Below are 96,700 nucleotides of genomic sequence, written 5' to 3' on the forward strand. Positions count from 1 at the left end.
CAAGGTTTCGGCATCGATCGCGCCGACCACGCCGACATAGAGATTGTCCTTGGCGAAGACCTTGGAGCGGAAGCTCTTCAGATCGTCGGCCGAGACGGCGGCCAGGCTTTCCTGCGTGCCCTCGACCGGGCGCGCGTAGGGATGATTCGGGAAGACGGTGCGGCGGAAGGCGCGCGAGGCGAGCGTGCCGGGGTCCTGCTCGTTGGCGCGGATATTGGCGGCGATCTGGCCGCGAATGCGCGCCACCGGCTCTTCGTCGAAGCGCGGCTCGTTGAGCGAAAGCTTCAGAAGACGGAAGGCCTCGTCCTCGTTTTCCACGATGGTACGGAAATTGCCGGAGAAATTGTCCATGCCCGCGTCATAGGAGAGCGCGACGCCGAGCTCGTCCAGCTTGGCCTGGAAATCCTGGCTCTTGATGTCGCCCGCACCCTCGTCGAGCAGGCCGGACAGGAGATTGGCGGTGCCCTCCTTGCCGGCCGGGTCCTGCGTCGAGCCTGCGCCCTTGAAGGCGAAACGCATGGCGATCAGCGGGTTGGTGTAATCCTCGACCAGAAGAGCGTGAATGCCGCCGGGGCTCGTCACTTCCTTGATGTCCACCGCCTCGGCGACGGAAGCGAGCGACAGGACAGTGAGGGCCGTGAAGCCGAGAAGCGAGGCGGCGCGGCGCAGGGGCGCGGTGAAAGCGTTCATGAGCGTGTTCCCTTGGCCAGGATCAGGAGCGGGTGTCGCCGGAAACCGGCGCGCCGGCGGTCGGGTCCACCGCGCCGGCGGCGGCGGGCGAGCCATCCGGGGCCTTGGCCTCGGCGCTGGACTCGACGGAGGCCGGCAGAAGCGTGCCGACGACGGAGCGCTTCTTCTGAAGATAGGCGCGCGCGGCCGCGTTCACCTGATCCACCGTGACGGCCTCGATGCGATCCGGCCAGCTTTCGATCTCGGCGATCGTCTGCCCCGTCGAGAGCGCCGCGCCGTAGCGCCGCGCCATGGAGGCCTGATTGTCGCGCTGATAGATCAGCGCCTTGCGCACGCGGTTCTTGGCCGCTTCCAGCTCGGCCGGCGTAACGCCCTCGCGCACCACCTTTGCGACCTCGGCATCGACGGCCTTCTCGACCTGCTCCAGCGTCGCCTCGCCGCGCGGGGTGCCGTAGGTCATGAACTGGCCGTCATCCAGCGCCGTGCCCTGGTAATAAGCCCCGGTGCCGGCCGCGATGCCCTGGTCCACGACCAGCGCGCGATAGAGCCGGCTTGTCGCGCCGCCGCCCAGAATATCGGCCAGCAAATCCAGCGATTCCGCCTCGCCCGGCTTGGCCGTATTCTCGGATGGCACGAGATAGGTCGTCTGCACGCTCGGCTGCGTCACGCGCGGGTCGGAGAGGGTCACGGTGCGCTCGGCCCGCGGCTCGGGCTCCTGCGGGCGGTGGCGCTCGCCGGGCTCGGCGCGGCGCTTCACCTTGCCGAAGGTCTCCTCCGCCATGGCGCGGACCTGATCCAGCGTCACGTCGCCGGCCACCAGAAGCGTCGCGTTATTGGGCGTATAATATTTGTTGTAGAAGGCGATCGCGTCGTCGCGCGAGAGCTTCTCCATCTCGTGACGCCAGCCGATCACCGGAATGCCATAGTGCGAATTCTGGAACAGGGCGGCGTCCACGGCTTCCGACAATTGCGCGCCGGGGTCGTTGTCGATGCGCATCCGGCGCTCTTCGAGAATGACGTCGCGCTCGGGCAGAACCACCTCATCGGTCAGCACCAGATTTTCCATCCGGTCCGCCTCGAAGCCCATCATCTCCTTCAGCTGCTCGACCGGCACCTGCTGGTAGTAGGCGGTGTAGTCGTAGGAGGTGAAGGCGTTTTCCTCGCCGCCGATGGCCGACACGGCGTTGGAGAACTCCCCTTCCTTATGCGTCTTCGTGCCCTTGAACATCAGATGTTCGAGGAAATGCGCGATGCCGCTGACGCCCGGCGTCTCGTCGGCCGAGCCGACCTTGTACCAGACCATCTGCGTGGCAATGGGCGCGCGGTGGTCGGGCAGGACGACGACCTGCAAGCCGTTCTCCAGCGTGAAGCTCTCGATCTTCGGCCGCTTGGCCTCCGCTTCGGCGGCCGCCTGGCTCTTGGCGGGCTGGGGGGCTTGGGCGAAAGCGGGCGAGAGCATGGTGCCGGCCATGGCGATGGCCAGACAGCCTGCGCTGAGGCGGCGAAGAGGAAACGTCATGTGGGAGAGGGTCCTCGCGTTCGGAACTTCGTCGGGGCTTGGGGCCGATATGCCGTCTGGGAAGAGAAGGCACCAATTACGTTTTTGTAAGGGCTGAAGACGAAAGGCGTTTTGGCCCCGCCGCGCGGGAGACGGCTCCGGCGCGCCGGACGGGGCCGGACAGGTCCGCCGTCAGACGCTGATCGGCTTGAGAAAACGCAGGCGCGTTTCGCCCATGGCGCGCTCGTCCAGAAGCTCGAGCCCGGCCACGGCCTCGAAGGGTGCGTTCAGCGCTTCTTCCAGAACGATCAGGCTGTCGGCCTTGAGCCAGCCGCCCGCGAGCGCCCCGGCGAGCGCCGCTTCGCCCAGCCGCTTGCCATAGGGCGGGTCGAGCAGCACGAGGTCGAAGGGCTCGATCGTGCCGGCATCACCCAGCTTGGTCGCGTCGCGGCGCAGGATCTTGGTGCAACCGCCGAGCCCGAAGGCCTCGATATTGGTGCGCAGCAACCCGCGCCCCTCGGCGCTTTCCTCCACGAACGTGCCGAAGCGGCATCCGCGCGACATCGCCTCCAACCCGAGCGCGCCCGTGCCGGCGAAAAGGTCGAGCACCCGGCCGCCGTCGAAACGGAAGCGCTGCCCGTGCTGGAGAATATCGAACAGAGCGCCGCGATGGCGCTCCGAGGTCGGGCGAATGCCTTCGCCCTTGGGCGTGGCCAGCGGACGCCCCTTCAGGGCGCCCGCCACGATCCGCATGGCCATGGAGCGTTACGATCGGTCGCCGCGCGGCGGGCGCGAGCCGCCAGGGCGTGGGCCACGGGGGCGATCGCCGCCGCCGGGACGATCGCCACGCGGGCGGTCACCCGTACGAGGGCGGTCGCCCGTGCGCGGACGGTCCCCGGCATTGGGTCGGTCGCCGCTGCGAGGACGATCACCTGTGCGGGGCCGATCACCGGACTCGGTGCGCGGGCGGAAGGAGCGCGGCTTGCTGTCGCGCTCCAACTGGCGCTCCTCGCGCTCGCGCTTCTTCTTCTCGCCCATGGCGCGGGCACCGGGCGCCATCCAGACATTGGACGAGCGCTTGGTCGGCGCCGCGCTCGGCCGGCGGGCCGGACGCTCGCCGGCATCCGCGCCCTCTTCGGCGCGCGGGCGGAAGGGCCGGCGCTCGCCGCCCTGCCCGCCATCCTCACGCTTGGAGCGGAACGGACGCGCCCCGCGCTCGCCATCTCCATCGCGGCCCGTGCGGGGGCCGCGCGGGGCCTTGGTATCCATGCGCGACAGCGCATCCTCGCGCTTGGCCGCACCGAACTTCTTGCGGTTGGGCGTCGTGTCGGAGGCTGAGATCCACTCGCTGCCGGAACGCTTGGAGTCGCTGCTCGAACGGTTCGGGCGATCCTCGCTCTCGGTCGAGGCGGGCGACGAGCGACGCTCGGCCACGACAGGCTTGTTGGAGAAGGGATTGACGATGGGCGCGTCGAAATCGGCGCCCGATTCCTCGATCAAGGTCGGCCCGAGCTGCTCGCGCAGGGTCCGCCCATTAACCTCCAGCACGGCGCCCTCGGCGAGTTCGCCGAGCTGGAACGGTCCGAAGGACAGGCGGATCAGGCGATTCACCTCCAGCCCGAGATGGCCCAGAACGCGCTTCACTTCGCGGTTCTTGCCCTCGCGCAGGCCGAGCGTCAGCCAGACATTGGAGCCCTGTGTGCGGTCGAGCGTCGCCTCGATCGCGCCGTAGAACACGCCATCCACCGCCACGCCGTTGCGCAGATCGTCGAGTCGCGCCTGATCGATCTCGCCATGGGCGCGCACGCGGTAGCGCCGCATCCAGCCGGTCGCCGGCAGTTCGAGCGTGCGCGCGAGGCCGCCATCATTGGTCAGGAGCAGAAGCCCTTCCGTGTTGATGTCGAGGCGGCCGATGGTCAGAACGCGCGGCATGTCCGCCGGAAGGCGGTCGAACACGGTCGGCCGGCCTTCGGGATCGCGATTGGTGGTGACGAGCCCGGCGGGCTTGTGGAACAGCCAGAGGCGGGTGCGCTCGATGGCCGGCAGCGGGCGACCGTCGATCTCGATCTGGTCGCTCATGCGCACGTCGATCGCGGGCGAATCCAGGCGCTTGCCGTTCAGCGTCACGCGGCCATCGGCGATCATGCCTTCCGCGTCACGACGCGAGGCGATGCCTGCGCGGGCCAGACGCTTGGCGATGCGCATCGTGTCGTCGCCGCCCGTGCCGACCTCGCGGCTGGCGGAACGCTGCGGGCGGTCGCCCTGCGCCGAACGCGGCTCGAAGCGGCGCGGACGATCTCCGCCCTCCAGATCGCGCGGCTTGCGGTCGCCGGTCGCGCCATGCGACAGGCGGCCATAGGAGCGCGGCTTTTCGACCTTGCCGTCTGCCCCGGTGCGCGCGCCGCCATGACTGTACATGCCGCGCGAACGCGGAACGAAGGGCTTGTCACCACCCTCACCCTGCCCGCCTTCGGACGAGCGACGCGCGGAAGGCTTGCCCTCGCCGCGCGGTCGGAAGGAGCGCGTCTCGCCCTCGCCCCGATCGGACCGGCCCCGGAAGGGCTTGTCGCCACGCGGAGCGCCACGCTCGCCGCCGCCTTCGCGGGAGCGGAACGGACGGCCTTCGCCCTCATTGCGCGGACGCTCGGAGCGACCCTCGCCCTCGGTGCGCGCCCGGAAGGGCCGGTCGCCGCGCGGTGCGCCGCTGCGCTCAGCCCCGCCTTCGCCGCGCGGACGGAACGAGCGTCCCTCGCCGCTGCCGCTGCGCTCGGAGCGCCCACGGAACGGCTTGTCGCCAGACGCCGCCGAGCGGGCGCCGGCGCCCTCGCCGCGGGGCCGGAAGGGCTTGTCGCCGCGCGCGCCGGAGCGCTCACCCTGGCCCTCAGCCTTCGCGCGGGCCGGGCGTCCTTCGCCCTCGCTGCGCGCGCGCGCCGGCTTGTCGCCGCGCGCGGGCCGGCCTTCGCCGGATGCGCCACGGCTGCGGCCGGAGCCGCCCGTGCCGCGTCCGCCGCGCCCAACTCCACCCTTGCCTTTGCCGCCCGAAGGGCCGTCCGTCTCGTCGCTCATCTTTTCGCTATGCCTTGTTTCGCGCGACGCATATCAAAAACCCGTCGTTGAAACGAGGGAAACCGCGTGTCCCGCATGAGTTCCATGGATGAAGCGCTGATCGAGGCCCGTCTGGCCGCTGGCCGGGACGAGACGCCGGTCGGCGCCGTGATCGTGTTCGAGGATCGAATCATCGCCCGCGCGGGAAACGAAACCCGCGCCCTGCACGACCCGACGGCGCATGCGGAAGTCCTGGCGATCCGCCGCGCCTGCGCGGCCGTGGGCGAGGAACGCCTGCCCGGATTCGATCTGTATGTCACGTTGGAGCCCTGTGCGATGTGCGCGGCGGCGATTTCCTTCGCGCGCATCCGGCGGCTCTATTTCGGGGCGTCGGACCCCAAAGGCGGCGCTGTGGAAAACGGACCGCGCTTCTATGCGCAACCCACCTGCCATCATGCGCCGGAGGTGTATTCGGGAATCGGCGAACAGGCGTCCGCCGAACTCCTTCGCGATTTCTTCCGCGCCAAACGGGGGTGACACCCCAGCGCTCGGCGCGGCAGAGGCGGATCAGAACGGCCAGAGGCTGCCGAGCTTGCTGGCGACGCTGGTGGTGCCCTTGGCGCGGCGCTCCTTCACCTCCTCGTCCTCGCCGGGGTCGCCCACGGGGGCGGTGGCGGCGGGCTGGCGATAGGTCAGTGGCGGCTCGGAGAGATACTTGCGCTGGTCGGGGCTGCCCTGCTGGCCCACCGTGCGCGCGGCCGAGGCCTGCGTGCGCTGGCCCGCCATGGTGCGCGGGTCGATCCAGCTATTGTCGTCGTCCTGCTGGCGGCGGAAGGAGGCGGCGGGCGTTTCGACGTCCATGCCATCCTTCTTCGAGGTCATGAAGCCGACCGGAAGAACGCCGTCCGGATTGGGGGCGGCGGCGTGAAGCCGGCCACGGCGCATCTCGGGCGATTCGGGCAGATTCGGATCGACCACCGCATCGCGCGGCGGCGGCAGGGCACCGATGCTCTTGGGCTTCACCAGTTCGGCGCGCGGCGAATAATCGACGCGCGGCTTGTTGGAGCCGCCCAGAGACACGGCATTGTCGATGTCGTTGAACAGCTGCTGCCCCTGGCTGACGCCGGTGCCGTAGGTCGGCCCCATGCAGCCCGAAAGGGCCGTGGTGCAGCCGATCAGCGCGAGAACCCGCAGGCGGGTCGTTGCAGACGTCATGCTGGATTCTTCCCCTCACGCTCGAAGCCGCCCGCGCTCGACAAGCGGCTTCGAAGCCTTATTTCGCGCGATCCCACGACATTCCGGCGATTTTGAGAAGCGGCTTTAGCTCAAAGCCGCTTCGCCGTCCACAAAGCTTAAATTCTCGTGAACAGACTTTGGATCAGGCCGCTGCGCGTGCCACGCCCAGTTCGCGCAGCGCTTCGGCGTCGCGCGGCGTCACATCGGGATAGTCCGCATCCGTGCCGACGAGCGGCGAGATCTTCCAGGACCGCTGACACTTTCGCCCTTCGGCCTTGGACGGCACGACCGCAATTCCCGCCGTGTCGGCGAGACGGAACGCGCCGTCCGGCGCGGCGTCGGCTGAGACGGTCAGATCGCTGGTGATGCAGATTTCGGCAAAGTCCACCGAAGCCAGAAGCTGGCGCAAGGCCTCGTCCTCGACATGGACGATGGGCGCCGCCTCCAGCGAGGAGCCGATGCGCTTGGCACGGCGCTCCTCTTCCAGCGCGCCGGTGACGACGCGCCGCGCACGGCGGATCTTCGCCCAGCGTTCGGCCAGCGCCGCATCGCGCCATTGCGCGTCGCAGGGGCGGAACTGCTCCAGATGCACCGAGCGCGTGTCCGTGTGGCGCGACAGCCAGGCTTCCTCCATGGTGAAGGGCAGAAGCGGCGCGAGCCACGTCACCAAGCGATCAAACAGGATGCGCACGACCTGCAGCGCCGCCTTGCGACGAACCGAGGACGGCGCGTCGCAATAGAGCGCGTCCTTGCGGATGTCGAAATAGAAGGCCGAGAGTTCCACGACCATGAAGTCGAGCAGCGTGCGGGTGATGCGCTTGAAGTCGAAAGCGTCATAGGCCTTCAACACCACCTCTTCGATCTCGGAGAGGCGGTGCAGCATCAGCCGCTCCAGCTCGGGCATCTCACGCAGCGCGACGTCCGTGCCGTCGTCATGAGCCAGCGTGCCGAGCATCCAGCGGATCGTGTTGCGCAGCTTGCGATAGCTGTCGATATTGGTCTGGAGGATCGTCTTGCCGAGGCGCAGATCCTCCGAATAATCCGACGAGACCACCCAGAGGCGCAGGATGTCGGCGCCCGACTGCTGGATCACCTCCTGCGGCGTCACGACGTTGCCGAGCGACTTCGACATCTTGCGGCCTTCCTCGTCCATGACGAAGCCGTGCGTCAGCACCGCATCGTAGGGCGCGCGGCCGCGCGTGCCGCAGGCTTCCAGAAGCGAGGAATGGAACCAGCCGCGATGCTGGTCGGAGCCTTCGAGATAGAGGTCGGCCGGCCATTTCAGGTCGGGGCGCTTCTCCAGACAGAACGCGTGCGTGCTGCCCGAATCGAACCAGACGTCCAAGATGTCGCGCACCATGGACCATTTCTGGCCGTCATGCGCGTTGCCAAGGAAGCGCTCCTTAGCACCGGCGGCAAACCAGGCGTCCGCGCCTTCGACCGCGAAGGCCTCCAGAATGCGCGCGTTGACCGCCTCGTCCTTGAGCACGTCACCGTTCTCGTCCACGAAGACGCAGATCGGCACGCCCCAGGCGCGCTGGCGCGACAGAACCCAATCGGGCCGATCCGCGATCATGGCATGAAGGCGGTTCTGGCCGACGGCCGGCACGAAGCGCGTTTCGGAGATGGCCTTCAGGGCGCGCTCGCGCAGCGTGTCCTGCCCTGACGCGGGCCTGTCCGAACCATAACCGTTCAGCGGCTGGTCCATATGGATGAACCATTGCGGCGTGTTGCGGAAGATGACCGGCTTCTTGGAGCGCCAGGAATGCGGATAGGAATGCTTCAAGCGCCCGCGCGCCAGGAGATGGCCCACCGCCACCAGCGCATCCATCACGCGCTTGTTGGCGTCGCCCTTCTTGCCCTTGTCGTCGATGACGCGCGCCGCGCCACCGTCGGCGTCCGGCCCGAAGCCCGGCGCGTCCTTGGTGTAGAAGCCCTCGTCGTCCACGGGGAACGGGATCGTGGGATCGATGTCGCGCGCTTCGAGGTCGCGGCGCGAGGCAATCCAGACGTCGAAATCCTCGCGACCATGGCTCGGCGCGGTGTGGACGAAGCCCGTGCCCGCATCGTCGGTCACATGATCGCCCGACAGGAGTGGAACGGCGAACTCGTAACCGCCGGCCAGGCCTTTCAGCGGATGGTCGCACAGGAGCCCGGCGAGATCGGCGGGTGAGACATCGCGCAGCTTGCGGAAGCCGCCCTCCGGCACGCGCGCCTTGGCGAAAGCGTCGGCGGCCAGCGCATCGGCCAGAACCAGCCGCTCGCCATGGCGCGCCCAACGCGGGTTCTCGGCGTCGTCCGGCGCCGTCACCTCGTAGAGGCCGTAGGCGACGCGATCCGAATAGGCGACGGCGCGGTTGCCGGGGATGGTCCAGGGCGTGGTCGTCCAGATGACGATCCGCGCGCCGTCCAGCGGCCCGACATCGGGTGCGCCGGCCTTGGGGAAGCTCGACAAGGCGCCGCCGAAGGCCGCAGCATAGCCGGTCGCGGCCGGGCGCACGGGGAACTTCACCCAGATCGTGTCGGACTCGTGGTCGTGATACTCGACCTCGGCTTCGGCGAGCGCGGTCTTCTCGACCACCGACCACATGATCGGCTTGGAGCCGCGATAAAGCTGGCCCGACATGGCGAATTTCAGAAGCTCGCCGGCGATCACCGACTCGGCCTCGAAGTTCATCGTCAGATAGGGGTTCTTGAAATCGCCCTCGACGCCCAGGCGACGGAACTCGCCCGACTGCACGCCGACCCAATGTTCGGCATAGGCGCGGCACTCGCGGCGGAAGGCGAGCATGGCGGTGGAGTCGAGAAGGTCGGGCTTCGGCTTGCCCTTGGCGCGGTAGTTCTCTTCCTCGATCTTCCACTCGATCGGCAGGCCGTGGCAGTCCCAGCCCGGCACATAGTTCGAGTCATAGCCGCGCATCTGGAAGGAGCGGGTGATCGCGTCCTTCAGCACCTTGTTCAGCGCGTGGCCGATATGGAGATGGCCGTTGGCATAGGGCGGGCCGTCATGCAGCACGTATTTCGGCCGGCCGGCGGATTCGCGGCGCAGCGTGCCGTAGAGGTCCATCTCCTCCCAGCGCTGGAGCCATTGCGGCTCGGCCTGCGGCAGGCCGGCGCGCATCGGGAACTCGGTCTCGGGGAGATAGAGCGTCTTGGAATAGTCTTGGGCTTCGGTCATCGGTCCGGTTTCGAACGGGCCTGCATCGGGCGGGAGACACCCGGAAAGGCGTGTTGCAACGGAAAAAGGGGGAGGATTCGGCCCTGCTCGGCGGGCCGTTCAGGCGCATCCCGGCCTCCGCGCTCGCGTCGTGTCAGCGAGCGGCGCAAGCCGGGCGTCTAATTCGCGCACCGATACGGTTTCGCGCGCCAGGAAAAGCGGTCGAGGTTCCCATGCGCCCTCTCTATCAACCGCGCCCGTCGGAATAAAGCCCGTTCAAAAGGCGATCGCGCCATCCAGCGCCGAAAGCGGACGCGCGCCGGAGAGAAGCGCCCTCGCCTCCTCGGCGTCGCGATCCATGCGCTTCACCAGCGCCTCGACGCTGTCGAACTTCTCCTCGCCTCGGATGAAGCCGAACAGCGAGACGCTGGCCGCCTCGCCGTAAAGATCGCCCGAGAAGTCGAAGAGATAGGTTTCGAACAGGGCCGCGCCATTGTCGAAGGTCGGGCGGCGGCCGAAGCTCGCCACGCCGTCATGCAGCGAGCCGTCGGCACGGCGCAGGCGCACCGCATAGATGCCATGGGCCAGCACGCAGTCCTCGCCCAGCACCATATTGGCCGTGGGATAGCCGAGCGTGCGCCCGAGTTTCGCGCCGTGGCCGATCACGCCCTCGAAGGTCCAGCGATAGCCGAGCAGGCCGGCTGCGGCCGCGACATCGCCGTTCATCAGGTCTTCGCGAATGCGCGAGGAGGAGACAACCAGCGCGCCCTCGTCGGCGAACGCCTCCACCGCCGTGACCGCAAAGCCCATCCGCGCGCCGGCCTCGCGCAGAAAAGGCAGATCGCCATGGCGGCGCGCGCCGAAGCGAAAGTCGAAGCCGGCCACGACATGCGCCGCGCCGAGATCGCGGTGCAGCGTTTCTTCCACGAAAGTCTCGGCCGGGTGCGAGGCGTATTCGAGGTCGAAAGGCTGTTCCACAACGGCCTCGACGCCGAGCGCGGAGAGAAGCCGCGCCTTCATCGGCGCGGGCGTCAGCCGGGCAACGGGAGCCTGCGGGCGGAAGACGGTGCGCGGATGGGGTTCGAAGGTCAGGCAGATCAGCGGCCGCCCTTCGGCCTCGGCGATCGCGCGCGCGGTCTCGATCACGGCCTGATGGCCGCGATGCACCCCGTCGAAATTGCCGATGGCCACGACGCCGCCGCGCAAATGCGCGGGAAGCGCTGCGGCCGAGCCGATGCGCAGAATGGGCTTGGGTGCCGCTTCCATGGTCAGCGCAGGAACGGCTGGACGAAACGAGCCGCGAGGCCACGCCCGTCCAGCGCCTCAGCCAGACGCGCCGGATCGCCGTTTGCGTCCGCCAGTTCGTCGCGATGGATGCCGTCGGAGATGAAGAGACAGTCGGCGCCGAACGTATTGGCGCCCTTCACGTCGGTGAACATGCCGTCGCCGACGCACAAGATCGGCACGCCGGCCTTCGGCAGGAGGGAACTCGCCACATCATAGATCGGCGGATGCGGCTTGCCGGCCAGATGCACGACCTGCCCCCGCTCGGCATAGGCGCGCGCGACCGCCCCCGCGCAGTAGATCAGCCGCTCGCCGCGATGCACCACGATGTCGGGATTGGCGCAGATCATCGGCAGGTTGCGCGCCGCCATCCGGTCGAGAAGAGCGACATAATCGTCCGGCGTCTCGCGTTCGTCGTCGAAGAGGCCGGTCGCCACCACGAGATCGGCCTCTTCGGGGACCAGGAGTTCGAGACCGAGGCCCTCGAACAGATCTTCGTTGCGCTCCGTGCCGATATGAAAGACACGTCGCGAGCCGGCCGAGATCAGCGCGCGTGTGGCGTCGCCCGAGGTGACGATCGCGTCATAGCTGTCGCGCGATACGCCGAGCGCATCGAGCTGCTCGCGAACGCCCTCGGCCGGGCGCGGCGAATTGGTGAGCAGAACCACATGAGCCCCGGCCCGGCGTGCCTCGGCCAGCGCGGCGACGGCCGGCGGGTTGCGCGCCTCGCCATCGTGCACGACACCCCAGACGTCACAGAAGATGGCGCCGTAAGCGCCCGCGATGTCGGCCAGACGATCGATCGCTTGCAATGCCTGAACCATCTCGTCTTTCCACTTCGCACTTTTATGGTCTGGCGATACTGGAGGGCGGCGGGACGGGTCAAGGCGGCACCGAGCCTCAGCGCGCGATGCGCAGGTTGGTGAGCGAGGCCATGATGTCGCTGAAGGCGTTTTCCAGATCCTTGGCATTGGCGGCGCTGTAGAAATACTTCGCCTTGTCCCTGTAGGGCAGCTCGGTTTTTCGGAGGTCGCCGATCTTGTAGGAGGCGCAGCCTTTCAGGAGGCCGTTGACCATAGTCTGGTACTGGGCCGGAATGTCGAAGGCGATCGTGTAGATCAGCACGCCGTCCCGCGTGACGGGCCCTTTCTCGTCGTTGAGCTGCGTGCCCGAGCCATCCTTAAGCTTGATCCGGCCATCGTTCTTGGAATTTTCGCAAATGGCAGCGAGCCTTCCGTTCAACGCGGCGGTGTAATTGCTGTCGGTGTTGGCCGTGGATACACCGCTCTTGTAATCGAAGAGGCGCGCCACGCTCTGGCCGGGCTCGTTATAGTCCGGACCCGCATAGCCATAGGCGCCGAAGGTAGAAACCGCGTCGCTGTAAGAATTGTAGTAGGTGTTCTGACCATCCGTCATGACGATCATCGCCTTGATGTTATTTTCATCGCCGGCGGCTCGACCCTCGGAAAAAGGTTCGTTTTTGGACAAGACCTTCCATCCCCATTCGACCCCTTGCGGCACATTGGTCGCCCCCGTCGCCACGAGTTTATCGACCGCCGCGAGCGCTTGGGACTTGCTGTTCGTCAAAGGCGTCAGCTTGGCCGAGTCGCACATGAAGCTCGGCGTGTTGCGAAAGTTATTCGCCACCGGACCATCCTGGCGAACGTTGGAGAAGTATTTATCGACATTCATCAGGCGCTGCCTGTAATTGCCTTTCGAACTGTCCACGAGATAACTGTTTGTCCAGGAACCATACAAATAATTATCCGGCTCGTCGGGCGCGAGGTAAGGGACAAACAAGGTCGCAGGCTCCAGTTCGGAGGGCGAGGCGTCCGTCAGTGCATATTTGGCCGCCCGCGACTCCACACATCCTCGATAAGCCCAGTTGGAATTCTTCGCCCCAAGCGAAGCGTAAATGAGTTGCCGGGTTAGATAGGTCGTCGGATTCAGAAGCGATGTCGAAGTGGAGTATCCGTTGACCTTGACGGCGAGCGGCTGATCAAGGCCTGTCGCGCCGTGATACGTTCTCCAGTCGAGATTTTCGTTGTGGAGCGGTGACAGTCCCTTGGGGTCCATCCACCAGTCGTTCAGGTGCTCCGGCCCAACATTCACCCCACCCGAAAAGGGCACGATGCCGACGCGCACCGGGTCCTGGGGCCCAGCGGACGAACCCGATCCGAAAAGGGTGTCAATCGCCTTCGCGGCCTGGGTTTTGAGGGTGGAGATCTTGGCGGGGCCGCCCTTGGCCGGACTGTCGTTCATGGAGCCCGACGTATCGAGCACGAAGGCAACTTCCACCGTGGTGGAGCCGACCGCGACGACGCTCTGCGTCCTCGCGCAATCCTTTCCTTTCAATCCCGTGAACGAGATATTCAGCGCCGGGAGAAAGAAGGGATCGTAGGTGGAGCAGACGGAAATCTTCAGTTCGCGTGTTCCCTCCGGCGTCCAGTCCGTCCCCTCATAGGTCAGGGTCCCGGTCGTCTGCGCGACACCGGCCATGTTCGCGGCGAACACGTTTTCGGCCAGCGTCTGAAGCCGGCCCGAGTCCTGGTCCACGCTGAACTGTTTGGCCGCGGCGAGCGCGGCTGCGTCGGTGGCGGACTGAACGGCCGTTCGGCCGCTGTAGAAGAGGCTGATGTCGGCCGCCGCCGCGATCCCCATCAGGATCGGAAAGAGAAGAACCGCCGCCATGATGGTGAAGTTGCCGCCCCGGTCCCGCAGCAGGGCGCGTCGGAACGGCCGATCAGCCGGCGGCGGGGTCTGTGTTTCGAACATCTCAGAACGCACTCCGGTCGCAGCGCTTCAAACCCCGGGTGGCACCCGAACAGGCGATTCGCTAAGCCATCATGCATAGTTAAGGACGGAATCTTTCCAATCCTTCCGTATCGGGTCATCATTTTTGCCGGTCAGACTGGTGCGGCGTTAACCTTAACGCCATCTGCGATACTCGCCACCTTGCGGCGCGACGACGAATCTTGACAGGGAGGGATGCCCTCCCCTATCTAGGCCGCGTTAGCACTCCACTTTAGTGAGTGCCAGAATCCTCGGATCGATCGCTTCGCTGGTCGGTCCCCCCATAGCCAAGAAGGTTCGACTGAGATGGCCAACGTGAATTTCCGCCCCCTGCACGATCGTGTCGTGGTGCGGCGCGTCGAGTCCGAGAGCAAGACGGCTGGCGGCATCATCATCCCGGACACCGCGAAGGAAAAGCCGCAGGAAGGCGAGATCGTCGCCGTCGGCGCGGGCGCTCGCGACGAGACCGGCAAGGTCAACCCGCTCGAAGTCAAGGCCGGCGACCGCATCCTGTTCGGCAAGTGGTCTGGCACCGAGATCAAGCTCGGCGGCGAAGACCTGCTCATCATGAAGGAATCCGACATCCTCGGGATCGTCGGCTGACCCATCGTCCGGACTGATCGTTCGGTCCGTTTCCTTCCCTTTCCATTCGACACGGCGCGGACCGGTCCCCGGCGCGCCCAGGAGACGAAAACATGGCTGCCAAGGACGTAAAATTCGGTCGTGACGCCCGCGAGCGCATGCTGCGCGGCGTCGACATTCTTGCCGACGCGGTGAAGGTCACGCTCGGCCCCAAGGGCCGCAACGTCGTGATCGACAAGTCGTTCGGCGCGCCTCGCATCACCAAGGACGGCGTGTCCGTCGCCAAGGAGATCGAGCTCGAGGACAAGTTCGAGAACATGGGCGCCCAGATGGTGCGCGAAGTGGCCTCGAAGACCAACGACAAGGCCGGTGACGGCACCACCACCGCGACGGTTCTGGCCCAGGCCATCGTCCGCGAGGGCGCCAAGGCGGTTGCCGCCGGCATGAACCCGATGGACGTCAAGCGCGGCATCGACGCAGCGGTCGCCAAGGTCGTCGAGACGCTCGTCTCCTCGGCTCGCAAGATCGAGACCTCCGACGAGGTCGCTCAGGTCGGCACCATCTCCGCCAATGGCGAGAAGGAAATCGGCCAGATGATCGCGTCCGCGATGCAGAAGGTCGGCAACGAGGGTGTCATCACCGTCGAGGAAGCCAAGACCGCCGAGACCGAGCTCGAAGTCGTCGAAGGCATGCAGTTCGACCGTGGCTACCTCTCGCCCTACTTCGTGACCAACGCCGAGAAGATGGTCGCCGAGCTCGAGGACGCGTACATCCTCCTGCACGAGAAGAAGCTCTCCAACCTCCAGGCGATGCTGCCGGTTCTCGAAGCCGTCGTGCAGTCGGGCCGTCCTCTCGTCATCATCGCCGAGGACGTGGAAGGCGAGGCTCTGGCCACGCTCGTCGTCAACAAGCTGCGTGGCGGCCTGAAGATCGCGGCCGTCAAGGCTCCCGGCTTCGGCGATCGCCGCAAGGCCATGCTCGAGGACATCGCGATCCTCACGGGCGGTCAGGTCATCTCCGAAGACCTCGGCATCAAGCTCGAGAGCGTCACGCTCGACATGCTCGGCCGCGCCAAGAAGGTCTCCATCACCAAGGAGAACACCACGATCGTCGACGGCAACGGTGAAGCCGACGGCATCAAGGCGCGCGTCGCCCAGATCAAGCAGCAGATCGAAGAGACCTCTTCGGACTACGACCGCGAGAAGCTCCAGGAGCGTCTGGCCAAGCTCGCCGGCGGCGTCGCGGTGATCCGCGTCGGCGGCTCGACGGAAGTCGAAGTCAAGGAAAAGAAGGACCGCGTTGACGACGCGCTCAACGCGACCCGCGCGGCCGTGGAAGAAGGCATCGTCCCCGGCGGCGGCGTGGCTCTGCTGCGCGCGTCCAACGCGGTCGACCTGAAGGGCGAGAACGCCGATCAGGACGCCGGCATCGCGATCGTCCGCAAGGCGCTCCAGGCTCCGATCCGTCAGATCGTCCAGAACGCCGGTGGCGAAGGCTCGATCGTGGTCGGCAAGATCCTCGACAACGGCTCGCTGACCTTCGGCTACAACGCCCAGACGGGCGAGTATGGCGACATGATCCAGGCCGGTATCGTCGATCCGGTGAAGGTCGTTCGCTCGGCTCTGCAGGACGCGGCTTCGGTCGCCGGCCTCCTCGTCACCACCGAAGCCATGATCTCCGAAGCTCCGAAGAAGGACTCCGGTGCTCCTTCCATGCCGGGCGGCGGCATGGGCGGCATGGGCGGCATGGACTTCTAAGCCCAACAGGGCGAAGAAGGCCATCAAGCCGCCCATCCTCAAGGGTGCTGAAACCGGGCAAGCCCGGTTTCAGGTGGCGGCATGGACTTCTAAGCCCAACAGGGCAAGGAAGGCCATCAAGCCGCACATCCTCAATGGTGCTGAAACCGGGCAAGTCCGGTTTCAGGTGGCGGCATGGACTTCCAAGCCCGACAGGGCAAGGAAGGCCGATAGGCTTAGTCATAAGGGGGCTCGCGCAAGCGGGCCCCTTTTTTTCGTGCCTGCCGTTCGGATCGATGCCCTCTGTTCAAGCCGCCCTTCGGAAGAGTTGACCCTTCGCGCGCTGGCGCATCGCGGCGATTTCGCGTCTATGACAGGGCCGAAACGGGGCGCTCGCCCCCCCCCCCTGTCTGGACGGTGCATGAGCGAATTCTTCATCTTCTTCTTCGTCGGTGCCTTGGCGCAACTGGTGGATGGCGCGCTGGGCATGGCCTATGGCGTCATTTCTTCGACCGTCCTCATGAGCTTCGGCGTGCCGCCTTCGGTCGCCTCGGCCTCGGTCCACACGGCGGAGCTTTTCACCACGGCCGCTTCGGGCACGGCCCATATCGTCAACCGCAATATCGACTGGAAGCTGTTCTGGCGGCTCGTGCCCTTCGGCGTGATCGGCGCGGTGCTCGGCACCTATGTGCTGACCTCGATCGATGGCGGCACGATCCGTCCCTTCGTCGCGGCCTATCTTGCCGCGATCGGCATCATGCTGACGCTGCGCTCCTTTCGCACGATCCCGCGAGCCCAGACGCCCATGGCGCTCGTGCCGCCGCTGGGCGCGGCCGGCGGCTTTTTGGATTCAATCGGCGGCGGCGGCTGGGGGCCGGTCGTGACCTCGGGCCTGCTTGGGGCCGGCGGCCAGCCACGCTACGTCATCGGCACGGTGAACGCCGCCGAATTCCTTGTCACGCTCTCGGTTTCGCTGGCGTTCCTTCTGGCGCTCGTCACCGGACATTGGGAGGAAGCGGGCGATCTGACCGACCACGCCCTCTCGGTGCTGGGCCTGATCGCGGGGGGCATTCTGGCCGCACCCTTGGCGGGCTACGCCGTGAAACGCATTCCCGAACGCTGGCTCCTGCGTATCGTGGGCCTGCTGATCTGCGCACTCGCGCTCCAGCAGATCGTCGCGATCCTGTCGAAAATGTAATCTTGAGCCGGGAACGGATCGCTGCGCTCTGCTGTTCTCCTTTTCGAAAATCGGACACGGCGTCCGATACACCTTGAGGAGACAGGTTATGGTCGACAAGAACGAGATCTCGGGCGGCGCCAAGGAACTCGGTGGCAAGGTCAAGGAAGGCCTCGGCAAGCTGGTCGGCAACGATCGCCTGCAGGCCGAAGGCCTCGCCGATCAGGCCGAAGGCAAGACCGAGAAGAACTACGGCAAGGTCAAGGACGCCGCGAAAGACACGCTGGGCTCCAAGCACTAAGTTTCGGGTTCAATCGTTTGAGTTGGGAGCCAGCCGAAAGGCTGGCTCTTTTCGTTGGGCCAAAGGGTTTCTCCCCTCCTCTTGTCGTGATAACCGCGCGGAGGCGCCGCTCCCACACGCGGGACGACGGGCGCCTTGTCGCGAGGGGAAGACCGATGACCAGCACCAGACGCGAAACGGATTCGATCGGCGCGATCGACGTCGCGAGCGACCGCTACTGGGGCGCGCAGACCGAGCGCTCCCTCAACAATTTCCGCATCGGCACCGACAAGCAGCCGATCGCCGTGATCCACGCCCTCGCCACGGTCAAGAAGGCCGCCGCGCGCGTCAACCGCGCCATGGGCAAGCTGGACGGCAAGCTGGCCGAGACGATCGAAGCGGCCGCCGATGAGGTCATCTCCGGCAAGCTCGACGATCATTTCCCGCTCGTGGTCTATCAGACCGGCTCGGGCACGCAGACCAACATGAACGTCAACGAGGTGATCTCGAACCGGGGCATCGAGATGCTCGGCGGCGAGCAGGGCTCCAAGAAGCCGATCCACCCGAACGACCACGTCAATATGGGCCAGTCCTCGAACGACGTGTTCCCGACGGCCATTCACGTGGCCGTTGCCATCGAGGCGACGAAGCGCATCCTGCCGGCGATCGACGCGCTCCATGCCTCGCTCGACAAGAAGGCGAACGAGTTCGATCACATCATCAAGATCGGCCGCACGCACACGCAGGATGCCACCCCGATTACGCTCGGCCAGGAATTTTCGGGCTATGCCGCCGCGCTGAAGCTGGGCAAGCGCCGCATCGAACAGGCGATCGAAGACGTCTATGCCCTCGCGCAGGGCGGCACGGCTGTTGGTACCGGGCTGAACGCCCCGGTCGGCTTCGACGTGAAGATCGCCGCCGAGATCGCCAAGCTCACCGGCCTGCCGTTCCGCACGGCCGAGAACAAGTTCGAGGCGCTCGCCTCGCACGGTGCGCTGGCCTTCTTCCACGGCTCGCTCAACGCGCTCGCGACCGATCTCTTCAAGATCGCCAACGACATCCGCTTCCTCGGCTCCGGCCCGCGTTCGGGCCTCGGCGAGCTGTCGCTGCCCGAGAACGAGCCGGGCTCCTCGATCATGCCGGGCAAGGTCAACCCGACCCAGTGTGAAGCGCTGACCATGGTCGCCGCCGAGGTCTTCGGCCACGAGACGACCGTGACGGTCGCGGCTTCCCAAGGCCATTTCGAGTTGAACGTCTTCAAGCCCGTGATCGCCAATGCCGTGATCTCCTCAATCCGGCTTCTCGCCGACGGTATGGATTCGTTCCGCGAACATTGCGTCGATGGCATCAAGGCCAACGAGGACCGCATCAAGGATCTGATGCAGCAGTCGCTCATGCTGGTGACGGCGCTCGCCCCCACCATCGGCTACGACAATGCCGCGACCATCGCCAAGACCGCCCACAAGAAGGGCACGACGCTGCGCGAGGAAGCCCTCGCCTCCGGCCTCGTCTCGGGCGAAGACTATGACCGGATCGTCGATCCAGCGGCGATGACCCGTCCGGGCTGATCGCCCTTTCCAGAAGATTGGTCTGATGAGACGCCCCAATCGCGCGATTGGGGCGTTTTTCGTTGACGATCAGTCGCGTTCCGCCGGGCTATCTTGGCCATGAGCCATGGTTCACATTCAACTTCATCAAAACGGCCATTACGGAGCCACGCACTATGAACCCCGCAGTTGTTCTCGCCGGACGTGTTCTTCTATCGCTTCTCTTCATCTATGCAGGCTTCGGGAAGCTCAGCAATGCAGCGGGCACCGCAGGTTACTTCGCCAGCGTTGGCGTTCCTGGCGGCATAGCAGCGGCATATCTCATAGGCGCTCTCGAGTTTTTTGGCGGTCTCGCCATTCTTCTCGGCTTTCAGACGCTCATCGTCGCTTACGTGTTGGCCGTCTTCACGCTAGGCACGATTTACTTTGGCCATTACGGCGATATGCAGGCTTCGTTGAAAAACCTCACGATCGTCGGAGGTTTCTTGATCCTGGGAACGGCTGGCGCCGGCGCTTACTCGGTGGACGCGCGCTCGCGCCGCGCCTGAGACAAAGCCCCTATGGCATTCGCGGCGGCCGCCTTCGGGCGGCCGCTTGGCGTTTCAGCCTTGGAAACGCCTGACAAGCTCGGCCAACGCCGCTTCGTCCAAAGCCTCGCGCGGCTTGGTCGCCAGCGCCAAGCAGGCCTCCGAGCGAAGGATCGTGCCGTCTTTGAGAACGCGCAGGTGATTGGCCGTCAGCGTCGAGCCCGTGGAGGTGATGTCCACGATGATATCGGCCGAGCCCGCCGCCGGCGCGCCTTCCGTCGCGCCCAAGCTTTCCACGATGCGATAGCTCTGGATACCGTGGCTCTTGGTGAAGAAGCCCTGCGTCAGGCGCCAATATTTCGTCGCGATGCGCAGGCGGCGGCCATGGGCGGCGCGGTAGCCGGCCGCGACATCGCCGAGGTCTTCCATCGTTTCCACATCGAGCCAACTGTCGGGCACGGCCACCACGACATCGGCATGGCCGAAGCCGAGGCGGGAGACGATGCGGCCGCGCTCGTCGAAATCGGGCATGGTCTCGCGAAGCAAGTCCTCGCCCGTCACGCCCAGATCGATCGCCCCATCGCGCAGCTCGCGCGCGATCTCGGAGGCCGATAGGAGGAGGACGTCAAGCCCCTCCATGCCCTCCGTGCGGGTGCGATAGGAGCGCGCGTCGTCGCTCGGGTGAACCGTGATACCGGCCGAGGCCAGCGAGGCCACGCATTGCTCCTTGAGCCGGCCCTTGGACGGGATGGCGAGCGTCAGCGTCATGGCCGCGCCTCCTTCTGCGCCTTGGGCAGGCGGTCGAGATACAGAGCGAAGCCGACGGCCGGAATGGGATCGCGCGCGCCGAGATAGGACACGAGCCGGTCATAGCGGCCGCCGCCCGCCAGGGGCTCGCCCAAACCCGGCGCACCGATCTCGAAGACGAAGCCCGTATAATAGTCGAGCGTGCGCCCGAAGGCGGCGCGATAGCGCAAGGTGGAAAGATCGACGCCGGCCGCGGCCAGCGCCTCGGCCCGCGCGTCGAAGAAGGCGAGCGCGCCCGTGAGGTCGAGCCCGTGCTCATCCGCCAGCGCCCGCAGGCGCTCGGAGGCCTCTGACACCGCGCAGTCCAGCGACAGGAAAGCGCGCAGGCGCTCCAGCGCCGCGCCGCGCAGGCGCGTGTCGGACAGGCGCACCTTCTCCGCCAGCCGCGCCGCGATCTCGGCCGGGGATCGGCTGCGATTGGGGGGCAGGCCCGCGTCGTCCATGCGCGCCTGCACCAAGGCTTCCAGCTCGGCAAGCCGGTCTTCCCGGGCGAGGGCCAAGGCATCGGGCGCGATATTCTCGACCTCGCCCGAGCGGTCGGAGGCCAGCGTTTCGAGCGCCCGCGCCAAGAGATCGTTCTGGCCGAAGGTGCGGATCAGGCGCCGCTGCCAGCCGGCCGGAAGGTCCAGAGCCTTCAACACGGCCTCGAACAGGCCCTGATCGCCAATGGTGATCGACAGGCGCTCGGCCTCGGCCAGGCCGCAGGCGGCGAGCGCCGTCAGCGCTTCGGCCAGCGTCGCCGCGTCGGCGCGGGCACGGTCGGTGTCGCCGAGATTCTCGATGCCGGCTTGGCGGAACTCAGCCGCCTCGCCCCGCCGCTGGCGGAAGACGAGCCCGTTATAGGCGTAGCGGCGCGGAAGGGCCTCGTCGCCCTCGATATGGGCGAGGCAAACGGGAATGGTGAAATCAGGGCGCAGGCACAGCGTTTCGCCGCCCTCGCCCCGCGTCAGGAAGATGCGCCGGCGCAGGTCCTCGCCGGCCGTGTCCAGATAGGGCTCGGCGCGCTGGAGAAGCGGCGTCGAAACCAGCGAGGCGCCGACCGAGGCGAAGAAACGCGCCAGCGCGCCGTCGAAGGGCGTGCCGGTTTCGGCCGCCGGAAAGAGCCGGCTCATCGGCTCGCCCTCACGAGCGCCCGGCGTGGCGGTCGAGGATGCGGCGCACGGCCTGCACGAGATCGGCCTCGTCCACGAGTTCCTGCCCCGCGCGCGCCTCGCGCCATTCGGCATTGTCCTCGATCCCGGCGGCGAGGCGCTTGCCTTCCACGAGATCCTTCACCTGCACCTTGCCGGACGCCTTCTCGTCTCCGCCCTGGATAACGACGACGGGCGCGCCGCGCCGGTCGGCATATTGCAGCTGCTTGCCGAACTGCTTCGGATTGCCTTGAAACACCTCGACCGGCACCAGCGGCCGGCCTTCGCCGTTCAGCTCACGGCGGAGCAGCGTCGCCATGCGCTGGTAATCGGCCATCCGGTCGCGGTCCATCACGGTGACGACCACGGGGCCTGGCAGGGTTTCGTTGCCGAGGCGGCCGAGATTCTTCAGCGCGGTCTGGAGCCGCGAGACGCCGATGGAAAAGCCGGTGGCGGGAACCGGCGTCGACATGAAGCGCGAAACGAGCCCGTCATAGCGCCCGCCGCCGCCGACCGAGCCGAACTGCACCTTCTGGCCCTTCTCGTTCACGACATCGAACAGAAGCTCGGCCTCGAAGACGGGGCCGGTGTAATATTCGAGGCCGCGCACGACGGAGGGGTCGATCAGCACCCGCTCGTCGCCATAGCCGGCCGCGACCGCGAAGGCGCGGATCTGGTCGAGTTCGCCCAGGCCCTCGTCCACCACGGGATGCCCGCCGAAGGCCGCGCGCACAGCCTCAAGACGCGCCTCGCCCGAAGCGTCCGTCAGTTCGAAAATGCGCAGGACGCGGGTGATCGCCTCGTCCGGCAATTCGGCGCCCTTGGTGAAGTCGCCCTTGCCGCCGCCCTCGTCCAAGCGGCCGGGGCCGAGCAGCAGGCGCACGCCCGGCGCGCCGAACTTGTCGAACTTGTCGAGCGCGCGCAGCACGGTGAGCCGGCGCGGGGCGTCCCCTTCCAGCCCGATCGCGTCGAGAATGCCGTCCAGAACCTTGCGGTTGTTGACCCGGATCACATACTGGCCGCGCTCGATGCCGAGCGCCTCCATCGTGTCGGCCATCATCATCGCCATCTCGGCATCGGCCGAGACGTTCGGCGCGCCGACGATATCGGCGTCGAACTGCATGAACTGGCGGAAGCGGCCGGGGCCGGGCTTCTCGTTGCGGAAGACGTAGCCCGCCCGGTAGGAGCGATAGGGCTTGGGCAGCTCCTCGAAATTCTCCGCGACATGGCGGGCGAGCGGCGCGGTCAGGTCGTAGCGCAAGCTCAGCCATTCCTCGTCGTCGTCCTGCAACGAGAAGACGCCTTCGTTGGGCCGGTCCGAGTCCGGCAGGAACTTGCCGAGCGCGTCCGTATATTCGAAGAACGGCGTTTCCACGGGCTCGAATCCATAGGTCTCGTAGACGCGGCGGATGATGCCGAGCATCCGCTCCTGCGCCAGGAGATCGGCGGACGTGCGATCCACGAAGCCGCGCGGCTGGCGGGCCTTCACGCGGGAGGGCTTCTTGGGGGCCATGGGACTGCCTGCGAATAAGGACGAAACGAGTTAGCTCGCGTCCTAGCCCATGGAACGCGGGAGCGGCAAGGCTGACGCCATTTTCAGCGCGGCCGGACGAAGTTTTGCCGCGCCGCCTCGCAGTCTCCCCGAATGCAGCAGCCCTCCATATGGTCGTTCACGAAGCCCATGGACTGCATGAAGGCATAGGCCGTGGTCGGGCCGACGAAGCTGAACCCTTCCGCCCGCAGCGCCTTGGACAGGCGCTGGGAAGCCGGCGTCTGCGGGTTGGCCCGCGCCCATTCGAGGGTCATGCGTTCGGGCCGCTCGCTCGCCGGCGGTTCGAAGCGCCAGAGGAAGGCGGCGAGGCTTGCGCCCGTCTTCTCGCGCAGCGCCAGGGCGCGGCGGGCATTGTTGATCGTGGAGACGATCTTGCCGCGATGGCGGATGACGCCGGGATCGGTCACGATGGATTCGATGTCAGCCTCGTCGAAGGCGGCCACGCGCTCGATCTCGAACCCATCGAAACGCTCGCGGAAATGCGCGCGCTTGCGTAGGATGGTGATCCAGGACAGGCCCGACTGAAAACCTTCGAGGCAGAGCTTTTCGAAGAGCCTTGTATCGTCGGCGCTCGGCCGGCCCCATTCCTCGTCGTGATAGCGCACATAATCCTCGCCCGCGCCGGCCCAGGTGCAGCGCGGCTCACCATCGGCACCCAGAAGAAGGCCGGGCGCGAGGGGCGATTCGGGTGCGGAGTCGGTGCGTTCGCTCATGGGCTGAACTTGCATCCCCGCAGAGAGCCGAGCAAGCGAGCTATTCCCCGTGATCACCGCAAGGCGACTTGCCTTGGCCCGCGCAGCGCCGCACAAACAGGGGCCTCCCGTCCGCTCCTCCCGAGTCCGCCGCCATGCCTGCCCCGCGTCCCCTCTCCCACCTTGCGTCCGGCCATCGACGGCTGCTGGCGCTCGCACTTCTCCTTTTGGCCTTCGCCGCCCCGGCGCTGGCGCAGGCCCTGCCCGCTGATGCCAAGATGATCGAAGGTTTCGACGCGGTGGTCTTCAGCGCCGAGATCACCGGGGCATTCAGCGATTCGAGCTATCTCAAGAAATTTCCCGGCCCCGTCCGCGTGCGTGTCGAAAACGACTCCGAGATCGACCGCGAGCAGGCCGTGGCGAGCTTCGTGCGGGAGATCAATCGGCAGGTGGATGGGCTCGACATCACGATGGCCAAGCGGGGTGAGGCGGCGAATTTCGTGGTGCATGTGGTGGATCGCGACGATTACCAGCGCGTCGGGCGGGAGGTCTATCACCGCCCTTTCGGCACCACGCCGGGTAATTGCATCGCGCGCGCCAGCTATGGGCGCTCCGGCATCACGCGGGCGGACGCGATCATCGTGTCGGACGAGGGCGACCTTCTGTTTCGCCGCTGCCTGATCGAGGAGGTGCTGCAAGGGCTCGGCCCGCTCAACGACAATTCCGACGCGCCGCAAAGCGTCTTCAACGACACGTCGAAGCTGACCCGATTCACGCCCTATGACCGAGTTCTCATGAACATGCTGTATGACGAGCGCCTGACGCCCGGCATGAGCCGAGGCGACGCCGCGCCCCTTCTGCCGACCATTCTGAAAGAGGTTAAGCGGCGTCTGCGCCTGTGAAGGGTCGTTAGCACCCTCTTCACCATGATCGCACCCGAGCGGGGGGAACAGATGACCAAACGTCATCGATTCACCAATCGCTCAAATTTACGGCGGCATCCTCGCGCCAAGCGGCTCGTTCCCGAGCCTTTCGCGACCCCCGAGGTGTCCGCTGATGTTCGCTCGCCCTCTTCTGGCGTTTTCCCTTATCGTCACGACTCTGACCGCCGTGCAGGCGCAGGAGCGCCGCCCCTTGAGCCTCGACAGGCGCGAGGCCGCAGAGCGCGTGCTCCAGCTTTCGCCGGGCAGCGGCGTCGTGCCGGGCTATCAGGCGCAGACTTTGACGCAAGCCTATCCGGCCGGCACGGTGATCTTCCGCGGCAACATCCCCGTGGGCGTCATCAGGCGCGATGGTGGGCCGGTGGAGCCGCTCGGCTCCTACCAGTCGGCCGACCCTGTGGTTCTGGGCGCATCCCCGCCGCCGGTCGCGCGCCGCCATGTGGAGCGCCGTCGCGAGCGCCAGCCGCTCTTTGCCAGCGCGAGCGCCCCTGCCCGCCATATGGCCCCCGAGCCTGCGACCCGACGCTTGGGCCAGCGCAACACCGCCCCGCGCGCGCTCGCGCCCGCCTTTCTGCCGCAGGAGGTCGCCTATTCCGGTTATGCGCCGGGCACAGTGGTGATCGATACGAATGCGCGCTTTCTTTACCTCGTGGAAGCCAATGGACGCGCCACGCGCTATGGCGTGGGCGTCGGCAAGCCGGGCTTCGAATGGGCCGGTACGCACCGCGTCAGCCGCAAGGCGGAATGGCCGGATTGGACCCCGCCCTCCGAGATGGTCGCGCGCGAGCGCGCCAAGGGGCGCATCCTGCCGGCGCGCATGGAAGGCGGCATCGAGAACCCGCTCGGCGCCCGCGCGCTTTATCTCGGCTCCTCGCTCTACCGCATCCACGGCACCAACCAGCCTTGGACCATCGGTCAGGCGGTTTCCTCCGGCTGCATTCGGATGCGCAATGAGGATGTCGTCGATCTCTATGACCGCGTGCCGGTCGGTGCGCGCGTGATTGTGCTCTAACGGCAACAGGTCAGGACAATCGCGCGCGAGGGCGGTTTCCTCACCTGCCCGCGCCCCATCTTCCCTGACACGATAAGGCCGGCGAAGAGTCTCGCGACCGGATTGTTTTAATTCAAGTTTTCGCCCGTTTCGAAGGATTGTTCGATGCGTATCATCTCGTCCAAAACGGCCATGCTCGCGGGGCTCGCCAGCCTCGTCCTGATGGGAAGCGCCAGCGCCGAAACGCGCTATTTCGACCACAGCACCCAGCAATGGGTTGTGCGCGGCGGCGGCGCGAATGCCACCGTTCCGAGCGCCGGCGCCACACTTGGCCGTGCCCCGGTGCGCGTGGCGCGCCAGCCGCAGGCCATGCGCCCGGTCGATCCGCGCTTCAAGCGCCAGACCGTGCGCATCTCCACCCAGGAGAAGCCCGGCACGATCATCATCGATACGGACCGCAAGTTCCTGTATTTCGTCGAGCCGGGCGGCATGGCGACGCGCTATGGCGTGGGCGTCGGCAAGGAAGGCTTCGCCTGGGGCGGCACGATGAAGATCGGCCGCAAGGCCGAATGGCCGGGCTGGACCCCGCCGGCCACGATGGTCGCCCGTGAGCGCGCCAAGGGCCATATCCTGCCCGCCTATATGGCCGGCGGCCCGGACAATCCGCTTGGCGCGCGCGCCATGTATCTCTATCGCGGCGGCGGCGATTCCATGTTCCGCATCCATGGCACCAACCAGCCCTGGACGATCGGCCTCAACATGTCGTCGGGCTGCATCCGCATGATGAACGAGGACGTGACCCATCTCTACTCGCGCGCCGATCGCGGCACGAAGGTCATCGTGCTCGGCCCCGGCCAGTCCGGCAGCGGCGTCTATGCGGAAGCCGGCACGGTTCGCCAGCCCGGCCGCGGTCTACTGGCGTCCGTCTTCGGCGGCTGACACGGTCTGAGAAGTTCTCTCGAAAAGGCCCGCTCATTGGCGGGCCTTTTTTGTTGCGCTTGGCGTCTCTGCCTATTCGGCTGCAACCTTGCGTTCGACCCGGCGGAAGTCGCGACCGGCGAGCTTCTCCGGCTTTTCGCCGCCGAAGGCCCAGTCGAGCAGTTCGATCGTGTGCAGGATCGGAATGCCCGTGGCCGATCCGATCTGCGTCATGCAGCCGATATTGCCGGTGGCGATCAGATCGGGCTTCACGCGCTCGATATTGGCGACCTTGCGGTCGCGCAGCTTGGCCGAAATCTCGGGCTGAAGGATGTTGTAGGTGCCCGCCGAACCGCAGCACAAATGGCCCTCCGGCACGTCCCGCACGGTAAAGCCGGCCTGGGCGAGGAGCACTTTGGGCGCCTGGGTGATCTTCTGCCCGTGCTGCATGGAGCAGGCGGAATGATAGGCGACAATGGCCTCGACCGGGTTTGCCGGCAGCGGCAGGTCGAGGCTGGACAGGAATTCCGTGACGTCCTTGGCGAGCGCCGAAACGCGCGCGGCCTTCTCGGCATAGGCGGGGTCGAGGCGCAGCATATGGCCGTAATCCTTGATCACCGTGCCGCAGCCCGACGCGGTGATGACGATGGCGTCGAGCTCCAAGCGCTCGGCTTCCCCCGCCCAGACATCGACATTACGCCGGGCAAAATCCAGAGCCTCTTCCTCGCGGCCCATATGGTGGGTCAGCGCACCGCAGCATCCCTCCCCCTTCGGCAGGACGATCTCGACGCCAAGCCGGTTGAGAAGCCGCACGGTCGCCTCGTTGATGCCGGGGTCGAGCACGGATTGGGCGCAGCCGCGCAGCAAGGCGACGCGCTTTTGCACCGCGCCGGCGGGCGCGCGCAGGCCCGGCCGGTCATTGGCGGACGCCGCAGGCACATGGGCCGGCGCGAGCTTCAGCATGGCACCCAGCGGCTTCAGAGGCTTGACGCCCGCGAGCGCGTCCGCGAAGGGCCGCGCCAGGCGCGCGAGTTTCAAGCTCCAGCGGAAGCGCTCGGGATAGGGCAGGACGCGGGCGAGCACCTCGCGGATCATGCGGTCGGCGAAGGGCCGCTTGTAGGTGCGCTCGATATGGGCGCGCGCATGGTCCACGAGATGCATGTAGTTCACGCCCGAGGGGCAGGTCGTCATGCAGGACAGGCAGGACAGGCAGCGGTCGATATGCGTGACCGTCTTCTCGTCGGCCGGGCGGCCGTTTTCCAGCATCTCCTTGACGAGGTAGATGCGCCCGCGCGGACTGTCGAGCTCGTTGCCGAGCGTCACATAGGTCGGGCAGGTCGCCGTGCAGAAGCCGCAATGGACGCATTTGCGGATGATCGAGGCGCTTTCGGCCGTATCCGGGTTTTGAAGCGCCGTCGGGGTGAATGCGGTTTGCATCGGGTCAAGTCATCCGGCCGGGATTGAGGATGCCGGCGGGATCGAACTGATCCTTGAGGCGGCGGGACAGGGCGGCGAGCGGGGCCGGCTGCGGCTGGAAGACGGGAAGGCTCAGCCGCTCGGCCTCGGGCGCGCGCACCAGCGTCGCATGGCCGCCGCCATGGCGCGCAAGCAGCCCGCGCACGAGATCGGCCTCGCTGCGTCCACCATCCATGCGCAGCCAGACGAGGCCGCCCTGCCAATCGTAGAAGGCGTCGGCCGCCGCCTGCATCCGCAGCGCCATGACGAAATCATGCCCCTGCATCGGCGGCAGAGACACGCGCCAGACCGGGCTTTCGGTGCCGTCGGCAAAGGGTGCGACGTCCCGGATATCGCGCCAGAAGCGCTCCGACGCCTCGCCCTCCAGCCGCTCCAGCGGGCCGACGCGAGAGAGTCCCGCACCCAAATGCTCGGCCCGGGCTGCGACAGAGGGGCCGAACCCGTCGAGCCGAATGGCGGTCGCGGCCTCCCGGCCCAGCTCGCCACCGAGCACGCGCGCGGCGACGCCATAGGGCAGATGCGACGCGCCCGAAGCCTCGACCGAGGAGCCGAGCGCAGCGCTCATGGCCTGCGCCGCCTCCCCGTCCGACAGGCCGCGCAGCAGCAGCGTGGTCTCGGCCGGGGGGCGTGGCATGGTCTTGAAGATGACATCGGCCATCACCGCGAGCGTGCCGTAGGAACCGGCCATGCCCTTGGACAGGTCATAGCCCGTGACGTTCTTCACCACGCGCCCGCCGGAGCGGAAGATTTCGCCCCGGCCTGACACGGCGGTGACGCCCAGAATATGATCGCGCGCCGCGCCCTGCTTCAGCCGGCGCGGGCCTGACAGGTTGCAGGCGAGCACGCCGCCGATCGTCCCTTCGCCGGCCGGGCGGCCGTGCAAGGGGCCGTAATCCATCGGCTCGAAATCGAAGCGCTGGCCGCGCTCGGAGAGCAGCGCTTCGATCTCGGCGATCGGGGTGCCGGCCCTGGCGGAGATGACGAGTTCTTCCGGCTCGTAGAAATTGACGCCGGAGAGGCCGGCGAGAGACAGCGTGTGCGCAGCCTGGACCGGGCGGCCGAGCCCCGTCTTGGAACCACGGCCCTCGACGGCGAGCGGCTCCTTGCGAGCCAGCGCCTCGGCCACGACACCGCGCAGCGCCTCGACGCTTTCGGGACGGAACGGGTCCGGCACAGCCGGCGCGTTCGGGGAAAGGGACATGAACTCTCAGAACCTCGGCAGGTCGGGGAACGGCAGCTTGCCGGCATGGACATGAAGCCGGCCGAGTTCGGCGCAGCGATGCAGCACAGGAAAGACCTTGCCGGGATTGAGCAGATGGCGATCGTCGAAGGCGCATTTGACGCGGATCTGATGCTTCAGATCGTCTTCGGCGAACATTTCGGTCATGAGATCGCGCTTCTCAATGCCGACGCCGTGCTCGCCCGTCAGCACGCCGCCGACCTCGACGCAGAGGCGCAGGATGTCGGCGCCGAAATCCTCGGCCCGCTGAAGCTCGTCGTCCTTCGACGCATCGTAGAGAATGAGCGGATGGAGATTGCCGTCTCCGGCATGAAAGACATTGGCCACCCCCAGCCCGTATTTCTCCGAAAGAGCCTTCATGCCGGCGAGCACGCGGGGCAACTCCTTGCGCGGGATGGTGCCGTCCATGCAGAGATAATCGGGCGAGATGCGCCCGACCGCGGGAAAGGCCGCCTTGCGCCCCGCCCAGAAGCGCATCCGCTCCTCGGCCGATTGCGAGACGCGCGCGGTGGTCGCGCCGTTCTTGGTGGCGATGCCCTCGACTTCCGAGAGGAGATGATCGACCTCCGCTTTCACGCCGTCGAGTTCCACGATCAAAAGCGCTTCGACATCGAGCGGATAGCCCGCATGGACGAAGGCCTCCGCCGCGTGGATCGCCGGTCGATCCATCATCTCCATGCCGCCGGGAATGATGCCCTGCGCGATGATCTCGGCCACGCAGGCCCCCGCCTGTTCCGAGGTCGGGAAGCCGATCAACACGGCGCGCGCGGTTTCGGGGGCCTGGAGAATGCGCACGGTGACTTCGGTCACGACGCCGAGCAACCCTTCCGAGCCGGTCATCAGGCCCAAGAGATCGTAGCCCTCCGCATCCAGATGCTTGCCGCCTAGGCGGATCACGTCGCCTTCCATGGTGACGAACTCGACGCCCAGCACGTTGTTGGCGGTCAGCCCGTATTTGAGGCAATGCACGCCGCCGGAATTTTCGGCCACATTGCCACCGATGGAACAGGCGATCTGCGAGGACGGATCGGGCGCATAGTAGAAGCCGGCATGTTCCACGGCCTTGGTGATGCCGAGATTGGTGACACCCGGCTGCACCACGGCGCAGCGATTATCGAAATCGACATCCAGAATGCGATTGAAGCGCGACAGAACCAGAAGCACGCCATCTTCAAGCGGCAGCGAGCCGCCCGACAGCGACGTGCCGGAGCCGCGTGGCACGACGGGAATGCGATTGGCGTGGCAATAGCGCAGGATCGCGGCGACCTGCGGCACCGTCTCGGGCAGCACGACGGCGAGCGGCAATTGCCGATAGGCGGTCAGCGCGTCGGTTTCGAACACGCGCATTTCCACGCTCGCATCCACCACGCCTTCACCCGGCACGATGGCGCGCAGCGCCGACACGATCTCGGCCCGCCGGCCCAGAATCTCCGGGCTGGGTTTGGGCATGGCGATCGTCATGGTTTCCTCCCGTCCTCCACGACATGAAGTCTGCCGACACGGGCGCGGACAGGCCGGCCGGCGGATTTGGAACGATGCTAAGGAAGCCCCGCTCCAAAGTCCATTGCCGGGCGGAAACCGGGAACGACCCGTCCGGCCCGCCCGTTGATCTCAGGACAATGGAGACATTCGATGAGCCAGACGGACGAACGCCACAAGCCGACCGCCCCGGAAGAGACGCCCCGCGCCGTCGAGCCCGAGGGCGTGACGCCGGGCGGGCAGGAACGCCCGATGACCGAGGAAGAGGAACTGGACGAGGCTCTGGACGAGACCTTCCCCGCGTCCGACCCGATCTCTCCCAGCCGCATCGACGGCCCCAAGATCGACCCCGGCAAACATCTCTGACACGATGTCACAGGTAGAACGGGCGGCTTTCGGGCCGCCCGTTTTGCGTCGGGCTGTCAGTTCTGGACCGCCTGAACCGAGCCGCCATCGACCCGCAGATTCGCGCCGTTGATGAAAGACGCCCGCTCGGACACGAGAAGCGCGACGGCCGCCGCCACCTCGTCCACCCGCCCCCGGCGCTTCTGCACGATGCCCGGACGCTCCTCCTCCAGAAAGGACTGGATCGCCTCGTCTTTCGACGTGCCGCGCTCCTCGGCGCGTTTTTCCATCATCTCGTCCGTCATCGCCGTCTCGATAAAGGCGGGGGCGACCGTGTTGACGAGAATGCCGTCAGCGGCCAGCCTGTAGGACAGGCCCTTGGCAAAGGCCGCGACGCCGGCCTTCGCGACATTGTAGGTCGCCTCTTCCCAATAGGGCTGGACGGCGTTTTCCGACGTGATGCAGACGAAGCGGCCCCAGCGGCCCTTCTTCATTTCCGGGATCGCGGCCCGCGCGACGCGCACCGCCGACATGAAATCGGTCTGCCAGGCCTCTTCGTAATCGGCGTCGGACAGTTCCAGCGGATCGCCCTTGGCGCCCGTGATGCCAGCGGTGTGAACGGCGATGTCCAGCTTGCCGAACCGCCTGATGGCCTCGGCCACGATGGCATCGGCGTCGGCTTGCTTTGTCAGATCGGCTTGAACGAGAATCGTGTCCTGCGGCAACTCGCCCCGGCGCGCATTCGCCTCGTCCAGCTTCTTGTCCGCCAGAACGAGCTTTACGCCCTCCTCGGCCAGGAGTTTGGCGACGGCAAAGCCCATGCCGCCATCCGCGCCGGTGATGAGCGCGACGCGCCCCTTGATAATCAGGTCCATGTCGCAGGAAACTCCCAGAAAAAGCGCCGGCCCTTGGATCCTGTGACCGGACCAAGGGGACGGCTGGAAAGACCGGCCATGTTCGCTAAAACGCGAGGGACAGGCCGGCATCATGTCGGCGACAACGAATGCTCCGCAGGTTGGTTTCGCCCTGCTCGGAGCCAGCGGCCGCGAGGACCGATGCCTGATTACGATTTTTCCGGTCAGCGCCTCTTTCTGGACCATGACCTCTCGCCCGGCCTCAGCGTGGAAGCGACGCCCGAACAGGTCAATTATCTCCTGAATGTTCTGCGTTTGGAGGACGGCGCGTCGATCCTCGCGTTCAACGGGCGGGACGGCGAATGGCGCGCCAGCCTGAAGCGCGAAAGCAAGAAGCGCCTGTTTCTCGTGCCGGAGGAAAATCTGCGCGACCAGACGCCGCGCCCCGATCTCACCTGGCTCTTCGCGCCACTCAAAAGCGCCCGGCTCGACTACATGATCCAGAAAGCGGTGGAGATGGGCGCGGGGCTGATCCAGCCCGTCATGACGCAGCATTGCCAGGCCCCGCGCTTCAACCGCCAGCGCGCAGAAGCCAATGCCGTGGAGGCGGCCGAGCAATGCGGCGTTCTCTCCGTGCCCGAATGCCGCGACATCCAGAAGCTCGACAAGGTTCTGGCCGAATGGGACGAGGCACGCACGCTGCTCTTCTGCGACGAGCGGGCGGGCGCGGAGAGCCCGGTGGAGGGGCTCTTGCCCCTCGCCGGCCGGCCGCTCGCCCTCCTCATCGGCCCCGAGGGCGGCTTCTCGCGAGAGGAGCGCGAGACGCTGCTCGCCCTCCCCTTCGTCAAGCCGATTTCGCTGGGGCCGCGCATCCTGCGCGCCGACACGGCCGCCGTCGCGGCGCTGGCCGTGGTGCAGGCCGTGGCGGGAGACTGGCGCAGCCCCGCGTCTTCATGACCCTTCCGGCGTCCGCAGCGTTCACCGTCTGGCTCTTGCGCCTTGCCGGGAAAGCGGACAGACACGCAGATGTTGCGCCGGCTTCCGCGCCGGCTCCCTAGAATCGACTTCGTCCCGGAGCTTCTCATGGCGCGCGACACGACCGATCTCACCCCCATCCGCTCGCTGGACGAGCTGGTGGACCATATCCGCGCAGGCGAGAAGCCGGTTTCGGCCTTCCGCCTCGGCACGGAGCACGAGAAATTCGGCTTTCGTTTGGCCGATCTCTCGCCCGTGCCCTACGAGGGCGAGGACGGCATCCGCCGCATTCTGGACGAGTTGCAGGCGCGCACAGGCTGGGAGGCGATCGTCGATGACGGGCGCATCATCGGGCTCGCCGGCGGCAGCGGCGAAGGCGCGATCTCGCTGGAGCCCGGCGGGCAGTTCGAACTGTCGGGCGCGCCGCTGGAAACGCTGCACGAGACGCTGGCGGAGACCGAAGCTCATCTCGACCACGTGAAGGAGATCGCCGGGCCGCTTGGCATCGGCTTCCTCGGCATCGGCGCCAGCCCTCTCTGGACGCTGGCCGAGACGCCCGTCATGCCGAAGTCGCGCTACAACATCATGAAGCGCTACATGCCGAAGGTCGGTACGCGCGGCCTCGACATGATGTTCCGCACCTCCACCATCCAGGTCAATCTCGACTTCTCCGACGAGCGGGACATGGCGCGCAAGATGCGTGTCGGCCTCAAGCTCCAGCCGCTCGCCTCTGCTCTCTTCGCCAATTCCCCCTTCACCGAGGGCAAACCGAACGGGTTTCTGTCCTGGCGCTCGGGCGTCTGGCTGGATGTCGACAACCAGCGCTCCGGCCTCCTGCCCTTCGCCTTCGAAGGCGGCTTCGGCTACCGCGACTATGTGGAATGGGCCCTCGACGTACCAATGTATTTCGTGATGCGCGAAGGGCGCTATCACGACGTGACCGACATCACCTTCCGCCAGATGCTGGACGGCGCGCTGAAGGGCCGCGTGCCCGACCCCGAGCCCAATATGGGCGACTGGGCCAACCATCTCTCCACCGTCTTCCCCGACGTGCGCCTCAAGCGCTTTCTCGAAATGCGCGGGGCCGATGGCGGTCCGCTGGAGGATATCGTCGCCCTCCCCGCCTTCTGGTGCGGCCTTCTCTACGACGATCAGGCGCTGGACGAGGCCGAGGCGCTGACCGCCGACTGGAGCTTCGAAGAGGTCGATCGGCTGCGCTCGGCCGTGCCGCGTCTCGGCCTCCATGCGCCCTTCCGCGAGGAGACCATGCTCTCCATCGCGCGCCGCGTGGTGCCGATCGCCGAGGCGGGGCTGGAGCGACGCGCCCGGCTCGATTCGGCCGGTCGCAGCGAGGCGATGTATCTCGCTCCCTTGCGCGCGCGAATCGACAGCGGGCGCACGGCGGCCGACGATTTGCTGGCGCGCTTCGAAGGCGAATGGGGCGGGCGTTTCGAGGCGCTGTTCGCTCACCTCACCTATTGAGCCGGGATCGAAGCTGACGCGCCTGCGGATGACGGCACGCCCGTGAAGCCTTTGCCTTGGCAGAGCCGGCTCGCTGGCCCATGCTGGGCCGATCCGAGAGACCGGCCGGTACGCGCGAAGGAACAATGCGATGACGGACTTCTTCGACTGGCTGAAAGCGGCGGGCGCGGGTGAAGCGGCCGACACGCTGGCCGCCCGGTTTCGTCTGAGCCACGAGGAAATGCGCGCCACGACCGACGCGCTGGTGCCGGCCTATATCCTGGGAATGCAGCGGGCGATGATCGACCCCAAGAGCTGGTCCGATCTGGCCGAGCGCTTCGGCGCCATGGGCGGACTCGGCCCCGGCGGCTTCCTGTCCGGCCCGGCCGGCGAGATGGTGACGAAGACGCTGTTCGGCCCCGATCTGATGAGCGCCGTGGCGCGGCAGGCCTCGCTTCTGACGGGCCAGGCGCCCGACATGCTTCAGCAGCTCATGCCCCAGTTCGGCGCGCTGGTCTTCAACGCGGCGCTCCAGACCATGGCGGCCGGGGCCGGCAACTGGACCAAGAACTTCCCGAGCGACACGGCCGGCCAGACCCTCGCGGAAGCGATGCGCCGCTCGGCCAATGCGGTGGAGGCCTTCCACCGTCCCTCGGCTCCCGCTCCCATGCCCGGCTCCCCGGCCGCCATGACGGCGCTGTTTTCCGACGCATGGCGCACGGCCTTCCCATGGGTGATGCCGGCCGCCAGCGCGCCGACGCAGCCGAGCCCCGCCGTCCCGGCCTCTTTCCCAGTCGATCCATTCGGCATGATGGCGGCGATGACGCGGGCCTTCACGCCGCAGAGCGCGCCGCCGCAACCCGCCCCGATTCCTGATTCGCAGGCTTCGCGCCGCGATCCCGTGCTCGACATGATCACGAATGCGCAATCGGTGCAGGCCGACTATTTCAGCGCCATGGCCAGACTTTTCGATCAAAAACCCCGCTCGCAGGGCTGATCGGGGCGAAGGCGAAGAGCACAAGCGCAGGTTTTCCAGGGCCGGCGGGCAAAAGTTTCGCCCCGGTCCCTTGGATCGGAACACGGCTGCCCCCTATAATCCGGCATCTTCAATGGGGGGCGCTTGGCCCCCACGGACACCGGATGCTGATCGTCAACCTTCTGATCGTCGTTTTCCTGATCTTTTTGAACGGGTTCTTTGCAATGTCGGAATTGGCCGTTGTGTCGGCCCGCCGAATCCGGCTCCAGCAAATGGCGCAGAATGGCAGCAAAGGGGCGGCCGCCGCTCTCAAGCTGGTGGACGATCCCACCGGCTTCCTGTCCACCGTTCAGGTCGGCATTACTCTTGTCGGCATTTTCGCGGGCGCGTTCGGCGCCTCGGCCTTTTCCGAGCCCGTGGCCGAAATCCTGCGCCCGCTGCCACTGATCGCCAACCACGCCGATACGATCGCCTTCGCGCTTGTGGTCGTGCTCATCACCTATTTCTCGCTGATTCTGGGCGAGCTGGTTCCCAAGCGATTCGCGCTCGCCCATTCCGAATCGATCGCCGCCTTCGTCGCCCCGTCCATGCGCCTGATCGCCATGATCGGCGCGCCGGTGGTCTGGTTCCTGCGCTTCTCGACCGAGACCGTCAGCAAGCTGGTGGGCGCGCGCGCCGCCAGCGAGAACTCGGTGACGGAAGAAGAAGTGAAGGCGATGATCGCCGAAGGCACCGAGTCGGGCGTCTTCGAGGAAAAAGAACGCGAGATGCTGGAAGGCGTCCTGCGGATCGCCGACCGGAACGTGCGCTCCATCATGGTGCCCCGCCCGGATGTGGCCTGGATTTCGCTGGCCGACGACCCGAACGCCATTCTGGACGAGATTCATTCGAGCGGCCACTCGCGCTTTCCCGTCGCCAAGGAAGACGTGGACGATCTCGTCGGCGTCGTTCAGGCCAAGGATCTCTTGGAGCAATATCGTCGCACCGGCACGATCGATGTGAAGGCGGTCGTGCGCGAGCCGCTCTATGTCAACGAGACCATGCCGGTTCTGAAGCTGCTCGACCGCTTCCGCTCCGTGAACATTCACATGGCCATCGTGATCGACGAATACGGCTCCTTCGAAGGCGTGGTGACGCCGACCGACATTCTCGCCTCGATTTCCGGCTCACTGCCGGAAGGGGCTGAGGAGGATTATTCCGTCGTTCAGCGCGAGGACGGCTCCTACCTCATCGACGCCGGAATGCCGATCGACGATGTGGAGCGGCGTCTGGGCTCGGGCAGCCTGCCCAAGGAGCGCGACTACGAGACGCTGGCCGGCTTCATCCTCGACCAGTTCGGCCATATCCCGGAGGTCGGCGAGTTCATTCAGTATGGTTCATGGCGCTTCGAGGTCGTGGATCTCGACGGGCGACGGGTCGACAAGATTCTCGCCACGCAGCTCGGTGAGTTGGAGCCCGCGCGCGAAGAGGCTTGATCGCCTCGTCGTCCGAATTCAGATACAAAAAGACCCGCCGCGAGAGGCTCGCGGCGGGTCTTTTGCATTCAAGCGGACGATGGCGCGGGATCAGAGCGAGCGGCGGCGCTCGCTGGCCCGCACGGCCAGCCGGTAGGTCGGGTCTTCGCGCCAGTCGGCATGAAGCGCCTCGTGAACGTCATCGCGTTTCAGGCCGATATCGTTCAGGAGGTAATCCGGCAGTTCCGACATTCGATAGGCTGCCCGGCGATTGCGCATGGTGCGGACGATCGCTCGAAGCGCCACGAAGCCGATGCGGATCGACTGGGCGAGGGTTTCCACGGAGGGAGCGGGTGTCTTCGATGCGAGCGTCATGGCCGTTTCTCCTTTCGAAAGCCAATCCTGGCGCGGCAGGCAAAGCGCCATCCTTCGCGCAGGACGGTCTGTCCGCGCGTTGAAAGGCAGCATGTCCCGGCTGGGCCGGTTCACACTCTCCGCTGTGTCGAGGGCTCAAGCCACCCGGTTTCGCGGTCTCGTCTCTGGCTGTCGAGAATGGAGATAGTCCGGCTTGACGGATCAGACCAACGAATGTTTCTTATGCCCAGCATCACCGATCATTATGGGTGGCGACCATGGCGACTCCCCTCGATCTCGACCAGCTTCGCACCTTCGCCGCGATCGTGGACACGGGCAGTTTCACCCGCGCGGCGGAGGAAGTGTTCAAGACGCAGTCCGCCGTTTCCATGCAGGTGCGCCGCCTGGAAGAGCGGCTGGGAACCGAGCTGTTCGAGCGCTCGGGCCGCGCCGTGAAGCTGACGGAAGCGGGCGGGCGGCTCCTGACCTATGCCCGCCGAATGCTGACGCTCAGCCAGGAAACGCTCGCCGCCTTCGACGAGCAGACGATCGAGGGCCATGTGCGCATCGGCCTGCCCGATGATTACGCGGAGCGTTTCCTGCCCGAGATCATGGCGCGATTCGTGCGCTCCAATCCGCGCGTCGAATTGCAGATCGCCTGTGAGACCACCTCCAGCCTGATCGAACATGTGGACAAGGGCCATCTCGACGTGGCGCTCGTGTGCCCCTCCAAGACCCACGCCTGGTCGGAGATCGTGCGCACCGAGCCGCTGCATTTCGTGACCTCGGCCGCGCATAACATTCACGAGGAGCCGATCCTGCCGCTCGCCATCGGGCGTGCCGACTGCAACTGGCGCCAGCAAGGCATCGACGCGCTGAACCGGATCGGGCGAACGCATCGCATCCTTTTCACCTCCTGGTCGGCGCAGATCGTCACCTCGGCCGTCTTGGCGGGTCTGGCCGTCAGCGTCTTGCCCGAATGCGCGCTGCGGCCGGGAATGCGCGTTTTGAACGAGACGGACGGTTTTCCCCGCCTGCCCGACGCGCAGATCGCCGTCATGCGCGGGCGCAACACGGATTCGCCCGTCATCTCCGCCCTGGTCGATCATATCCGAGAGAGCCTGCACAATTTGACGCCCGCCCTGCCGCCGCAGTCGCAAAGCCGCCTGCCCGAAACGCGCATGATCCGCACGCAGCGGCTGCGCCCGAGCGTCGGCGTGGCCGGCTGGTAAAGGCATGAGCGATCTGATGGAGCAGGCTACTGCCAGCAATGTCGCGGAATATTCGGTGTCGGAACTCTCCGGCGCGCTCAAGCGCACGGTGGAAGATGCGTTCGGCCATGTGCGCGTGCGCGGCGAGATCTCGGGCTATCGCGGGCCGCACTCCTCGGGCCACGCCTATTTCGCGCTGAAGGACGACAAGGCGCGGCTGGAGGCCGTGGTCTGGCGCGGCAGCTTCGGCAAGCTCGCCTTCAAGCCGGAAGAGGGGCTGGAGGTCATCGCGACCGGCAAGCTCACGACCTTTCCCGGCTCCTCCAAATATCAGATCGTCATCGAGGCGATGGAGCCGGCGGGCGCGGGCGCGCTCATGGCGCTTCTCAACGAACGGCGTCTGAAGCTCGAAGCCGAAGGGCTCTTCGCCGCCGAGCGCAAGCGTCCCCTGCCCTTCCTGCCCCGCGTAATCGGCGTCGTCACCTCGCCGACCGGCGCGGTGATCCGCGATATTCGGCACCGCATCGCCGACCGCTTTCCGCTGCATGTCCTGGTCTGGCCGGTGCGCGTGCAGGGAGAGACCTGCGGCTCGGAGGTCTCGGCCGCGATCGAGGGCTTCAACGCCATTCCGCCCGGCGGCAAGATTCCCCGCCCCGACGTGATCATCGTGGCGCGCGGCGGCGGCAGTCTCGAAGACCTCTGGGGCTTCAACGACGAGGCCGTGGTGCGCGCGGCGGCGGCCTCCGACATTCCGCTGATCTCGGCGGTCGGGCACGAAACCGACTGGACCCTGATCGACCACGCCGCCGACCGGCGCGCGCCGACGCCCACGGGCGCGGCCGAAATGGCCGTCCCCGTGCGGGCCGATCTCGTCGCCATGCTGGCCGCCATCGAGGCGCGCAGCGGCGCGGCGATCTCGCGCACGCTTCAGGCGGAGCGGCGGGCGGTCGCGAACTTGGCCCGCGCACTCCCTTCCGCCGACGCGCTGCTCGCCCTGCCCCGCCGACGGCTGGACGAGGCGGACGCGGCGCTGGAGCGCAACCAGCGGCTTCTGATCGGCGAACGGCGGCGGCGGCTTTCGGAGTCCGGCCTTCTCCTGTCCCCGGCACGGCTGGAATCCTCGATCCGCGACAAGCGGGCCGATCTGCGGCATCTCGATTCCATCCTGATCCACCGGCTGGACTCGGCGCTGCGCGAGCTTCGCCACGATCTCGATCGGCTCGGCTCGTCCTTGCGCCCCCATATCGTGACGCAGCGCAGCGGCGAAGCGCGCCATCGGCTGGCCACCGCGTCGGACCGGATGGACCGGGCTTTCTCGGCCGTGCAGGAGCGCCGCCGCGCCTCGCTGGCAGGGGCATGGCGCGTCGCCTCCAGCCTCGACCCGCGGCAGGTGTTGGAGCGGGGCTACGCCATTATTCGCGGCGAGAACGACGTGCCGATCACGCGCGCGGAAGACCTCGTGCCGGGCTCGAGCTTCGAGATCGAATTCGCGCGCGGTCACCGCCGCGCCGCCATCGCGGCAGCGCCGGACGCCGACGCCGTGCCGACCGCCAAGCCGGCCAAGGGCGCAAAACGCGCCAAGCGCGAGCAGATGGACGTGGTGCAGGGCGATTTGTTCTGACGCGGCGCTTCCATCTCAGATCGAAGTGAGATGGCCGTGATGGAGGTGCAGCACCCGGTCCATCGCGCCATCGGGCAGGTTGGCATGGGTGGCGAGGATCACGCTGCGGCCCTCCGTCGCCTCAGCCAGGTCCAGGAGAAACGCCTGTTCGGTTTCGGGGTCGAGCCCGCTGGTCGGCTCGTCCAGAAGCAGGATCGGCGCGGGCGAGAGCAGCGCGCGGGCGAGAACCAGCCGGCGCGCCTGCCCCGCTGAAAGCGTGCGCCCGCCCTCGCCAAGCGGCGTCTCCAGCTCTTGCGGCAAGGTGGCGACGAAGCTGCGGAGCCGCGCGCGGCGCAGCGCGTCCCAGAGTTCATCGTCTGTCGCATCGCTGCGGCCGATCCTCAGATTCTCCGCGATCGTGCCCAGAAAGACCGGCGCGTCCTGTTCGAGCAGCGTCAGACGCTGGCGCAGGGTTTCGAAGGGTATGTGGACCATATCCTGCCCGGCGATCTCCACGCGTCCCCGGTCGGGACGCAGCAGCCCCATGGCGAGCGCCAGAAGCGTGGACTTGCCGCAGCCGCTGGGGCCAGTGAGCGCGATCCGCTCGCCCGCTTTCAACGCCAGACTGGCGCCATCCAGAATGGGCCGCGCGCCGCGCGGTGCGAAAAACACGCCTTGCAGGCTCAAAGTCGCGCCAGCCGGAAGCGTGGCAGGCCGGGCCGGCGTGGCCAGCGTCTGCGGCAAATGCGCGAGCGCATCCAGCCGCTCGGCCGCCGCGCGGGACGCGCCCAGCCGTGCGACGCTGCGCACCGTGCCGGCCACCGCCTCGAAACTGCCGAGAACGGCCAGCATCAGGGCGACCAGAACAGGTCCGCCGATCTGCCCGCCCCGCAGCGCGGCGAGGCCCGGCATGAGCACGCCGATCAGCGCCGCGCCGGACAGGAGATGGATCGCACCCGCCGCCAATGCGCTCTGCGCGGCGAGCCAACGGCGCGAGGCGGACAGGTGCCGCGCGCCGCTTTCCAGGCGCTGGCGAGCCTCCCCGACGGCCCCGAAGAGGCGAAGGTCCGCCTGACCGTCGATCGCGTCGATCACGGTGCCGCGCAACGAAGCCAGCGCCTCGATTCCTTGCGCGCCCGGTTCCCGAGAGGCACGGGCCAGAGCCAGGGGCACGGCAATGGTGGCGAGACCGAAGGCCAGGGCATAGGCCAGCGCCGCACTTGGCAAGAGAAACACCAGCGCCAAGGCGAGCGCGCCGCCCGCGAGGAGCCCCGTCACCATGGGGCCGATCGCCAAGAGGAAGATCACATCCAGCGCTTCCACATCGGCGGTGAGACGCTGCACGAGATCGCCCCGCGTCAACTCCTTCCTCAGCGCGCCGAAGCGCGGAATGGCAGCGCGAAACGTCTCGGCGCGGATATGGCTGAGCGTGCGCAGGGTCGCATCATGGCCGACGAGCTTTTCGCCATAGCGCGACAGGATGCGCACGAGCGACAGGCCGCGCACCGCAGAGGACGGGCCGAAGAGGTTGAAGCTCACGGCGGCCGTTGCGAGGAAGGCGCTGGTGAGGAACCAGCCCGAGAGCGCCAGAAGCGCCGCGCCGGAGAGAAGCGTCAGAAGCGAGAGCGCGAGCGTCAGGGCAAAGCGGCCCTTGCTCTGCGCGAAGACGGGGGCGAAGCGGCGAAGCGCGCTCATGCGGCATTCTCCCGGCTGGCGAGGATGGGGCGGGGCCGGCCCGATAGCGGGATCAGCCGGCGGTTCTCGATACGCAGCACGAGGTCCATGCGCTGGGCGACTTCAAGCGAATGGGTGGCAATGACGAGCGTGCGCCCGCTCTCGCCGGCAAAGCGCAGGATGTCGTCCAGCACCTCGCACTCGGTCTGGCGATCCAGATGCGCCGTCGGCTCGTCCAGAAGCAGGATCGAGGGCTGGCGCAGATAAAGGCGGGCCAGCGCCACGCGGTGCCGCTCGCCGCCCGACAGACCGAAGCCGCCTTCGCCGATGCGCGTTTCCAGTCCGTCGGGCAAATCCAAGGCGAAATCGAGAACGCGGGCGCGCTCGGCCGCTTCGATCAGTGTCGCGTCGCCTGCCAGCGGATCGGCAAGGCGGATATTCTGTGCGATCGTGCCGGCGAAGAGATGCGGGCGCTGTGGCAGCAGGGCGACGGCCTGGCGCAGGGCCGGCTCGGTGATCTCATCCAGCGGCCGGCCGGCCAGCCGGATCGTGCCTTGCGCCGCGCGAAGGCCCGCCAGGGCTTCCAGAAGCGTGGACTTGCCCGAGCCGCTTGCCCCCAGAATGGCGACATGGCTGCCGGCCGACAGCAGAAGATCGGCCGCGTCCAGAACGGGCCGCGCCCCATCGGGCGTGCGCAGCGTCAGCGCGCAGACCTCGACGCCGGCAGGCTCGCTTAAAGGTGTGGCGAGGTCCGGCTCCTGCGCCGGCTTGGGAGAAACGAGAGCCGGCAGCGTGCCGAACTGCGCGGCGATCTCACCGACCGCCGCCTTGGCGCTGGCCCGGTCGTGATAATGGGCGGCGAGCTGGCGCAGCGGCGCGTAGATTTCGGGCGCCATGAGCAGGCAGAAGAGGCCGGCTTCCAGCGTCAGCGGCGCGGAGCCGAGCGTCACGAAACCCAGAAACGACAGGCCGACATAGAGCGCCACGCCGGCGATGCCGAGCGCGGCGAAGAATTCGAGAACCGCCGACGACAAAAAGGCGATGCGCAGGACTTTCAGGGTGCGCAGCCGCCATTCCTCGCCGGCCCGCGCCATGGCCTCTTCCGCCCCCTCGGCCTGACCGAACAGGACGAGGGTCGAGAGGCCGCGCAGCCGATCCCCGAAGAAGCCTGACAGGCGCGACAGGGCGGAGGCCTGCGCCTCGCCGGCCGCCTCCGCACCCCAGCCGACCAGCGCCATGAAAAGCGGGATCAGCGGCGCGGTGACGAGAAGAAGAAGGCCGACGACCCAATCCACGGGCAAGACCCAAGCGGCAAAGGCGACCGGCAGGATTGTCGCGGCTACCATGGCCGGGAGGAAGCGCGCGAAGAACCCGTCCAGCGCCTCCACCTGTTCGAGAAGCGCCGAGGCCAGCGCGCCCGAGGCGTGACCTGCGCCCCAATCCGGCCGGCGCGCCATCCAATCATCGAACAGGGCGAGACGCAGGCGCGCCTTGATACGCTCGGCCCCGGCCGATCCCGCGCGCTCCATGCCATAGGCAAGCCCCGCCCGCGCCAGAAACAAGCCGGCCAGCGCCAGCGCGCCCTTCGTCTCCGCTTCAAGTGCAAGCGTGCCGGACGCGGCTTCACCCAGGAGATGGGCCAGAACCCAAGCCTGAGCGACGACGAGCACGCCCGAGACAAGCGGCAGCGCGACGGCGAGCGCCAGCGGCCAACCGCCAATGGTGCGAAGGCCTCCCAGCCAACGCCGCTCGCCATCGCGCCCGCGCCCCCCGCCCACCCGATCCGCGCCCATCGCCCTGTCCTCTCGCCTGTTCGTGGAAAGGACTAGGCGACGCGCGGCGCGGCGGCATTGATTCAAATCAAGGCGCGCCCGGCGCGGCGGGTCTAGGCCTCATTGCGAACCGGACGGTTCCGGCATCTCTCAAAGGCGGGCAGACCCATGATCGACATGACGGTCGTCGACCTGTCGCGACTCCAGTTCGCGGCGACGGCGATGTACCATTTCCTTTTCGTACCCCTGACGCTGGGCCTGTCGGTTCTGATGGCCGTCATGGAGAGCGTCTATGTGATGACCGGCCGCGAGGTCTGGCGGCGCATGACGCTGTTCTGGGGCACGCTGTTCGGCATCAACTTCGCCATGGGCGTCGCCACCGGCATCGTCATGGAATTCCAGTTCGGCATGAACTGGAGTTATTACAGCCATTATGTCGGCGACGTGTTCGGCGCGCCGCTGGCGATCGAGGGCCTCATGGCCTTCTTTCTGGAAGCGACCTTCATCGGCCTCTTCTTCTTCGGCTGGGACCGGTTGAGCCGCGTCGGGCATCTCGCGGTGACATGGCTCACGGCGCTCGGGGCCAATTTCTCCGCGCTCTGGATTCTGATCGCCAATGGCTGGATGCAGAACCCGGTCGGCTCGACCTTCAATCCCGAAACCATGCGCATGGAGATCACGGACTTCATGGCCGTGGTGTTCAACCCGGTGGCGCAGGCAAAGTTCGTCCACACGGTCTCGGCCGGCTATGTCACGGGCGCGATGTTCGCGATCAGCATCAGCGCGTGGTTTCTTCTGCGCGGCCGTCATGTCGACCTCGCCAAGCGCTCGATCGCGGTGGCGGCGAGCTTCGGCCTCGCCTCCGCCCTGTCGGTCGTCGTGCTGGGCGACGAGAGCGGCTACACCGCGACCGAGCATCAGAAGATGAAGCTCGCGGCCATGGAGGCCATGTGGCATACCGAGCCCGCGCCGGCCGGTTTCAACCTCTTCGCCATTCCGGGCGACAAGGAAAATTCCTTCGAGGTGCAGGTGCCCTATGCGCTCGGCCTCATCGCCACGCGCTCCATCTCGGGCGAAATTCCCGGCATTCTCGAGCTCGTGCAGACGGCCGGCCAGCGCATCCGCAACGGCCAGATCGCCTATGCGGCGATGGAAGCCGTGCGCGCCGACCCGTCCGACGCTAAGGCGCGCGAGACCTTCGCCGCCACATGGAAGGATCTCGGCTACGCGCTGCTTCTCAAGCGCTACCGCGAGGATGTGGTGAACGCGACGCCTGAAGAGATCACGCAGGCCGCCTTCGACACGGTGCCGGGCGTGGCCCCGCTCTTCTGGAGCTTCCGCCTCATGGTGGTGATCGGCTTCTATCTGATCGCCTTCTTCGCCACCGCCTTCTGGCGCGCCTCGAAGCACCGGATCGGCACCAATCGCGCCCTTCTCTGGATCGCGCTTCTCTCCCTGCCGACGCCCTGGATCGCCATCGAGGCGGGCTGGTTCATCGCCGAATATGGCCGCCAGCCTTGGGTGGTGGAAGGCGTGCTGCCGACCTTTTACGCGGCCTCCGGCCTGACGCTGACGGACCTCTCCATCAGCCTCGCCTTCTTCCTGACGCTCTACACCACGCTCGCCATCGTCATGGTCTTCCTCATGCTGAAGACGATCAAGGCCGGCCCGAAGGCGGCAGCCGACTGGATCGACGACGCGGGCGGCTCGCGCTTCGTGCCCAAGGGCGCCGCCGCATCCCCCGACCATCGCTGAAAGCTGAACCCATGACCCAACTTCCCCTCGACTACGAAACGCTCCGGCTGGTCTGGTGGGCGCTCCTCGGCACGCTTCTCATCGGCTTTGCGATCATGGACGGCGTCGATCTCGGCGTCGGCGCGCTCCTGCCCTTCGTCGCCCGATCTGACGAGGAGCGGCGCATTCTCATCAACCTCATCGGCCCGACCTGGGAAGGCAATCAGGTCTGGCTGATCCTGGGCGGCGGCGCGATCTTCGCCGCCTGGCCGGCGCTCTATGCGGCGAGCTTCTCCGGCTTCTACCTCGCGATGATCGTGATCCTGCTGGCGCTGATCCTGCGGCCCGTCGGCTTCAAGTTCCGGGGCAAGGTCAAGGACCCGCGCTGGCGCGAGACCTGGGACTGGGCGCTGTTCGTCGGCGGCTTCGTGCCGGCGCTGATCATGGGGGTGGCCGTGGGCAATGTCGTGCTCGGCGTGCCCTTCGGCCTCGATGCGACGCTGCGCCCGCACTATGCCGGCAATGTCTTCGGCTTGCTTCGCCCCTTCGCGCTTCTCTGTGGCCTCGTGTCGGTGTCCATGGTGATCACGCTCGGCGCGAGCGTCATCGCCACGCGCTGCCCCGGCGCGGTGGCGGACCGGGCGCGGTCCTATGGCCGCATGGCGGCCATCGCCTCGCTTGCGCTCTTCGCGCTTGGTGGGCTCTGGGTCGCCTTCGGGCTCGATGGCTATGTCGTCACCAGCCGGCAGATCGGCGCGGCGGCGTCCAACCCGCTGGCCAAGAGCGTGGTGCGCAAAACGGGCGCCTGGATCGGCAATTACTCCAGCCACCCCTGGATGCTGATCGCCCCGGCGCTTGGCTTCCTCGGTTCGGCGCTGGCTTTGCTGGCGCTCGGGAAGCGCGGCGGCGTGGCGGCGATTCTGGCGTCGGCGGCGGCCGTGTTCGGCATCGTCTCCACCGCCGGGCTCTCGCTCTTCCCGTTCCTCCTGCCCTCCAATCTCGACCCGAACGTCAGCCTGACCGTGTGGGACGCCTCGTCCAGCCATCTGACGCTCTTCGTCATGCTGATCGCGACGCTCATCTTCCTGCCGATCGTCCTGGCCTACACGACCTGGGTCTATCGCGTCATGCGCGGGCCGGTGACGGCCACGTCCATCGGCCGCAACCCCAACGCCTACTGAGGAGCCGACGCCATGTGGTATTTTTCCTGGGTTCTGGGCCTCGGCCTCGCCTGCGCCTTCGCCATTCTCAACGCCATGTGGTTCGAGATGAAGGAGGATCGCCGGTTGTCGGCTCTCGCGATCGAGCCCGAAGGGCGGCCCGGAACGGCTCTGGATGGGGCCTGACATGAGCGACGATTTCACCGAACAGCTCGCGAGCCTCACCGTGCCACGCTACACCTCCTATCCCACGGCGGCGGACTTCTCGTCCGCCATCGGCCCGGCGGAAACGGCCGCCTGGCTCGCTGCGAGCGATGCGGGCCAGCCCGTCTCGATCTATCTCCACGTGCCCTATTGCCGGGAGATCTGCCATTATTGCGGCTGCCACGCCAAGGCGGCGCTGCGGGACGATGTCGTCGCAGCCTACCGCTTGGGCCTGGAAGCGGAGATCGCGCTCACCGCCCGCCATCTTCCCGCCCGACTTCGCATCGCGCGCATCGCTTGGGGCGGCGGCACGCCCTCGATCCTCGGCATTGCCGGCGTGGCCTCGGTCCTGCGCGTGCTGGAGCGCCATTTCGATTTCGAAACCGGGTTCGAACATGCGATGGAACTCGACCCGCGCCGCGTGGATCAGGCGCTGGTGGACGGGCTGGCCGTGCTGGGCGTCAACCGTGCGAGCCTCGGCGTGCAGGATCTCGACCCCGAGGTTCAACAGGCGATCGGCCGCGTGCAGCCGGCCGAGACCGTGCGCGCGGCAGTCGCCATGCTGCGCCGTGCCGGCATCGCGAAGTTGAACTTCGACCTCGTCTATGGCCTGCCGCGACAGAGCGTGGACAGCCTGAAGCGCACGTGCCGGGAGGTCATCCTGCTCGGCCCCGATCGCGTCGCCTGCTATGGCTACGCCCATCTGCCCGCGCGCCGCGCCAACCAGCGACTGATCGACGCCGCGCTTCTGCCGGGCGCGCCGGAGCGGGTGCGCCAGCAGGAGGCGGTGGCGGCGAGCTTCCTCGCCCATGGCTACCAGAGCATCGGCATCGATCATTTCGCCCTGTTCTGCGATCCGCTGGCGGCGGCGGCCCGCGCCCATCGCCTCTACCGCAACTTCCAGGGCTATACGGACGATGCGCAAGAGGTGCTGATCGGCTTCGGCGCGTCCTCCATTTCGCGTCTGGCCGGGGGCTTCGCGCAGAACGAAAGCGGCATCGAAGCCTATAAGGCGAGGGTCCTGGCGGGAGAACTGCCGACCCGACGCGGCCATGCCTTCGAGGGGGACGACCGCGAGCGCGCCCGTATCATCGAGCGCCTCATGTGCGACTTCCGCGTCGATCTCGGCCGGCGCGCGCGGCACTATGCCGACGAGTTGGCGCTCCTGCGCCCGCTCGCTCTGCAGGGGCTCGTGGACATGCGCCATGACGTCATCGCCCTCACCGAAAAGGGGCGACCCTTCGTGCGGCTGGTCTCGGCCGTGTTCGACCGGTTTCGCAGCGAAGGCGAGCGAAGCTTCAGCAGCGCGGTTTGAACGGGAGGGGAAAACGAAACGCCGTTCCGGTAGAAGGGAGCGATCTGTCCCCACCCGGAGCTTCCCATGTCGGAACCGCATCGCATCGGCACCATCGGCCTGTCCGCCCGCATCAAGGAGGACGGCGCAGAACTGACCTCGCTTCGTGACCGCGAAGGCCGGGAATTTCTCTGGCAGGCCGGCCCGGAATGGCCGCGCCATGCGCCGGTTCTCTTTCCCATCGTCGGCCGCCTGCCGGGCGACCGGCTGATCGTCGATGGCCAGTCCTACTCGCTGACGCAGCATGGTTTTGCACGCGACAGCCGGTTCGAATGGCTGGAAAAGGGCGAGACGCGTGCGCGCCTCGTGCTTCGCGACAGCGAAGAGAGCCGCGCGCGCTTCCCTTTCGCCTTCGAGCTGGAACTCGCCTACGAGGTGAGCGGTGACACGCTGACCGTCACCACCACCGTGCGCAATCCCGGCACGGTGTCCCTGCCCTATGCCGTCGGCGCGCATCCCGCCTTTCGCTGGCCGCTGGCGGAGGGCGTGGCGAAGGAGGCTCACGGACTTCGCTTCGAAGGCGCGGCACCTTTGCGCGCCAGCGCGCTGGAGGGCGGCTTCCTGAAGGGCGAGCGGTCGGTTCCGGTGGTGGGCGAGATGCTCGAACTCTCCCCCGAACTGTTCGCAGGGGATGCGCTGGTCTTCGGCGGCATTGGCGAGGGCGCGGTGCGTTTCGAGGCGCCGGGTGCCGAAGCCCCCTCTCTTCGCGTTTCCTGGCAGGGCTTCCGCGATCTCGGCGTCTGGTCGAAGCCGCAGGGCGCGCCTTTCCTGTGCATCGAGCCCTGGGCCGGCACCACGCCGCCGCTGGGCTGGGATGGCGAGTTCGCGGACAAGCCGGGCAACGAGCATCTGAGCCCCGGCGAAGCGCGCTCCTATGTCTGGACAGTTTCCGTCGCCGGCTAAAGACGGGGATAACCACAATGAGAGGAAGCCCCGCGCCGAAGGCGACGCGGGGTGGTTTCGAACCGGGCATTAAGTCCGTGCGTGGCTTCTCCTTCGCGGTGCAACAAACGAGACCGAATCTGATGTTCCGTCGCGCGCGCGTAAGTTTGAAAACCAAGATCATCGGCGGGATCGGCGCCGGCCTCCTTCTGGCGCTACTGCCGGTGGCCGGGCTCCTGGCCTATGAGACCCAGACACAGTCGGACGAGACGGCCGAGCGGCTGATGACCAGCGAGGCGGGACGCGCGGCCAAGATCGTCGAAAGCGGAATCGCCGGGCTCGACACGGCGGCGCGCCTCACCGCCGGCGGCATCGGCGAGCGCCATGCCCGGCTGGACATCACGCGCAAGGATGTCATCGAAGCGCTGCGCCTGAGCTTCGAGCCCAACCCTCTCGCCTATGGCGCCTGGTTTCTGGAAGCGCCCAAGGCATTCGACGGCGAGCAGGACCGGATGAAGAGCAATATGGCGCAGGGGGCCAACAAGAACGGCATCTTCGCCCCGTGGTGGCATCGCGGCGCTACGCCAATGCCGACATTCCAGATCTTCGATGAAGATTATCAGGCACCCTGGTGGACGCTCGCAGCCGATAGCGGCACATCCGGTGTGACACCGGCCTATATCGAAACTGACACCGGCAACAAGAACCTGCTTGCCAGTGTCGTACACCCCGTCTTCTCGGCCGGCCAGTTCATCGGCGTCGTGGGGCTCGATATCCAGATCAGTCAGATCAACGACTTCCTGAAAGATATCAAGCCGTTCGGAACCGGCAACGTGAAGCTGCTGGGCGCCGATGGGACCTGGCTGTCGCATCCCGACCCCGCCCGACTGACGACGCCCTATCGCAACACGCTGGGCCGCACCGAACTCGACGCCGCGATAGCGGACAAGAAGCCGCACAGCGTCGCGGGCATCACCGACCTCGACGGCCACATCGTTCGCCGTATCTTCTACCCCTTCGAGCTTCCGGGTCTGCACACGACCTGGATCGCGGTGGTGGATGTGCCCGAAGCCACGATTGCTGGCCCCATGCGAGAGCAGTTGACGCTTCTGGCCATCGGCTTTTCCGCCATCTTCGTCGTGATCCTTCTGGCGGTGGCGCTGGTCAGTCATTTTACCATCGTGCGCCCGATGCAGCGCGCCGTGGATCTGGCGCGCCGTATCGGCTCGGGCGACCTGACGCAGCGTATCGAAGTGAAGGGCCGTGACGAATTGGCCGACCTCCAGCGCGCGATGAGCGACATGACGGTCAAGCTCTCCGAAATCGTCTCGGGCGTGCGTGCCTCCTCCTCGCTGGTTGCGGCCGGCTCCGCCCGCTCCGCGTCCACCGCCGAGAAGCTGTCGTCCGGCTCGACCGAGCAGGCCGCCGCCTCCGAGCAGGCCTCGGCCGCAATCGAAGAGATGACCGCCAACATCCGTCAGAATGCCGACAACGCTTCGACCACCGAGAAGATCGCAGCGCAGGCGGCGACCCATGCTGGCACGACGGGCGAAGCGGTGACGCAGTCCACCAAGGCCATGCGCGAGATCGCCGAGAAGATCGCGGTGGTGCAGGAGATCGCGCGTCAGACGGACCTCCTCGCGCTGAACGCCGCCATCGAAGCCGCCCGCGCCGGGCAGCATGGCAAGGGCTTTGCGGTCGTCGCCTCGGAAGTGCGCAAGCTCGCCGAGCGCAGTCAGGCGGCGGCGACTGAGATCGGCGAACTTTCCTCGCGCACACTGATCGTCGCCGAGGATGCCGGCTCGCGTCTGGAAAAGCTGGTGCCCGATATCCGCAAGACGGCGGAACTGGTCTCGGAGATTTCGGCGGCCTGCCGCGAGCAGTCGGTTGGGGTGGAACAGATCAATCACGCGATTCAGCAGTTGGATCAGGTCACACAGGCCAATGCGGGCGCGGCCAACGAGATGACCGCGACCGCCGAGCAGCTGGCGTCCGAAGCAGGCCGCCTCGAAGAGCGCGCGGGCTACTTCCGCATGACGGATGCCGAGCGCGACGCGCTGATCCAGGCCGAAGCGCTGGAGATCGAAGCGACCAATCGCGAGACCGAAGCGCGCAAGACCGCCCGCAAGCCGGCGGCCCCGGTCACGACGGTGACCAAGGCGACGGCTGCGCCTGCCGCATCGGCCTCCGCCGCCGCGCCCAAGCCCGCGCGCCACGCCAAGGCACCGGTGAAACTGGCGTCCGTGGACGATGATCTGTTCGAAAGCGGCCCGGCCTCCAATCCCGTCCACTCGCTTCAAGCCCAAGCGGCGGGCTTTGTGGCCGAACGGCCGGCGAGCAGCGGCGGCTTCTCGCTGGATCTCGACGGCGGCGGATTCGAGCGCATGAGCCGATAAGGCTTTGCGCAGCCCCTATGACCAAGGAAAGGCCCATGTCTCCGCATGGGCCTTTTTTCTTTTGCCGGAATCGCGCAAAGGCCAAAGTGACGATTGGGAAGGCCAGCGTCCTTCCCATGCCACAGTGCTGTGGTCCACGCCGGCCCATGACACGGTATGACGAGAACGGGGGCAAAGGTCGAAGAGTGCTGATGACAGGGTTTGTGCGCCGATTCCTTTTGATCCTGGCCATGGCCTGCTTCGCCGCCGGCGCGGCGCAGGCGCAGGACCCGCCCAGCGCCAATACCACGAGCGCGCAGATCATCGCCGATCTCGACACCAAGGGCGCGGACTACGAGGCCGCCAAGGCGAGCGTCGCCCAGACCCTGCCGAGCGAGGATCGCGCGGCGCTGCGCGAGCGCGTTCTGGCGATCCAGGGCTCCGCCGAACAGGCCGTCACGGCGCTGACGCCCATGCTGGACGCCATGGACAAGCGCATCGCCGATCTCGGCGAGGCCAGTGAAACGGAAGCGCCCGACATCAAGGCCCAGCGCGAGGCGCTGAAAAAGGAGCGCACCGATCTCGACTCCGCGATCAAGCGCGCCCGGCTTCTCGCCACCAATGCCCGCGACTCGGTCGAAACGATCAACCGGATGCTCGCCGAGGAGTTCAACCGCTCGACCTTCGAGCGCGTGTCCTCGCCGCTCACCGGCCGGTTCTGGAACTCGATCGCGCTCTCCATGCGCTTCGACATCCTGCGCGCCACGTCCTTCGGGCGGGACACGCTGGAAGGCGTCACCGGGGGCTTCAGCGGATCGGGGGCGCTTGTCTTCGCGGCCAGCCTCGGCGTCAGCCTCATCCTCCTATATCCCGTGCGGCGGCGGCTGCGTGCGGTCGGTCGGCGCTTCGCCATCGCCCAGGCACCGGGCACGCGGGCGCGGCGCTCAGGGCTGGCGCTCTGGTTCATTCTCGTCGGCACACTGACGGCGAGCCTCAGCTTTCTCCTGTTCGGGCAGGGCCTGCGCTGGGCGGGCGTTCTCACCGAAGAAGCCGATGCGCTCCTGACCTCCTTCATCGGCGCGGCCTCTTTCGGGGCGTTCATCGTGTCGCTCGGCGGTGGGCTGCTTCTGGTGGACCAGCCCTCCTGGCGCCTCCTGCCGCTCACCAACGACGCGGCGGCCCGGCTGCGGCCTTACCCGTCGCTCGCCGCGATCCTGGTGACGATCGGCATCACAGTGGTCGCCTTCAACCGCATCGTCGGCGCGAGCCCCTCCTCCACCGTCGCGGCCAATCTCGCCATCGCGGTCGCCTATATGATCCTGATCGGCTCGGTTCTCCTGACGCTGCGCCGGCTGCGGCGCGCGCAGGTAGAGAACACGACGCCGACGGCGCTGCGCAGCGTCGTGACGCTGACGACGCTCGTCTGCTGGCTGGCGCTGATCGTCAGCGTGCTCGCCGCGCTTCAGGGCTATGTGAACCTGTCGCTCTTCATCGGGCGGCAGACGGTCTGGATCACCGTCGTCTGCGCCTCGGCCTATTTGCTTCTGGTCGTGGTGGACGATCTCTGCACCACGATCTTCTCGCCCGAAGCCTGGACCGGGCGCGCCGCCTACGAGGCGCTGGGTCTCAAGCCCTCCACGGTCGGGCAGCTCGGCGTGGCGCTGTCGGCGCTCCTGCGCATCGGCGTGGTGCTGCTGGCGCTCGCCATGATCTTCGCGCCCTTCGGGCCGGGCACGGATGCGATCTTCAGCCAGCTCGGCGACCCCCTGATGATCACGGTCGGCGGCTTCACGCTGGAGCCAGGCGCGGTCCTGCGGGCGCTGATCGCGCTGGCGCTCGGCATCGCGGCCATGCGCCTCGTCCGGCGCTGGCTGAACGAGACCTATCTGCCGACGACGGAGCTGGATGCCGGCGCGCGCAACTCCGTCTCGATGATCGTCTCCTATGCCGGCATCATCCTAGCCGGCTTCTGGGGCCTGACCTCGCTCGGCATCGGGCTGGAGCGCATCGCGCTGGTCGTCAGCGCGCTGTCGGTCGGCATCGGCTTCGGCCTTCAGGCCATCACGCAGAACTTCGTCTCGGGCCTGATCCTTCTGGCCGAGCGGCCGGTGAAGCTCGGAGACAGCGTGCGCATCGGCACCGACGAAGGCGATGTACGGCGCATCAGCGTGCGCTCCACCGAAATCCAGCTGCCCGACCGCTCGACGCTGATCGTGCCGAACTCCGAGTTCATCACCAAGCCGATCCGCAACATGACGCTGGCGGACCCGGTCGGGCGTGTTCAGATCGCCTTCTCGGTGCATCCGTCCGCCGATCCGCTGGCGATCCGCAAGGCGGTCATGGAGATTTTCGACGAGCACCCGGCCGTTCTGGAAGATCCCAAGCCGAACGTCTTCATCGACTCGATTGCGGACGGCAAGGTGAACTTCAACTGCTTCGCCTTCGTCGCCTCGCCGCGCCAAGCCTATTCGACGCGCAGCGCCATCCTGTTCAGCGTGTTGGAGCGGTTCCAGGCGGACGACGTGAAGCTCGCGCCGACCGTCACTTGATCCCCTTAGGCCGCCGGCGCGGGCGCGCGGGCGGCTTTCAGGTCGAAACGCACGAGAATGTCGCGGCCGAGCCATTGCGCGGCCGGATCGTTCTTGGCGCCGAGATCGAAGGCGAGGCGATTGATCGTGGCGGAGCCGACGACATGGGCCGTGCCGTCCGCGCCGGGCTCGAAGGTGAAGGGCACGGAGATGGGCGCGCTCTTGCCCTTGATCGTCACGGTGCCCTCGGCGACATAGCCGGTCTCCGTCTTCACGAAACGGGTGAGCGCGACCGTGACATTCGGATGCGCCGTCACGTCCAGGCCATCCGGCCCTGGCGCACTGGAGCGCACGAACGGATCGCCAACCGTGATCGAGGCCGCGTCGATATCGATCCGGGCCGAGGCCTGATCGAGATGGGCCGGGTCGAACGCGATGTCGGTGTTCCAGCTCCCGATCGTGCCAGTCATCGGTTTGCCGGAGAAGGTCGCCTCGTAGGTGAAGCTGGAGGCGGCTTTATCGATTGCCCAGCCACCAGCCGCGGCAGGGGCCGGGGCATTCGCCGAGGCAACGGCCTGGACAGAAGGTGCCGCTCCGTCGCTCTGGCCCACAGCCAAGCCACCGCCCAGAAACAGAGCGGCCAGACCCGCGGCCAGCGGAATGGCCAGAAGCGCGGTGGACTGGCGCGGCAGATGGCCGATCGGAAGAATGCGCGACAGCGAGGGCTGGCGGTCGAGAACCGAGTGTTTCAGCGCGCCCGCAACATGCAGACCAAGAAGCGCCAGCGTGGAATAGGCGAGCCAAGTGTGGAGCGTCGCGGCCAAAGCCTCGCCCCCCTCCCCGCGCCAGCCGGCCGGGAGCGGCAGGTTCGGCCAGGGCAGGTGCTCGGAAAGAAACAGAAGCGTCGGGATCGCGGTCGGCGAGGCCGAGACGACGAGCCAGCCCGACAGCGGCACGAGCAGCATCACCACATAAAGAAGACCGTGAACCAGATGGGCCGCGCCCGCCTCGAGAGCGCCCATCGGCGCATGGGCCGGCGGCGGATTGAGCAGGCGCCAGGCGGTGCGCGCTAGCGTCAGCGTCAGCACCATGAGGCCGACCGTCTTGTGCCACTGGAAGAAGGCGAAGCGGCTGCCATCGGGTAGAACGTTCAGCCGCATCATGACGAAGCCGCCGGCGAGCTGGAAAAGAATGGCGAGCGCGATCGCCCAATGGAGGAGCATGGCGCCGGCATTGTAGCCCTTCACGCCGTCCGATCCGGTCCGCATGGTGTCAGCCTGTTTTCGTGTCGGGAGAGAAAGAAGGCCCGGCGGGGAGCGCCGGGCCTCGATGGATCGTCTCGAAATGGGGAGAGCCGATTACGACTGCGGAACGAACTCGGTCTCGATCGTGAGCTTCACGTCGTCGCTGACCGGGCCGACCAGCGCGTTGATGCCGAAGTCGGAGCGCTTGATCATGCCGGTGGCCGAGAAGCCGACGACGGGCTTCTGCGACATCGGGTGCGGGTTCAAGGCGGCGTTCAGCTTGACGTCGAGCGTCACCGGCTTGGTGACGCCGTGCAGGGTCAGATCGCCCATGACCTTGCCCGTGTCCTTGCCCGTGGTCTCGATCTTGGTGGAGACGAACTTGATCGTGTCGAACTTCGCGGCGTCCAGGAACATCTCACCGGCGATCTCGGCGTTGAAGTCCTTGTCCTTGGCCGGATAGTTCGTGTCCACCGACTTCGGATTGATCGTCGCGGTGAGCTTGGACTTGTCCGGGTTGGCCGAGTCGAGGGTCAGCGTCGCGTTGATGTCGCTGAAGCGGCCGATATAGTTCGACGTGCCGAAATGGCTGACCGTCCAGAGAACGTTGGTGTGCGTGCGGTCGGCGACATAGGTGCCGGCCGGCACGTCGATCGTCTGCGCGGAGGCCGCGCCCAGACCCACGAGAAGCGCGCCAACGGTGAGGACGGATTTCAGAAGCGACATCGGGTTTTCCTTAGGTTCCGGGATCGGAAGTGGGGCGAACCTACGGATGGTTTCGCAACTGCGAAATCCCCGCCAGCGTGACACACTGTCTACGCCGGGCGACGCAATGGGTGAGACTTCTGCCCAAAAACTGTCACGAAGAATGGCGGGGTCGCGCCGTCGGGAGACGGCGGACCATCCACCTCGCAGCGAGACCGGGCGGATGTCTTACGCCCGGCCATCCTGAAGAATCGTCGTTTGATGGCAGGGGCTTAGACGGTCGCCTCCAGCCGCCTCCGATTCTCACGCCACCAGATATAGACACCGCTCGCGACCAGAAGCGCGGTGCCGGCCACCATGGCGGGGCGTAGCGGATCGCCGAACAGCGCGACACTCAGAAGCCCGGCTGTGAGCACCTGCGAATAAAGGAAAGGTGATAGGAGCGAGGCCGGCGCGTGAGCAAAGGCGCGCACCAGCGTGAAATGGCCGAGCGTGCCGAAGACGCCAATGGCGGCGAGAAGCAGGCCGGTCGTGGCGTCGGGCGTCTGCCAGTTGGGCACGACGGCGAAGGAGAGAATCACCGCGCCCGAGATCGTGGTGTTGAACTGCGTCGCCGCCGCATCCTCGCGCCCTGCCAGATGGCGCGTCAGGAGCAGAAACAGCGCGTTGGACACGGAGGCCAGCAGCGCCAGTCCGAGCGCGGGCTCGAACCGCCCGAAGCCTGGGCCGAGGATCAGGAGCATTCCGCCAAAGCCGACAAGCACCGCGAAGATGCGATGCGGGCCAATCCGCTCGCGCAGGAATAGAACGGATAGAAGCGTGACCATGATGGGCGAGAAGAAGAGCATGGCCGTCGCGTCCGCCAGCGGCACCCGCTTGAAGGCCTCGTACATGAGAAAGGTCGTGGCGAGCAGGCAGAGCCCGCGCAGGATCTGAAGCGCGGGATGGCGCGTGCGTAGAAAGCCCGTCCCGGTGCGCCACGAGAGATAGGCGCCGACCAGCACGGTCTGCACGAAATAGCGAAACCAGATGACCTGGATCACCGGCAGGATCAGCGTCAGGCTTTTGCCGATCGCATCCATACATGCCAGAAGGCCGCCGGCCAGCAGGGTGAGAAGAATGCCGACCAGCAGCGAATTGTCTTTGCGCACAGCGAATGTCCGATTCCCACCAGCCGGTTAAGGCCGGTTTCCGGTTCCCGCGAGGGGTTTCGCGGGAGCGATGTTTCGAAAAAGGCGAAGGGCTGGGCGGCCTCAATCCGCGACATAGGCGAGCGCGGGCGGGCGGGCGTTGCGGCGGTGAGTGGCCAAGCGCTCGCAGCCTTTTTCGCGCGAGGCGGCCAGATGCTCCGCCAGCGCCTCGGCGGCCGCCGGCCCGTCGCCAGCCGCCAGCGCGCCGAGGATCGCGGCATGTTCGCCCAGAAACGGATCGGTCGTGCCCGGCCCGCAGAGAAACTGCTGGAGATGCTTGCCGCAGACGAAGGAGGCGCGCGCGCGCCCGAGCGCTTCCACGAACTCGCCATTGGGGCAGAAGCGCAGGAGCGTGACGTGCAGGTCTTCCTCCAGCATGTCCAACTCGCGCTTGAGCAGACGCGGAAACCGGCGCTCGGCCGCCCTCAAGCGCGCCTGCGCCTGTTGAAGCACGGGGTCGGGCAGGCGCTCCGCCGCCAGACGCAGCGCGGCGGGCTCCAGGAGAAGGCGCAGGTCGTAGAGATCGGCCAGGCGGCGCTCGTCCAGCGGGACCGTCCACCAATGCGCGTCGCGCTTTTCGGTGAGACCCGCCGCCTTGGCGCGCAGAAGCAACTCGCGCGCCGACAGGCGGCCAATGGAGAAGGCACGCGCCAGCGCCAGCTCGCTCACGCGGAAACGCCCGAACATGGCGCGCTCCAGAAGCTCGCGCTCCATCTGATAGTAGAGATCGTCGCTCGGCCGGCCGGGCGTTTCGGCGCTGCGGTCGGCACCGACTTGAGCGCGAGAGAGATCGAGCCGCAGCGGCTCGCCCGCTTGGCCGGCGAGAACGCCCCGCCCGTCGAAGCGACGCACAAGCCCTTGCTGCTCCAACTCGCTCAAGGCTTGGCGAACGGGCTGGCGGCTGGAGCCGAACAACGCGGCCAGCGGCCCTTCGAGCAGCACGGCCCCTTCCGGCAGCGCGCCGCTCGCCAGACTGTCGCTCAGCGCCTCGACGATGCGTCGATAGGCGGGCCGGCGCGCGGCGGCCTCGGCCCCGCCTGTGTCTCCGGCCTCGCCCCTCATCTCCGGCTCGCTCAGGTGATCGCGCCGATCTGCCAGGGCACGAATTCGTTGTCGCCGTAGTCGTAGATTTCACTGAGCGTCTGCTTGCCCGAGGCGACGTCGAGGATGAAGTCGAACATGCGCTGGCCGGATTCCTCGATCGTCTCCTCGCCGGTGACGATGCCGCCGCAATTGATGTCCATGTCCTCCTTCATCCGGTCGAACATCTCGGTGTTCGTCGCGACCTTGATGGTCGGCACCGGCTTCCAGCCCGACACGGAGCCGCGCCCGGTGGTGAAGACCAGCATGTTGCAGCCGCCCGCGATCTGGCCGGTCACCGCGACGGGGTCGTATCCCGGCGTGTCCATGAAGACGAAGCCCGGCTTGTCGATCGTCTCGGCATATTCGTAGACCGCTTCGAGCGGCATGGTGCCGCCCTTGGCGACCGCGCCCAGCGACTTTTCGAGGATCGTGGTGAGGCCACCGGCCTTGTTGCCGTGCGAAGGGTTGTTGTTCAGCTCCGCCCCGTGGCGCGCCGTGTAGCCGCGCCACCATTCGATGCGCGCCATCAGCTTTTCGGCCACCGCCGGCGTCACCGCGCGGCGGGTGAGAAGGTGCTCCGCGCCGTAGATTTCAGGCGTTTCGGCAAGGCACGTCGTTCCGCCATGGCGCACCAGAAGGTCCGAGGCGTAGCCGAGTGCCGGGTTGGCCGAGATGCCGCTATAGCCGTCCGACCCGCCGCATTCGAGCGCGAGCTTGAGGCCCGACAGAGGCTGCTCGGTGCGCTCGGCCGCGTTCACGGTCGGCAGCATCTCGCGGATGATGGAGGCCGCTTCCTCCACCGTGCGCCTGGTACCGCCCAGCTCCTGAATGGTCATGGTGCGCAGGAGCGGGCCTTCGGTGAGGCCGTATTTGTCGGTGATGAGCGAGATCTGGTTGGTCTCGCAGCCGAGCCCGATCATCAGGATCGCGCCGAAATTGGGGTGTCGCGCATAGCCCGAGAGCGTGCGCGTCAGAACCTCGTAGCCCTCGGTCTTGACCGAAACGGCACAGCCCTGGCCATGCGTCAGCGCGACCACGCCGTCCACATTGGGGAAATCGTTCAGCCCGCCCTTGTTGTTGAAGTGATCGGCAATGGCGCGCGACACGGTGGCCGAGCAGTTCACCGAGGAGACGATGCCGATATAATTGCGCGTTCCGACCTGCCCGTCCGCGCGCGCATAGCCCATGAACGTGCGGCGCTCGGCCTCGGGAAGAAGCGGCGTCGCCCGCGCGTCGGAGGCGAAGTGATGGTCGGCGTGCGATTCCTGCATGGCGAGATTGTGCAGGTGGACATGCTCGCCGGGCGCGATCGGGCGCGAGGCGGTGCCGATCACCTGCCCGTATTTCAGGACGGGCTGCCCTTCCGCGATGGCTCGCAGCGCCACCTTGTGGCCGCTCGCGATGTCGACGGCCGCGCGCAGACCGCCCGGCAGCGGATCGCCGGCCCTCACCGGCCGCCGCGCCACGGCGACATTGTCCTCGCCGTTCAGGACGATGATGGGAGAAACCTCTGAGACGACGGACATGCACCCTCCCGGGAACGCAAAAGGGCCGCGCCAGAGGCAGCGGCCCTTTTCGAAGAAAATGACTTTTGCTGACAAAAGTCATTCCACTTTGCCGTCGCGCCGTCAAGCGGCGCGAGGCATCAAGCGGCGCGAAGCGCTAGTAGGTCGGACGCCCGCCAGCGATCACGCCCTTGCGCAGGAGGAAGCAGCCGTAGAAGCGCGGGTCGGCAACCTTCACCACCGCGAAGCTCTTCTTGGCCGCCTCGTAGAAGGCGTAGCGCTCGATCGCGACGATCGGCACGCTCTCGCCGGCCGCCTCGATCTCGGCGCGCACGGCCGCGCGCGGCTCGGGAACCTCGTCCGGCTTGCCGACCACTTCCATGCAGCGCACGGGATCGTCCACGAACCCGTCGAGCGGCAGAAGGCTCAGGATCGCGCGCGCGGCGCGGTCGATCGGCACGGCGCCGAGATTGACGAGTTCGCCCGAGATGGTCTCGGCCGCGACGGATTCCGCCGGGAAGTTGCCGTCCACCAGCGCGATGTCGTCGCCATGGCCCATGGCCGCCAGAACCCAAAGGAGGTCCGGCGTCAGAATGGGGTCGAGTGTCTTCAGCATGATCGTTTCCCTTTAGGAACGGAACAGATGCGCTTCGATCGACGCCGGCTTCATCTCGATGGAGAAGCCGGGCGCCTGGGGCGGGAAGTAGCGGCCGCCACGGACATCGCAGGGCTCGAAGAAGTGCTCGTGCAGATGATCGACATATTCGGCGACTCGCCCGTCCCAGCTTCCCGAGATCGAGAGATAGTCGATCATGGAGAGATGCTGAACATATTCGCACAGACCGACGCCGCCGGCATGGGGGCAGACCGGCTTCCCGAACTTGGCGGCCATCAGCATGATCGCCAGATTCTCGTTGAGACCGCCGACGCGCGCGGCGTCGATCTGCACCACGTCGATCGCCTCGGCCTGGAGGAACTGCTTGAAGAGAATGCGGTTCTGGCACATCTCGCCGGTCGCGACCTTGACCGGGGCGACGCCGCGCCGGATCGCCTGATGGCCCAGCACGTCGTCGGGCGAGGTCGGCTCCTCGATGAACCACGGATTGAACTGGGCGAGTTCCTTCACCCAGTCGATTGCCTCGCCGACCTCCCAAATCTGGTTGGCGTCGATCATCAGCATCCGATCCGGGCCGATTTCCTCGCGCAGGATGCGGCAGCGGCGCTTGTCGTCCTCGAGATCACGCCCGACCTTGAGTTTGAAATGCGACCAGCCCTCGGCAATGCCTTCGCGGCAGAGGCGACGGATCTTGTCGTCGTCATAGCCGAGCCAGCCGGCTGACGTCGTGTAGCTGGGATAGCCCTCCGCCATCAGCTTTTCGCGGCGGGCGGCCTGCCCGTCCTTGGCGCGCTTGAGGATGTCGAGGGCCTCGCCTTGCGTCAGCGCGTTGGAGAGATAGCGGAAATCGACGAGGCGGACGATCTCGTCCGGCTGCATGTCGGACACGAGCTGCCAGACCGGCTTGCCCTCGGCCTTGGCGTAGAGGTCCCAGACGGCGTTGACCACGGCGCCCGTCGCCAGATGCATGACGCCCTTGTCCGGGCCGACCCAGCGCAGCTGCGAGTCACCCGTCACGAAGCGCCAGAACTCGCCCATGTTCTGGGTGATCTCGGAAAGCTTCAGCCCGTGAAGCTTGGGCGCGAGAAGATCGATCGCCGCGCGGCAGAGATCGTTGCCCCGGCCGATCGTGAAGGTCAGGCCATGCCCTTCCGGCCCGCCATCGGTCTCGAAGGCGACATAGGCGGCGGAATAGTCCGGGTCCGGGTTCATCGCGTCCGACCCGTCCTTCTGCAGGGACGTCGGAAAGCGGATGTCGTAGGAGCGATGCGTTTGGATCGTCCAGTCCTGAACCATGGTTCCTCCCGAGCGCCCGGCCAATGGACGCGCTCTTGGTTTCTGATATGAAATGGGTAATCATGAGTGAAACGGATCGTCAAGCGACAGGGAGCGAGCGGATGGCAGACGAGGACGCCGATGACGGCACCGGCCGCTCCGATCGCGAGCGGCGCTACACCGCCCCGGCGCTGGAAAAAGGGCTGGATATTCTGGAGCTTCTGTCGGCCTCGCGCGAGGCTTTGACCCTGCAGCAGATCGGCGACGGGGTGGGCCGCACCAAGGGCGAAATCTTTCGCATGGTGAGCGTGCTTCAGGACCGGCTCTATATCGAGCGCACCGAAAGCGAGGATCGGTTCCGCGTGACCGACCGGCTGTTTCGCCTCGGGCTGAACCGTCCGGTGAACCGCTCGCTGGTGGAAACCGCCCTGCCCTTCATGAACGCCTTCTCCGACGCGACAGGCTATGCCTGCCATCTGGCGGTGCCCAGCGAAACGCAGATGGTGGTGATCGCGCGCGTGGAGAGCACCAGCCATATCGGCTTCACCGTGCGCATCGGCTATCGCCAGCCGCTGACGCTGACCGGCTCCGGGCGCTGCCTTCTCGCCTTCATGAGCGCGCGCCGCCGCCATCGCACGCTGCTCGACATTCACCGTGAAGACCCCGCCTTCGATCTCGACGCGCTGGAGCCGGAACTCGCCGCCATTCGCACGGCCGGCCATGTGGCGCGCCCGAGCGGATCGACGGAAGCGGTGGTGGATCTCTCCGTGCCGGTGTCGGAAGCGCACGAGGGCGGCGCGATCGCGGCCCTCACCTGCCCTTATCTGCGCATTCGCCTCAACCCATGGGAGCCGGACGCGCTGATCGCAGAGCTGACCCAAGCCGCCGGCCGGATCGGACAGGGCCTCGCGCTGCAGCAGGATTGATTTACCCGCGCATCCGTGATGTACCCTTGAAACACCAGGCGAAGGAGAGAAACGATGGCCGGACGGCTCGCAGGCAAGACGGCGGTGGTGACGGCCGCCGCGCAGGGGATGGGACGCGCCGCGGCGCTCGAATTCGCGGCCGAGGGCGCCAAGGTTCTGGCAACTGACATCAACGCCGCCGCGCTCGAAGAGCTGAAGGCCCATGGGATCGAGACCAGCGTTCTCGACGTGACCGACGCCGAGGCCGTGAAAGCGTTCTGCGCAGCGCACCCCGCGCCGGACATCCTGTTCAACTGCGCGGGCTATGTCCACGCCGGCACAATCCTCGAATGCGAGGAAAAGGATTTCGACTTCTCGGTCGCGCTCAACGTGCGCTCCATGTACCGGCTCATCAAGGGCTTCCTGCCGGGGATGATCGACCGGGGCGGCGCGTCCATCGTCAACATGGCGTCCGTCGCTTCCAGCGTCATCGCCGCGCCCAACCGCTTCATCTACGGCACGACCAAGGCCGCCGTCGTCGGCCTGACCAAGTCGGTCGCGGCCGATTTCGTGACCAAGGGCATCCGCTGCAACTGCATCTGCCCCGGTACGGTGGAAAGCCCGTCGCTCGGCGACCGGATGCGCGCGCTCGGCGACTACGAGACGGCACGGGCCGCCTTCATCGCGCGCCAGCCCATGGGCCGGCTCGGCACGCCCGAGGAAATGGCCAAGCTCGCCACCTTCCTCGCCTCCGACGAGTCCGGCTTCATGACGGGTCAGGCGCTCGTCGTGGACGGCGGCTGGTCCAACGTCTGATCGCGACACGATTTTCAAAGGGAGACTGCCATGAAACTGCTTCGCCACGGCGCGCCCGGCGCGGAAAAGCCCGGAATTCTGGACGCTGACGGCCGCATTCGCGACCTGTCGGCCCATGTGAGCGACCTCGCCGGACGCTGGCTGACGCCCGAGGGTCTGGCCGAGATCGCCGCGCTCGACGTCTCGTCCCTGCCGCTCGTGGACGGCAACCCGCGCCTTGGCGCCTGCGTGGCCGGCACCGGCAAGTTCATCTGCATCGGCCTCAACTATTCCGACCACGCAGCCGAGACGGGCGCGAGCGTGCCGTCCGAGCCGATCATCTTCATGAAGGCGACCTCGGCCATTGTCGGTCCGAACGACGACATCGAAATCCCGCGCGGCTCCGAGAAGACCGACTGGGAAGTCGAGCTCGGCGTTGTCATCGGCAAGACCGCGAAATACGTCTCCGAAGCCGAGGCGCTGGATCACGTGGCCGGCTATTGCGTCATCAACGACGTATCGGAGCGCGCCTTCCAGACCGAGCGCCAGGGCCAGTGGACCAAGGGCAAGAGCTGCGACACGTTCGGCCCGACCGGCCCCTGGCTGGTGACGAAGGACGAAGTGGCCGACCCGCAGAACCTCGGCATGTGGCTGACGGTGAACGGTCATCGCTACCAGGACGGCTCGAGCCGTACCATGGTCTATGGCGTCGCCCATCTCGTCTCCTACCTGTCGCAGTTCATGAGCCTGCAGCCGGGCGACATCATCTCCACCGGCACGCCTCCGGGCGTCGGCCTCGGCCAGAAGCCCAACGTCTTCCTGAAGGCCGGCGACGTGATCGAACTCGGCATCGAAGGCCTCGGCACGCAGCGCCAGACCTGCCGCCAGGGCTGACGCTTTCCGGGCGCGGGAGATTCTCCTAATCCCGCGTCCATCGCTCGCGCGAGGCTTCGAGATGCATCCGCATGGCCGATTGCGCCAGGAGCGGATCGCCCGAGGCCAGCGCATCGAGGATCGTCTCGTGCTCGGCGAGCGCTACGCGCCAGGTTTCCGGCGTTTCGAAGCGCACGCTGAGCTGCGCCGAAATCGGGCTGTGGCGATCGTCGAAGAGTTCTCGCACGATGCGCGCCAGAACGGCATTGCCGGTCTGCGCGGCGATGGTGAGGTGAAACATCCGGTCCTGCTCCAGCGGCTTGCGGCCGGCTTCGATGTCCGCCGCCATGGCATCCAGCACCTGCCGAAGCTGGCCTAAGGCCTCCGGCGTCATGCGACCGACCGCCAGAAAGGCGACGGTGCTTTCCACGGCGGCGCGCGCGCGCATCAGCTCGGACGGGCTCTCGCCGAGCGGGCGCGTCGGCTCGTCCGCCGCCGCGCCCGGCGCGCAGACATAAACGCCCGACCCCATACGGATTTCGACGCTGCCGTCGATCTCCAGCGCGATCAGCGCCTCACGCAACGAAGGGCGCGATACGCCCAGCTGGCCCGCCAATTCCCGTTCGGCGGGAAGGCGTGAGCCCGGCGGAAACTGTCCCTCGCGGATCAGACCGCGAATCTGATCGGCCACTTGCTGATAGAGCCGTCGCCCATCCACGATCTTGATGGCTTCTGACATCAATCCCTCCCAGATTGGCCTGACCATAGCGCCGATCATGGCCGACTGAAAAGGCCGTTTGGCCCTGCCGTACGCCTGTCACGACCCGGCAGTCGCCTTATCCGTCGAAAACTCCACCGAGATTTTCCGAAGAGCGAAAACTGGCTTGACCAATTTTAAAGAGCAGCCTAACCCTACTCCCAACGGGCCGATGGCCTGACGGCGGACCGGGAGGCACGGACCGCGCGACGCTTCCTTTGCGAGGCGGGGGGGGACCAAAATGCAGGACATGACTTCCAGCCCCGCCGGCGCGGCGGGTCGCGCCCCCATGGCGCGCGCAGGTCACGGCGTCGGCGCGGCGCCGGCCGGCGAAACCATTCTGCAGCTTCAGGACATCACCAAGGAATTTCCCGGCGTGAAGGCGCTCGGCGGCGTCTCCTTCGATCTGCGCCGGGGCGAGGTCCATGCCGTGTGCGGCGAGAACGGCGCCGGCAAGTCCACGCTGATGAAGATCATCAGCGGCTTGTATCAGCCGACCTCCGGCCGCATTCTCTACAAGGGCGAGGAGCGCCATTTCGCCTCGACCACGGAGTCGGAAGCGGCCGGCATCGCCATCATCCATCAGGAGCTGAACCTCGTTCCGCACCTGTCGATCGCCGAGAACATCTATCTGGCGCGCGAGCCGCGCGTTGCTGGCCTGTTCGTGGACCGCGCCAAGCTGCGCCGCGACGCGAGCGCCTGCCTGGAGCGCCTTGGCCTGTCGCTCGACCCGGACCATCAGGTGCGCGGTCTCTCGGTCGCCCAGTGCCAGATGGTGGAAATCGCCAAGGCCCTGTCGCTGAACGCCGAAGTGCTCATCATGGACGAGCCCACCTCGTCGCTCACCGAAAGCGAGACGGCGGTTCTGTTCGACGTGATCCGCGATCTGAAGGCCTCCGGCGTCGGCATCGTCTATATCTCGCACCGACTGGATGAGATGGCCGAGATCGTCGATCGCGTCACGATCCTGCGCGACGGGCGCTATGTCTCGACCGACGATTTCGCTTCCCTGACGGTGGACGACATCGTCGCGCGTATGGTCGGCCGCTCGCTGGAAGAGAAGTTCCCCGACCGCATCTCGGTGCCGACCGAGGACGTGTTGATGCGCGTCGAGGGACTGACCCGCGCCGGGGTGTTTCGCGATATCGACTTCACGCTGCGGCGTGGCGAAATCCTCGGCTTCGCCGGGCTGATGGGTGCGGGCCGCACGGAAGTCGCGCGCGCCATCTTCGGCGCCGACCCCTTGGATTCAGGCACGGTCGAACTCTTCGGCCGCAAGGTCTCGATCCAGTCGCCGCAGGATGCGATCCGCGAAGGGCTCGCCTATCTCTCGGAAGACCGCAAGAGCCACGGGCTCGCTGTGAAGATGCCGGTCGCCGCCAACATGACGCTGGCGCATCTGGACGGCGTGTCGAAGGGCGGCTTCATCGACTTTCCGGAAGAAGAGAAGATCGCCCAGCGCTATGTCGATCTCCTGAGCATCCGCACGCCGTCTGTGCATCAGGTGACGCGGCTTCTCTCAGGCGGCAATCAGCAGAAGATCATCATCGGCAAGTGGCTGTTCCGCCAGTCGCGCATCCTGTTCTTCGACGAGCCGACGCGCGGCATCGATGTCGGGGCCAAGTTCCAGATCTACAAGATCATGGACGAGCTGGCCTCGCAGGGCATCGGCGTCATCCTGATCTCGTCCGAACTTCCCGAAATCCTCGGCCTGACCGATCGCGTCGCCGTGTTCCACGAGGGCCGCATCACCGGCGTTCTGGAAACGAAGCGGACCTCGCAGGAAGAGATCATGCACTACGCCTCGGGCCATGCCCGCCGCGCGCCCAGCCTTGCGCATTGAGGACGCCATGACCACCATTCCCCAGGACAAGACCCGCGGGCCGCTCCTCAGCGATCGGCAGAAGGACATGATCCAGAAGTTCGCGGCGCTGGGCAGCCTTTTTGCCCTCGCCGTCGTCTTCTCCGCCACCTCCAACGCCTTCCTCACCGTCAACAACGCCATGACCGTGGCGCTTCAGGTGACGTCGATCGCCTTGCTCGGCATCGGCGCGACCTGCGTCATCATCACGGGCGGCATCGACCTGTCGGTCGGCTCGGTCCTGGCGCTCGCCGGCGTCTGCGCCGCGCTGGCGGTAAAGGAACTCGGAATGCCGGTTCCGATCGGAATGCTGCTCGGCATTCTGGTCGGCACGCTCTGCGGCGTGATCAACGGCCTCGCCATCACCCGTGCCAAGCTGCCGCCCTTCATCGCCACGCTCGGCATGATGATGGTGGCGCGCGGCGTCGCCCTCGAAATCACCGGCGCGCGCGCCGTCTCGGGGCTCGGCGACAGTTTCGGCGAGCTTGGCAATGGCGCGCTCTTGCGGATGGTGTCGATCGGCGACGATGGCTTCCCGTCCGTCACCTTCCCCGGCATTCCCTACCCCGTGATCCTGATGATCGTCATCGCCATCGCGGTGGCCATCATGCTCCGCCGCACGGTGCTCGGCCGGCACATCTATTCGGTCGGCTCCAACGCGGAGGCCGCGCGGCTTTCGGGCGTCAACGTCGCCCGCGTCACGCTCTTCACCTATGTGCTGTCGGGCACGCTGGCCGGTCTCACGGGCTGCGTTCTGATGTCCCGCCTCGTCACCGCCCAGCCGAACGAAGGCGTGATGTACGAACTCGACGCCATCGCCAGCGCCGTGATCGGCGGCACCTCGCTCATCGGCGGCGTCGGCACGATCTCCGGCACCATGATCGGCGCCTTCGTCATCGGCATCCTGCGCAACGGCCTAAACATGAACGGTGTCTCGGCCTTCACGCAGCAGATCATCATCGGCCTCGTGATCCTGGCGACCGTCTGGATCGATCAGCTTCGCAACCGCCGATAGGCACGAATTCCCGGCGCACGCGGGAGATCCAAGCAACGCGCGCCGGGCTCTATCCAAAACCCAAAGGGAGGAACATTCATGCGCAAATTCGCCGCCATTCTTGCCGGCTCGGCCCTCGCCCTCGTGACCTTCGCCGCCCAGGCGGCCGAGAAGGAAGTCGCGGTCATCGTCAAGACGGTGAACTCGACCTTCTGGCAGAACGTCCAGAAGGGTGTCGACGCCGCCAAGAAGGATCTGCCGGAAGGCACCACCACGACCTTCAACGGCCCGGCTTCGGAATCGGCCATCGCCGACGAAGTGAACATGGTCGAGAACGCCGTGAACCGTCAGGTCGCCGGCATCATTCTCGCCCCGTCCGACCCCGACGCTCTGGTGCCCGCCGTCAAGAAGGCCTGGGAAGCGCGCATCCCAGTCGTCCTCATCGACAGCCAGATCGCCAAGAGCGGCGAGCAGTACTACCAGTCGTTCCTGGCGACCGACAACAAGGCCGCCGGTGAGCTCTGCGCCAAGGAAATGATCGCCAAGGTCGGCACCGAAGGCAAGATCGCCGTCATGTCCTATGTGGCGGGCGCGGGCTCCGAAATCGGCCGCGTGGGCGGCTTCATCGACTACATCAAGGCCCATTCGAAGCTTCAGATCGTCGGCCCGTTCTATTCGCAGTCGCAGATGGCGACGGCGCTGAACCAGACGACCGACGTTCTTGCCTCGAACCCGGACCTCAAGGGCATTTTCGGCGCCAACGAGCCGACCGCCATCGGCATGGCCCGCGCGCTCGAACAGTCCGGCAAGGCCGGCAAGGTCGTCGGCATCGGCTTCGACGGCAACGAGGACCTTCAGAAGTTCGTCAAGGACGGCACGCTCGCCGCCATCGCGGTTCAGGGTTCGTTCCAGATGGGCGAACTCGGCACCCAGACCATCGCCAAGCTCCTCAAGAAGGAGAAGGTCGAGAAGTTCCAGGACACGGGCGTCGTGCTCGTGACCAAGGAGAACATCGACAAGCCGGAAGCCAAGAACGTTCTTTACTAAGCCGATCTCCCGCCGGCGGCTCCCCATGCCGCCGGCGGACCCTTTCTTCTCTTCGATCGAAAGCCTGACGTGATGAAGACGACGGATCGCCGCGAACTGCCGAACGGCAAGGTCAGCCTCACCGCCCTCGGCCTCGGCTGCGCGCAGATGGGCAACCTCCTGAAGCTCATGCCCTTCGCCGACGCGCGCGACACCGCCGACGCGGCGTGGGACGCCGGCATCCGCTATTTCGACACCGCGCCTTTCTACGGTTTCACGCGCTCCGAGCGCCGCCTCGGCGCGATCCTCGATGAGCGCCAGCGCTCCGACTTCACCATCAGCACCAAGGTCGGCCGGCTCATGGTGCCGGACGCCGATGTCGGCGCGGAAGCCGAGGGCTACGTCAACCCTTGCCCGTTCCATCAGGTCTACGACTACAGCTACGACGCGATCCTGCGCTCCTTCGACGCGAGTCAGCAGCGGCTCGGCATGGTGCGCTTCGACATTCTCTACGTGCACGATATCGGCCGCGTGACGCATGGCGAGAAGCACGAGCACCATTGGAACCAGCTGACCAAGGGCGGCGGCTTCAAGGCGCTGAGCGAACTTCGGCAGGACGGGCGCATCGGCGGCTTCGGCCTCGGCGTCAACGAATGGGAAGCCGTTAGCGAAGCGCTGGACGAGTGCGACCTTGACGTCTCCATGCTGGCGGGCCGCTACACGCTGCTCGAGCAGGAAAGCCTCGGCCTCCTTCAGAAGTGCCTCGATCGCGGTGCCCGCATCGTCGTGGCCGGCGCGTTCAACTCGGGCGTTCTGGCCGGCACCAACAATTTCAACTATGGCGACGCGCCGGCCGAGATCATCGCCCGCGTGCAGAAGCTGCGCTCGGTGGCCGAGGAATTCGGCGTCGCGATCCAAGCCGCCGCCCTCCAGTTCGGCATGGCGCATCCCGCCGTCGTCTCCTGCGTGTCGGGCGCTCGCAACGCGCGGCAGATCCGCTCCAATGTCGAGTGGTTCGAGGCCGAGATTCCCACCGCCTTCTGGCAGGCGCTGCGCGAACGCGGCCTCGTGGCCGAGGGCACGCCGCTTCCCGGTCTCGCGGCCTAGAGCCTTTCCGTCGAACATAGGTTCGCCAGACAGGCTCTAAGATTTTTGTTTTCGCATTGTCCGGGCGCGAAAGCCGACTCGGCTCTCGCGGGCAATGCTTTAACGCGCCGTTTCGCCTCCCCTTCCCCGCATTCCGAACGAGCCCGCCGCCATGCTGACGATCACCTGCGAAACGCCCGGCCGCCTGATCACCGAGACCCGCGAGAAGCCCGCGCGGGCCGAGGGCGAGGTTCTGGTGCGGGTGCGTCGCATCGGCGTCTGCGGCACCGACCTTCACATCTTCTCCGGCAACCAGCCCTATCTCGCCTATCCCCGCGTCATGGGCCATGAGCTGGCCGGCACGGTGGAGGAAGCACCGGAAGGCTCGACGCTCTCCACCGGGGATGCGGTCTATATCATCCCCTATCTGTCCTGCGGCGAGTGCCATGCCTGCCGCAAGGGCAAGACCAATTGCTGCTCGCGCATCCAGGTGCTCGGCGTTCATCGCGACGGCGGCATGACGGAATATCTGAGCCTGCCGGAGCGCTTCGTCTGCAAGGCCGAGGGCATTTCGCTGGATCAGGCGGCGATGGTGGAGTTTCTGGCCATCGGCGCTCATGCCGTCCGGCGCGGCGCGGTGGAAAACGGCCAAGCCGTGCTCGTCGTCGGCGCAGGGCCGATCGGCATCGCCGTGGCGATCTTCGCCCGCCTGCGCGGCGCGCGCGTCATCATGCTCGACACGCGCGAGGATCGCCTAGCCTTTGCCAAGGCGCATCTGGGCGTCGCCGAGACCGTGAAGGCCGGCGAGGGCGACCGCGAGCGCCTGTCGGAGCTGACGGCGGGCGACTTCTTCGACGTAGTGTTCGATGCGACGGGCAGCCCCAAGGCGATGGAGCGCGGCTTCAGCCTGGTCGGCCATGGCGGGGCTTATGTGCTGGTCTCGATCGTCGCCAGCGACATCAGCTTCAACGACCCGGAATTCCACAAGCGCGAAACGACGCTGCTCGGCAGCCGCAACGCCACGCCCGAAGACTTCGAGACCGTGGTCGCGGCGCTGCGCGCGGGCGACGTGCCCTCCGACGCGCTGCTGACGCATGGCATGGCGCTGTCCGAAGTGCCGGAGCGTTTCGCCGGGCTTCTCGATCCGGCAGCCGGCGTCATCAAGGCCATGGTTCGGATCGACTGATCCGCGCTCTCTCCAGTCTGCCGCTTTCCAGCGCCTCGAACCTCTGTTCGGGGCGTTTTTTTGTTTTGCATTGCACAAATTTTGATCTTGAATAAGGATTGACCAGACCCGTTCAAGCCGTAAGATGTCAGACCAATTACCCTCCGTTTGGACGGCTGATTTGGACGGTCTTCTTCCCCTCCCCCCGATGGATCGGCTGCGCGACACGCTGGATGCGCTCGGCCGCTTCGTGGAAGGGTCGGGCCTCAAAGCCGGTGACCGTCTGCCCGCCGAGCGCGAACTGATGCAGGCGCTGGGGGTCGGGCGCTCCACCATTCGCGAGGCAGCGCGCCAGCTTCAGGCGCTGGGTGTTGTGGAAACCCGCAAGGGAAGCGGCTCCTATCTCCTGCGTCCGATCTCGGCCGCCACCATCCACATGCCGCTGTCGATCACCGCGACGGGTCTGCGCGAAGCCCTGCTTCAGACGCTCGACATCCGGCGCGGGCTGGAAGCGGAAGCCAGCGCGCTGGCCGCCATCCGGCACACGGCGGATGATCTCGCCCGCATGAGCGAGCGTCTGGTCGAGATGGAGCGCGTCCATCGGCTCAACGGCACGGCCGGGCCGGAAGACCTTCTCTTCCACCTGTCGATCTACGACGCGGCCCAGAACCCGCTCTTCCGCCAGCTTCTGGAGCAGATGCGCGAGGCCTTCGAGCGCTTCTTCACCAAGCCCTTCGACCGGTCCGATTTCGCCGGTCGCTCCTTTCCGCTTCACCGCGAGATGTTCGACGCGATCGCCGCGCGCGATCCCGGCCTCGCGCGGGAAAAGACCCTCGCCATTCTCGACATCGTCGAGGAGGACATCAAGGACATGTCGCAATGACCGATGCCGCCGGGCTCGACCCTTTCTCGCTGATCGCGGCCCATGACGAGCGCCACGCCTTCGACGCGGTGGTGCCGCCGATCGCGCAGACCTCGCTCTTCACCTTCAACTCCTTCGCCGAGATGGAAGAGACCTATCTCGGCCAGCGCGTGCGCCCGACCTACACGCGCGGTCTCAACCCGACCGTGCGCCTGTTCGAGGAAAAGCTCGCCGCCATGGAAGGCGCGGAAGACGCGATGGGCTTTGCCAGCGGCATGGCGGCCATCTCCTCGACGGTTCTGGCCTTCGCCCAGCCGGGAGACCGGATCGTCGCGGTGCGCCATGTCTACCCGGATGCCTATCGCCTCTTCGAAATCCTCTTGAAGCGGATGCGCATCGAGGTGACCTATGTCGATGGGCGCGACGAGGAGGCCGTCGCCAAGGCGCTGCCGGGCGCCAAGCTCTTCTACATGGAAAGTCCGACGAGCTGGGTGATGGAAGCCCATGATGTCGGCGTGCTGGCGGCGCTCGCCAAGGCGCACGGTGTCCTCACCATGATCGACAATTCCTGGGCGACGCCGGTCTTCCAGAGGCCGATTTCGCTGGGCGTCGATCTCGTCATCCATTCCGCCTCGAAATATCTCGGCGGCCATTCGGACGTCGTGGCCGGCGTCGTCGCCGGCTCCAAGGCGATGATCCGCGAAATCCGCGCGCAGACCTATCCCTATCTCGGGGGCAAGCTCTCGCCCTTCGACGCTTGGCTCCTGATCCGGGGCCTGCGCACCCTGCCGATCCGCATGAAGGCGCACGAGGCGGACGCGCTCAGCGTCGCCCATCATCTGAAGGCGATGGATTGCGTCGAATCCGTCCAGCACCCCGCGCTCGCCAACGCGCTGCCGGCGGGGCTCACGGGCACGTCCGGCCTCTTCTCCTTCACCTTCAAGGACGGCGTGAACGTGCCGCGCTTTGCCGACACCTTGAGGCTCTTCAAGCTCGGCGTGTCCTGGGGCGGGCATGAGAGCCTCTGCGTGCCGGGGCAGGTCGTCCTGTCGCAGAACCAGGGGCCGAATTCCGGCCACGCCTTCGGCATCTCGCCGCGCTCCGTGCGCCTCCATGTCGGCCTCGAAGGCGCAGGCGCGCTGAAGGCCGATCTCGACGCGGCCGTCGCCGCCGCTCTCGCCGCCTGATCCCTATCGAAACCGCTATCTCAGGAGACATCGCAGACATGAAACGCACCATCCTCACCGCGTCCCTCGCCTCCTTTCTCCTGACCGGAACGGCGATGGCCGACACGACGCTGAAGCTCACCGAAGTGATCACCAGCCCTTCGCGCACCGAGACGCTGAAGGAGATCGTCGCCCAGTTCGAGAAGGCCAATCCCGGCACCAAGGTCGAGATCACCTCGCTGCCCTGGGGCGAAGCCTTCGAGAAGTTCGCGACCATGGTCTCGGCCGGCGAAACGCCCGATGTCATGGAAATGCCGGACACCTGGGTCGCGCTCTATGCCAACAACGGCGCGCTGGAAAACCTCGAGCCCTATCTCGCCAAGTGGAGCGGCACGGCCGATCTGAACGAGCGCGCGCTGGAGTTCGGCCGGCAGGTGGACGGCAAGACGGCCTATATGCTGCCCTACGGCTTCTATCTCGGCGCCATGTTCTACAACAAGAAGCTCTTCGCGGAAGCGGGCGTCGAAGGCCCGCCCAAGACGATCGCCGAGTTCCAGGCGGCGTCCGAGAAGGTTTCCAAGCTGCCGGGCAAGTACGGCTACTGCCTGCGCGGCGCGCGCGGCGGCCTCAACGACTGGACGGTGTTCATGAACGCCATCGCCGGCAACAACACCTTCTTCAAGGACGACGGCACCTCGACCTTCGCCGACCCGGACAAGGTGAAGGGCCTCGCCTGGTACATCGACTATTACAAGAAAGGTCTCGCGCCGAAGGACTCCATCTCCTGGGGCTTCAACGAGACGGTGGCCGGCTTCTATTCCGGCACCTGCGCGATGCTGAACCAGGACCCGGACGCGCTGATCGCGATTTCCGAACGCATGAAGCCTGAGGATTACGGCGTCGTGCCGCTGCCCAAGGGCGAGGCCGGCAAGGCTTTCCCGGTCATCGGCTATGCCGGCTGGTCGATGTTCCAGGCCTCCGAGCACAAGGATCTCGCCTGGAAGCTGATCGAGACGCTGGAAGGCACCGAAGGCAATGTCGCCTGGAACAAGAAGACCGGCGCGCTGCCGGCGCTGAAGTCGGCCGAAAAAGACCCGTTCTATGCCGGCGACAAGTTCAAGGGCTGGTTCGACGAACTGAAGGACGCCAACACCGTCCCGACCTCGCTGCCGAGCTATCTCGAAGAGTTCGCCTTCTTCAAGGATAGCCTCGTGCCCGCCTCCTCGCAGCGCGCGCTTCTGGGCGAAATCACGCCAGAGGAAATGGCGAAGGAATGGGCCGACTATCTCACCACGGCTCAGCAGAAGTTCCTGGCCAACAAGAACTAACCGCGTCTCTTCTCTCGCGCGGCGGCGGCCATCGCGCCGCCGCGCCTCCTTCACCCCTCCCCAAGGGATGACCAGACTTGACCCACACCGCCGCCAGCCTCGCCCCACCGAGGGACCGCCGCACGCCGGGCCAGCGCTTCCTGCAGCGGGCCGAACCCTATCTCTACAGCGCGCCGGCGCTGATCCTGATCCTGGCCGTGATGCTGGTGCCGCTCGCGATCGGCGTGTCCTACGCCTTTCGCGACATGCGCCTGCTCAACCCGTTCAGCGGCGGCTTCGTGGGCCTGAAGCATTTCAACACGCTCTGGACCGACCGCAATTTCTGGCTGGCGCTGAACAACACGCTGGTTTGGACATCCGTCTCGGTGCTTCTTCAGTTCGTGCTGGGGCTGACGCTGGCGCTGCTTCTGAACCGGCCCTTCCCCGGCCGGGGCCTCGCGCAGGCGCTCTGCTTCCTGCCCTGGGCGGTGCCGACCTTTCTTTCGGGTCTCAACTGGGCCTGGCTGTTCAACCCCGTGGTCGGGCCGATCCCGCATTGGCTGGTGGCGCTGGGCATCATGGACGCGCCGACCAACATCCTGGCCGACCCCCAGCTCGCGCTGATCGGGCCGATCATCGCCAATGTCTGGTGGGGCATTCCCTTCTTCGCCATCACCATGCTGGCGGCCCTCCAGTCGATCCCACGCGATATCTATGAAGCCGCGTCGATCGATGGGGCCAATCCGGTGCAGCAGTTCTTCTCGATCACGCTGCCGTTTCTGGCGCCGACCATGGCGATCACCATTCTCCTGCGCACCGTCTGGGTCGCCAATTTCGCCGATCTGATCGTCGTCATGACAGGCGGCGGCCCGGCCGACCGGACGCAGATCGTGGCGAGCTACATCTTCACCACCGCCTTCCGAAAGCTCGATTTCGGCTATGCCTCGGCGATCTCGCTGGTGCTCTTGGCGCTTCTCCTCCTTTATTCGCTCGCGCTGGTGTCGCTCCGCCAGATGCTTCTGCGGAAGGGCTGAACCCCATGCGCCGCGCCTTCTCGCTCAGTACCGTCGCCCATCGCCTCGCGCTCCTCGCCTTCATCGTCTTCGCGCTGTTTCCGCTCTTCTGGCTGGTGAAGGTCTCGGTGACGCCGAACGACCTCATGTATTCCGAAGGGGTCCGCCTATGGCCCTCGCGCACGAGCTTCGAGCATTTCCGCTTCGTCCTGGAGAACTCGAATTTCCCGCTCTTCTTCCGCAACAGCCTGATCGTGTCGCTTTCGACGGCGGCGATCGTGACTGTCATCGCGGCCTTCGGCGGCTATGCGTTCTCGCGCTTCGAGTTCCGCGGCAAGCTCTGGATGACTGGGCTTCTGCTGGTGACGCAGATGTTCCCGCTGGTGATGCTGATCGCGCCGATCTTCAAGATGCTTTCGCCGCTCGGCCTCACCAATTCGCTGACCGGCCTGATCGTCGTCTACACCGCCTTCAACGTGCCCTTCGCCATCTTCCTGATGCAGAGCTTCTTCGACGGCATTCCGAAGGATCTGGAAGAGGCCGCGCAGATCGACGGGGCCAGCCGGTTTCAGGCCTTCCGCGAGATCATCGTGCCGCTCACCCTGCCCGGCATGGCCGCGACGCTCGGCTTCGTCTTCACCGCCGCCTGGAGCGAGTTGCTCTTCGCGCTGATGCTCGTGTCGAAGGTGGACGCCTCCACCTTCCCGGTCGGGCTTCTGTCCTTCGTGTCGAAGTTCGGTGTCGATTTCGGGCAGATGATGGCGGCCGGCGTGCTCGCGCTCATCCCCGCCGTCCTGTTCTTCCTTCTCATCCAGCGTTTCCTCGTGCAGGGCCTGACGGCCGGCGCGGTCAAGGGCTGAAAGGTCTCGTCATGGCTGCCATCGACATCCGCTCCGTTCATAAGGCCTATGGCCCGCTCACCATCCTGCGCTCGGTCGATCTGTCCATCCGCTCGGGCGAGTTCATCGTTCTGGTCGGCCCCTCCGGCTGCGGCAAGTCCACGCTTCTACGCATGATCGCGGGCCTCGAAGAGGTGACGGACGGCGAGATCGCCATTGCCGGCCAGCGCGTCAACGAACTCGCGCCCAAGGACCGGAATCTCGCCATGGTGTTTCAGTCCTACGCGCTCTATCCGCATATGAGCGTCGCCGGAAACATGAGCTATGCCCTGCGCCTGAAGAAGACGCCGAAGGAGCGCATCGCCTCGGCCGTATCAGGCGCGGCCGACAAGCTCGGCCTGACCAAGCTGATCGACCGCCGCCCCAAGGCGCTGTCGGGCGGGCAGCGCCAGCGCGTTGCCATGGGCCGCGCCATCGTGCGCCAGCCGCAGGCGTTCCTCTTCGACGAGCCCCTGTCCAATCTCGACGCGCGCCTGCGCGAGCACATGCGCGCCGAGATCAAGAAGCTGCACCAGTCCCTCAACGCCACGTCGATCTATGTCACGCACGACCAGATCGAAGCGATGACCCTGGCCGATCGGATCGTCGCCATGGAAGGGGGCGAAATCCAGCAGATCGGCTCGCCGCTCGATCTCTACGAGCGCCCGGCCAATCGCTTCGTCGCCGGCTTCATCGGCTCGCCCGCCATGAACTTCCTCGACGGCCGCGTGCGGCGCGCGGGCGGCGAGACCTTTCTCGATCTCGGCGAGAACCGCCGCGTGCCCCTTCCCGCCTCGACGGCGGCGACCGACGGTACGCCCGTCACGCTCGGCATCCGGCCCGAGCATGTGCTGGTCGGCGAAGGTTCCGGCCTCGAATGCCCGGTGGAACTGGTGGAGCCGACGGGCATGGGCACGATCGTCCATTGCGATCTCGGCGGCGTCTCGATGAAGGCGTTCACGCCGGGCGTCAGCCGGCTGCGCGCCGGCGACCGCATTCCGATCCGCCTTGCCACCGACCATCTGCATCTGTTTGCGGCGGAAGGCGGGGCTCGGTTGAACTGAGGCGACCGGACGAGCCAAGCATCGCCCCGTAGTATCTCAACCTTTGAGCAGCGCCTTCAGCGCACGCACCGCCCCTTCGTCGGTGCGCCGCTCCGTGGGGCTCGCAAAACCCAGCCGCTCGGCTGCGGGGCTGTGCACCGGAACCGACCTAGAGCAGGACGCGTGAACCTCGGTGATCGGCAGGCTTGCTATCAGACCGGGCAACGTCGCGGCCGTGATGCCCGAGCCCGGCATGATGGTAATGCGCCCCTCCGCCCGCTCCATCAAGCAGGCGAGGACGGGCAGGCCGTCGGGCGCGGTGCGCGCGCCGCCTGAGGTGAGAACCCGCTCGAACCCGAGGCCGATCGCCTGATCCAGAGCCGCGTCGAAATCCGGCCCGGCCAGATCGAAGGCGCGGTGCAGCGTCGTTCCGAGCCCCTCCGCCGCGCGCAGGAGGCGCTCCAATAGTCTGATGTCAAGCCGTCCATCCGGCAGACCTGCGCCCAGCACGACACCCGCCAACCCCGCCTCTCGCGCGGCCGCGATGTCGCGCTCCATCAGATCCGCCTCGGCAGACGAAAAGCAGAAATCCCCGGCGCGGGGTCGGATCATCGCATAGACAGGCAGCGCCAACGCGCCGGCCATCTGCATGAAACCGACCGAAGGCGTCAGGCCGCCCAGCGCCAGCGCCGAACACAGCTCGATGCGATCCGCCCCGCCGCGCACCGCCGCGTCCAGGCCGGCCGCATCGTCCACGCAGATTTCGAGCCGGCGCACCGGATTTGCAGTCTGGTTCAAGGACAGGCTTTCAGAGGACACGCGCCCTCGCGCTGAAGGTGGCGCGTGCGCGTGCGGCAGGTATGGATTCCCCTTCCCTCACAGCGTTTCCGTGACCTTGCGCAGCTTGGCGGGGCGGTCCGGGTCGTGCCCGCGCCGGCGCGCCAGCGCCTCGGCCATGACATAGAAGGCGACGATCATCGGGATTGAATCGGTGAGCCCATGGCCTGTCGCGGCAGAGGGCAGGTCGCGCCCCTCGCCCACCGCGAAAACCGCGCCCCCGAAAGCCCGCAAGCGCTCCAATGCGGCGAGGCTCGAGGCTTCGGCCGCGTCCGCCGGCACGAAGGCCAGAATGGGCACATCGGGTCCGACGATCTGCATCGGCCCATGCGCGACCTCGGCAGCCGAAAAGGCCTCGGCATGAAGCCCCGCCGTTTCCTTGCATTTCAGCGCCGCTTCCAGCGCAATCGCAAAGGCCGGGCCGCGCCCGACCGTGAAGAGCGAGCGGGCGGTCACGAGCCGCTCCAGTGCCGGCGACCAGTCCATCCGCGCGCTGCGCGAGATGGCCGCCGGCAGGTCGCGCACCGCGCGCTCCAGCACCTCGTCGCCGGTCCATACGGCCGTGATGGCGGCCGCCGCCGCGACCGACGCGACGAAGCTCTTGGTGGCCGCGACGCTCTTTTCCTCACCCGCATGGAGCGGGATCACGATATCGGCGCCCTCCGCCAGGGGTGAATCCGTCCGGTTGAGAAGCGCGACGGCCAGCGCTCCGCCGCGCCGCGCATTGGCCTGAAGGGCGAGAATGTCCGGGCTCTGGCCCGATTGCGAGACGCTGAAGACGACGCCGCCCGGCAGGCGCAATTGCGCGCCATAGACCGAGGCGACCGAGGGGCCGATCGAGGCCACGGGCAATCCCAGGGAAATCTCGACGGCATATTTCAGATAGCTCGCCGCGTGATCCGACGAGCCGCGCGCGGACGTGACGATGGCGGCCGGCGGCATCATGCGAAGACGCGCGCCGAGATCGGCGATGGCACGGCCCTCGCGCTCCAGAAGGCGCGCGACGACCTCGGCCGCCTCGTCCGTTTCACGCCGCATGAAGGTGGTGCTCGCCTCGCTCATGCTCATGTCCTCACTTCACCGCGCCGACCGACAGGCCGCGCACGAGATAGCGTTGCAGCCAGGCGAAGGCGATGGCCACGGGAATGGTCGCGACGAAGGTCGCCGCCATGACATGGTGCCATTCCACGGTGTAGCGCCCGGCCACCAGCGAGAAGATCTGGATCGGCAGCGTGTAGCTCTCCTGCGTGCGCAGCATGGTGAGCGCGATGACGAACTCGTTCCAGGCGTTGATGAAGGCGAAGATCGCCGTCACCACGATGGCCGGCACGGCGAGCGGGAGAAAGACCGAGACCAGCGTGCGCCAGCGGCTCGCCCCTTCCATCCAGGAGGCCTCTTCCAGATCGCGCGGGATGGTCGCGAAATAGCTCTGGAGCATCCAGACCGTGAAGGCGATGTTGAACGCGCCATAGACGAAGGCGACGGCGCTCACCTTGTCGATCAGCCCGGCCCAGGCCACCAAGCGGAAGAGGCCGATGACGAGCACGATGGGCGACAGCATCTGCGTGACGATCAGGAAGACGCGAAACGCCCCCTGTCCGCGAAAGTCGAAACGGCCGAGCGCATAGGCGGCCGGAATGGAAACGACTAGCGCGACCAGCGTCGAGACCACCGAGACGATCACCGAATTCAACAGCGCCGGTCCGAAATTCGTCGCCTGCCACATGGTCACGAAATTCTCGAAGTCGAGCCGCGAGGGCCACCAGGTCGGGTTCAACACCTCGTCCGGCGTCTTCAGCGCGGTGATAATCATAACCGCGAAGGGAAAGAGGCCCGCCACCACGAAGGGCAGGAGGATCAGCCAGCAGACGAGGCTGCGTTTCAGCTTCGAGCCCATGTCACGCCTCCCGCCGCATCGACAGCCGGACATAGATCAACGTGAACACGAGCAGGATCGCGAACATCACCAGCGAGACGGCGGAAGCCTCGCCCAGCTTTCCCAGCCGGAAGCCCATCTTGTAGAGATAGGTGACGAGAATATCGGTCGAATTGGCCGGCCCGCCTTGAGTCGTCGCCCAGATGATCGGGAAGGAGTTGAACACGTAGATCGTGTTCAGGATCATCGCGATATTGAGGAAGGGCTTCAGCAAGGGCAGCGTGATGGTACGGAACATCGTCCAGCGCCCCGCCCCTTCCAGCGCCGCCGCCTCGTAGAGATCGTCGGGGATGGCCGACAATCCGCCCAGCAGGATCGTCACCGTAAAGGGCACGGTCACGATGATGGCGATGAAGATCTGCATGGGGAAGGCGGTCGAGGCATCCGCCAGCCACTGGATGTTGGTGCCGATGATCCCCAGACCCATCAGCGCCGAATTCAACATGCCGCTTTCGCCCGACAGCGCCCAGCGCCAGACGATAGCCGTCATGGTCAGCGACACGGCCCAAGGCAGCATCACCAGCACCCGCGCCAGCCCCCGCCCATAAAAATCCTCGTTCAAGACCAGCGACACCGGGATCGCCGTCAACAGCGCGCCGCCGACGACACAGACCGTCCAAACCAGCGTCCGCCACAGGCTCGCGATGAAGTTCGGGTCGTTCCACAGCGCCTCGAAATTCGCGAGGCCCACGAAATCACGCAACTGCCCGAAGCGATTGACGCTATGGCTCGCGATCTCCGACAATTCCACGATCGGCCACACCACGATCGCCAGCGCCAGCAAAAGGCTCGGCGCGATCATGAGATAAGGCAAGACAGGCCGCTCGGCGGTCATGGGCGATCCTTGAGGCTGTGGGCATGAGAATGGCGGGGCTGCCGCCCCGTGCCCCGCCCGGGAACGAGTTCCCGGACCCTTCCCGTCTTTTGGAACCTCTTTTCCGAAATCCGGGAGGACCATCGGCCCTCCCGGATTTCGGACATGTGCGCCAAGAGAAGGAGGGGTCCAGGGGAAATCATTTCCCCTGGCAGGGGGTGCGGGGGACAGCGTCCCCCGCGTTCACACGCCTACTGCTTCAGGATCGCGTCCGCCTTCTCGGCGGCGGCCTTCAGCGCGGGTTCGACCTCTTCCTTGCCGAGATAGATGCTCTGGAGGGCATTGGTGGTGAGGTCGGCGATCTCTTCCCAGCCGGGAATGACGGGCGCGAAGCGGGCGTCCGGCAGGAGGCTGGTGAAGACCTTGAGATCGGCGCTGTCGGTGAAATGCTTATCCTCAGCTTCTTCCTTCTCGACGGGCAGGAAGCCTTCGTTGACGGTGAAGGCGACGCGCTGCGGCGTCTGGAACAGGTAGTCGAGGAATTCGAACGCCTCTTTCTTGTTCTTGGAATTCTGGAACATGATGATCGAATCGGTCACGCCATAGGTGCCCTTGTCGCCGGTCGGGCCGGCGGGAATGGCGGTGACCCCGTATTTCAGGTTGGGCGCTTCGTCGCGAATCTGGTTGGACAGGAAGGGCGCGGTGATGACCATGCCGAGCTTGCCCTGCTTGAAGAGGTTCTGCACGTCCTCGCGCGAATAGGACGTGACGCCGGGCTGGGTCGCCTTCTCGTCGATCATGCGCTTGTAGAGCTTGGCAGCTTCGGCCGCTTGCGGCGAGGACAGGCCGGACTTGCCGTCCTTCACGATCTCCGATCCGTAGGACCACATGCCGTAATAGTAATAGACGTCGGTCTCGATTTCCTTGCCCTGGAGGCCGAAACCATAGACGCCATCGCCCAGCGCAGAGATCTTCTTGGCCGCGTCTTCCAGCTCGGCCCAGGTTTTCGGCGCGTCGGCGACGCCGGCCTTCTGGAAGAGGTCCTTGTTATAATACATGGCACGCGCAGAGGCCGCGATCGGCAGGCCGTAGGTCTTGCCCTCCATCACCGAGGGGGTGAGGAAGGTCGGGATGAACCGGTCCTTGAAGGCCTGATCCATATAGCCGTCGAGAGGCTCCGCAATGCCTTGGCTGACGAAGTCGAGCAACCAGCGCGTGCCGATGATGGACAGGTCGGAATTCGTACCGGCCGAAATGTCGGTGGTCAGCTTCTGCTGGAGGCTGTCCCAGGGCACGACCTCGATCTGAATGTCGGTGCCGGGATGGGCCGCTTCGAAGTCTTTGGCGACCTTCTCGAAGTAGGGCCCGGTCTTGGCGGAATATTCCGCCACGGTGACGCGAACGGTGCCGGCCTCGGCTGCGGCCAAAAGGGCCAGAAGCGCGACGCCGGAAAGAGCGAGGCGCGCGGCGCGCGTGGTCCAACGAGATGCGATGCGCATGGGAAACCGATCCTCCTTCGCGGCGCGGACCGATCGTTCGGTTCCCCTGCCGATGACGAAACGCCGTGATGGTTCTCCATGTAAAAAATTTTCGCAAGCCCATTCGTTAGGCAGTTCGTTGAGTTTTTCCCGTTGCTTTTTTTCATTTTGGCGAACAGCATCGCGTTCGTTCCGCTTCCTGCCGTGAGCCTCCATGCCGGATTCCTCCTCTCCCCTCGTTCTGATCACGGGCGCCTGCGGCGGCATCGGCGGCGCGCTGGTGGAGCGCTTCGCCGCCTCCGGCGCTCGGCTGATCCTGTGCGATTTGAGCGAGGAGGCGCTGGCCGGCGTCCAGAACCCCGCCATCGTTCTGCGCCTCGGCTTCGATCTGGCCGACCCCGCCGCCTGCCGTGAGGCGGCACGGCGCGTGATGGCGGAAGCCGGCGTGCCGGATATCTTCGTCTCCAATGCCGGCTGGACGCGCGCCGAGACGCTGGAAACGACGGATGACGAGGCGTGGCGACGGGAACTCGCCATCAATCTCACCGGCACACGCGATCTGGCAACGCCCCTCCTGTCGGGCATGCGCCAGCGGGGCTCGGGGGCTTTCGTCTTCGTCTCGTCGGTGAATGCGCTCGGGCACTATGGCAACCCCGCCTATTCCGCCGCCAAGGCCGGACTTCTGGCCTATATGCGGGCCATCGCCGTGGAAGCGGGGCCGGACGGGGTGCGCGCCAATGCGGTCTGCCCCGGCTCGGTGCGCACGCAGGCTTGGGACCACCGCTTCGCCGAGAAGCCCGATCTCCTCGGCCGCATCGCCCCGCTTTATCCGATGCGCCGCATGGTGACCCCCGCGGAGGTGGCCGAGTCCGTGTTCTTCCTCGCCTCGCCCGCCAGTTCCGGCATCACCGGCGTAGCGCTTCCCGTGGACGCGGGCCTGTCGGCCGGCAACCCGCCCTTCGTCGACGCGATTTCCTGAAAGGACCGTCATGGCCGAACTCAGCCTTCACGCGCTCCAGAAACGCTACGGACCGCTCGACATCCTGCACGGGCTCGATCTGGAGGTGCGGGACGGCGAATTCATCGTGCTGGTCGGCCCGTCCGGCTGCGGCAAGTCCACCCTGCTTCGCATGATCGCGGGCCTCGACACCGTTTCCTCCGGCGAGCTTCGCATCGGGGGCAAGCGCGCCAACGACCTGCCGCCGCAGAAGCGCAACATCGCCATGGTGTTTCAATCCTACGCGCTGTTTCCGCATATGAGCGTGCGCGACAACATCCTCTACGGACCGAAGGTGCGCGGCGACGAGCCGGCCAAGACGGAGAGCCGGCTGAAAAAGGCCGCCGACATTCTCAATCTCGGCCCCTATCTCGACCGTAAGCCGGCTCAGCTTTCGGGCGGCCAGCGCCAGCGCGTGGCCATGGGCCGCGCCATCATGCGCGAGCCCGACCTTTTCCTGTTCGACGAGCCGCTCTCCAATCTCGACGCCAAGCTGCGGATGCAGATGCGCACCGAGATCAAGGCCCTGCACCAGACGCTCGGCTCCACCATCGTCTATGTCACGCATGATCAGATCGAGGCCATGACCATGGCGGATCGGATCGTGGTCATGAACGCGGGCCGGATCGAGCAGGTCGGCGCGCCGCTGGAGCTTTACGATCGGCCCGCCAACATCTTCGTCGCCGGCTTTCTCGGCTCGCCGCCCATGAACCTCCTGCCCGCGCGGCGCGGCAGTGATGGGGTGCTGGCGCTGGCCGACATGGCCTTCGGCACAGGTGGCCCTGCCCTGCCGCTCGTCGCGCCTGCCACCGAGGGCACTGACTTCCTCGTCGGTATCCGGCCGGAACGCTTCCGCCGCACGGGCGACGGCGGCTTGCCGCTGAAGGTCGGCGTGGTGGAGCCGACCGGGGCGGAAACTCATGTCTATGGCACGATCGGCGAAACGGCCGTGCGCGTCGTCCTGTCCGAGCGCGTGGTGGCACAGCCGGGCGAAATCCTGCCGCTCACCGTCGCGCCGGATGATTGCCATCTCTTCGAAGCCTCCAGCGGGCGGCGCGTGGAACGGGCGCTCGCCGCGTGAGGCCACGCGAAGGCGCGCGGGAGCCGTCGCCGCCCTCGGGTGGACGCGCCCATGCGCCCGGCTTCGACATCATCGCCCGGCTGCGCGCGATGACGGAAAGCGGCACCAAGACGGAGCGTCGGCTGGCCGCCTTCGTCCTCACCAACACGCGCCTCGCCTCGACCGGCTCGATCGCGGAGATCGCAGAGCGCTGCGGCACGTCGGAGCCAACGGTCACGCGCTTTGCCCGCGCGCTTGGCTGCCGGGGAACGGCGGATTTCAAGTTTCGGCTGGCGCAGGCGCTGGCCGTCGGCGGCCTCTATCTCGACGCCGACACGAGCCCACCGCAGGGCGAGCCCGGCCATGCAGCCGACGCGGTCTATGACGGGGCTTCGGCCGCCCTCTCGCGCATCCGCGCCTCCCTCGATCGGGACATGGTGGCGCGCATGGCGCTGCGCCTTGCCAATAGTCGGCGCATCCTGGCGCTCGGCTCGGGCGGCACCTCCTCCATGCTGGCCAAGGAACTGGAAAACCGCCTGTTCCGGCTGGGGCTCGACATCAGGGCCGAGGCGGACGGGCAGATGCAGCGGATGCTCGCCAGCGTCGCCGGCCCCGGCACGGCGGTTCTGGCGCTCTCGGTCTCCGGCCATGGGCGCAGCATCGTGGAGGCCAGCGCCATCGCGCGCTCCTATGGCGCGGAGATCCTCGCCATCACCGCCCCCGGCTCGCCGCTGGCGCGCGGCTGCGACATGCTCCTGCCCTTCGAGAATGTCGAGGACGGCAATCTCTACAAGCCGAGTTCCAGCCGCTACGCGCTTCTGGCGCTGGTGGACATTCTCGCCCTTTCCACCGCCGAGGCGATCGGCCCCCGCATGTTCGAAGGGCTGCGGCGCATCCGGCAGAACCTCAACGCCCATGCCGCGCCCGATCCGGCGCTGCCGATCGGAGATTGATCTCCATGCCGCCCGTGTCCTCGTGAAGACGCGCAGCCGCCTTCGCGGACGCCCCCATCTGACAAGGAACCCTTGATGCTCCCGACCGAGAACCCCTTTCCGCCCGGCGATGCCGACCGCCACACGCTTTGGCAGATGCTGGTGGAGCGGGACATCGACGCGTTTTTGGCCGCCGACTGGTCCCTGGTGGATGGCGATTTCGCGCATGACCGCTTCTTCGGCCTCCATGCGCACAAGTCCGAAATCCCCGATTCCTGGCGTCTCGCCTTTCCGACGCTGGAATCCTACCGCGACGAGTGGTTGCGCCAAGCCGAGGCCGCCAAGCTCATCCGCTATGCCGAGCCCGTGCGCGAGGCCTTGTTCCGCGCGACGAACCTGCGCGACATCGACATTTCGGGCGACCGGGCCGTGGCACACAAAAAGTTCGACGGCACTTTGGCGCTGGAAGGCGGTGGCGTCGAGGTCCTGAGCTGGCAGACGCTCTATTTCGCGAGCCGCATCAATGGTCAGTGGAAGCTGACGGGCTTCGTCGGATACATGCCCTTCCCACTCGGGCGCGCCCGCACCGCATGAGGCAAGGGGCGGCGCGAAAGCCGCCCTGCGTCTTGTCAGGGCTGGCCGCCGCCACCGGCCAAGCCATCGAATCTACGTGGTGGCAACGCTCGATTCACGCGAAGCCAGAAGGCACGGAGCAGCCGACGAGCGCGGCCAGTTCGTCGGTGCGACTTCATAGAACGGTGCGAGACGCCTGCGCGGCTGACGGATGAGACACCGTTCACCACAGGCTGGGCGGGACGCGGCTCGGCCTTTTGCATTCACAAGGTAATCCGCACCCTCCGTTGCACGTCCACAACGCCAACGGCTGCAGCTTCCACACCCCGCTCTTCGATCACGGCTTCGCGAGGCGCACTGCGAAGGGTCGGCAGACATTGCCGCGAGCGTGCAGCGCCTTACCCTTTGAAAACACTGAGCCCCGCCCCTCTTGGCGAAAATCCCTCGAAGGCCGGACCATCCGACGTGACCATTCCCTATTGCGGCGCGCCGCCCGCGCCGGCCGATCTCCTATCGGCTTGGAATCTCGACCCCATCGTTCTGGCGCTTCTCGCCCTGACGCTCGCGGGCGGCGAATGGCGATTGCGCGGGCGCTCCGGTCCCGCCCGTCTCTGGCATCGTCTGGCGATCGCCTCGCTGTTTCTCGCCTTCGTCTCGCCGCTCTGTGCGCTGTCCTCCGCGCTGTTCTCGGTGCGGGTCGTCCATCACCTCCTGCTCATCTCACTGGCCGCCCCTCTTCTGGCGCTCGCTTGGCCGCAAAGGCGAGCCTTTCCGCTGGCCGGCCTTTCCGTGCTGGCGCTGGTCCATGTCGTGCTGGTCTGGCTCTGGCACGCGCCCGCGCCCTATGCTCTCGCGCTCAGCCATGACGCGATCTACTGGCTGATGGAACTCTCGCTGCTCGGCTCGGCCGTGGTGCTCTGGCGCGGGTTGCTGGCGCCCGGCGCGCCGTTGATGCGGGTTCTTCTGATCCATCTCGGCATCGTCGCGCAGATGGGCCTTCTCGGCGCGCTCATCACCTTCGCGCCCGATCCGCTCTACGCCCCGCATTTCCTGTCGACCCTGCCCTATGGCCTTTCGGCGCTGGAGGACCAGCAATTGGCCGGGCTCCTGATGTGGGTACCCGCCAACCTGCCCTATCTCCTCGCCGCGCTTCTGGCGCTCGCCACGCACTTAAGGACCGAGGAGCGCGCGGCGTGATCCTCGTCTGGACCAAGAGCCTTCATATCGCGGCGCTGGTGATCTGGTGCGGCGGGCTGCTGCTTCTGCCCGTCCTGATGAACCAGCGCGAGGCAGCGGGCCACGGGCCGCCCCTTCATCGGCTCCACGCCTTCACGCGATTTGCCTATATCGTCGTGATCTCTCCGGCGGCCTTTCTCGCCATCGCGTCGGGCACGGCGCTGATCCTCCTGCGCGAGGTCTTCACCGCCTGGTTCGCGCTGAAACTTCTGTTCGTCGGCGTGCTCACCGGGCTTCATGTCTGGACGGGACTGGTGATCCTCTCGCTGTTCGAAGACGAGAAGCATTTTCGGGCCTGGCGCATGGTGTCCGCGCTCGTCGTCCTGTCGCTGACGTTGCTCGCCATTCTCTGGCTGGTGCTTGCAAAGCCGACCGTCGATCTCGCCCTCGTGCCCGACCTGTTTCATCGGCCGGGCGCGCTGGGCGAGTTCGGGCGCGGTCTCATTCGTCGTCTGACACCATGATGCCGACGCCATGATGCAGGATCAGCTTGCCCCCATGCCAGCCCGCCAGCCCGGTCAGCGCGCCGCCCAGAACCGAGAGGAACAGGCCGAGCGGCAGAACGGCGTCCGGCTGCGTCAGCCTGAGACCCCAGTTCATGCCCATGACGGAAATCAGTGTCATGGCCGCGATGGCGTGGGTCCAGCTGGCCGCTCTCGCCCGGATGCCCGGCACGAAGATCAGCTCCATCGTGCCGACCAGCCCCGCGCCGATGCCCGTCAGAAAGGCGAAGCCCGCCGCCCAGAGGCCGCAGCGCACCCAGAACGGATCGGCCGACCACCAGTAGAACACGTCGCTGCCGAGCGTCGCGATGGCGAGCGCGATCGGAAAATGCACGGCCATGGCGTGAACCGGATGGCCCGCCACCGCGATGGCCGACGAAATGTCCTTTTCCGCCACTTTGCTGATAACGGGGCTGACGCCGGATCGAGTGGACGAATTCGCCTCGGACATATTGTTTCCTCGCCCCTGCCTCAGCCGGCACGCTTGATCGCGCCCCTCGCCCTTTCACTTGGGCTTTCGGGCTGCGCCGGCAAGCTGTCGATTCTCGATCCAGCCGGACCGGCGGCGCAGTCCACCGCGACGCTCTGGTGGGTCATGCTCTCGGGCGCGAGTGCCATTCTCGCTCTCGTGCTGGCGCTCGTCGCCTTCGCCTTCCTGAAGCCCGGCTGGGGCCAGGACATTCCGCCCAAGCGCTGGCTCGTCTGGGGCGGGCTCGCCTTTCCCGGCGTCGTCCTTACCGCGCTTCTCGTCTTCGCGCTCGCGACAGGGGAGCGGCTTTTGGCCCATCCCGGCGCGCCCGGCCTCGTGCGCGTCGAAGCCCGGCCGTATCAATGGCGCTGGGAGTTCCGCTATCCCGGCCGCGAGGGCGCGACGGAGACTGTGCTGCATGTGCCGGCCAACCAGCCGATCGACGTCGCGGTCATCGGCACGGACGTGATCCACGCCTTCTGGGTGCCGCGTCTGGGTGGCAAGATCGACGCCATTCCCGGCCACGTGAACGTGATCCGCCTCCAGGCCGACCGGCCGGGCACCTATGGCGGCGTCTGCGCCGAGTTCTGCGGCACGGGCCATGCCGAGATGAGCTTTTCGGTGATCGCCCATCCGCCCGAAAGTTTCGAGGCGGCGCTCGATCAGGCGCTCGCTGCGGCCCCCGCCCCCTCCCTCTCGCAGGAGCCCGCGCCTTGAGCGAGACCCCGACGCCGACACAAGCCCCTGGGTCGCCACTGTCGCCGGCCGCGCTGCATCTCGCCCTGGAGCGCATCTGGCACACGCCGCCCGGCTGGGGCCGGCTGTCGGCCGTCAATCATACGGTGATCGGCCGCCGCTTCATCATCGCGGCCTTCACCTTCTTCGCCATTGGCGGCGTGCTCGCCATGCTGATCCGCGCGCAGCTCGCCACCGCCCATAGCGGCTTCGTCGGCCCCGAACTCTACAGCCAGATTTTCACCATGCATGGCACGGTGATGATGTTCCTCTTCGCCATCCCGATGTTCGAAGGGGTGGCCATGTATTTCCTGCCCAAGATGCTGGGCGCACGGGACCTGGCCTTTCCCCGCCTCTCGGCCTTCGGTTTCTATTGCTATGTCTTCGGCGGCTCGATCCTGATCCTGGCCATGCTGGCGGGCTATGCGCCCAATTCCGGCTGGTTCATGTACACGCCGCTCTCGTCCGGCACCTATTCGCCGGGCATCAATGCCGATGTCTGGCTGCTCGGCATCACCTTCGTCGAGATTTCGGCCATGGGCGCGGCCATCGAGCTGACCGTCTCGATCCTGAAGCTGCGCGCGCCGGGCATGAGTCTGGCACGAATGCCGCTCTTTGCCTGGTACATTCTCGTCACCGCCGGCATGATGCTGGTGGGCTTCCCGCCGCTGATCCTCGGCTCGATCCTTCTGGAGGCCGAGCGCGCCTTCGACCTGCCCTTCTTCGACCCGACGCGCGGGGGCGATGCGCTTCTCTGGCAGCATCTCTTCTGGCTCTTCGGCCACCCGGAGGTCTACATCATCTTCCTGCCGGCGGCGGGCGTCATCTCGACCATTCTGCCGGTTCTCGTCGGGCGCGCGATCCTCGGCTATTCCTGGATCGTCGTGGCGGTCACGGCCATGGGCTTCCTGTCCTTCGGCCTCTGGGTCCACCACATGTTCACGGTGGGCATCCCGCATCTGGCGCAGGGCTTCTTCTCGGCCGCGAGCGTCCTCGTCGCCGTGCCGACCGGCATTCAGATCTTTCTCTGGATCGGCACGATGATGGCCGGCCGGCCGAAGCTGACCGTGCCGATGCTGTACCTCCTCGGCTTCTTCTTCGTCTTCGTCTGCGGCGGGCTGACCGGCGTCATGCTCGCCATCGTGCCCTTCGACTGGCAGGTGCACGACACGCAATTCGTCGTCGCCCATATGCATTACGTGCTGGTAGGCGGCTTCATCTTCCCCATGCTCGCCGCCGCCTATTACTGGCTGCCGCATTTCACCGGGCGCGAGCCGGTCTACAAGGTCGGCATCGTCGCCTTCTGGCTGATCTTTCTCGGCTTCAACGCGACCTTCCTGATCATGCACCTGACCGGGCTCTACGGGATGCCCCGGCGCTATTACACTTACGACACCGGCTATGGCTGGGACCTGCCCAATCTCGTGTCCTCGATGGGCGGCTTCGTCATGACCATGGGCTTCGCGCTCTTCGCGGTGGACATGCTGTTCCAGTTCCGCCTCGGCCGCGTCGCGCCGCGTAATCCCTGGCGCGCCGGCACGCTGGAATGGGCGACCGCGACGCCCCCGCCCTCCTACGCCTTCGCCGCCCTGCCGGAGGTCGCCTCGCGCGACCCGTTGCACGACACGCCCGATCTCGGGCGGGAACTCGCCGCCGGGCAAGGCTATCTCGCGACGCCCCGCAATGGGTGGCAGGAAACGCTGGTCGTCTCGATGAATTCCGCCAGACCCGAGGCCATCGCCATTCTGCCGAAGCCGACATTCCTGCCGCTTGCGACGGCGGCGGCGATCGGGCTGTTCGTCCTGTCGCTTCTGTTCAAGCTCTACTGGGCTTCCCTCCTTCTACCGCTTCTGGTGCTCGGCCTGTTCCTCGCCTGGACGCCGGCGTCGGGCGCGAAGGCCGATCTCGGTGCCCTCCCGGCCGGGCGCGGCCTGTCGCTGCCGACCCAGGCGGAAACCGAGCGGCCTCTGTCCTGGTGGGCCATGGTCTTTCTGCTTCTCGCCGATGGCACGATCTTCGCCTCGCTCGCCTTCGGCACGCTGTTTCTCTGGCTGGTCGCGCCGGGCTGGCCGCCCCCAGGCGGCTTCGATGCGCCCCTTGTCCGGCTCGCCTTGATCGCTCTCGCCGCGCTGGGCGCCAGCGCCGCCAGCCGGCTGGCGCTGCGCCCACTCCCGCGCAGCGGCGCGCCTTCGCTCACGCTTCTGGCGCTGGCGCTCGCCGCCCAAGCCATCGCAGCCGGGCTGGCGCTGGCGACCATCGGGCAAAGCCTGCCCGCGCCGACGAGCCACGCGGCCTATGCCAGCGTTTCGGCCTTGCTCTTCTATGTCGCTGTTCATGCCGGGCTCGGCGTGGTCTTCGCCGGCTTCGGGTTCTGGCGCGTCAAAGCCGGCTATGTCTCGGCCCGGCGCAGCGGGGACCTTCGCATCGGCGCGCTCTGGCACGACTATACGGCGGCGACCACGCTTCTGGCCTGTCTGCTCATCGCGGCGTTAGCCTTTCTCCTGCCGCTGCGGGAGGCCGCGCTGTGAAACTTGCCCTGCGGCTTCCCTCGCTGATTCTGCTGGTCGCCGGCTTCGTGATTTGGAGTTCGGCCTTTGTCGTGCTTTATGGCGCGCTGTCGGTCGGCTGCGCCTTTGGATGGGACACTGCTTCTCTAGGTCCGGTCAGCGCCCTTCGCGCAGTTCTCATCGCGCTGTGGCTCGCGCATCTCGCAGCGCTCGGCGCCCTCTGGTGGCTATGCCGAATGCGAGCGCAGAAAGCGGGCGAGGCCGACGCCTTTCTCGGCTGGGCCGCGCTTCATGCGACCTGGGCCGCAGTGGTGGTGACGATCGTCAATTACGGGCCGATCCTCGGCCTGACGCTCTGCCTCTGATTCCTGCGCCGGAAACGAAAACGGCGGCCTGAAGGCCGCCGCTCGACACGTGATGAAGACGTCGCGCTTACTGCGCGGCGACGGCCGCCGGGCCGCCTTCGAGGCGCTTGCCGACGATGCTGCGTAGCTCGCGCAGATCCTTGGCGAAGGAGCGGATGCCCTCGGCGAGCTTTTCGGTCGCCATAGCGTCCTCGTTCAGCGCCCAACGGAAGGTGCGCTCGTCCATCGTGATCGGATCGACCTTGTTGAACGTCTCGGGCGAAAGCTTACGCTCCAGCGTGCCTTGGTCGTTCGCGAGTTCCTTGAGCAGCGCCGGCGAGATGGTCAGGCGGTCGCAGCCCGCCAAAGCCTCGATCTCGCCCACATTGCGGAACGAAGCGCCCATGACGACGGTCTTGATGCCGTTGGACTTGTAGTAGTCGTAGATCGAGCGAACCGACAGGACGCCCGGATCTTCCTCAGGTCCGTAGGTCTTGCCGGTGGACTTGGCGTACCAGTCCATGATGCGGCCGACGAAGGGCGAGATCAGGAAGACGCCGGCATCGGCGCAGGCAATGGCCTGGGCCTTCGAGAAGATCAGCGTCAGATTGGTGTCGATCCCCTCCTTCTGAAGGACTTCGGCGGCGCGGATGCCTTCCCAGGTGGCGGCGAGCTTGATCAGGATCTTCTCCCGGTCGACGCCGCGCTCCTTGTAGTCTGCGATGATGTGGCGGGCGCGGTTCACCGAGCCTTCCACGTCGAAGGACAGGTCGGCATCGACTTCGGTCGAAACGCGGCCGGGAACGAGCTCGGCCAGCGCGGCGCCGACGGACACCGCGAGGCGATCGGCCACGGCATTGGCGACGGAGCGGCCGTCACCGCCCTTGGACTGGCCCCAGCTCAGCGCCTCGGCGAAGGCGTCGTCGAACATGGGCGTGCCGAGCGCCTTCAGAACGATGGTCGGGTTGGTCGTGCAGTCCACCGGCCGAAGCTCGCGAACCGCCTCAATGTCGCCCGTGTCGGCGACGACGGTGGTCATCTCACGAAGTTGGTCGAGCTTGGATGCCATCGGATGTTCCATTCGTCGAAGTTGGTGTGAGTCGAAAACGGCGCTGTGTCTCTGATGTGTCGTCCGGGATGCGCAGGCGCAAGGCGGATGGCACGAAGTTTCGGCAGAACGCGCCGGATTCTCTGCCAACTTGTTTAGCTCCCAATCCCTTCCACGACAATTCCGCGACGCGCTCGCTCGCGTCTTCTCGTGTGGACGGTTCGCACAAACCTTGCCGAAAGGTTGACAGACGCCGACCCCATCCGCTCTATCTGCAACCGTCAGGGGACCTGTGGCCCGGATGCGACAGTAAAGAGCCGGTATGAGCCGCGCGCTCTTGCCGTCGCGAAACCGCCTCAGTCGGGTTCGAAGCCGGTCGCAGTTCAGACGGGACGTGAATGCACCACGAACGTTACGCCAAACCGGACTTCGGCAATGAGCCGCCGCTGGTCGCCGACCGCAGGCGCAAGCCCGATCGCCGTCAGGTATCGGCCCGCTGGTTGGCGGGAACGCTGCTGACCGGCATCACCTCCACCGCGCTCATGGGCATCGCCCTCTCGGCCGCCCATGACGGGCACCATATTCTGGTGCGCCCGGCGGTGGTGAGCGTGGCGGCGGCCGCCGTCAGCGATCTCTCGGAAAAGGGCGAGCGCGTGTTCGCGACCCCGATCCCGATCGACCGCAACCGCTCCACCATCGAGGTGCCGACCTTGATCCGCGACGGCAAGCGCGAAGTGCTGCGCACCATGCCCTTCGCCTATGCTTCCATGCTTCTGGGCGCGCGCCATCCCACCACCGGCTCCTATCCCGCCTTCGACGCGATGAAGGTACTGGCCGACGACGACGAGCCCGACACCGCCCCGCCGCCCGAGACGGGCCAGATCTACGAGGCCAAGGTCGAGGCGGACGTGGACGTCTCCATGCAGGCCTTCGACTTCGCCGCCCCGGCCGACAAGTTCGCCGATATCGGCACCAAGGAAGCCGAGCTTCTGGTGCGGGCCGCCGCGCCCAAGCGCAATGCCGCCCCGGTGCAGGTCGCGGCCATCCAGCCCTTCGACGCCAGCCGCTTTGGCGGCGGCATGTCGGATGCCGACGAATATGTGCCGGGCTCGGCCTTCCGCGTCATTCGCGAGAACGTCTCGGTCTCGGCCTCGGAGGGCGCGGGCGAGCGCTCGGCGCGCTATTTCGAGGAGATCGTCCCCTTCCGCGAGGAGCGCTCCATCCAGGACGCGCTGGACGACAGCGGCCACGAAGAGGCGAGCGAGGCCGCCACAAGCCTCGGGCAGTTGCTTGGTCGCAACGCGCTGGATGCCGGCGAGGTGCTGCGCCTGGGGCTGGAGCCCGATGGCGACGGCTCGCGCATCGTTCGCCTGTCGGCCTATCGCGGCACGAAACATCTGGCGACTGTCGGGCTGGACGATCGCGGCGCGTTCCGGCAGGCGCCCGAGCCGGCGCTCAGCCGATCGGTGGCCGAGGCCTTCGACGAGAACGCCACCGAAGCGCCGCTGCGCCAGAACATGCCGACCGTCTATGACGGCATCTATCAGGCCGGACTCGCCTATGGGCTCGACAACCGGCTCTGCCAGAAGCTGATCCGCATTCTGGCCGCCGATGTGGATTATCAGGCGCGGCTCGAACGCGACGACAGGCTGACGATTCTCTATTCGCTCGAAGAGGGCAAGCAGACCGCGACGGCCGATTCCCAGATTCTCTATGTCGAGGCCAAGTTCGGCGGCGACACCAAGCGCTTCTATCGATTCTTCACGCCCGACGACGGACAGGCCGACTACTACGACGAGGAAGGCCGCTCCTCGAAACAGTTCCTACTCCGCAACCCCGTCCCGAACGGGCGCTTCACCTCCCCCTTCGGCTCGCGCCGGCATCCCATTCTGGGCTATTCGCGCATGCACTGGGGCGTCGACTGGGCCGCGCCGCGCGGCACGCCCATTCTGGCGTCGGGCTCAGGGACAGTGGTGCGCGCCGGCTGGTCCACCGGCAACGGCCAGCAGACCGTGATCAAGCACGCCAATGGCTACGAGACCTCCTATTCGCACCAGAGTCAGATCGCCAAGGGCGTGGTCGCCGGGGCGCGGGTGCGCCAGGGCCAGATCATTGGCTATGTCGGCTCCACCGGTCTCTCCACCGGCAACCATCTCCATTACGAAGTGAGCGTCAACGGAACGCGCGTCGATCCCATGCGCATCCGCCTGCCCAATGGGCGGCAATTGTCGGGCGAGCAGCTGGAGGCCTTCACCAAGGAGCGCCAGCGCATCGAGAACATCCTGAAGGACAGCGCGGCCGAAATGCACGTCGCCGGCCGCTGACGAGCCTATCATCGGCGCATGAAAAAAGGGCGGAGCCGCAAGGCCCCGCCCTTTCGCGTTTGAGGCGATCCGCCGCCTATTCCTGAGGCTGGATCGAGGATTGCGAGCGCCAGAGGTCGATGCCGCCCTCGGTCGCGTGACGGTCGATGTCGGACAGCTCTTCGCCCGAGAAGCTCGTGTTGGCGAGCGCGTCGAGCGAGGAATCGAGCTGCTGCACCGTGCGCGCGCCGATCAGAGCCGAGGTCACGCGCTCATTGCGCAGGACCCAGGCGATCGCCATCTGCGCCAGCGACTGGCCGCGCCGCTCGGCGATGGCGTGCAGCGCGCGGATGCGGCCGATATTCTCTTCCGTCACAAGGCCGGTGGAGAAGGAGCCTTCCTTGGCGGCGCGCGAATCCTGCGGCACGCCGTTCAGATATTTGTTGGTCAGCAAGCCCTGCGCCAGCGGCGAGAAGGCGATGCAGCCGACGCCGAGTTCCGTCAGCGTGTCGAGCAGCCCGTCCTCGGTCCAGCGGTTGAGCATGGAATAGGAGGGCTGATGGATCAGCAACGGGGTGCCCATCTCCTTCAGGATGGCATGGGCGCGGCGCGTCAGCTCCGGCGAATAGGAAGAGACGCCGACATAAAGCGCCTTGCCCGAGCGCACGATCTGGTCGAGCGCGCCCATCGTCTCTTCCAGCGGGGTCTTGGGGTCGGGGCGGTGGTGGTAGAAAATATCGACATAGTCGAGCCCCATGCGCTTGAGGCTCTGATCGAGGCTGGCGATCAGATACTTGCGCGAGCCGAAATTGCCGTAAGGGCCGGGCCACATGTCCCAGCCGGCCTTGGACGAGATAATGAGTTCGTCGCGATAGGGCCGGAAGTCCTGCTCCATCCAGCGACCGAAATTCTCTTCCGCCGAGCCATAGGGCGGGCCGTAATTGTTGGCGAGGTCGAAATGCGTGACGCCCCGGTCGAAGGCGCGACGCAAGATGGCGCGGCCCGTCTCGTAGACATCCGTCCCGCCGAAATTCTGCCAGAGGCCGAGCGATACGGCCGGAAGATCGATTCCCGATCGGCCGCAGCGCCGATAGCTCATCGCGCCGTAGCGCTTCTCGTCCGCGATATAGGTCATGTCAGGCTTCCTTCCCTTGAGCTCGCAGCGCTCCGCCCGAAGGCTGATTCGAGCGCCAAGCCCCGCGCGGGACTATAAGGGCGACAGGGATTCTGGAAAGCCGGGTGCGAGACCGATCGTTGCGCCAGCTGCCGATCCTTCTCTCCCCAGATCCTATCGGCAATAGGTCGAATCGTGCGACCGCGCGGCGATGTCGAGATGAAGATGCGTGCCGTGGTCATTGTCCGTTCCCGGCCCCAGCACCGTGCGGAACGGGCCGCAGGCCGCGCGGCGGATTTTGGCGGCGAAGCGATCCTCCGCCGTGCCGGGCTCGGTCGCCTCCACCGGCACGCTCTTGCCGTTGCCGAGTTCGAAGGCGGCGATGTCGATGGCGCTGCCGCGTGAGTGCTCCGAGATGCGGGACTCGCTCGCCCGCGCGCGGCAGCTATAGGTCGAGGCGTGGCCCAGCGCCTTCACTTTGGCCCCGTCGAACTCTTCCTTCGCGGCCGGCACCACGCCCTCGCTCACCCAAATATCGAGCGCCAAGGCCGTGCGGCACAGAAAGGTCGTGCCCGGCGAGACTTTGACACCCGACGAGAGCTTCGTCAGCGAAACCGGACGCAGGACGCCGCATTCGCCCTCGGCGATCGTCTCGCCCACGGTGAACTCGGCGCCCCGCGCCTTCAACTCCTTCTCGCAGGCGACGGTATCCTCAACGGCGGCGGCGGCTTCCACCGTCTGAGCCGGCGTCACCGCCATGTCGGGAACGGCGGG

General features: G+C 66.6%; 84 protein-coding genes and 1 pseudogene (1 of these 85 running past the window's edge). 48 read left to right on the forward strand and 37 right to left on the reverse strand.

Annotated features, from left to right (window positions below):
- From AUL28_RS09475 to AUL28_RS09490, 4 genes and pseudogenes are all read right to left on the reverse strand, one after another.
- Positions 1-690, reverse strand: partial view of a M16 family metallopeptidase gene (locus AUL28_RS09475; protein ID WP_062231924.1) — the 5' portion only. The gene continues 642 nt to the left of window position 1, outside the view; 690 of the gene's 1,332 nt are visible here — the first part of the coding sequence; its start codon is at positions 688-690; its stop codon lies beyond the left edge, outside the window.
- Between the two features lie 22 nt (positions 691-712).
- Complete coding sequence (locus AUL28_RS09480; protein WP_062231927.1) at positions 713-2,209, reverse strand: M16 family metallopeptidase; 1,497 nt, start codon at positions 2,207-2,209, stop codon at positions 713-715.
- Positions 2,210-2,380: 171 nt separating this feature from the next.
- Entirely contained in the window at positions 2,381-2,941 is a 561-nt protein-coding gene (rsmD, locus tag AUL28_RS09485; protein WP_062232042.1) for a 16S rRNA (guanine(966)-N(2))-methyltransferase RsmD, read from the reverse strand.
- A 21-nt stretch (positions 2,942-2,962) separates the two neighbouring features.
- A pseudogene (locus AUL28_RS09490) lies at positions 2,963-4,498 on the reverse strand (pseudouridine synthase); the annotation flags it as partial.
- 831 nt (positions 4,499-5,329) lie between these two features.
- On the opposite strand from AUL28_RS09490, the gene AUL28_RS09495 reads away from it, so the two are divergent.
- A complete protein-coding gene (locus tag AUL28_RS09495) occupies positions 5,330-5,770 on the forward strand; it encodes a nucleoside deaminase (protein ID WP_244493479.1) in 441 nt (146 codons plus the stop codon).
- 30 nt (positions 5,771-5,800) lie between these two features.
- On the opposite strand, the gene AUL28_RS09500 is transcribed toward AUL28_RS09495, so the two are convergent.
- The 5 genes from AUL28_RS09500 to AUL28_RS09520 form a co-directional block, all read right to left on the reverse strand.
- Positions 5,801-6,448, reverse strand: a complete 648-nt coding sequence (locus AUL28_RS09500) for a hypothetical protein (protein ID WP_058601525.1) — start codon at positions 6,446-6,448, stop codon at positions 5,801-5,803.
- Positions 6,449-6,611: 163 nt separating this feature from the next.
- A complete protein-coding gene (ileS, locus tag AUL28_RS09505) occupies positions 6,612-9,647 on the reverse strand; it encodes an isoleucine--tRNA ligase (protein ID WP_062231928.1) in 3,036 nt (1,011 codons plus the stop codon).
- Between the two features lie 255 nt (positions 9,648-9,902).
- Entirely contained in the window at positions 9,903-10,892 is a 990-nt protein-coding gene (locus AUL28_RS09510; protein ID WP_062231930.1) for a bifunctional riboflavin kinase/FAD synthetase, read from the reverse strand.
- A 2-nt stretch (positions 10,893-10,894) separates the two neighbouring features.
- Positions 10,895-11,734: a TIGR01459 family HAD-type hydrolase gene (locus AUL28_RS09515; protein ID WP_062231931.1), complete on the reverse strand. Its 840-nt coding sequence runs from the start codon at positions 11,732-11,734 to the stop codon at positions 10,895-10,897.
- 76 nt (positions 11,735-11,810) lie between these two features.
- A complete protein-coding gene (locus AUL28_RS09520) occupies positions 11,811-13,685 on the reverse strand; it encodes a pilus assembly protein TadG-related protein (RefSeq protein WP_062231933.1) in 1,875 nt (624 codons plus the stop codon).
- A gap of 324 nt (positions 13,686-14,009) precedes the next feature.
- On the opposite strand from AUL28_RS09520, the gene groES reads away from it, so the two are divergent.
- The 6 genes from groES (at position 14,010) to AUL28_RS09550 (ending at position 19,573) form a co-directional block, all read left to right on the forward strand.
- Entirely contained in the window at positions 14,010-14,306 is a 297-nt protein-coding gene (groES, locus tag AUL28_RS09525) for a co-chaperone GroES (protein ID WP_019996686.1), read from the forward strand.
- A 92-nt stretch (positions 14,307-14,398) separates the two neighbouring features.
- Entirely contained in the window at positions 14,399-16,042 is a 1,644-nt protein-coding gene (groL, locus tag AUL28_RS09530; RefSeq protein WP_062231935.1) for a chaperonin GroEL, read from the forward strand.
- Positions 16,043-16,442: 400 nt separating this feature from the next.
- Positions 16,443-17,219: a sulfite exporter TauE/SafE family protein gene (locus AUL28_RS09535; protein ID WP_062217891.1), complete on the forward strand. Its 777-nt coding sequence runs from the start codon at positions 16,443-16,445 to the stop codon at positions 17,217-17,219.
- A gap of 88 nt (positions 17,220-17,307) precedes the next feature.
- Complete coding sequence (locus AUL28_RS09540) at positions 17,308-17,499, forward strand: CsbD family protein (RefSeq protein ID WP_062231937.1); 192 nt, start codon at positions 17,308-17,310, stop codon at positions 17,497-17,499.
- A gap of 155 nt (positions 17,500-17,654) precedes the next feature.
- A complete protein-coding gene (gene fumC / locus AUL28_RS09545) occupies positions 17,655-19,046 on the forward strand; it encodes a class II fumarate hydratase (RefSeq protein ID WP_062231941.1) in 1,392 nt (463 codons plus the stop codon).
- Between the two features lie 62 nt (positions 19,047-19,108).
- Positions 19,109-19,573, forward strand: coding sequence for a DoxX family protein (locus AUL28_RS09550; protein WP_306302758.1), 465 nt, complete (start codon positions 19,109-19,111; stop codon positions 19,571-19,573).
- Positions 19,574-19,627: 54 nt separating this feature from the next.
- On the opposite strand, the gene hisG is transcribed toward AUL28_RS09550, so the two are convergent.
- From hisG to AUL28_RS09570, 4 genes are all read right to left on the reverse strand, one after another.
- Positions 19,628-20,320, reverse strand: coding sequence for an ATP phosphoribosyltransferase (hisG, locus tag AUL28_RS09555; RefSeq protein WP_062231945.1), 693 nt, complete (start codon positions 20,318-20,320; stop codon positions 19,628-19,630).
- Positions 20,317-21,471, reverse strand: coding sequence for an ATP phosphoribosyltransferase regulatory subunit (locus tag AUL28_RS09560; protein WP_062231947.1), 1,155 nt, complete (start codon positions 21,469-21,471; stop codon positions 20,317-20,319). Before AUL28_RS09560 ends, hisG begins: the two co-directional genes overlap by 4 nt.
- Positions 21,472-21,481: 10 nt before the next feature.
- A complete protein-coding gene (gene hisS, locus AUL28_RS09565) occupies positions 21,482-23,002 on the reverse strand; it encodes a histidine--tRNA ligase (protein WP_062231949.1) in 1,521 nt (506 codons plus the stop codon).
- Between the two features lie 83 nt (positions 23,003-23,085).
- Entirely contained in the window at positions 23,086-23,754 is a 669-nt protein-coding gene (locus tag AUL28_RS09570) for a DNA-3-methyladenine glycosylase I (RefSeq protein WP_062231951.1), read from the reverse strand.
- Positions 23,755-23,888: 134 nt separating this feature from the next.
- Between AUL28_RS09570 and AUL28_RS09575 the strand changes: the two genes are divergently transcribed.
- From AUL28_RS09575 to AUL28_RS09585, 3 genes are all read left to right on the forward strand, one after another.
- Positions 23,889-24,635: a DUF2927 domain-containing protein gene (locus AUL28_RS09575; protein WP_062231953.1), complete on the forward strand. Its 747-nt coding sequence runs from the start codon at positions 23,889-23,891 to the stop codon at positions 24,633-24,635.
- 154 nt (positions 24,636-24,789) lie between these two features.
- Entirely contained in the window at positions 24,790-25,686 is an 897-nt protein-coding gene (locus AUL28_RS22065; RefSeq protein ID WP_082640368.1) for a L,D-transpeptidase, read from the forward strand.
- 144 nt (positions 25,687-25,830) lie between these two features.
- Entirely contained in the window at positions 25,831-26,604 is a 774-nt protein-coding gene (locus AUL28_RS09585) for a L,D-transpeptidase (protein ID WP_058601510.1), read from the forward strand.
- Positions 26,605-26,676: 72 nt separating this feature from the next.
- Here AUL28_RS09585 and glcF read toward each other — a convergent pair whose 3' ends face one another.
- Genes glcF through AUL28_RS09600 form a run of 3 tightly spaced genes read right to left on the reverse strand, consistent with a single transcriptional unit; the run spans position 26,677 to position 30,760 of the window.
- Positions 26,677-28,020, reverse strand: a complete 1,344-nt coding sequence (gene glcF, locus AUL28_RS09590; protein ID WP_062231955.1) for a glycolate oxidase subunit GlcF — start codon at positions 28,018-28,020, stop codon at positions 26,677-26,679.
- Positions 28,021-28,024: 4 nt separating this feature from the next.
- Positions 28,025-29,260, reverse strand: coding sequence for a glycolate oxidase subunit GlcE (gene glcE / locus AUL28_RS09595; RefSeq protein ID WP_082640369.1), 1,236 nt, complete (start codon positions 29,258-29,260; stop codon positions 28,025-28,027).
- 6 nt (positions 29,261-29,266) lie between these two features.
- On the reverse strand, positions 29,267-30,760 hold the full coding sequence (locus AUL28_RS09600; RefSeq protein ID WP_062231957.1) for an FAD-linked oxidase C-terminal domain-containing protein: 1,494 nt from the start codon (positions 30,758-30,760) through the stop codon (positions 29,267-29,269).
- A 171-nt stretch (positions 30,761-30,931) separates the two neighbouring features.
- On the opposite strand from AUL28_RS09600, the gene AUL28_RS09605 reads away from it, so the two are divergent.
- The gene (locus AUL28_RS09605; RefSeq protein ID WP_062231959.1) at positions 30,932-31,144 is read left to right on the forward strand and encodes a hypothetical protein; all 213 of its coding nucleotides are present in this window, start codon (positions 30,932-30,934) and stop codon (positions 31,142-31,144) included.
- Between the two features lie 56 nt (positions 31,145-31,200).
- On the opposite strand, the gene AUL28_RS09610 is transcribed toward AUL28_RS09605, so the two are convergent.
- Positions 31,201-31,998: an SDR family NAD(P)-dependent oxidoreductase gene (locus tag AUL28_RS09610; RefSeq protein ID WP_062231961.1), complete on the reverse strand. Its 798-nt coding sequence runs from the start codon at positions 31,996-31,998 to the stop codon at positions 31,201-31,203.
- A 180-nt stretch (positions 31,999-32,178) separates the two neighbouring features.
- Between AUL28_RS09610 and AUL28_RS09615 the strand changes: the two genes are divergently transcribed.
- The 4 genes from AUL28_RS09615 (at position 32,179) to AUL28_RS09630 (ending at position 36,864) form a co-directional block, all read left to right on the forward strand.
- Positions 32,179-32,934, forward strand: coding sequence for a 16S rRNA (uracil(1498)-N(3))-methyltransferase (locus AUL28_RS09615; RefSeq protein ID WP_062231963.1), 756 nt, complete (start codon positions 32,179-32,181; stop codon positions 32,932-32,934).
- Positions 32,935-33,060: 126 nt separating this feature from the next.
- A complete protein-coding gene (locus AUL28_RS09620; protein ID WP_062232047.1) occupies positions 33,061-34,434 on the forward strand; it encodes a glutamate--cysteine ligase in 1,374 nt (457 codons plus the stop codon).
- 130 nt (positions 34,435-34,564) lie between these two features.
- Positions 34,565-35,410, forward strand: a complete 846-nt coding sequence (locus AUL28_RS09625) for a hypothetical protein (RefSeq protein ID WP_062231965.1) — start codon at positions 34,565-34,567, stop codon at positions 35,408-35,410.
- A gap of 143 nt (positions 35,411-35,553) precedes the next feature.
- Positions 35,554-36,864, forward strand: a complete 1,311-nt coding sequence (locus tag AUL28_RS09630; protein ID WP_058601503.1) for a hemolysin family protein — start codon at positions 35,554-35,556, stop codon at positions 36,862-36,864.
- Between the two features lie 90 nt (positions 36,865-36,954).
- On the opposite strand, the gene AUL28_RS09635 is transcribed toward AUL28_RS09630, so the two are convergent.
- Positions 36,955-37,218, reverse strand: a complete 264-nt coding sequence (locus tag AUL28_RS09635; RefSeq protein WP_058601555.1) for a DUF1127 domain-containing protein — start codon at positions 37,216-37,218, stop codon at positions 36,955-36,957.
- A gap of 257 nt (positions 37,219-37,475) precedes the next feature.
- Between AUL28_RS09635 and AUL28_RS09640 the strand changes: the two genes are divergently transcribed.
- Entirely contained in the window at positions 37,476-38,429 is a 954-nt protein-coding gene (locus tag AUL28_RS09640) for a LysR family transcriptional regulator (RefSeq protein ID WP_062217952.1), read from the forward strand.
- A gap of 4 nt (positions 38,430-38,433) precedes the next feature.
- Entirely contained in the window at positions 38,434-40,029 is a 1,596-nt protein-coding gene (gene xseA / locus AUL28_RS09645) for an exodeoxyribonuclease VII large subunit (RefSeq protein WP_062217955.1), read from the forward strand.
- 15 nt (positions 40,030-40,044) lie between these two features.
- On the opposite strand, the gene cydC is transcribed toward xseA, so the two are convergent.
- Complete coding sequence (cydC, locus tag AUL28_RS09650; protein WP_062231967.1) at positions 40,045-41,703, reverse strand: thiol reductant ABC exporter subunit CydC; 1,659 nt, start codon at positions 41,701-41,703, stop codon at positions 40,045-40,047.
- On the reverse strand, positions 41,700-43,475 hold the full coding sequence (gene cydD, locus AUL28_RS09655; RefSeq protein WP_062231968.1) for a thiol reductant ABC exporter subunit CydD: 1,776 nt from the start codon (positions 43,473-43,475) through the stop codon (positions 41,700-41,702). The genes cydC and cydD overlap by 4 nt, the downstream gene beginning before the upstream one ends.
- 147 nt (positions 43,476-43,622) lie before the next feature.
- Between cydD and AUL28_RS09660 the strand changes: the two genes are divergently transcribed.
- From AUL28_RS09660 to AUL28_RS09690, 7 genes are all read left to right on the forward strand, one after another.
- Complete coding sequence (locus AUL28_RS09660; RefSeq protein ID WP_062231970.1) at positions 43,623-45,209, forward strand: cytochrome ubiquinol oxidase subunit I; 1,587 nt, start codon at positions 43,623-43,625, stop codon at positions 45,207-45,209.
- 11 nt (positions 45,210-45,220) lie between these two features.
- Complete coding sequence (gene cydB, locus AUL28_RS09665; RefSeq protein ID WP_062231973.1) at positions 45,221-46,369, forward strand: cytochrome d ubiquinol oxidase subunit II; 1,149 nt, start codon at positions 45,221-45,223, stop codon at positions 46,367-46,369.
- Between the two features lie 12 nt (positions 46,370-46,381).
- Entirely contained in the window at positions 46,382-46,534 is a 153-nt protein-coding gene (gene cydX / locus AUL28_RS09670) for a cytochrome bd-I oxidase subunit CydX (RefSeq protein ID WP_058601497.1), read from the forward strand.
- A gap of 1 nt (position 46,535) precedes the next feature.
- The gene (gene hemN, locus AUL28_RS09675) at positions 46,536-47,867 is read left to right on the forward strand and encodes an oxygen-independent coproporphyrinogen III oxidase (protein WP_062231975.1); all 1,332 of its coding nucleotides are present in this window, start codon (positions 46,536-46,538) and stop codon (positions 47,865-47,867) included.
- A 66-nt stretch (positions 47,868-47,933) separates the two neighbouring features.
- Entirely contained in the window at positions 47,934-48,809 is an 876-nt protein-coding gene (locus AUL28_RS09680) for an aldose 1-epimerase family protein (protein WP_062231977.1), read from the forward strand.
- A 146-nt stretch (positions 48,810-48,955) separates the two neighbouring features.
- Positions 48,956-51,184, forward strand: a complete 2,229-nt coding sequence (locus tag AUL28_RS09685; protein WP_244493472.1) for a methyl-accepting chemotaxis protein — start codon at positions 48,956-48,958, stop codon at positions 51,182-51,184.
- Positions 51,185-51,375: 191 nt separating this feature from the next.
- Positions 51,376-53,712, forward strand: a complete 2,337-nt coding sequence (locus AUL28_RS09690) for a DUF3772 domain-containing protein (RefSeq protein WP_062231981.1) — start codon at positions 51,376-51,378, stop codon at positions 53,710-53,712.
- A gap of 5 nt (positions 53,713-53,717) precedes the next feature.
- On the opposite strand, the gene AUL28_RS09695 is transcribed toward AUL28_RS09690, so the two are convergent.
- From AUL28_RS09695 to AUL28_RS09725, 7 genes are all read right to left on the reverse strand, one after another.
- On the reverse strand, positions 53,718-54,959 hold the full coding sequence (locus AUL28_RS09695) for a cytochrome b/b6 domain-containing protein (protein WP_062231983.1): 1,242 nt from the start codon (positions 54,957-54,959) through the stop codon (positions 53,718-53,720).
- A 90-nt stretch (positions 54,960-55,049) separates the two neighbouring features.
- A complete protein-coding gene (locus AUL28_RS09700) occupies positions 55,050-55,661 on the reverse strand; it encodes a YceI family protein (RefSeq protein WP_058634915.1) in 612 nt (203 codons plus the stop codon).
- Positions 55,662-55,912: 251 nt separating this feature from the next.
- On the reverse strand, positions 55,913-56,791 hold the full coding sequence (locus AUL28_RS09705) for a DMT family transporter (protein ID WP_062231985.1): 879 nt from the start codon (positions 56,789-56,791) through the stop codon (positions 55,913-55,915).
- Positions 56,792-56,893: 102 nt separating this feature from the next.
- The gene (locus AUL28_RS09710; protein ID WP_062231986.1) at positions 56,894-57,892 is read right to left on the reverse strand and encodes an FCD domain-containing protein; all 999 of its coding nucleotides are present in this window, start codon (positions 57,890-57,892) and stop codon (positions 56,894-56,896) included.
- 11 nt (positions 57,893-57,903) lie between these two features.
- On the reverse strand, positions 57,904-59,439 hold the full coding sequence (locus AUL28_RS09715; RefSeq protein ID WP_062231988.1) for a UxaA family hydrolase: 1,536 nt from the start codon (positions 59,437-59,439) through the stop codon (positions 57,904-57,906).
- Between the two features lie 136 nt (positions 59,440-59,575).
- Positions 59,576-60,034, reverse strand: coding sequence for an RbsD/FucU family protein (locus tag AUL28_RS09720; RefSeq protein WP_062231990.1), 459 nt, complete (start codon positions 60,032-60,034; stop codon positions 59,576-59,578).
- A 12-nt stretch (positions 60,035-60,046) separates the two neighbouring features.
- Complete coding sequence (locus AUL28_RS09725; RefSeq protein ID WP_062231991.1) at positions 60,047-61,330, reverse strand: L-fuconate dehydratase; 1,284 nt, start codon at positions 61,328-61,330, stop codon at positions 60,047-60,049.
- Between the two features lie 101 nt (positions 61,331-61,431).
- Here AUL28_RS09725 and AUL28_RS09730 point away from each other — a divergent pair, with 101 nt between their 5' ends.
- From AUL28_RS09730 to AUL28_RS09740, 3 genes are read left to right on the forward strand one after another with little or no spacing between them, the layout of a single operon-like run.
- Entirely contained in the window at positions 61,432-62,235 is an 804-nt protein-coding gene (locus tag AUL28_RS09730; RefSeq protein ID WP_062231993.1) for an IclR family transcriptional regulator, read from the forward strand.
- 54 nt (positions 62,236-62,289) lie between these two features.
- Positions 62,290-63,030, forward strand: a complete 741-nt coding sequence (locus AUL28_RS09735; protein ID WP_058601484.1) for an SDR family oxidoreductase — start codon at positions 62,290-62,292, stop codon at positions 63,028-63,030.
- 30 nt (positions 63,031-63,060) lie between these two features.
- Complete coding sequence (locus AUL28_RS09740) at positions 63,061-63,903, forward strand: fumarylacetoacetate hydrolase family protein (protein ID WP_062218001.1); 843 nt, start codon at positions 63,061-63,063, stop codon at positions 63,901-63,903.
- A gap of 25 nt (positions 63,904-63,928) precedes the next feature.
- On the opposite strand, the gene AUL28_RS09745 is transcribed toward AUL28_RS09740, so the two are convergent.
- Entirely contained in the window at positions 63,929-64,621 is a 693-nt protein-coding gene (locus AUL28_RS09745; RefSeq protein ID WP_062231994.1) for a FadR/GntR family transcriptional regulator, read from the reverse strand.
- A 307-nt stretch (positions 64,622-64,928) separates the two neighbouring features.
- Between AUL28_RS09745 and AUL28_RS09750 the strand changes: the two genes are divergently transcribed.
- The 11 genes from AUL28_RS09750 to AUL28_RS09800 all read left to right on the forward strand — a co-directional run bounded on the left by AUL28_RS09750 (position 64,929) and on the right by AUL28_RS09800 (position 77,061).
- Positions 64,929-66,482 (forward strand): sugar ABC transporter ATP-binding protein, encoded by a 1,554-nt coding sequence (locus tag AUL28_RS09750; RefSeq protein WP_062232052.1) that lies wholly within the window; start codon positions 64,929-64,931, stop codon positions 66,480-66,482.
- Positions 66,483-66,489: 7 nt separating this feature from the next.
- On the forward strand, positions 66,490-67,515 hold the full coding sequence (locus AUL28_RS09755; RefSeq protein ID WP_062232050.1) for an ABC transporter permease: 1,026 nt from the start codon (positions 66,490-66,492) through the stop codon (positions 67,513-67,515).
- A gap of 78 nt (positions 67,516-67,593) precedes the next feature.
- Entirely contained in the window at positions 67,594-68,541 is a 948-nt protein-coding gene (locus tag AUL28_RS09760) for an ABC transporter substrate-binding protein (protein WP_062218004.1), read from the forward strand.
- A 72-nt stretch (positions 68,542-68,613) separates the two neighbouring features.
- The gene (locus AUL28_RS09765; protein WP_062231996.1) at positions 68,614-69,627 is read left to right on the forward strand and encodes an aldo/keto reductase; all 1,014 of its coding nucleotides are present in this window, start codon (positions 68,614-68,616) and stop codon (positions 69,625-69,627) included.
- Between the two features lie 151 nt (positions 69,628-69,778).
- On the forward strand, positions 69,779-70,792 hold the full coding sequence (locus tag AUL28_RS09770; protein ID WP_062231998.1) for a zinc-binding alcohol dehydrogenase family protein: 1,014 nt from the start codon (positions 69,779-69,781) through the stop codon (positions 70,790-70,792).
- Between the two features lie 187 nt (positions 70,793-70,979).
- Positions 70,980-71,654, forward strand: coding sequence for a FadR/GntR family transcriptional regulator (locus tag AUL28_RS09775; protein ID WP_156419947.1), 675 nt, complete (start codon positions 70,980-70,982; stop codon positions 71,652-71,654).
- Positions 71,651-72,820 carry a PLP-dependent transferase gene (locus AUL28_RS09780; protein WP_062232002.1) on the forward strand — a complete coding sequence of 390 codons (1,170 nt, stop codon included), beginning with the start codon at positions 71,651-71,653 and terminating at the stop codon, positions 72,818-72,820. The genes AUL28_RS09775 and AUL28_RS09780 overlap by 4 nt, the downstream gene beginning before the upstream one ends.
- A 38-nt stretch (positions 72,821-72,858) precedes the next feature.
- Positions 72,859-74,127: an ABC transporter substrate-binding protein gene (locus tag AUL28_RS09785; RefSeq protein ID WP_058601476.1), complete on the forward strand. Its 1,269-nt coding sequence runs from the start codon at positions 72,859-72,861 to the stop codon at positions 74,125-74,127.
- 77 nt (positions 74,128-74,204) lie between these two features.
- Complete coding sequence (locus tag AUL28_RS09790) at positions 74,205-75,140, forward strand: carbohydrate ABC transporter permease (RefSeq protein ID WP_058601475.1); 936 nt, start codon at positions 74,205-74,207, stop codon at positions 75,138-75,140.
- Positions 75,141-75,145: 5 nt separating this feature from the next.
- Positions 75,146-75,979 (forward strand): carbohydrate ABC transporter permease, encoded by an 834-nt coding sequence (locus AUL28_RS09795; RefSeq protein WP_062232004.1) that lies wholly within the window; start codon positions 75,146-75,148, stop codon positions 75,977-75,979.
- Between the two features lie 11 nt (positions 75,980-75,990).
- Positions 75,991-77,061 carry an ABC transporter ATP-binding protein gene (locus AUL28_RS09800; protein WP_062232006.1) on the forward strand — a complete coding sequence of 357 codons (1,071 nt, stop codon included), beginning with the start codon at positions 75,991-75,993 and terminating at the stop codon, positions 77,059-77,061.
- Between the two features lie 36 nt (positions 77,062-77,097).
- Here AUL28_RS09800 and AUL28_RS09805 read toward each other — a convergent pair whose 3' ends face one another.
- The 5 genes from AUL28_RS09805 to AUL28_RS09825 all read right to left on the reverse strand — a co-directional run bounded on the left by AUL28_RS09805 (position 77,098) and on the right by AUL28_RS09825 (position 82,126).
- Positions 77,098-77,838 (reverse strand): copper homeostasis protein CutC, encoded by a 741-nt coding sequence (locus AUL28_RS09805; RefSeq protein WP_244493473.1) that lies wholly within the window; start codon positions 77,836-77,838, stop codon positions 77,098-77,100.
- A 78-nt stretch (positions 77,839-77,916) separates the two neighbouring features.
- Positions 77,917-78,939, reverse strand: coding sequence for an SIS domain-containing protein (locus tag AUL28_RS09810; RefSeq protein WP_062232010.1), 1,023 nt, complete (start codon positions 78,937-78,939; stop codon positions 77,917-77,919).
- A 10-nt stretch (positions 78,940-78,949) separates the two neighbouring features.
- Complete coding sequence (locus AUL28_RS09815; protein WP_062232012.1) at positions 78,950-79,774, reverse strand: carbohydrate ABC transporter permease; 825 nt, start codon at positions 79,772-79,774, stop codon at positions 78,950-78,952.
- Between the two features lies 1 nt (position 79,775).
- Positions 79,776-80,648 carry a carbohydrate ABC transporter permease gene (locus tag AUL28_RS09820; protein ID WP_058601470.1) on the reverse strand — a complete coding sequence of 291 codons (873 nt, stop codon included), beginning with the start codon at positions 80,646-80,648 and terminating at the stop codon, positions 79,776-79,778.
- Between the two features lie 230 nt (positions 80,649-80,878).
- Positions 80,879-82,126: an ABC transporter substrate-binding protein gene (locus AUL28_RS09825; protein WP_062232014.1), complete on the reverse strand. Its 1,248-nt coding sequence runs from the start codon at positions 82,124-82,126 to the stop codon at positions 80,879-80,881.
- A gap of 193 nt (positions 82,127-82,319) precedes the next feature.
- Here AUL28_RS09825 and AUL28_RS09830 point away from each other — a divergent pair, with 193 nt between their 5' ends.
- The 6 genes from AUL28_RS09830 to AUL28_RS09855 all read left to right on the forward strand — a co-directional run bounded on the left by AUL28_RS09830 (position 82,320) and on the right by AUL28_RS09855 (position 87,367).
- Positions 82,320-83,084: an SDR family oxidoreductase gene (locus tag AUL28_RS09830; protein ID WP_062232017.1), complete on the forward strand. Its 765-nt coding sequence runs from the start codon at positions 82,320-82,322 to the stop codon at positions 83,082-83,084.
- Between the two features lie 10 nt (positions 83,085-83,094).
- Positions 83,095-84,183, forward strand: a complete 1,089-nt coding sequence (locus tag AUL28_RS09835; RefSeq protein ID WP_062232018.1) for an ABC transporter ATP-binding protein — start codon at positions 83,095-83,097, stop codon at positions 84,181-84,183.
- Between the two features lie 68 nt (positions 84,184-84,251).
- Positions 84,252-85,115: a MurR/RpiR family transcriptional regulator gene (locus AUL28_RS09840; RefSeq protein WP_275477563.1), complete on the forward strand. Its 864-nt coding sequence runs from the start codon at positions 84,252-84,254 to the stop codon at positions 85,113-85,115.
- A gap of 75 nt (positions 85,116-85,190) precedes the next feature.
- Positions 85,191-85,688: a hypothetical protein gene (locus AUL28_RS09845; RefSeq protein ID WP_062218042.1), complete on the forward strand. Its 498-nt coding sequence runs from the start codon at positions 85,191-85,193 to the stop codon at positions 85,686-85,688.
- A gap of 444 nt (positions 85,689-86,132) precedes the next feature.
- Complete coding sequence (locus AUL28_RS09850) at positions 86,133-86,864, forward strand: cytochrome c oxidase assembly protein (protein ID WP_062232020.1); 732 nt, start codon at positions 86,133-86,135, stop codon at positions 86,862-86,864.
- Complete coding sequence (locus AUL28_RS09855; RefSeq protein WP_062232022.1) at positions 86,861-87,367, forward strand: CopD family protein; 507 nt, start codon at positions 86,861-86,863, stop codon at positions 87,365-87,367. The genes AUL28_RS09850 and AUL28_RS09855 overlap by 4 nt, the downstream gene beginning before the upstream one ends.
- Here AUL28_RS09855 and AUL28_RS09860 read toward each other — a convergent pair.
- Positions 87,345-87,857, reverse strand: coding sequence for a DUF2231 domain-containing protein (locus AUL28_RS09860; protein WP_058601464.1), 513 nt, complete (start codon positions 87,855-87,857; stop codon positions 87,345-87,347). The genes AUL28_RS09855 and AUL28_RS09860 overlap by 23 nt on opposite strands.
- Before the next feature lie 33 nt (positions 87,858-87,890).
- Between AUL28_RS09860 and coxB the strand changes: the two genes are divergently transcribed.
- Genes coxB through AUL28_RS09875 form a run of 3 tightly spaced genes read left to right on the forward strand, consistent with a single transcriptional unit; the run spans position 87,891 to position 91,482 of the window.
- Positions 87,891-88,592, forward strand: a complete 702-nt coding sequence (coxB, locus tag AUL28_RS09865; RefSeq protein ID WP_062232024.1) for a cytochrome c oxidase subunit II — start codon at positions 87,891-87,893, stop codon at positions 88,590-88,592.
- Complete coding sequence (gene ctaD, locus AUL28_RS09870) at positions 88,589-91,138, forward strand: cytochrome c oxidase subunit I (RefSeq protein ID WP_062232026.1); 2,550 nt, start codon at positions 88,589-88,591, stop codon at positions 91,136-91,138. Before coxB ends, ctaD begins: the two co-directional genes overlap by 4 nt.
- The gene (locus AUL28_RS09875) at positions 91,135-91,482 is read left to right on the forward strand and encodes a hypothetical protein (protein ID WP_058601461.1); all 348 of its coding nucleotides are present in this window, start codon (positions 91,135-91,137) and stop codon (positions 91,480-91,482) included. Before ctaD ends, AUL28_RS09875 begins: the two co-directional genes overlap by 4 nt.
- A gap of 67 nt (positions 91,483-91,549) precedes the next feature.
- On the opposite strand, the gene tal is transcribed toward AUL28_RS09875, so the two are convergent.
- Complete coding sequence (tal, locus tag AUL28_RS09880; RefSeq protein ID WP_058601460.1) at positions 91,550-92,530, reverse strand: transaldolase; 981 nt, start codon at positions 92,528-92,530, stop codon at positions 91,550-91,552.
- A gap of 377 nt (positions 92,531-92,907) precedes the next feature.
- On the opposite strand from tal, the gene AUL28_RS09885 reads away from it, so the two are divergent.
- Positions 92,908-94,833 (forward strand): M23 family metallopeptidase, encoded by a 1,926-nt coding sequence (locus AUL28_RS09885; RefSeq protein ID WP_062232028.1) that lies wholly within the window; start codon positions 92,908-92,910, stop codon positions 94,831-94,833.
- Between the two features lie 76 nt (positions 94,834-94,909).
- Here AUL28_RS09885 and mgrA read toward each other — a convergent pair whose 3' ends face one another.
- Together mgrA and AUL28_RS09895 are read right to left on the reverse strand one after the other, a co-directional pair.
- Complete coding sequence (mgrA, locus tag AUL28_RS09890) at positions 94,910-95,947, reverse strand: L-glyceraldehyde 3-phosphate reductase (protein WP_062232030.1); 1,038 nt, start codon at positions 95,945-95,947, stop codon at positions 94,910-94,912.
- Between the two features lie 153 nt (positions 95,948-96,100).
- A partial coding sequence (locus AUL28_RS09895; RefSeq protein WP_192843430.1) for an extensin-like domain-containing protein occupies positions 96,101-96,700 on the reverse strand: 600 nt, incomplete at its 5' end.

Origin of the sequence: Aureimonas sp. N4, assembly GCF_001463925.1 — a bacterium.
Lineage (GTDB): Bacteria > Pseudomonadota > Alphaproteobacteria > Rhizobiales > Rhizobiaceae > Aureimonas > Aureimonas ureilytica_A.

Excerpts from the sequence above, each read along its gene's own strand:
- AUL28_RS09600 (WP_062231957.1), bottom strand. The coding sequence starts at position 30,760 with ATGACGATCGCCATGCCCAAACCCAGCCCGGAGATTCTGGGCCGGCGG.
- AUL28_RS09515 (WP_062231931.1), bottom strand. The coding sequence starts at position 11,734 with ATGGTTCAGGCATTGCAAGCGATCGATCGTCTGGCCGACATCGCGGGC.
- AUL28_RS09780 (WP_062232002.1), top strand. The coding sequence starts at position 71,651 with ATGACCGATGCCGCCGGGCTCGACCCTTTCTCGCTGATCGCGGCCCAT.
- AUL28_RS09720 (WP_062231990.1), bottom strand. The coding sequence starts at position 60,034 with ATGCTGAAGACACTCGACCCCATTCTGACGCCGGACCTCCTTTGGGTT.
- ileS (WP_062231928.1), bottom strand. The coding sequence starts at position 9,647 with ATGACCGAAGCCCAAGACTATTCCAAGACGCTCTATCTCCCCGAGACC.
- AUL28_RS09480 (WP_062231927.1), bottom strand. The coding sequence starts at position 2,209 with ATGACGTTTCCTCTTCGCCGCCTCAGCGCAGGCTGTCTGGCCATCGCC.
- AUL28_RS09535 (WP_062217891.1), top strand. The coding sequence starts at position 16,443 with ATGAGCGAATTCTTCATCTTCTTCTTCGTCGGTGCCTTGGCGCAACTG.
- AUL28_RS09575 (WP_062231953.1), top strand. The coding sequence starts at position 23,889 with ATGCCTGCCCCGCGTCCCCTCTCCCACCTTGCGTCCGGCCATCGACGG.
- AUL28_RS09540 (WP_062231937.1), top strand. The coding sequence starts at position 17,308 with ATGGTCGACAAGAACGAGATCTCGGGCGGCGCCAAGGAACTCGGTGGC.
- AUL28_RS09710 (WP_062231986.1), bottom strand. The coding sequence starts at position 57,892 with ATGAGGGGCGAGGCCGGAGACACAGGCGGGGCCGAGGCCGCCGCGCGC.
- AUL28_RS09795 (WP_062232004.1), top strand. The coding sequence starts at position 75,146 with ATGCGCCGCGCCTTCTCGCTCAGTACCGTCGCCCATCGCCTCGCGCTC.
- AUL28_RS09640 (WP_062217952.1), top strand. The coding sequence starts at position 37,476 with ATGGCGACTCCCCTCGATCTCGACCAGCTTCGCACCTTCGCCGCGATC.
- AUL28_RS09750 (WP_062232052.1), top strand. The coding sequence starts at position 64,929 with ATGGCGCGCGCAGGTCACGGCGTCGGCGCGGCGCCGGCCGGCGAAACC.
- AUL28_RS09760 (WP_062218004.1), top strand. The coding sequence starts at position 67,594 with ATGCGCAAATTCGCCGCCATTCTTGCCGGCTCGGCCCTCGCCCTCGTG.
- hisS (WP_062231949.1), bottom strand. The coding sequence starts at position 23,002 with ATGGCCCCCAAGAAGCCCTCCCGCGTGAAGGCCCGCCAGCCGCGCGGC.
- AUL28_RS09770 (WP_062231998.1), top strand. The coding sequence starts at position 69,779 with ATGCTGACGATCACCTGCGAAACGCCCGGCCGCCTGATCACCGAGACC.
- glcF (WP_062231955.1), bottom strand. The coding sequence starts at position 28,020 with ATGCAAACCGCATTCACCCCGACGGCGCTTCAAAACCCGGATACGGCC.
- xseA (WP_062217955.1), top strand. The coding sequence starts at position 38,434 with ATGAGCGATCTGATGGAGCAGGCTACTGCCAGCAATGTCGCGGAATAT.
- AUL28_RS09745 (WP_062231994.1), bottom strand. The coding sequence starts at position 64,621 with ATGTCAGAAGCCATCAAGATCGTGGATGGGCGACGGCTCTATCAGCAA.
- AUL28_RS09625 (WP_062231965.1), top strand. The coding sequence starts at position 34,565 with ATGACGGACTTCTTCGACTGGCTGAAAGCGGCGGGCGCGGGTGAAGCG.
- AUL28_RS09740 (WP_062218001.1), top strand. The coding sequence starts at position 63,061 with ATGAAACTGCTTCGCCACGGCGCGCCCGGCGCGGAAAAGCCCGGAATT.
- AUL28_RS09695 (WP_062231983.1), bottom strand. The coding sequence starts at position 54,959 with ATGCGGACCGGATCGGACGGCGTGAAGGGCTACAATGCCGGCGCCATG.
- AUL28_RS09725 (WP_062231991.1), bottom strand. The coding sequence starts at position 61,330 with ATGGTTCAGGACTGGACGATCCAAACGCATCGCTCCTACGACATCCGC.
- AUL28_RS09835 (WP_062232018.1), top strand. The coding sequence starts at position 83,095 with ATGGCCGAACTCAGCCTTCACGCGCTCCAGAAACGCTACGGACCGCTC.
- AUL28_RS09495 (WP_244493479.1), top strand. The coding sequence starts at position 5,330 with ATGAGTTCCATGGATGAAGCGCTGATCGAGGCCCGTCTGGCCGCTGGC.
- mgrA (WP_062232030.1), bottom strand. The coding sequence starts at position 95,947 with ATGACCTATATCGCGGACGAGAAGCGCTACGGCGCGATGAGCTATCGG.
- rsmD (WP_062232042.1), bottom strand. The coding sequence starts at position 2,941 with ATGCGGATCGTGGCGGGCGCCCTGAAGGGGCGTCCGCTGGCCACGCCC.
- AUL28_RS09800 (WP_062232006.1), top strand. The coding sequence starts at position 75,991 with ATGGCTGCCATCGACATCCGCTCCGTTCATAAGGCCTATGGCCCGCTC.
- hisG (WP_062231945.1), bottom strand. The coding sequence starts at position 20,320 with ATGACGCTGACGCTCGCCATCCCGTCCAAGGGCCGGCTCAAGGAGCAA.
- AUL28_RS09830 (WP_062232017.1), top strand. The coding sequence starts at position 82,320 with ATGCCGGATTCCTCCTCTCCCCTCGTTCTGATCACGGGCGCCTGCGGC.
- AUL28_RS09845 (WP_062218042.1), top strand. The coding sequence starts at position 85,191 with ATGCTCCCGACCGAGAACCCCTTTCCGCCCGGCGATGCCGACCGCCAC.
- AUL28_RS09560 (WP_062231947.1), bottom strand. The coding sequence starts at position 21,471 with ATGAGCCGGCTCTTTCCGGCGGCCGAAACCGGCACGCCCTTCGACGGC.
- cydC (WP_062231967.1), bottom strand. The coding sequence starts at position 41,703 with ATGAGCGCGCTTCGCCGCTTCGCCCCCGTCTTCGCGCAGAGCAAGGGC.
- AUL28_RS09520 (WP_062231933.1), bottom strand. The coding sequence starts at position 13,685 with ATGTTCGAAACACAGACCCCGCCGCCGGCTGATCGGCCGTTCCGACGC.
- AUL28_RS09660 (WP_062231970.1), top strand. The coding sequence starts at position 43,623 with ATGATCGACATGACGGTCGTCGACCTGTCGCGACTCCAGTTCGCGGCG.
- AUL28_RS09815 (WP_062232012.1), bottom strand. The coding sequence starts at position 79,774 with ATGGGCTCGAAGCTGAAACGCAGCCTCGTCTGCTGGCTGATCCTCCTG.
- glcE (WP_082640369.1), bottom strand. The coding sequence starts at position 29,260 with ATGTCCCTTTCCCCGAACGCGCCGGCTGTGCCGGACCCGTTCCGTCCC.
- AUL28_RS09765 (WP_062231996.1), top strand. The coding sequence starts at position 68,614 with ATGAAGACGACGGATCGCCGCGAACTGCCGAACGGCAAGGTCAGCCTC.
- AUL28_RS09755 (WP_062232050.1), top strand. The coding sequence starts at position 66,490 with ATGACCACCATTCCCCAGGACAAGACCCGCGGGCCGCTCCTCAGCGAT.
- tal (WP_058601460.1), bottom strand. The coding sequence starts at position 92,530 with ATGGCATCCAAGCTCGACCAACTTCGTGAGATGACCACCGTCGTCGCC.
- AUL28_RS09680 (WP_062231977.1), top strand. The coding sequence starts at position 47,934 with ATGTCGGAACCGCATCGCATCGGCACCATCGGCCTGTCCGCCCGCATC.
- AUL28_RS09585 (WP_058601510.1), top strand. The coding sequence starts at position 25,831 with ATGCGTATCATCTCGTCCAAAACGGCCATGCTCGCGGGGCTCGCCAGC.
- cydX (WP_058601497.1), top strand. The coding sequence starts at position 46,382 with ATGTGGTATTTTTCCTGGGTTCTGGGCCTCGGCCTCGCCTGCGCCTTC.
- AUL28_RS09690 (WP_062231981.1), top strand. The coding sequence starts at position 51,376 with ATGACAGGGTTTGTGCGCCGATTCCTTTTGATCCTGGCCATGGCCTGC.
- AUL28_RS09730 (WP_062231993.1), top strand. The coding sequence starts at position 61,432 with ATGGCAGACGAGGACGCCGATGACGGCACCGGCCGCTCCGATCGCGAG.
- AUL28_RS09620 (WP_062232047.1), top strand. The coding sequence starts at position 33,061 with ATGGCGCGCGACACGACCGATCTCACCCCCATCCGCTCGCTGGACGAG.
- AUL28_RS09635 (WP_058601555.1), bottom strand. The coding sequence starts at position 37,218 with ATGACGCTCGCATCGAAGACACCCGCTCCCTCCGTGGAAACCCTCGCC.
- AUL28_RS09825 (WP_062232014.1), bottom strand. The coding sequence starts at position 82,126 with ATGCGCATCGCATCTCGTTGGACCACGCGCGCCGCGCGCCTCGCTCTT.
- AUL28_RS09885 (WP_062232028.1), top strand. The coding sequence starts at position 92,908 with ATGCACCACGAACGTTACGCCAAACCGGACTTCGGCAATGAGCCGCCG.
- AUL28_RS09735 (WP_058601484.1), top strand. The coding sequence starts at position 62,290 with ATGGCCGGACGGCTCGCAGGCAAGACGGCGGTGGTGACGGCCGCCGCG.
- AUL28_RS09860 (WP_058601464.1), bottom strand. The coding sequence starts at position 87,857 with ATGTCCGAGGCGAATTCGTCCACTCGATCCGGCGTCAGCCCCGTTATC.
- AUL28_RS09820 (WP_058601470.1), bottom strand. The coding sequence starts at position 80,648 with ATGACCGCCGAGCGGCCTGTCTTGCCTTATCTCATGATCGCGCCGAGC.
- groL (WP_062231935.1), top strand. The coding sequence starts at position 14,399 with ATGGCTGCCAAGGACGTAAAATTCGGTCGTGACGCCCGCGAGCGCATG.
- AUL28_RS09700 (WP_058634915.1), bottom strand. The coding sequence starts at position 55,661 with ATGTCGCTTCTGAAATCCGTCCTCACCGTTGGCGCGCTTCTCGTGGGT.
- AUL28_RS09500 (WP_058601525.1), bottom strand. The coding sequence starts at position 6,448 with ATGACGTCTGCAACGACCCGCCTGCGGGTTCTCGCGCTGATCGGCTGC.
- AUL28_RS22065 (WP_082640368.1), top strand. The coding sequence starts at position 24,790 with ATGTTCGCTCGCCCTCTTCTGGCGTTTTCCCTTATCGTCACGACTCTG.
- hemN (WP_062231975.1), top strand. The coding sequence starts at position 46,536 with ATGAGCGACGATTTCACCGAACAGCTCGCGAGCCTCACCGTGCCACGC.
- fumC (WP_062231941.1), top strand. The coding sequence starts at position 17,655 with ATGACCAGCACCAGACGCGAAACGGATTCGATCGGCGCGATCGACGTC.
- AUL28_RS09775 (WP_156419947.1), top strand. The coding sequence starts at position 70,980 with ATGGATCGGCTGCGCGACACGCTGGATGCGCTCGGCCGCTTCGTGGAA.
- AUL28_RS09630 (WP_058601503.1), top strand. The coding sequence starts at position 35,554 with ATGCTGATCGTCAACCTTCTGATCGTCGTTTTCCTGATCTTTTTGAAC.
- AUL28_RS09510 (WP_062231930.1), bottom strand. The coding sequence starts at position 10,892 with ATGGAAGCGGCACCCAAGCCCATTCTGCGCATCGGCTCGGCCGCAGCG.
- AUL28_RS09715 (WP_062231988.1), bottom strand. The coding sequence starts at position 59,439 with ATGTCCGTCGTCTCAGAGGTTTCTCCCATCATCGTCCTGAACGGCGAG.
- cydB (WP_062231973.1), top strand. The coding sequence starts at position 45,221 with ATGACCCAACTTCCCCTCGACTACGAAACGCTCCGGCTGGTCTGGTGG.
- AUL28_RS09610 (WP_062231961.1), bottom strand. The coding sequence starts at position 31,998 with ATGGACCTGATTATCAAGGGGCGCGTCGCGCTCATCACCGGCGCGGAT.
- AUL28_RS09615 (WP_062231963.1), top strand. The coding sequence starts at position 32,179 with ATGCCTGATTACGATTTTTCCGGTCAGCGCCTCTTTCTGGACCATGAC.
- groES (WP_019996686.1), top strand. The coding sequence starts at position 14,010 with ATGGCCAACGTGAATTTCCGCCCCCTGCACGATCGTGTCGTGGTGCGG.
- AUL28_RS09570 (WP_062231951.1), bottom strand. The coding sequence starts at position 23,754 with ATGAGCGAACGCACCGACTCCGCACCCGAATCGCCCCTCGCGCCCGGC.
- cydD (WP_062231968.1), bottom strand. The coding sequence starts at position 43,475 with ATGGGCGCGGATCGGGTGGGCGGGGGGCGCGGGCGCGATGGCGAGCGG.
- AUL28_RS09810 (WP_062232010.1), bottom strand. The coding sequence starts at position 78,939 with ATGAGCGAGGCGAGCACCACCTTCATGCGGCGTGAAACGGACGAGGCG.
- AUL28_RS09785 (WP_058601476.1), top strand. The coding sequence starts at position 72,859 with ATGAAACGCACCATCCTCACCGCGTCCCTCGCCTCCTTTCTCCTGACC.
- AUL28_RS09605 (WP_062231959.1), top strand. The coding sequence starts at position 30,932 with ATGAGCCAGACGGACGAACGCCACAAGCCGACCGCCCCGGAAGAGACG.